The organism is Patescibacteria group bacterium, from assembly GCA_041662665.1.
In the GTDB taxonomy this organism is placed as follows: domain Bacteria; phylum Patescibacteriota; class JABMPQ01; order JABMPQ01; family JAQVVF01; genus JAQVVF01.
The window spans coordinates 1-115343 of record JBAZSC010000001.1; the positions used below are offsets into that span (position 1 = coordinate 1).

Below are 115343 nucleotides of genomic sequence, written 5' to 3' on the forward strand. Positions count from 1 at the left end.
CAAACTGGACAAATGTTTGACATAGATTTGGTGGCAAAGTTAGTTATTGTCCCAAATTATGTCATTAATCCCATATTTAAGCACTAAAAGAACGAACGACTGGTGGCAAAGTTAGTTATTACCCTTGCAATAAAAAATCCTCAACGAATGAGGATATAAAGTGCTAAAGTCCAGGAATGAGTTGTGTCCAGTTTTCAATTCCTTGTTCTTGAAAAACTCTCAAGGTATTGACGTAACATTGATTTGCTCCGTCATTTTGCACAACACCGATTTTTTTGCGGCCATTTACTTTATTCAAAAAAACAACTAAATCTTCGTAAGAAGCAGAAGGTCCATCAGCTGTTAATGAAGGCAAATCCTGACCTTTACCACAAAACAGCAAAACCTCAGCTTTTTTATCATTTCCAAAAGAATAATCCTGCCTCTTGAATTTTACTAATCCTTCTTTCAGCTTATCTAATTCTCCTGCCTTTTCTTGAGCTTTTTTCAATTCTTCTCTTGTCTTCTCAAGCTCTTGTTCAACAGCTATCTTCTCATCTTTGATTTTTTTTATTGCTGAATCTGAATTACCTTGAAAAAGGATCAAAATGATAATTGCAAAGTTTAGGAAGATATCAGCAGTAACAGTTGACATTATTCTCATTTTGGACTCTCCGCAGTAATTCCGTCTTTCATCTTTTTTGGCAACAGCATCTTTATCAATTGCAATACCATGACCAAAATCAATCCTTGACCAGTTGTTAGCAATGCAACAATCAAGCCTTCTTTTGACGAGCTTCCTGAAGCAAGAAGATCGATTTGTTGTATTAAGCCGATAACAGTCCCAAGAAATCCTGACATCGGAATCATTTCACAAAAAGCATTAAACTTTTGTTTTTCGCAAGTTAAAAGAAGATGATGCAATGCCATGCAAAACAAAAATCCAGTTAAATAAACAATGAAGCCTTGATCAGACAGTTTCTTGAAAATGCTAATCAGTTCAAATGTCTTTACTGACAAATATGCCAAAGGAAGATAAGTAATGTAAAGAAGATTCAAGAGCTTGCCTTTCATAGATTTCTGATTATCAATCATCGATTCCTCCTCCTCTATTGCTTTTGCAAGTTGGGTAAGTAAGTACGACACTCAAAGCCAAATAATCAAGATCACTATAAGTCAAGTCACTTTCTTTGGAAGAAAAAACTCTGATGTTATCAACATTTTGTCCACAATAATCAAAAGCTGCTTTGTAGCGAATTTTTTTGCCAACATCATTAATAAAATATGATAGCGTACAACACTCACCAGAACAGCTAATCTCAAAATCTTTATGTTTTTCAGTAACAAATCCATTAGTAAAACAAGAAAGAATCATTTTAAAAAGCTCTTTTCTCATTCTTCGAACCACAATAATATTTGTAGTGCTATCATGTTCAGAAAAAATCTGATACCATTTTGGAGCTGGTTTTTTTACAGGCTTCGCCTTATCTTTCTTTTTCTCAAGCTTTGGAACTGTTAAATCAGAATCTTTTTTGGCAGATTCTGATTTTTTTAGAACAAAATCTGGAATTCCATCATCGCAAGTTTGTTGTTGCTCAATTTGAGTTGGTGCTTGTTGAGTTTCTGTTTTTGCCAAATCAAAAGGAATATTTAATGCTAGAATCTTAGAAGGCGGATTATCTTTGATGTACTCATAGCTTCCTAGAAAAATAATTGCCAGAACCACAAAAGAATAAATCATAAGATGAGTTTTTCTTTCCATTCTCTTTTTCTCCTTGTAGTTTTAAGGGTGCGCGAAGAATTTTAGCTCTTTATAATAATAAAATTTTACAATTTTGTCAATAAAAAAATCCTCATAGAGGATTAAACAAGGTACATTATTTTGTCGAAAAGGGATTGCAAATTGGCTTGACCAAAAGAATTTGATCAACCAGATCTACTCGTGACTTCCTTCTCAGATTATGAATTCCATCAACACTATAGATTTTCCAATCAGTAATTTCATCAAATCCATTATGACTAACTTTTGATCTAAAATACATTCTGAATCCTTTGTCATTTACAGTTGATGCAAAAGAAACATCACAGAAATTCTCATACTGCCAACAATTCACTTCAACACCTTCATTATAATATCCAAAACAAAGATAGCGCATTTGCGAGAGCTCAGCTTTCCAGCGTTTCAAGGTTTCTTTATCTATCGAATTCCCTCTTTTACCACCTTGCATCAGCAAAACTTTCCATGAAGGGTCAGCATTTTCACCTAAAACATGATCTTTCTTGCTTGGACCAAATTTCAAATAACTAACTTTGGGAACATTATCTTTTGGATCAATGACAATATTTCTTTTCAAACTAGCATCGCCTTTTTGAATCAAAGGTGTAGTCTGAGTCGCCTGAGTAGTAGTCTTTGCAGTTTTATGTCCATTACACTCAAAGAAGTGCATCTGCAGTTTCCAATCAAAGAACCAGGCAACCAAGATCAGCAAAAAAGTAATAATAGCAAAAGCAACCAATAGTCTCATCACAGTCTTAAATCGTTGCTTCAATCTATGATAGGCTCTTCCAATTGCTATTATTTTTTTTACAGGAACTGCAATGACTAAGAACAATACTGATATTATGCCCAAAATACTTTTCAGTTTTCCACCTGCAACTGGCAATATCTTTCTCTTAAATACGTCTTTAATTTCGAGCCACTTGAATTTCAATTCATTTTTCAATGAACTAACCATTGTTTTGATGCTCATCTTTTTCCTCCTATGAAAAGGACGTGAAAACAAGAATAATTGAGTATATATCTTTTACAACATTTTGTCAAGATTTAAGAATTGAATATTTATGTTTCGCTTGCTAAAAATAAGCAATTTGATTATACTAACTTAAGCTCTTTATCAACTGACAAGGAGGAAGGAATGAAGCCTGAAGCAAACGACGCTTTTAACAAAATTGTTGCAAATATTAAAGCAATGCATCAAAATACTGGCGGCAAGTTTAAGGATTTGCGTATTGCAGTTAGAACATATTCTGATGAAAAATTTCAGGTAACATATTTTTATTTGCCAACAAAAGAGCCATTAGTTTTTTCTTGGCCACGTGAATTTGAACCAAAAGAAAATGAAAAAGTTGAAAAAGTCGCTTTTATCGGTTTTACAGAGCAAGGCAAAGAAGCGCCAGTTACTGATTTTAGCAAAATGGTTTTTATGGTTTATAGAAAGTATCTTGAACGTGGCGGACAAAAAGAAAAGTTTATTGTGCGAGTGATCGTTAGCCATGATATTTTCACAATTAGTGTTTTTGACAGGCAAGAAGATTTGAATCAAATTGCAATGTGCGGAATGCGAAAAAATGATGAAACTTTCTTGCCTATTGGCGATGGAGATTATCTTGTTCATATCAGAAATGGCAATCTCTATATTACGAATTTTGATTTGCCATAGTGTTCTTTACTTTTTACAGCATAATGTGCTGTTTTTTCTTTGTCCGCCGACTTGTCCTCCGAAGCTTAGCGAAGGAGGAAGTCCCAGCCTTTTCGCAAAAAGTGCTGGACGAAGGAGGATTCAAATAATATTGCCAAGAATAACAAAATAATATATAGTTTAGCTTGCTCTTTTAGCAATCAGCAAAGGAGGAAAAAAGATGCCCAGACCGCCGATTTCCTGTGCAGTTGCTTCTCTTCGAGAATATTATTTGTCACAAGGCGAAAAACTCGCAGATCTTCGTTTTCAGATGACAACAATAGAAGACGGATCTTTTGAAATCGTTCGCGTTGATGAAAAAGGCAGAGTATTAGATTTTCATACTGAGGTAGGTATCGCCACAGTTGAAGATCCAGCCTGGCGAAATCAAGGCGTCTATTATCTTCGTCCAGATAATCTTGGTCAATTTCATTTGGAAACAACAGTTGAAAAATCTTTCTTAGCAATGGAACGACATTTGGCAAAATATTCTCTTGATTATAGCAATCTTGTTTATCGAGACGAAGATCAAAATACTTATGTTTTGCGAATTGACGTAAATCGTGGATTAAATATCTTGTTTTCCGAAACATTCGCCAAAACTCCAGCTTGGAGATCAGGACAAATCGAAGCCTAATCAAATTTAATCGTACTTTTTACAGCTTTATCGCTGTTTTTTTATTTCTGCTATTTCTGCGTTAACTTCCGCGTATTTCTGCGCTAAGAGTTAAAAAGCCTTGTTCAAATCGCAAAAATAATATATATTAATCTTGCTCTTTCGGGACCGCAACAGGAGAGGAGGAGGAAAAAGATGGCAAAGCCACCGATTTCTGCAGCAATAGCTTCTTTGAGAGAACATTATGTTGCAAGTGGAGTTCAACTCTCGGATCTTCGTTTTCGAATGATAATTTTCGAAGAAGGAAAATTTGAAATTGTTCGAGTCGATGAAACAGGAATGGTTTCATATTTTCGTTTAGAAGAAGGAGTTTCAACTATCGATGATCCCGCTTGTGCAACTCCAGGTGTTTACTACCTTCGTCCAGATTCACTTGGCAAGTTTCATCAGGAAATAGCAATGGCAGACGCTTTGCTGATTGTTCAAAATAGGATCGAAAGAGAAAAGATCACAGGACACACAATCGTTCCAACTGATGATGGAAATACTTTTAAATTTACTGTTCGAAGCAAAGACAGAGAATTTTTCTCTCTGACCTTCGCAAAATCGCCAGTTTTAAGAGCGTACTCTCAAGCGAATCCTCTTCATGTACCAACCGCACCTTAGTCAACAGCTTTCACGCTGTTTTTTATTTGGGACCGTTAGAAATGGGAAATGAGAATTGGGAAAGCTTTATAAATCATTTATATTTTTTCCACCTGTTTCTCAAACAATAAATTTGTTTTCCAACAATATTATATTTTTCAATTAATTTTTCCGCAGTATCTTTTCTTATATACCCAGACATTAAAGCATCTTCTATATGACTTATTAATTCATTACATGAACCTAAAGCAGAAGTTAGATATCTTTTAAATTCAGCTTCTGATCTGCCGAATCCTTCTGCTATGTTAGCATGAATTGAATTTGCAGCTCTTAAAATTTGGTTAACCAAATATTTTCCTTCATAAGGAAATTTTCTGACAATTTTTATTAATACTGAGAATAAAAGTTTAGAATTTTTATAAACAATCAAATCATTATATTTCATGAATTAATAATATAATAAAAAACCAGAAACATTAAATTTCTGGTTTAAATTTTTTTAATTTTCAGTTCTCATTTCTCACTTCCCATTTCCCAAGTTCCCATTTCCCACGCTCCTATCCAAAAATATGATATTGAGCCACAAGAAACGCAATAATTACGGCAATCGTATTGATAACCTTAATCAAAGAATTCAACGCTGGTCCAGCTGTATCTTTAAATGGATCTCCAACTGTATCGCCAACAACTGCAGCTTTATGAGCATTTGATCCTTTTCCACCCAAATTTCCATCTTCAATATATTTCTTGGCATTATCCCAAGCAGCACCGCCAGTTGTCATTTGAATTGCTAATAATAGTCCTGTAATAATAAGACCAATCAATAATCCGCCAAGAGCCTTAGGACCTAATACAAATCCAACAAATATTGGTGATAATACTGCTAATAAAGCAGGAGCAATCATTTCTTTTTGAGCTGCTTTTGTAACAATATCAACGCATTGTCCATAATCAGGCTTATCAATACCTTCCATAATTTTCTTTTCTCTGAATTGTTTTCGAACATTATCAACGACTTTGAAAGCAGCTTTTCCTACAGCTTGCATTGCAAATGAGCTGAAAACAAATGGTAATACTCCACCAATTAATAAGCCAACTAAAACATAAACATTATCAACTTGTAAAACAGTGTCTAAATTAAGATTGAATTTTTTAACTGCGTTTGCAATTTCATCAGTATATGCTGCAAATAATGCTAATGCAGCCAAAGCAGCAGATCCAATGGCATAGCCTTTTGTAACTGCTTTAGTTGTATTTCCAACTGCATCTAAAGCATCAGTAATTTTTCTTGTTTGTTCAGGTAATCCTGACATTTCTGCGATACCGCCAGCATTATCAGTAATTGGTCCATAAGCATCAATTGCAACTACAATTCCAGCCATTGATAACATTGCGCATGCAGCAATTGCAATTCCATAGACACCGCCAAGAGAAAAGGAAGCTAAGATACCAACAATAATTGTTAATACAATTGGCCAAGTACTTTGCAATCCAACTGCCAATCCAGTAATGATGTTTGTTCCTGCACCTGTTTCTGAAGCTTTAGCAATTGATTTAACTGGTTTATTTTTACCTGTGTAATATTCAGTAATTACAGTAATAATAATTGTTACAGCTAATCCAACTAATGCTGCAAAATATAAATTTAAATCAATTCTCAAAATTCTAACAACAACCAAAAATCCAATTGCTGAAAAAATTGCTGAAGCAATTGTACCTTTGTACAAAGCCTTCATAATATTTTCGTCAGTCAATTTTACAAAGAATGTACCAAGAATTGATGCGATAATAGCGACACCACCCAAAGCTAATGGGAAAATAACGCCATTTGAAACCGCAACGCCTAAAAGCATTGCTGCAATTAATGTGACAGCATAAGTTTCAAATAAATCAGCAGCCATGCCAACATCATCGCCAACATTATCACCAACATTATCAGCAATAACAGCAGGATTTCTTGGATCATCTTCTGGAATTCCAGCTTCAACCTTGCCTACTAGATCAGCGCCAACATCAGCAGCTTTTGTGTAAATTCCTCCGCCAACTCTAGCGAATAAAGAAACTAATGAAGCGCCAAAACCAAATCCAATCAATAAAATTGGATCTCTAAAAATTAAATAAAATATTGTTACGCCTAAAAGGCTTGTTCCAACAACAGCCATGCCAGTAACAGCTCCGCCTTTGAAAGCTACATCCAAAGCTTTTGATAATCCTCTTGTTGCAGCTTGAGCAGTTTTTACGTTAGCTCTAACTGAAACGCTCATTCCAATAAATCCAGCCAAAGCTGACAAGAAAGCGCCAACCAAGAAGCCGATTGCAGTTTGAAAATTTGTTGCAACCCATAGGACTACAAACAAAATTACTGCAAAGATAGCAATTGCCCTATATTGTCTTTTTAAATAGGCCATTGCTCCTTCTCTAATCGCTTTTGAGATTTCCTCCATTTTTTGGTTGCCTTTTTCTGCTTTGTTAATTTGCATGACCAAATAGCCTGCAAAAAACAACGCGATAATCGCGGATACCAATGCGAAAATTGTCATAACGTTTTATTTAATTGTTATATTTAAACTTAAAATATTCGGAAATTATATTATTACACGCATATCTATTTCAATACACTAATATCCTAATATCTTAATATCCGAATATCTAAACGATTTAATATTCGGAAATTATATTCAAAACGTAAATCTTTTTCTACAAGTCAATATCCGAATTTCTTAGTATCTGAATATCTACACGATTTTGATATTACGGATATTATTTCTTCTCGGCTTTTTCTTTCTTTTCAGATTTATCTTCCTTTTTTGATTCTTCTTTTTTAGTTTCAACTTTTTCTTCCTTAGCCTCAGGTTTTTTATCAGTTTTTTCTGTTTTCTCTTTACTGTTTTCTGTTTTTACATCCTTCTTCTCTTCAGCCTTAGTTTTATCGTCAGTCTTTTCATCATTGCCAGAACTTTCATCCTTGAGCACGTCGATTTTCCAACCCGTCAATTTCACAGCCAAGCGTACATTTTGTCCATGTTTACCAATAGCTAATGATAATTGATCTTCAACAACTTCAACTTTTGCTGTTTTTTCTTCTTCATTTAATTGAACAGAAATAGCTTTTGCTGGAGATAATGCATTTGTAATAAATTTAACTGGATTTTCATCCCAAGAAATAATGTCAATCTTTTCTCCGCCTAATTCATTAATAATTGTTTGAACTCTAGTACCTCGCTGGCCTACGCAAGCGCCAATTGGATCAATTTCTTCTTTTGTTGACATAACTGCGATCTTTGTTCTTGCACCAGCTTCTCTGGCAACAGCTTTAATTACAACAGCGCCAGCTGCGATTTCTGGTACTTCTAATTCAAACATTCTTCTGACAATATCAGGATGAGATCTAGATAAAATAATTTCTGGTCCTTTTGCTGATTCTTTTACTTCGACTAAAAACACTTTTAATCTTTGTCCAATAGAATATTCTTCGCCTCTGATTTGTTCAGTTGGAAATAATAATCCAGTTGCTTGGCCAAGATCAACAAACATAGTTTGACCTTCCATCCTTTGGATTGTGCCATTTAATACTTCGCCTTCTTTATCTTTATAAGCATCAAAGATTGTATTTCTTTCTGCTTCTCTGATTTTTTGGATAATAACTTGTTTTGCAGTTTGAGCAGCAATTCTACCAAATGAAATTTCTTTTGGTGTAATTTCTGTTTTGATAATATCGCCTACTTTTGCGCCCTTTTTTAATTTTTGACCTTCTTCTACTGTTACTTGTCTTTCAGCCTTGTCTTCCTCTTCTTTTTCTTCAACAACTTCTTTGACATCAAAAACTAATGTCTTGCCAGTCTTTGGATCAAATTCAGTTTCAATCAATTGACCTTTTTTGCCATAATCTTTACGAAAAGCAGCAGCCAAAGCAGCCTCAATTGTTGAGATTACATCTTCTTTTTTTAAATTTTTTTCTTCACAAATTTGTTCAATAGCGAGTTCAAATTCAGTAGCCATAAGTTTAATATTAGATAATTATTAGTTAAATTAATTTTACCAAATTTCACAGGAAATGGGAAATGTGACTTTGAGAAATGTGATAATGAGACCTTGGGATCTTGGGATTGCGAACTGCGTTGCGTTTCTCATTTCCCATTATCCCATTTCTCACGGTCCCAATAAAAAAGAACACTAATGTGTTCTAGGATTGACTTATTCAACTTTAGATAAGTTTATCATAATGTACGAAAAATGCAAGAGAATTAGTGTTTAATTAGGAAATCTTGTCACTATTTGGAAATTCAGTTTCAAATTCATCATTACACGAATTTGGCGCTGAAGCAATGACGACAACAGTTGCACCATCGGTACAAGCAATCACCTGATGGATAACGCCAGGTTCGATATAAACAGCTTGATGCTCGCTCGCATTCAGGTTCGTAGAGTGTCTGTAACATTTTCCACATCTAATCACTTTAACAGAACCATTAGTGCAAAAAAGCATTTCGTGCTTTCTTTTGTGATAGTGGCAACCTGTCTTATTCCCCTTTGTATCCAGAGTCACACAATAAACGAATCTGCATTTGAATTTTGGAGCTAAGGGAGCACGTTTATCAAAAAGTACCTTTAAAGTACGTCCGGGCTTTTCGTCATTTCTTCTTTGAGGCAAATCAAAAGTTGTTTCCATAAATGACTGTGTTGGTTTTGAAAGAAAATCCATCGGATCATCGCCAAACTTCTTTCTCGCCATCTCTCTTCCCTCCTCTTGTCCAAGGTGCTTATTACAGCTTAATCTTATGTACGTAAAAGTCAATATTTAATATTTAATATCCGTAATATCTTAATTTCCGAATTTCCGTCAGCTCTCCGCCAGCGCATCCTTAAAATGCCTTAAACTTGCTCTTCTCGTTTTCATATTCAGCTCAATCGCCACAACATCAATTCTTATCGCATCACGAATATTATTTAGACTAATATAATTATAAATCGTCTTTGCCATCTTTTTTAGCTTAAAAAAATCAACCGCTTCTTGCGGTTGACCAAAATATAAATTAGTTCTTGTTTTAACTTCAACAAAGACAATTGTATTCTTATCTTTTGCAATAATATCAATCTCACCAAATCTAGAATGATAATTTTTATCTAAAATAATATAATTTAGTTTTTTCAAATGATCACAAGCCAACTTTTCACCCAAATCACCAATTTTAAGATTAGTATTTGTCATCAAGTTACTAGTTACTAATTACAAGTTACTTTTTAAAAATTAAACCATAATGATATTCATCAGTCTTTATATCTTTAACAAATGAAAATCCAGCATTCTTGGCATGTTTTAGCACAACATCATAAGCAATTCTCTCATTAACATTTGGTCCAACAGGAATTGCTTCTTTTCTCCAATCAACAACTAATAATTTTCCGCCTGGTTTGGTCATTCTATAGCTTTCCGCAAAAATCATGTCTGGTTTTTTTGATTGATAAAGATTCATAACAAGCATTACCAAATCAACGCTATCGTTTGAAATTCCAGTTGCATTTGGTACTTCAATATCTGCCCAAACAGGCTTTACATTTCTGGCACCATAAAAACTAATGTCTGATCTAATTCCAGACAAAACAGCTTTTTGCACATCAACAGCATAAACAATTCCAGAAGGTCCAACTAATTTTGATGCTGCAAATGTCATATATCCAGATCCGCAACCAAGATCAGCAACAATCATATTTTGGGCAATATCAGATTGCCTTAAAATATCTTTCGGATTCAAAAAACTTGGCGCTTTTAATGAAATTGGTTTTTGTTTTTGCATAATATTACACTAATATTTTACTAATTACTCTAATTATCACTAATATAACATACAATTGACGAATTGTTAAAAATGAGATAAATTTAAACTAACAAATCTTACACAGATTCAAAACAGATTTTACACAGATACACAGATTATTTTGTTATTTATAATTTAGTTATTTTGTTATTATTTCGGGCCTGTAGCTCAGTGGTACGAGCGGTCGGCTCATAACCGATTGGTCGTTGGTTCGATCCCAACCAGGCCCAAATCTAATTATAAATTACAAAATGAGAAATAACAAAATTTCCGATAATTTTTCATTTATAATTTAGTTATTTTGTTATTAGCTTGGGCGGTTAGCTCAGTTGGCTAGAGCGTTACGTTGACATCGTAAAGGTCATCTGTTCAAATCAGATACCGCCCACCAAGAAAATTATAAATGCAAAATTCAAAATGAAAAATTTCTACCCTGCCCATGGCAGGGGTTTCGTTTTAAAATGCTTAATGCTTTTTTACACGAACCCCTCCCATGGGGAGGGTAGAAACCTTTACAAAACAATATTTTCCTGCTAAATTAATTTATTCATAATTTTGCTCGCACCAAGGAGGAGGAACACATGCAAAAACTCGTTGGAAAAAGAGTTATTGCCATATTTGATGAAAAAAAAGGCATCGGCGAGCGCGAATATAAGGGACAAATTGAAAAAATGGAAGGTTCTCTAGTGCTACTTGTATCAGTCAAACGAGTTCTCGATTACGACCTCGATGAAAAGACCAATAAGTATAAAGAAGAAGATCATCCTGACCTTTTGATAAATATGCATTCTGCAAAATTTATTCGCTTTGCGATCATTCCGGAAAGCAAAGCTTAGACCATCGTCAACGGTCTTTTTTATTTTGTTAAAATTTTCACAAATCTCTTCGGTATTTCTTCAACAAACCTAGATTCTCTATTCTTAATTGTACAAAGATAGAGAATTTTTTTTGCTCGAGTAACGCCAACATAAAAACATCTTCTCTCTTCCGACAATCTTTCTTCTAAGCTTGCATCTCTAATCACTTTCATAATTTCATAATCTTCTTTAACCTGTGGAAAGCCATGCCTGCCAGAATGAAGTCCAACCAGAAATACAATATCGCTTTCCATACCTTTTGCGGAATGAATCGTTGTAATTGTGGGTACAGACGCGACGCTCGGCTTTTTCCGGAGAAAGCCGAGCGTCTTCTGGTTAAATCTCTCAATATATGGTGCCAGAACTTTCCAATTGCGACCTAGAATCATTATGTTTTGCTTCTTTATCTTTTTAATTTCACTCAACACAAATTCCACTTCTTCTCGTTTATCTTTTGCTTTAAAAACCAAAATCTTATTTTTAAATGGCCAAAAAGGCTTAATCTTTTTTCTATATTGCTTTTTATTTTTCCTAATAATTTTAGAAGCAGAATTCACAATATACCCATCGCTTCTATAATTAAAAGGCAAAACAATTGATTCACAAGTCTCTTTATATTTCTTTTTAAAATCCAAAATAAAACCAATATTTCCGCCTCGCCAGCCATAAATCGCCTGCCAATCATCACCAACTACAAATAAATTATTATTCTTATTATTTAGCAAATCCAAGAATTTAACTTGAGTAAAATTAACATCTTGGAATTCATCAACTAAAATATGTTTGAATTTATTTTGATAATGTTTTAAAACTTTTTTATCATTAACAAGCAATTCAATCGCCTTGTTCATTAAATCTTCAAAATCAAAATAATTATGCAAAAATAGGTATTTTTGATAATAGCTAAAAATTAAAAATAATAATCTATAAAAATTCTTCGAATCGCAATCAGAAATTAATTTTGCTCTCTTGACAATGTCAGCTAAAGTCAGTGATCTTGATTTGCATTCTTTTATTATCTTAGTTACCTCTTCAAAAAATAGATATTCAGGCCAATTATTCTCTTCTAAATAATCTTTATAAGCTAAAGCAAACTTTTTATTCTCGCATAATTTATCAATGCAAAATTTAAACATCTTATCTTGATTTTTGTCAGTAATAATCTTAATCTTGCTCGCATTTCTAAAATTTTCACGTAATATCTTAAAAGCAGTTGCATGAAAAGTTGATACCCACATTAAATTTGCATTCACATCCATCTTTATTAATCTTTCTTTCATTTCTTTTGCTGCATTTCTTGTAAACGTTATCGCCAAAATATTTTCTGGATTAATTTTATTATTTTTTACTAAATTAAAAACACGAGATGTTAAAACTCGTGTTTTGCCAGATCCAGCACCAGCCAAGCACAAAATATGTTTAGATTTAGAAGTTGAAGCCTGCAATTGTCCAGGATCTAATTTTTTTAAATAATCTAACATAATTTATCGCTTCACTTGATTTATCTTAAATTAAATATTATTATTCAATATTCGCACTTTCACAACCAAGGAGGGAAAAAGAAAATGCCAAACCATTCTCGCAAAATGAGAATCTTTAGTGCTGTCGCGCTTTATCCTCAATTCTTGATTTGGTTATCTGGATTTGTTTGGTCAATTCTATTTCTTATGTCTACACTCGTAAGTTACAATGATCTACGCTTAATTACAATCGGCAGCATAATTGTATGTATTTCATTTTGTTTTTTGATTTTTGGTTTTGAACTAAACTATCGTTTTATCAAAATTATTTTAATCATTATAAATGCAATTGCTGTTTCGCTGATTCTCTATTTTGTTTTAACTCATCCTTATTCTTTCGATGATTTTGGAGGAAAAATATTCTTCTATCCAGCATTTTTATTTCTCGGATTTGATATCTTCCTCGCAATTTCACTTTTTTTCATTCCCTTTGATCTGATCATCAATTATGTTATGACTATGCAAAAATATTTCTAACAGGAGGGAAAGGAAATGGAACCAGAATCAACAATCATCTGGCGTCAAAGAATTCAGAAGTTTTTTCTTGATATTCAAGAAATCATTTGGTTGCTTGGCTTAATCTGGTCAGAATTATGTACTATTATCATCATTCCAACTCAAGGAATTATTTCTTACTGCTTTGTTATTTGTGTGTATAGTTACATGATTCTGTCGATTTTTTCAATCTTCAAATTTTTCCACAGATATCTTAGCTTGTTTTTTATCTTAATCAGTATTTTTGCCATGCTTCCATATGCATTCATTCTTAACTCAATTCCAAAATTGCCAGTCAATGTTCCGATGTTCTATATACTTGGCTTCATTTTCTTTTTGTTTTTCGATCTTTGTATCTTCGTTTGCACGTTCAAATCAAAAGACTAAGCTTTTTGCCTAGTCTTTTTTTATCCGCCGACTTGTCCACCGACTTGTCCACCGAAGCTTTGCGGAGGCGGAAGCCTTTGCGAAGGTGGAAGCTTTAGCGAAGGCGGATTTTGTTTACTTTTTTAATTCTTTGAAAGTTAATGTCCAGAGATTATATTTGAAAGTAATCAATAAAGTTTTTATCGTTAGCGAAACAATTATTAACAATAATACTGCAAGAACAACGCAAATCCAAAACAAAATTGATCCTAGAATTGCTTTAGTTAGCAAAATCAAAATAACAACTGGAACTGCAATCAAGAATATTGCCATAAAAATCGCAATTGAAACTGCCAAATTTATGCCAATAAAAATTAATGCAACAACAATGGTCTGCCAGAAATTATTAATCAGCAAATTATAAGCTGTCTTTATTGATTCAACAATTTTATTATCTTTCAAAACAATTGCCCTCAAAGCATAATTTAAAATCAAAGACAGAAAAATTACTTCAGGCACAAAAATTAATAATGCTAGTAATAATAACAAAACTGCTCTGCCAAATAGTTGAAAATAAAATAACAATGTTACTGGCGTACCAAGAATTATAAATGACAAAAATATCGTTAGCCCAAACAGCAAAGATATTCCTAAAATTCTCCAGAAATATTTTTTGCCAATAATAAGTCCATCTTTAACATTAGTTTTAACTTGTTTATCAAGCTTATCAGCACAGCCAATCAAAGCGCCTTGTGAAATTATTGATAAAATCCATAATGCTAGACCTATCAAAAATAAAACTGCCAAAATTACAATAATTACCCAAATAACATTTTGATCAATAAAAGATTTAAGATCTAAATTTTGAGTGTTGATTTGAGTAGTTTTAGGCATTGACCCCATATCAAATCCATTAAAATTCATTCCGCTTCCACCAGACATCAATGCAATAAATAATCCAAAAAACCAGAGGAATTTGAATTTCCAAGTCAAACTTAAACTACGTTTAACTAAATTAATATAGTCCATATTTTTAACTTAAGAATCAATTTTCTTCAGCAAATCTGCACGACTAGAACTAAAGTTCTCCGAACCCCAGCTGAAGCTGGGTCATAACCGAAATTACTACCCAACTTTAGTTGGGGTTAGTGCAACTTTAGTTGCAGAACGGCTGCGGCCTGGAAGACAATTCAAATTTATTTTTTTTGCGATTAACTTTATTTATCTTCCGCCATCATTTTGTTAAACTCTTCTTTCTCGATAACTTCGTGATCAATAAGTGCGTTCGCGATTTTTTCAAGTTTAGCCTTATTATCAGTAATAGTTTTAGTCGCCAAAGCATTTCCATTATTAACAAATCCTCTGACAGCTCTATCAATTTCAGCAGCAACTGCTTCAGAATAATCTCTTTGCTCGCCAATTTCTTTACCTAAAAAGACTAATTCTTCTTTTTGACCAAAAGTCATTGGGCCAAGATCAGACATTCCATAATCAGTCACAAGTTTGCGTGCAACAGCAGTTACTTGTCTTAAATCAGATGTTGCGCCAGTAGTTACATCGCCAAAAGTTAATTTTTCAGCAACATAACCGCCTAATAATACTGCTAAATCATCCAAAAATTCAGCTTTAGCATGAAAATGTTTTTCTTTTTCAGGTAATTTAAGCGTATATCCTGCAGCTTGTCCTCTTGAAATAATTGAAATCTTTTGAACTGGATCAGCATTTGGCAATAAATGTGAAATCAAAGCATGACCAGCTTCATGATATGCAGCAATCTTCTTTTCTTCTTTAGACAACATAAAACTTTTTCTCTCAGGCCCTAGCATTACTTTTTCAATTGCATCAACACAATTTTTCATGCTGACAGTCTTTTTATTTTCGCGAGCAGCAGTTATTGCAGCTTCGTTCATTAAATTTTTTAAATCAGCACCAGAAAATCCAGGAGTTCGCTGTGATAATACTTTTATATCAACATCTTTTTCTAAAGGTTTGTTCTTTGCATGAATTTTCAAAATTGCTTCTCTTGATTCCATATCTGGCAAATCCAAAACAACTCTTCTATCAAATCTGCCTGGGCGAAGCAAAGCTGGATCCAAAACATCAGGTCTATTTGTCGCAGCAATAACTACAATTCCAGAATTAGGAATAAATCCATCCATTTCTGACAAAATTTGATTTAGCGTTTGCTCTCTTTCATCATGAGATCCGCCTAAACCAGCACCTCTATGTCTGCCAACTGCATCAATTTCATCAATGAAAATAAGGCATGGAGCAGTCTTTTTTGCTTTATCAAATAAATCTCTAACACGTGATGCGCCAACACCAACAAACATTTCCACAAATTCAGAACCAGAAATACTATAAAATGGCACATTTGCTTCATTTGCAACAGCTTTTGCAAGCAAAGTCTTACCAGTTCCTGGAGGTCCAATCAACAAAACGCCTTTCGGAATTTCAGCGCCAAGTTCAGAAAACTTTTTTGGGCTTTTTAAAAATTCAACAACTTCCCATAATTCTTCTTTTGCTTCTTTTGCGCCAGCAACATCTTTGAAAGTAATTTTTTTCTTGCCTTTTTCTGGCTCATATTTTTTGGCTCTTGATTCGCCAAACATCATTGCTTTAGAATTTGATTTTTGAATTCCTCTTGCCATAAACCAAATAAATACGCCAACAAGCAAGAAAGGCAAAACAAAAGGCAAAATATTTCCTAACCAATACATTGTGCCAGATTGTTCTGAAACTATGATATTTACTTTTGCTAATTTTTCAGGCTTTACTCCATAATTATTTAAAGAATCTGTCAAAGATGTTTCTTCTTCTTTCTTCGTCTTTACGATCTTGTCATCAGATTTTTTGATTTCTAATTCATTGCCGTTAATCTTTATCTCTTTAACCTGCTCTTTATTTATATCAGATGTCAATTGAGTCAAAGAAATCTCTTCAGTTTTAGTTAGCGGTGTCTTATAAAATGCAAAAATAGATGCAATTATCAAAAACACCAAAATCGCCAATACAAAATTTTTAAGTATTTTTTTCATGAATTTATAAGTAAATTAGTAATAAGTAACTAGTAACTAGAATACAGTTTTTCTAATTACCAGTTACTAATTACTAGTTGCAAGCATTTTAATTTTGTCATATTCTTTCAAGATTTGCAACCCCTTAATTTGTCGCATTGAACCAGTTTTCGCTGTCCTCAAAACTCTCAAAGCTTCTTCCAAATCTAAAAAGCTAATATCTTTAAATTTCTCTAATTTCAATCTCAAAATCGCTCTTTGCAAAGATTTATCAAGAGCTAAAAATTCATTTAATTTCAAAGTATTTTCATCTAAGCTTAGCTCTGCCAATTTTAGTTTTGCGGTCCTTTCAATATAATCAAAATCATCTTTCAAAGTCTTTGCACTCTGGCAAATTGTTGATCTTAAATTTTTGTTATATCCTTCTTCCAAAAATGGCACCAATTCATGCCTAATTTTGTTTCTTAAATAAATATTTTGTGAATTTGTGGAATCATTTCGATATTCCAAATGGTTTTCTTTCAAATAAAGCAAAATATCTCGCTTATAACAATTTAATAATGGCCTGATGATATTATTTTGTTCAAATTTAATTCCGCTCAATCCTTTTAATCCAGATCCTCTCAAGAAAAACATCAAAATTGTCTCTGCATCATCATCCTTATTATGAGCAACTGCAATCTTATCTGCCTTTTCTTTAGCCAAAATTTCATTAAAATAATCATATCTAATTTTCCGGCATTTTGCTTCCAATCCCTTATCTTTTAAATCTAAATCTTTAACCTCTTTAACATAAATTGGCAAATTATATTGTTCAGCCAGTTTTCGTGCCAAAATCATATCCAAAAAAGAATCTTTTCCTCTCAAATTATAATTTACGTGCGCTAATACCAAATCAAAATCAAGAATATTTTGGACTTTCCTGTCTGCCGTAGTTTCAGCGAAGGCAGATAATTCATTACTTTTGACTTTAGATTTTAGACTTTTAATCTTACACAAAATATCCAGCAAGCATACGGAGTCGGGTCCAGAAGACAAACCTAAAATAACCTTCTCGCGAGGCTTAATTAAATTATAATCTGAAATTGTTTTTAATACTAGATCTTGCATAAGTAAGCGGTAGTTTAGCATTAATTAGTGAAGTAATCAAGGTTTTGTGTTTCGGACCGTCGGACCGTCAGAACGTCAGAGCTTCGGACCGTCAGAACTTCGGACCGTCAGAACGTCCTACGCTCCGACGATCTGACGCTCCGACGTTCCCACGTTCCCACGTTCTGATGCTCTAAAATATTTGACAAAAAATTTATATTGTGCTAATTTAGTGCTGGCTGTAAAAAAGCACAGGAGGGAGAACATGGTCGAAGAATACTTGCCATATGCAAAAATCTTGTTAATCTCTGTATCTACATTATTCGGTTCAATAGTATTTCATGAGCTTGGCCACATCATAGCCTATAAAGCATTCAAGGTAAAATTAGTAAAAATAGGTTTTGACAAAATTCCTGGTAGGTTGGAGTATGGTTTTTATGTCAGTTATCAGAAAGATGCCCAATTTTCAAACAGAAAGGACAAGATTGCAACCTTTTCTGGCCCTCTTCTGGAATTCATATTTGGAATTATTTTTCTAGCCTATTGCTTATCTGTACAAAATTCTTATGCTCTCCTCTCTATTATGCCAATTAGCAGTGCCCTTTACAATCTATCTCCATTTTGTCCAGATGGTTCACTGATCTGGAAAAAAGATTAATGTTCATTTTTCACGCCCATGCGTGATTTTTTTTATTTAGAGTATCAGACCTTCAGACCGTCAGAGCTTCGGACCGTCGGACCGTCAGAACGTCAGAGCTTCGGACCGTCAGAACGTCCTACGCTCCGACGCTCCGACGCTCTAAAAACGAAAACCAGCGTTTTCACGCTGGCTCATAGTAATTTTTAATTTCCGAAATTCCGAATATTATTTTTTCTTCTCTTCAGTCTTTTTTTTCTTGTCAGCCTTTTTTTCAGGTTCTTCCTCTTTCTTCACGTCTTTCGTTTCATCAAGCTTTAGCGTTAATCCCAAACGGTGTTCTCCTGGTTCAATTGATAAGATTCTGAATTCTCGCTCTGTACCCATTGGTAATTCTTTTTTAGAATCAGCAATATTGAATGGAAGTTCAGAAACATGGACTAATCCATGAATATCTTTATCAAGTTGAATGAAAATACCGAATGGCTTAACTTCTTTGACAATTCCCATAACCTTCTGTCCTACTTTATATTTCTTAACAGCTTCAATCCAAGGATCTTTTTGTAATTTCTTGATAGATAATGTAATTTTTGAATCTTCAATTCCGATGATTTCAGCTTTAATCTTATCACCAATCTTAACTAAATTTGCTGGATCATCAACTCTTTGCCAAGATAATTCAGAAATATGAACTAATCCTTCAAGACCATCAAATTTTACAAAGATACCGAAATCAACAATTCCAGAAACTTCGCCTTCTACAACATCGCCAACTTTCACATTGCCAATTTTTTCTTTTTGCTTTGTGAATGCTGCTTCTTTTTCAGATATAATTAATTTTTCATCTTTTGGATCAGCTGTAACAATTTGAATCTTCATTTTCTTTCCAATGAAAGATTGCAATTTAGATAAAATTTTATCTTGATCTCCGCCTTCAACCCTAGGATAATGCTCTGGAGTTAATTGAGAAACAGGCATAAAAGCAGGAATTCCAAATAATGTTGTTAATAATCCGCCTTTATTTGCGCTTTGAATTTTAACAGTAATGATTTCTCTTTTATCTCTTTTTTCATTTAATTCATCCCAAACTTCTTTCTTTGTTGCTTTTCTGAATGTTAATTCTAGAATATTTTCTTCATTTTCCATTTCCAAAATTGTTGCTTCAACTTCATCGCCAACATTTAATTCGCCATAAACATCCAAGCTTTCCCAAAGTTCTTTGCCACGTACAACGCCAATACCATATTGACCTAAGTCAATGTAAACAGCGTTTTTTGACATTTCGATAACTTTGCCAACCAAAGTATCGGAAGGCTTTGGGACTACCTGATTTTCTAATTGTTCCATAAGAGCATCCTGCTCTTTTTTTTGTTCGATCTCTGTCTCTTTGACTTTTTCACTGACAAGATTGTCAAGTGTCTTTAATTGTTTAGTGTTTTTCATATAGACCATTATAATTAGTTTTTATTACTTTGGCAAGAGATTTATATCAAATAAGTTAGACTAGTTAGACTGGTTAGAATAGTTTTGTTTTCTTGTTTTATTGCTTTATTGTTCATATGGTGTGAGGCAACAAAAAACAGGTCTAAAACCTGTTAAAACAAAAGTGCGTTTACTTCATTCTCGCTCATCCATCGATGCAAACCAAATTTCCTCAAGAATCGCTCGATGATTGCGATATCAACCCTCGCCAATCTTTCCCAAAGTGAATTGTTATTGTCAACCTTGACCAGATCAGCAATTTTCAAAATTCCTTTGCCTTTCAACACATGATTTCCATCTTCAGAAAGATTAAGTATTGTTACTTCTCTGAGTAAAGCTTCTTTTCTGTTTAATAAAGACAACGAATTCATCTGATCATCCGATCTCATCTTGTCCTCCTCTCTTAAAGCTCGGTCAGATGTTCAATCACTTGATTGTAAATTCTTCGCAAATCGTATACTTGGCTTGTGATATCCTGTTCGAAATAGCCACTTGGACCATTTGCACAAAAAGTCAATTTCTGACCGTTTTCTTGCAGTCCAACGAAATAGCCTTCTTCGAATCGAATCACAAAGCCATTACCTTCAATTTTAGCAATGAAATCTACTTCTTTCAAATCATCGAAATATGTTGCATCATTGCCAGAAAGAAGAGTGATCTTGCCCGCAATCTTCTTCCAAGATGTAATTCTAGACATGTTCGCCTCCTCGCTGACTTTTCAAAACTCTCAATTCATTGATCGCTGTCTTGAAAAGATTGACAGCAGCCAGAGAATTCTCCAATTGCTCTTCCACTTCTCCATTAGGCTCGTAAGCTTTGTAATACAATGCAGCTTTTCTCAAGTGCAATCCAACGTTATAGCCCTTGAAACGAATCATGAATCCATCAATCAACTCCTCAGGAACAAATTCATTTTCATCGATTTGTAAAAAGAACTTTAAGTCAAAAGACGTCTTTTTGGCATAACAGACAACGCTAACTGCAATCATTTTCCAGTTCATTGCCATCTTTCCCTCCTGTGGCTCGAGTCTCTTGAACACCAAATACTACCACAAACAAAAATTACTGTCAAATGAAATAAAAAAACGTATCAAAGATACGTCAGTTCAAAGACCGATCAGAATTTGCTCTCAAATATCGCACAGGATCAAGGTCCATCTTCGGCAAATCTGGATCAACAAAAGGAACATCGGAATGAACATGAATAGAGCACAAAGATTCGTTAGTTCCATAGAATACTATTTCCATAAACATGCCTTCAATAAGATCTTCAAACTTGAAATCAACAGCATGGTCGTTGAAATATGGCCTAGCAATCTGGTACGAGCATACTTCAAATTTCATGAAATCAAGCAAATCGCCATTTGTTCCAGCAATCAGATATGCAGTGTTGCCTTCAATTCTGCAAATTTGTCCGGCATACCATGAATAATACTCTCGATCATATTTCATTTTTGGCGCCAAATGAGGACCTTTCCACCAATCGTCACAATGGATATTGATAGGAAAAACACACATTTCCCTTTGAGCTGCGAGCAATGCATACAGCATATTCTTTAGTGACAAGAATGTTTTTTCCTTCTTGATTTCTTCAGGAACAGTTTCAAAAATCTCGCGCGCCCAATCAAGCTGTGCTCGATGAAGCAACAATGTCATGACTTTTGTGTGCAAGATCATGAAGACAGATCTTTTCTTGTCAGAAAGACTCATATACTTTTCCCATTCAAGTTTTGCTTCCTTGATTCTGCCAAGTGTAATCAAGAAGCATACCAAGTAAGCCATGTACTCTGGATTTTTCGGTTCAACAAGAGTTGCCAGACGGTAATATCCCTCTGCCAATTCTCTATTAACAGCCAATCCATCAATGCAAAAAGCGTTCAAAAAACAAAATTCTGCATTTTTCGAAGTTTCGCGTTCAGGATCTTCCAGGAAATACTCTTCAAGGAGTCTTCTCATTTCAAGAAAATTGTTTGTCGCCTGCAAAGTTCTACAATGAACGATCAGTTTGTCTCTTTCCACCTTTTCCTCCTTCTCCCTCGCTGTCTAATTCAAGACATAAAATACTACCACAAACAAAAATATTGTCAAATGTAAAACAACGAGAACAACAAAACAATAAAACATGAAAAATGTTGAGCAATGTAACAATTTAACAATTTAGCAATCTAACAACAAAGATTTTTCTTGCCTCAAATCAGCGGATATGCTATTCTTAAAGAGTAAAAAATTAATTTACGATTATGAATATCCAATGGTATGGACAATCTTGTTTTAAAATTGTCAGCAAAGAATTAACAATTTTCACCGATCCTTATGATAAGGAAACAGGCTTAAGACCAGCTCGAACTCATGCTGATATTGTTACTGTTAGCCACAATCATCATGACCACAATAATGTCGCTGAATTAAAAGACAATCCTTTTGTTATCAATACTCCTGGTGAATATGAGATCAAATCTGTCTTTGTCAAAGGCATCTCATCATTTCATGATGCAAAAAATGGTGCTGAACGTGGTGAAAACACAATTTACACAATTACAGTAGAAGATATTACAATTTGCCATCTTGGTGATTTAGGAACAGAATTATCAGAAAAACAAATAGATCGAATTGGCGAGGTTGATATTCTTATGATTCCAGTTGGCGAAAAATATACAATTTCAGTTGAGGAAGCAACAAAAATTATCAATCAAATTGAGCCAAGAGTAATTATGCCAATGCATTATGCCCTACCTAGTCAGAAAACTGATATGTCAAAAGTAGACAAATTCTTAAAAGAAATGGGCGCAAAAAAACAAACTCTTGAAAAATACGTTATTAAAAAGAAAGATCTAGCTCCTGACCAATCAGACGTTATTGTCTTCAAAAATTTAGGATAATTGCGAGTTAAATAAGTTAGACTAGTTAGATTTGTTAGACTAGTTAGACGATTCGTCGTAACCAATTTAACTTATCTAACAAGTCTAACAAAAATTAATTATGCTCGAAAATCGAACTGAATCAGAAAGAAAACGAATTTTCTGGATTCTATTAATTGGCACAGGTTTAATTATTTTTTTTATTTGGTTAATCCTTTTAATAAAAGGCTTTGTTCTTGATTCTGTAAAATTAGCAGAAACAAAAAAACAGGATGCAGTTCAACAAAATACTAATTCATTCGGCGATCAATTTAAAGAAGCCATTAATGGTTTTAAAAAACTTGATGTTCAAGGCAAAATATTAAATATTAAAGATGGCATAAAGAATTTAAATATCAATGAAAATATCGAAAATAATAATTTGAACCAAAACGAAGAACAAGCTTTGAATTCAAATGAAAATGTTAATCAAGAACAAGTCCAAGTTAACGAACAAGAAAAAACAGAAGAGCCAGTTAGTCAGGAAAATCCAGAAAACTTAAATCAAGAAGAAAATTTAAATACACCATCAATACCTCGTTTGCCAGTTGAAAACGAGTAATAAGTAACAAGTAACTTGTAACAAGTAAACGTTTTTACTAATTACTAGTTACTTATTACTAATTAACTAATTACTTACACATATGGAAATAGGTTTAATTAGAGATCGCAAAATTATCGACGAAATGCAGGAATCATATCTTGATTATGCAATGTCAGTTATCGTTTCACGTGCTTTGCCTGATGTTCGTGATGGTTTAAAACCAGTTCATCGCCGTATTTTATACGCGATGTGGGATATTGGTTTGCGTGCAAATGCAAAATTTAGAAAATCTGCGACAGTCGTCGGTGAAGTTTTGGGTAAATATCATCCTCATGGCGATACAGCTGTTTATGATTCCTTAGTTCGCTTGGCTCAAGAATTCTCAATGCGAGATCCTCTTGTCAACGGTCAAGGTAACTTTGGTTCAGTTGATGGCGATTCAGCAGCTGCGATGCGTTATACAGAATGTAAATTAACAAAAATAGCTGAAGAAATGCTATTTGATATTGATAAAGAAACAGTAAATTTTATTGACAATTATGATGGCTCGCATAAAGAGCCTCAGATTTTGCCAGCCAAGTTACCAAATACTTTAATCAATGGCACAATGGGTATTGCAGTTGGCATGGCAACAAACATCCCTCCTCATAATTTAATTGAAATTGCTGATGCTATTAATTGTTTAATTGAAAATAAAGATGCTGGAATTGAAGATTTGATGCAATTTGTCAAAGGTCCAGATTTTCCAACTGGCGGAGTAATCTTTAATAAAAAAGAAATTCTACAAGTTTATGCAACAGGCAAAGGTGGAATCGTCATGCGAGGCGTTGCCGATATTGAAGAAACAAAAAAGGGCGCATTTAGAATCATAATTACTGCAATTCCTTATCAAGTTAATAAAGCAACATTAATTGAAAAAATTGCTGATCTAGTCAAGAACAAAAAAATTGATGGCATTAGAGATATTCGCGATGAATCTAATAAAGATGGAATCAGAGTCGTTATCGAATTAAAAAAAGAAGCATTTCCAAAGAAAGTTTTAAACAGATTATATAGCCTTACACAATTACAGGAGAAATTTCATGTTAACATGCTTGCTCTAGTTGATGGAATTAAGCCAATGGTTCTGAATTTAAAAATGATGCTTGAAGAATATATTAAGCATCGAGTCGAAATTGTAACAAGACGTGCTCAATATGATTTGCGAAAAGCAAAAGAACGAGAACACATTTTGGAAGGCTTAAGCACTGCATTAGATCATATTGATGAGATCATCAGAATAATCAAAAAATCACCAAGCCGAGAAGTTGCTCACCAGAACTTAATGAAACGCTTCAAGTTCAGTGATCTGCAAACCGAAGCAATTCTTGAAATGAGATTATCGCAACTAGCTGCTTTGGAAAGAATCAAAATAGAAGATGAATTAAAAGAAAAAAGAAGAATAATCAAAGAATTGGAAGAATTATTAGGAAGCAGAAAAAAAATCTTAGGCGTTGTCAAAACAGAAGTTGCTGAATTGAAAGAAAAATATGGAACAGAAAGAAATACAAAAGTCATTGCCGGCGGTATGGAAGAATTCAAGCCAGAAGATTTAATTCCAAAAGAAGACATTGTTATTAGTCTAACTCGAGGCGGTTATATCAAGAGTTTGCCAGAAGCAACCTATCATGCGCAAAAGCGTGGCGGTAAAGGAGTTATGGGCATGGCAACTAAAGAAGAAGACGTCGTAGATCACTTCTTTATGACTGATACTCACGCTGATATCCTCTTCTTTACAAATTCAGGCAAGGTCTTTCAATTAAAGGCATATGAAATTCCAAAAGCAACAAGACAAGCCAAAGGCCAATCAATTGTGAACTTTTTACAATTATCATCAGAGGAAAAAGTAACAGCCTTAATTTCACTTGATAAGACAATAGTTGCAAAATACTTAGTCATGGTAACAAAGCAAGGCGTTATTAAAAAAGTAACTATCGAAGATTTCAATAATGTCAGACGTTCAGGATTAATAGCGATCAAGATTAAGCCAGGTGATGAACTAGAATGGGTTAAGCTCACAACTGGTTCTGATCAAGTCGTTCTTATCACTCAAAAAGGCCAATCAATCAGATTCAAAGAAAAAGATGTTCGTGCTATGGGTCGTACAGCTTCTGGTGTTCGCGGAATGAAATTAAAAAATGGCGATTTGATAGTCAGTATGGATGTCATTTCTGAAAAAGTTAATAAAGATCAAAAGATGTTCGTTATTACAGAAAAAGGTTACGGCAAAACAACAAAAGTCAGTGCCTACAAAATTCAAGGACGTGGCGGAAGCGGAGTCAAGACAGCAAAAATCACTTCCAAGAATGGACCAATTGTTGCTGCAGGAGCTATTGATCATACTATTGAAGAATTAATTATTATCTCTTCAAAAGGCGCAGTCATCAGAATTTCTGCTGATGCAGTTCCAGAACATGGCCGAGCAACACAAGGCGTTCGCGTCATGCGCTTAGAGGCCGGCGACAAAGTTGCCAGCGTTGCGTATATAAAAGTTTAAAAAAGCGACAGAGGCTTCTACCCAACTTTTAGTTGGGGTTCGTATGGCTTTAGCCATAGGCGACGTAGGGCGGAGTTTAAGAATCTCCGCCTTTTTTGTCATAAAAAAACATCCATTAAGGATGTAGTAAAAAAGTTCAAACAATTGCTAGGACATTGTCCAAAAAATCAAACTGATAAAAATCATCGCACCATGAAGAAAAAGGATTATCAGAACTAGCCTAGAAAACAAGATATCCTCCTCCCTTTACATCAAAAAAAATCAATCAAGTAATCGGTACAGCCACAAACCACAAGCCTAGCCATGAAAATTCCGCTGAATCACCACCATAAAAATCAGTAAAATACCAATTGCCATTTTTGGCTTTATATATGCCCGAATATGTTTGTCCAGCAAAATTCCCACCTCTGCATTCAGGTGCTGTAGCAGCAATTTTACACATTTCTTCAATTTCTTGACGATGGTTTGCTAAAAGAGCATTTAATTCTGCACTGCCCCCGCCTTTCAAACCTCTTTCTTTCATGAAATTATGATGACTATACTCTCCATGCTTTTGAGGATCAAGACGAAACAATGTCATATTTTCTATTTCCTTCGTTTCAACTATCCAATCCATTTTCGTTTCCTCCTTTTCGTTGCCAAGCTACACGTATTTTAAAGCACACAAATATTAAAGTCAAGATTAATATAAAATCCAAACAAAAAAGCGATTTTAAAAATATTGTTTTTTAGTATCTATTATTTCTCCTCCCTGTTTTTAAGGTACGAATTTGAAAATAAAGTTTACAATTATAAAAATAAAAAGTCATTCAATTAAATTTTTATGTATAAAAAAAAGACCAAAAATGGTCTAATCAACAAGTGTGCGCGAAAAATCATAAATCAATTTTGAAAGATCATTTGGCTTTATGCCCCATAGCGCAGAGAATTCAAGAAATACTTTTTGCTGAGCAAGACTATTTTCATTATACTTATTCAGCGAATAAATAACTTCTCTGCCTGAAAGAGGGTCATTTATGTTGCAGTCTCGAAGTACAACCAAGAGACCAGAACGCATCTGAGAGAAAATCAAGACTGCTCTAAATCTAACATTGCGACAAACATCTGAAATATTCCAAACTTGCAGTGCGATAAGAATCGGATGAGAAGGATCCGAAGAATCCTTAATGCCAAATCCAATTCTCTCAAGATATGTGATTCTGCTTGGCATAACGTGCCTCCTTCTGCTTGCCTTGGCAAGCTATGCAATATAAGTTAACTGCAAAAAAAATTTTTTGTCAACAAAAAAGCACCCAATATGGGAGCTATGAATCAAAGAACGAAATCAATATCATCTCCAATGAGCAATAGTTTTATTAACATTTTTTCGGTAAGTTTCATATTCAGATTCAGTCAAATAAACTCCAAGCATTGCAACAAATATTCTTTTTTCGGTAGATGCATCATTCTGTTTTGATTTTTGAGAATGTGATGGATGTGAATCACAGTGATCATATGGGCAATCAGAATAATCACAACTTCCTCCGCACATCTTTGCCTCCTTTCTTCTTCCTGACCCAGTGTACTTTAAATTTTTTCAAGCTCATTAATTTTGACCTAAACCAAAATTACAACTAAAATCAAAAAAAGTCAACAAAAAAACGGCCCATGCCGATTATGTTAAATTAAAATTTTTGACAAATAAAAATGCCCAGGGAGGGACTCGAACCCTCAAGACCTTGCGGTCACAGGATTTTAAGTCCTGCGTGTATACCATTCCACCACCTGGGCGTATTCAAATTATAAATAACTAAATTATAAATGCAAAATTATCGGCATCAGATCTGCGTTCGATCAGCGTTAGAAATCAGCGTCATATCAGCTTCTATTCATACTGATCTCGTAAGCCACAATCCCACATGCAACAGAAACATTCAAAGATTCTTTTTTACCTTTCATCGGAATCTCTATAAATTCATCACAATATTTTAAAATATCTTTTGATAAACCTGTTACTTCATTGCCTAATACTAATGCAACTGGAAATTTGGGTTTATATTCAAAATAATTAATACTTTTTTTAGTTTGTTCAAGAGCTACTATATTATAACCACTTTCTTTAAGTTTTTTCAAGATCCGCCAAGTTATTTTAACACTTTCAAACGGTACAAACTTTTCAGCACCTAATGCAACCTTTGCAATTTTAGAATGAGGTGGTGCAGGTGTAATTCCGCATAAATAGATTTTGTCTATTCCTGCTCCATCAGCAGTTCTAAATATAGATCCAACATTGAATCTACTTCTTACATTATCAAGAACTAAAATAAAACTGTCATTTTTCATTCAAAATCTTTACAAAATTATAAGAAAAAATGCTAATCAGAGTCAAATCAGCGTTCGATATCAGCGTCATATCAGCTTCTACATCTTCCATTTCAAAATTCCTCGCTTAATTAAATCTGGAAAAATCTTATTCTTAATAATTGGTGATAATTCATTCCTGTCACTTCCTTGAGTAAACCAGACAATTTCTTTAATTTCACTCGTCGGTCTTGCTTCGTGAGCTATATTTCCTTGGTATAATTTAATTCTAACAATTTTATTTTCTGATTCGTCATCAGAAGCAGCTTTATCAATATATGTTCCGATATAAGATGGGTCACCAACTATTTTATTATCAGATCCGAGCTCTTCTTTAATTTCGCGTCTTAAACAAGTTATATCATCCTCGCCTGCTTCAATTTTACCTCCAGGCAAAATTAATTTAGAAGTATAATCTTTCTTGCGACAAAATAAAATTTTATCATTAAGCACAACTAATAAACCTATTTTGTCGAAATCGATATTTTTCATTTTTAATTTTGAATTTTTAATTCGAAATGAGGCCTGGACCGGATTTGAACCGATGTACGCAGTTTTGCAAACTGCTGCCTAGCCACTCGGCCACCAGGCCAGTATAAATTAAATAAAACAAGCGGGTGAGCGGAATCGAACCGCCGTATCGAACTTGGCAAGCTCGCATAATAGCCATTATATTACACCCGCATATTATTTATTTCTTTTGACATTAATTTAATCCAAACAAGAACTTTTTCTTTTAAAAAATGACTGTCGTTAACTCTTATGAGACAAATTCCATTCATAAGCCTTGCTGTTGGATGTTTACCATAGATTGTGCTGCTTTTATCAAAATTTTTAATCGAAATCCCAGTTTTTGAACACCAATATTTTTTACATTCGAAGTCATCTAGATCTGGATATAAAACAAGAGATATACGAATTTTTCCTAAATCAACATTACAAATTTTTATAAGAAAATTATAAAATAATTTAATCATTTCTGCATCTGTATTTGATAATCTAAGGGGATATTTCAAGACTCTATCACCTTCACCCCAATAGAGCATTAAACCAGCAACAAAAAGTAAATTATTTTTTAATACGTGAAATTGGTTTATGGCTTCAACTCTACATTTCTTAATCTTCGTTAATCTTAGAGCGCCTTGCCTCTTTCTTATAGTTTTAAGATTCTCAATAGAATCAATTTTAGCCTTGTTTATCAAAGATTTTTTAATCACGTTTGACCAGCTACAATTTTTGAACCAATAGTGCATCGTGCTTTTTGGAATACCTAATTTATTACTTATTTCATTATAACTAGCACCCTTTTTTCTGAGTAAAATTGCAGAATGTTTATCATTCCTCATAAATTGAACTTATTAATGTATCAACATTATTATAGCATAATAGTTCAAAGTTGTTAAAGATCAAATTTGCCGAAGGGCAGAATCGGACTGCCGACACAACGGTTTTCAGCCGTTTGCTCTACCACTGAGCTACTTCGGCTCATGGGCGGTACTGGGCTCGAACCAATGACCTACTCGGTGTAAACGAGTTGCTCTACCAACTGAGCTAACCGCCCAATAATAACAAAATTATAAATCAAAAATTACTTTAGCGATTGTAATAGTTAGTAATTTTGTTATTTATCATTTAGTTATTTATAATTATATTGGTGCCGCGGGGGAGACTCGAACTCCCAAGCCTTACGGCACATGCACCTCAAGCATGCCTGTATGCCAATTCCAGCACCGCGGCTAGACAACAAAATTATTTCTTCTCTTCTTTTTTAGTTTTATCTTCTACTTTCTTATCTTCAACTTTTTTAGTATCTTTTTTAACTTCTTCAGTTTTAACAGCTTCTGGTTTTCCTTCTCTCTTTGCATCTTTAGCTACTTCAGCAGCTTGAGCTTCAGCTTTTTTCTTATTTTCTTCTTCTTGTTTTAATCTAATAGCTTCTTTTTCTTTTACTTCATCAAAACCCATTGCTTCTAGATCAGCAGGAGTCATTTCTTTTTCTTTTAGCTTAGATTTTTTCTTTTGCAAATTTCTTAAATAATATAATTTAGCACGTCTAACATCGCCTTTCTTGATAACTTCAAGCTTAACAATAGTTGGCAAATGAAAAGGAAATATTTTTTCTACTCCAACACCAGAAGCAATTTTTCGAACAGTAAAAGATCCATTCATTCCGCGACCGCTATTAATTCTAATAACAGTTCCTTGAAAAAACTGGACTCTTTCTTTATCGCCTTCTTTAATTTTTTGGTATACTTTTACAGTATCGCCAGGCTCAATTGCTGGCATTTTTCTTTTGATTTGATCTTTCTCAAATTTCTTGATTAATTCTTGCATACACACGAAGTTAATTAGTAATTAGTAACTAGTAACTAGCGACGTCGTCGGTCTAATTACTAATTACTAATTACTTATTTTCAGTAGATATTTCAAGACCTCGTTTTTCTAATTCACTTAACACAAATTCAAGCGTCTCGCCTGGCTCTTTATCACTTGTCTCAACTACTAAATCATATATGGAAAGATTAGAAATGTCAATGCCATATATCGATTTATATCGTTTTGCTTCGCTCTTTTCTCGCATCTCTACTTTTTTTGAAGTTACATCTAATGTTTCATTTTCGCGATGAGCAATTCTCTCTAATCTAATATCAATTGGAGCAGTCACCCATATCTTTACAAAATCATTATTCTGTTCGCGATGTGCAAACCAGCCAGACAATCTTCCTTCGACAATGCAATTCTCATGAGAATCAGCAAAATTCATTACTTGTCGATCTAAATTAGTATCAATCGATGGGTCATTTTCGATTTGCTTATTAAATTCTTCTACGCTTAATCCTCTTTTTTCAGCCATTTCTCGAAAAATTTTGCCAGCATAAATATAATCAAAGCTCAAAACTTTGTTTAAATTTTTGCATAATGTTGTTGTACCGCTACCAGGTAGACCGCTAACCGTTATTTTCATTAATTGCACCTAATTTCTAATTTCCAATTTCTAATATTGTTATTTTAATATTAGATATTAGAAATTAGATATTAAACTTCGTTAATTCATTTAAGAATATTTGCAAATCATCTGACAGCTCAATTTCGAAAGTCTTATTTTCACCGCTTGGCAATTTGAATTTTAGATAATGCGCATGCAAGAACTGTCTTTTTAATTTAGTTGGATCTAATTTTCTAAACCGATATTCTTGGTCTCCAACAATTGGATGTCCAATCTTAGCCAAATGGACTCTGATTTGATGAGTTCTTCCAGTTTCTATTTTAACATCTAGTAAAGAAAATTTATCACCAAATTCTTTAATAACTTCATATCGAGTTACAGCAGGTTTGCTAGTTTTAGATAGTCTAGCTCTTACCTTACCTTTTTTTTCAAGAGAATAGACAATAATTCCTTTCTTTTCTTTCATTATACCATAAACTAATGCAAAATATTTCTTTTCAATTTGCCTATTCTTAAAAATATCAATTAAATAATCATAAGCCGATTTGTTTTTAGCCACAATTATCAATCCTGAAGTATCTTTATCCAATCTATGTACAATTCCAGGTCTTAAAGACTGTCCAACATTTTTAATTTCTGGATAATTTTCAACAACAAAATCAGACAAAGTATTATCTTTATATGTATTGTCAGGATGAACAACTAGCCCAGCAGGTTTATTAATAATCAAAACATCATTATCTTCAAAAACAATATGTTTTTTTAGATCAAATTGCATAAAATTATTTAAACATATTTTAACTTATATAAATAATCTTATCAAGTCTATCTACGAGATTTTATAAAACAAAAAAAATGCATCATAACGATGCATTTGCTTTCTACATTCTACTTTCTGCTTGCTACATAGTCGGTAAAGTCATTTCCTGAACTTTATAATACATTACATATTTGCCATTATTTTTCCTCGTAACACTTGGATCGCAAATAATTTGATTTTGTTCGCTCGATAAAATAGATCTTTCTCCAGACCATTTTTCTGCATTCTTTGAAAGAGACATGCTGATTCCAGCTTTGCAATAATATAACGCATATTTCTTGCTCAATTTGGTAATATGAGGTGAAGCTCCATCTTGTGCCGAACCCTTTAGCTTGCCTTTTAATTTAAAAGTTGTTCCATTTGTGCTTGTTGCCCAAAAAAGTCCTTCATTATCGCCTGACACAACCATTATCCACTTATCGCCAACTTTCATAACAGTTGGATCAATATACATTTTACCCTTCAAAGCAGTTGAATCTTCTTCTAACCAATTAATTCCATCTCTGGAAACTGCTGTTTTTATCTTGCTTGTTTCAGATGCAGTTGAAAAAGCGCTAGGCGGTGACATAAAATACATTCTATAATAATCATCAACTTTCACAACTTCTGGATCCCAAGCTTTTTTGCCAGAAAAATTATAAATTCGGCATTTCCCAGGTTTTAACTTGCCATTCTCTTTAATTCTGCAATTCATAGTATCGTATTTTCCATCAACATAATAAACAATTTCTTTGTCATTAACAATTTGCATATCTGGTACACTAGCATGGTCAATTAATTTTTTATTCTCTTTTGTCCATGTTTTGCCATCTTTAGAATTTGCACGCCAGACAGAATGATAATAAGGATGACTGCAACAAGGTGGTACTCCTTGATCTATTTTGGGATTTTTGTGACCTGCTTTAGTTGGATCAAAATCAGGAGAAGTCGGATCAAGATAATCTGTTGAGTTTGTTGATAAACTTGCCTCGCAATAATTTTTCGCTAAAGCATTTTTAGTCTCACCTGCCGTAAAAACAAATAAAGCCAAATACAAACCAAAAATACCTAAAATGAGGCTAATAATTTTAACTTGTTTCATTTTGTTTTTATTATTAATAATTTATATTAATAATATATCATATTTTTTGCAAAACAAAAATGGACCCTATCGGGATCGAACCGATTACCTTTTCCATGCCATGGAAACGCTCTACCAAGTGAGCTAAGGGCCCAAAAAACAATTAACAATTAACTTTTAACAATTAACAAAATATACTAAAAGTTAACTGTTAAATGTTAATAGTTAATTGTTTAAATTGCCCTCGAGAGGATTCGAACCTCTGCTGCTAGTTCCGAAGACTAGAGTGATATCCGCTTCACTACGAGGGCGATGGCAATGGCGGGCAGGAGACTAGAGTGATATCCGCCTTGTCTTCCGAAGTCCCGAATGGAATGAGGGACGAAGGAGGATTCACTATGAGGGCCATTCAAAACTACTTTAATATAAAATCAAAGAATAATCAATCCAAAATATGATTAAGCTTGACTAATTTAATTCTTTCTATAATATTTAGTACAGCACCCTCAACAAGGAGAAAGGAGAAAAAGATGAGAAGAACACTTGTTTTTGTATTATGTCTAATATCTTCGGCTTGTGTTTATGTGCCTGGACCTGGTCCATATCCGTATTCCAATCAATCTACTGGCAATAATCTTGATGACAGCTCTGATTCATATCAAGATTTAAATGATGTTCCTGAAATTCCAGTTCCTGGACTTCCTGATATCGCAATTTCCAGTCTTCAGCCAAATGGCCAGCCAGTAATTTATTTCAATCCAATGCTTGTCGCACAAGCGGGTCCATATATCACAAAATATACTAAGATGCATGAATATGGTCATATTATGCTTGGCCATCTCCAGAAACAATATTACGAGCGATATTTTATGACCAATCCATATAGCCAAATGTGGACTAATCATACCAGAGAATTGGAAGCAGATTGCTGGGCTACAGAACATTTAACAGAAGATCCAGCAGCAATTAGATCTGCAATAAATCTTTTTCAAAGCCAAGGAATGTTTCAAGCTAGTCCCAATCATCCTCCAGGAATTGCAAGAGCGCAAAAAATTATGGAATGTTCAAAAGAATAAATCCGAAATTTCTGTTCAAGATCACAAGGAGGAGGAGAAATGGCAGAGAAAAAAGCTGAAAAGAAACCATCTAGATTGTTTTATTTCTGGAAATGGATTCGCCATTATGCTGACAATTCACAAATTTTCTTTTTAACCTTTACTCCTGCAATTGTTGTCTGTCTATGGTATGAATCAATCACAAATCCAAGAATTGCATTAAATGCTATTAGAGCAGTGATTTTTTCAGCATTTACAATAGTTTTAGTCATTTTGTTTATTGTGAATTACCTTAAGCTCAAGTCTTCTTGGCAATCATATGCCTATGACATGATTGATTCTCAATCGCTAAGAAATGATACTAAGCAAAGTTCATAAAAAATCCGCACTTTTTAAAGCCTATTTAACAGGCTTTTTTTATTTTTAAATCACATCCGCTTATATCCGCATTAGAATCCGCGCATTTCCGTATCGCAAATATATAAAAATTTATGCTATATACAATAAATGCGCCCAAAACACAACAAAACAATAATTAATGAAATAAAAAAAGAGGCGTTAACCTCTAAAAGAAAAAAAAGAACTTCAGCGTGCAACCTGCAAGCTGTATCCATTCGGATCATCATGAAGACTGACATCAAGTCCAGGAGTAGGACTTGCAACATCAGGCGTCAACAACATCCAGTTGCCAAGCGTGCTCGAGAAATTGAAGTAGACATATGCCATCGTTGTCGGCAACGGATAGGTCATCATCTTCAATGCTTCGTCATACTGACCATGCACGTAATCACGCAGATAGTATTCGTTGCTGACAGGATCGAAAGCATACTCTTCAGTCCAGAAATAAACTCCAGGCCAATTCACTGCTTCATCACCCATCAGATAGATGTTGGAAGCGTCAGCGAAGACATCCAGACCATGTGTCATCTGAGCGATCACATGTTCGTCAGTCACACCATCGCAGTCGTTGTCGATTCCGTCAGGAAATTCGATCGCCTGCGGATGAATCTGATCGTTGTTGTCATCGCAATCAACTGCATCCGGATAACTATCAGAATCAACATCGTCTGCATTGACGCATGCTTCTTCATCAGTCTCACCATCGCAGTCGTTGTCCAATGCATCGCAAGTTTCCGGAACCGGATTCATCGGCACAGCATTGCAATAGGTCTTGTTCGGCGAAAGCTGGTCCGGATTACAGATCATCTCGCCAAGAGTTGCGCATTCGCCAACCCCAACCATGCAAGGATCGCCAAGTCCAATGAAGTCTTCGTCAGTCTTGCCATCGCAGTTATTGTCAATGCCGTCGCAGATCTCCGGAGTTCCAGAGTTCAGAACAGCATTGCAGACCATCTGGCCATCAGCATTGCACATGAATGTTCCAACCGAAACGCAATTGCCATCGCCAACGAAGCATTCTGCACCCAAGCCAATGAAATCATCGTCCACCAAACCATCGCAGTCATTGTCCTTGCCATCGCAGATCTCATCAGTTCCATCGATCACGGCAGCATTGCATTCCAGACCAGAGCCATCCGCAGTGCAGATATACACGCCCTGGTTGAAACAAACGCCAACTCCGCGTTCACATGTCTGATTCAGATTCACGAAGTCCTCGTCAGTCGATCCATCGCAGTCATTGTCCTTGCCATCACAAGCTTCTGCAACTGGCGAAACCTCACCTTCACAATTCCAGTTGCCATTCGTGCAAGTGTTGATACCAGGATTGCATTCACCTTCCGAAATCCCACAAGGCATCGTCATCTGATCAGTGACGCCATCGCAATCGTTGTCGACATTGTCACAGACTTCTTCAGAAGGCAAACCTTCAACAGCATCGCACTTCATCGTGTCCTTGCTTCCGCTGCAGATATAGAATCCAGCAGATTCACAAGCACCGATACCAACAAGGCAAGGCTGATTCAGCATCACGTAATCTTCATCAACTGCATCATCGCAATCGTTGTCCTTGTAATCGCAGAGCTCAAGAGCACCAGGATAGACATCGGAATTGCGAGGATCGCAGTCAACAGTGCAATCGTCATAGGAATCGCCATCGAAATCAGCATAGTCCACAATCTGATCGCAGTTGTTGTCAATCAAATCACCACAGATTTCTTCAGCTCCAGGCTTGATCGACGAATTATTGTCATTGCAATCGCCTGTTTCAGGAGTGAATCCATCGCCATCCTGATCGTTTCCACAGTAATTGTAAACTTCATTCATCGGCTTTGAAATCGTGTTCAGATCCTGATTGTCATCATTGGTTGCATCGAAACATCCACAAACAGAAACCAACATCAACAATACACACAATCTCTGCTGTCTCATCTTCTCGCCCTCCTGTTGTGGAGACCCGCAGGTCTCTCTGTTGTCGGACCCAATATTCCAATATATATACGTAGAAAGAGCAATACCAGAATATAATCTATTTTTTAGAATATGTCAAGCCTTTTGGCTAGAATTAGGACAAAAAAGCAAAATTTAGGAATAAATAATAAATTGCTTTTTCTAAGCCAAAATAACAGCAATTAAAACCTAAATTCAAAGATTGCTATATTTTGCTTATTTTAAGCCAAAATAACAATATTCGTAATTCGTATCATTTGCATTTATTCGTATATTTGTATTATATTTAGGAAATACTATTGACAAAAATATAATAGTATGCTACTCTTAATAGCTGTGTTAAAAGCCTCAAAAATAAACAATAGTACCTAAAAACCTATTTTCGCCTCAAATTTGAGAGAAAGGAAGCATCAGATATTTAATATTAGTTATTCAGATCTTCTATCTTTTTCTCAATTTTGAGGCAATTTCCTTCCAGTGCTGGAAGGACGGTCAAGGAGGATTGAATGGAGAACTTCGACATCGCGGTTGCTCTGGTACTCATTGCAGCGCTGTCCTTCGGGCTCGGCTACTGGCTTCGTGGAAGGCACTAGCCTTCCGCACTTTGCTACCCGCACCTTGCTACCTGCCGTATTCGATCTCTGATCGTCTACGGCCCTTCCAGAGTTTACAAATATCTTTTGTAGATTGTGGAAGGATAGTTCACTACAGGAGATAGCTCCTGTCAAAAGAGGAGGACACAATGTTGTCCGCAGCGTTGCTCGGGATCCTGGTGTGGGTGGCGATCGTGGTCTTCTGCGGGATCATGGTACCCTGCGGGATGGCAATCGTCGATCGTAAGATCGACGACATCAAGCTCATCCCCGGGTTCACGATGGAGATGGCGAAGCGGACGTGGTTCGTCTTGCCCATCGTCATCGTGTGCAACATGATCTTCGTGGCTGCACTCACGTTCTACCAGACCGGTCTCTGATCTTCTCACGATCTTCCTTTCGCTTCTTCACAGCTCTTTGCTACTAGCCGTATTCGATCTTCGATCGTTTTACGGCCCTTCCAGAGTTTACAAATCATTTTGTAGATTGTGGAAGGAAAAAATAATTAACTTCAATGTTACAAAACATTATAAAAGCAAAGATTTATGATCTTTATACAAGATTCATAACATCTCCAATTGGTTTATATCTAGTTTTCAAAAAATAACAAACGTCCCCCATTGTCCGCCAAAGTCTCAAGACGAAGGCGGATAATTGGGGGATTTTTGTTTTCAATAAAATCTGTTAAAATCAAAGTAGTTATAAAGTCCTTAAAGTTATAAAGTTTATAAAGTCTACGACTTTCCGAACTTTATAACTTTAAAAACTTTACAAACTTTGTGAACTTCGTGATTTAAAGATTTCTATAATGAAAAAAAATAAAATAATAATTATAATAAGTGTTATTATATTGGCGATAATTCTGTCTCTTGTTTTTGTCAAATTCAAAACTGCCAAGCCTAATCCTCTGAAAAACTGGACTCTCAAACAAAAAGTCGGTCAATTGATGATAGTCAACTTCAATGGAACAGAACCAGATTATTATATTAACAAAATGATTTTGGAGCGAAATGTCGGCGGTGTGATTTTGATGGGAGCAAATATCAAAGACAATGATCAAATCAAAACTTTGACCAATGCTTTGCAATATAATACGACTATAAATGAAAAGCAAATTCCTCTTTTTATTTCAATTGATCAAGAGGGAGGAATAGTTACGAGATTGCAAGATGTCGAACATACAGCAGAGAAAGATATTAAGACTGAAGAACAAGCAATAAAAGTTGCTAAAACAAGAGGAGAACAACTATTATCTTTGGGCATTAATATTAATCTAGCTCCTGTCTTAGATTTTTCAACTGACAAAAATTCATTTATTTATTCTCGAACTTTCGAAAATAATTTAGCAGAAACATCAAAATTAGCAGTTGCAACTGCTAAAGGTTATAACCAAGCTAAAATTATTTATGTTCCAAAACATTTTCCAGGTCATTTTAATTCTGTGATTGATTCACATCAAGAATTACCAATGATTTTAGAATCAGAAAAAGAAATGTTAAATAATACAAAGCCATTTCAAGAAGTTATCAACAATCAAGACCCAAAAATCATCATGACCTCTCACACACTTTATCCAAAAATTGATCCAAAATATCCAGCTACATTATCCAAAAAAATATTAACTGATATTCTAAGGAAAAAATTAAAATATAATGGACTAATCATGACTGACGATTTAAGCATGAAAGCTTTAACAAAAAAGTACACTCTTGAAGAAATAGCAATCAAAGCTTTGCAAGCTTCCAATGATATTCTTCTCTTCATTGGCGAGCCAGAAGAACAAGTCAACGTTTACAATGCCATTATTAAAGCAGTTGAAGACAAAAAAATATCAGAAAAAGAGATAGATGAAAAAGTTATCAAGATTCTAGAACTCAAAAATCAGATGCAAGAATAAATTTTTACAAAAATTAAAAAAATGTTATAATATTTATATAAAAAGAATAATATGACATACGAAGAATACAAAAATCTAAAACCTCATTTTTCTCACGCAAAACCATCAAAAAGGATACCAAAGCATGACCCTAAGTTAATTCAGGAATTACTTGAACTTGCAAAAAAAAATCATGAAATAAGAGAAAAATGGGAAGCAAAGCATGGAATAAGTAATGAGTACTATATCTAATATGAGTCAAGTCTTAGGAATTGAAGGAAAATATATTTATTTAGACAGTGATTTTTTAAAAGTACTTTCAGAAGATATTAATTTTGCTCAAAATATATACAAAATATTAATAAAAAATTATTTAGTTATTGACAATTTAATCAGACTTGAATTTTTAAGGGATATATTTATTCCAGAACAAAAAGCTGATAAAGAAAAATTCATTAATAGTAATTTCTTTCAGCAATCTATATTGCATCCTGAAGTATTCACAAAGCAACAGGAAAATGCACTTTTACTATCAAAAATTTACAAACAGCAAATTAGAAATACTAAAAAGAATACAGCCTGCCATTCTAGTCCTGTAGATTTACTTCTGGCTGCAAGATTGATGTTGAATTATGTACGAGAACTTTTAATTACTGGCAACAAAAAGGATTTTCCATCGTGTATATTTGATATAATCCATATTTTTCCCTATGAATTAAAACAAGGCAATATAATTCCATTTTGTCTGATAAAATTTAATAAAGATAAATTCGATAAATATCATAAAGAATTAAAAGAAATTTAAGTAAAACAAAAACAGCTTCAAAGCTGTTTTTTAATTTCACAAAATTTACTCAGTTTCAGCGCCATTAATGCAATAGTACAATTTTTTCAATCCATATTGGCTGGCAACTGGGCATTCTCCGCAAATACAGCCTTGTTTTTTTGGATTGCATTCTGTTTTGCCTACAGCACAGAATAATTTTTGATTTTTTTCTTTCATACAATCAATATATGTTGGACAGCCAGTGCAAATGCATTTTGCAAAATTCTCTTTATTGTTCTCTACAATCATAATTTATATATTAATTAATAAAAATTTATTTAGTCTGTTTAATACAGAAAATATTTCCTTTTGGCTCTCCTTTTTCATTTTTTTCGCCATGTAAATCAGTAAAATATAATCCATCAGGTCCAAACGCCAATCCGCAAGGGCTAGCTGGACCATTGCCATTATATTGTAAGAAATCAGTGTATGATAAAACATTGTCATTTTCCTTATCAATTTCTAACATTACCATTTTCTTACCTTTAACAGTTTTTCCTTCAAAATATGAAGTTCCAAAAAGATTTAAAAACAAAAAATCATTATATTCTTCAGAAAATATATTATCTTGATTAAAAGCCATTGCTGTTGGTGCTTGAGTTATATACCAATCAAAAATAATATTTTGCCTTATATTATCTGGCCAGCCATAATTTTCGCCTGCCTTTATTCTCATAATCCTATCATTTCGATCAGGTCCATTATCTGATACATATAATGATTGATTACTTTTTCTAAACGTTCCGCCAAAAGGATTTCTGACGCCTTTGGCAAATACCGGACTTTTTGGATTTGGATTATCAGAAGGAATTGAGCCATCAAGATTTAATCTCAAAATTTTTCCTCTCAAATCATTATCATCTTGAGCAACACTTGAGTCTAACATTCCATCGCCTAAATTAATGTATAATTTATTGTCAGGACCAATATTCAAAGCTTGAATCTGATGAGCTGCATGAACAGATGGAATATTTTCAATAATAATTTTTGAACTTTCCATTTTAAATCCGTCAATACTTGTTGTTCTAATTACTCTTGATTTAAATTTTCCATTATCAATATAAGTCATTGATAAAAATAGATCGCCCGTTTCCTTTTCAATACAAATTCCAGTCAATCCGCACTCGCCTTTTCCAGGAATATCTTCTCTTTGCTGTTTAAAATTCAAAAGATCTTCAGCATAAGTAAAAATCTCAAATTTATCATTAAAAACTTTTACTTTGCCATAAAGCTCATTTACATAGCATAATGGCTTGTCTTCTCCTCTTTTTTCTTTTTCGACAAAGGCAATATTTACAGGTAAATCAAGATTTGTAGCAACATTTTTAATCTCAAAACCAGCTGTTGTTAACCAGTTTTTTGTTAAACTATTATTCATAAATTTTATTTCCAAAAATTGATATAACTTTTTTGTTTTTTAATTATCGGCATTATATATGTATATAGAAGCCAAGCAACAAGCAAAGAAATAATCATACTGGCAATAATATCAATTGTATGATGAACTCCTGACAGAACTCTTGAAATTCCAACAAGAACAGTCAGAATCCATAATACAATCCCAACCTTTTTATCATAAAAAATAATTACTGAAGCAATCGCAGCTGAAATCAAGGTATGATCAGATGGAAATCCGTTATCTGGAGCATGCGGAATTAATGGCGCAAAATTTCCAACTACAAATGGACGTTCATTAAAATAAAAAAGACTGATAATCTTGGCAAATACATAAATCAAAGGCAAAGCCATTAAAAAAAAGACGATTAAATCTTTTTGACGCTCTCTCTTTGAGAATATAATAAAACCTAATGCAATAATTATAATTGCCAAAAATAAATATTTCGCACCAAAAATTATTAATGTATTTATCATATTAATTTTAATATACTATATTTTTAAAAATAAAAAAATAGCAGAAAGCTATTTAGTTATTTTGAATTTCTAATTTAGTTATTATTTTAAAGGGGTGGCTAAAGGGAATCGAACCCTTGTAGCTGCTGCCACAGAGCAGTGCTCTGCCATTGAGCTATAGCCACCACATTTCGAATTATAAATTCCAAATGAAAAATGAAAAATTTTTAATTATCGTAATTTATAATTTTTCATTTAAAATTTATAATTCGTATCTGCCCCCAGCACGAATTGAACGCGCATCTCTCCCTTAGGACGGGATAGCTCTATCCGTTGAGCTATGGGGGCCGGATAGAATCTAATCAAATCAACCATAACAATACAATTATATATGAAAAATAACACTTGGTCAATTCATTTTCTTGCCAAAATTAATATATTATGCTACTTTACGTTGAACGTTCTTTCACAACCAGAGGGAGGAAAACAATGGCAAGACAACAAGTTTTAGTTGAAGATTTGATTCGTCAAGAAGAGGCAAGATTTATTGATACAATGGGAGATCTGGAAGCGCAAAGATCAGCAGAAAGAAATGCTGAACAAGAAATCGATAGCGCAATTACAAGAATGCGCGATACAGTGTCAACTGCTTATCCAAGTATTTCCACTGATGAACTTAATCGGCGTTTGACTGAAACTCGCTTGACTCTTCGTCGCCAAGTCGGACTTGAACCAGCATCTTCAAGACAAAGTCAAATACAGCGATCACCTAGCGAAGAAAGCTTTTCAAGCAAAAATATAAATGCCATCATAGTAATGGTTCTTGCTTTACTCGCAATTTGTGTAGGTGGCTTACTCTTTGGAGCGTATATCGCTGATGACTGGTTAACAACAACAGATCAGCCAGCTGAAACTGAAAGTGATGTGATTGTCTCCATTCTTGCAACGCCATTATTTAATAATATTGAAGCAGATATAACAATCGCTGTAGATAGAGATGTCGATGAGGTTATTCTTTACCGTAATACAAGCGTAGTCAATAAATGGAACAAAGGAACTATTTTTAGTAGCCGTGAAGTTCATACAAGCGGCACCTATGTCTATTTCGCCGAAGTGTTCAAGGACAACAGAAAGACTACCAGCAATCAAGTCCAGGTAGTCTACGGACAACCAAAAGAGGAGGCAAAGTAAAATGACGTTTCTCTGGGCTTTGATCGTAAGTTTGTTTGGCGCACAGAGCCTTGTAATTGACAATCGAAAGACAAGCTACATTTTCCACGCAGTCATTCGTTGCGTTGTTTACTTGGTTTTGATATGGCTCATCCAGTATAAAGTTTTGATCACTTTTGATGGCATCAGAACATTTACGGTAATTCTATGTCTGTTTTTGATCAGCAACGGCTATGATCTATTTATCAATAGTGATTGTGGTGATGGAGAAGTCAGTAATTCAGGACTTGTAACAATGGTTATCGGAATTCTAGTCTTAATTGCTCTGCCAATTTGTACTAGCGATTGTGGCCATGCAGACACGCTTTACCAAAAAGCAGCTTCAATGCAAGTTGATGCAAGCAAGTTCAATCAAAATCCAGTTGATGAAAATCATATTCGAGTTGTGCCAAGAGAAACAGCTTTGAGAATTGCTCGTGAAAAGATTTCTTCAAGCGGTCAAAACTATGGCGCCTATTACCAGTTTGAAGATGCGACAATGACTATTCAGAAGGTTAATGACAGATTGTATTGGGTCGCGCCAATGGAATTTGGCGGATTCTTCAAATCAATGAATGCAGGAAAAACATCACCAGGCTACATCATGATTTCAGCTGAAGATGAGACAGAAAAGCCTCGATTGATTACCAAAAAAGCTGACAAATCAGAAATGAAAATGCTATATCTAATGTCAGCATATTTTGGGAACGCGCTAGATAGATATTTGTATAATGAGCATCCAGATTGGTACCTCGCTGATTTCTCGTTTGAAATTGATGAGCAGTTGAATCCATGGCAAGTGGTTACAGTTCTTGATTGTTTCAAGGGTTACGATTATTACACTATAAAGGGTGTCTTGGTTGTCAATCCGGAAACAGGTGCAGAGAAATTCTACAAAGTAAATGATATTCCAAACTGGGTTGATCGAGCTGTACCTCAAGAATTGGCAATTGATTATTTCAAATGGTGGGGCACTTACAAGCATGGTTGGATGAACAATGTGAATGCCAATCCAGACTTGAAAAAGCCAACAGAAATTGGTGAAAAGAGCGCTGTTGAAATGGTTTGGGGATCTGACGGTGAGCCGTATTGGTTCACAGGCTTTACCTCAATGAATGACAATGATCAATCGCTAGTCGGCAAAGCTTTCATGGATTCAAGGACTGGCAAGTTCTTCTTTCTTCCTGCAAGTGGTGCAACTGAAGAGCGAATTGAAAGCGATATCTTGGCAGCACTTGGCAAGCAAGTTGTTGAGCAATCACCAACTGAGCCTATTCCTTACAATATGTATGGTCAGCCAAACTGCTGGGTTGCACAAGTGATTTCAATGTCAGGAAAGAGTCATTCCGGAGGAGCTCTTGTTAAAATTGCAATCGTAAATGGTGATACATCTTCACCACCAATTCTGGCTGATAGCAAAAAGGAAGCACTGACACTATTCAAAAAGACTTTGTCACAACGAGGAATTCAGGCAACAGTCAGTGACACAAGCGAAGTCAAAGAATACAAGGGTAAGATTGACCGCCTTAGCATTATCCCGCAAGAAAAATCAACCAGCATTCGCTTCAGTCTCGAAGGAATGCCATTGGAATTTGCTTGTGATGTCATGAAGTCTGATCAAAGCAAGACATCTTTGACACTAGCCAAGCCTGGTGATGTTGTCAGTGTCAAATACTTTGAAACCAAAGAGCGAGTCGTGACAGTTGATGATTACACAGTAGAAGGACAATCCCCAATTATCTCGCCAAATCAAGAAAGATCTGACGAAATGATGAGACAACAAGAAGAGTTAGAGCAAGAGCAAGATCCACATAGAGTTCTTCCAGGCCTAGAGGGACTAGAAGAAATAGTCAATCCAAATAGTAGAAAGCCAGATTGGCGAGGTCTTATTCTCTACTAATATTTAATATCTTTGTACCTTATTTAACCGCAATCGCGGTTTTTTTATTTTCAGAGCGTCAGAACGTCAGACCGTAGGACCGTCAGACCGTCTGAGCTTCGGAACGTCGGAACGTCAGATCGTCAGACATTAGAACTTAAAATTTATAAGTTTAAAAGTTTAGATTTTGGATTGCTTAGCCTCGAAATATTAAAGATTAAAGCTGTCGGAACTCTCCGACTAATTTTCTATAGTCCAGCCCTCAAACAAGATACTCCGAAATCCGACGTTCTCACATTCTGATTTCCTACGCTCCGAAGCTCCTACGCTCTGTTCTTATCCTGTGCATAACTATAGGATAACCTGTGTTTTAGTGCCTTTTAGCTGTTGGCAATTTAATTGAATAAGTGTTACAATTATGTCGGAAGTGTCGGACATTTCCGACAGTAGCTTAAATAAGGCAAAAAGTCTGTTTCTGCTCAAAATGTTCCACGTGGAACATTCGTGGAGCGTCGGAACGTCAGAACGTAAGAGCGTCAGATCGTCAGTTCGTCGGACGGTCGGACCGTCGGACCGTCGGAAAATCCTAACTCAGGATTATAATCCAATGCCTAGAAATTCCACGTCCAACGCTCAAACATTCATACGATCTTCCGTTCTGACGTTCCGACGCTCCGACGCTCCGACGCTCATCACACAAATATGGACATCCGCGAATCGTTACAACAATTTGGTCTAAAACTCAGCGAGTCAAATCTTTACCTCGCTGGTTTAAAGTTGGGCAAAGCAACAGTTAATGCCCTGTCAAAAGAAGCCAATGTAAAAAGAACAACAGCTTATGACAGTTTAGAGAAGCTAAAAAAAATCAAACTTACAAAAGAGTACAAAAAGGGGAGATCTACAATCTATGAAATGAGTTCTCCTGAAAGTCTTCGCGATACATTAAAAATGCAAAGAGAAAAATTAATAGAACAAGAAGTCCTACTCACCGACCTTATTCCTAATATCAATGACTTTTTGAAATCAGAAACAAAGGTTGAAAATATTAAAAAGTGTGATAAGATTGAAGACATCAAGCAGATTTTGTTCGATCTTTTCTTATCTAAAGACAAATTGCTAATCATGGGATCCGACAAATACTTAAGCGAATATTTAGATAAAATGAAATTCCTAGATAAATTTTTAAGTCAAAGAATCTCTAAGAACAACAATATCTATATCGTTACTGATGCAAAAGACATTGTTACTGGTAAATACCCTGCTGATCAATCATCTCCTCATTACAAATTTACGCCTAATCAGATTGACTTCAAATCATTAATTTTAATTTCGGGAAATCGTTTCTTGCAAATTCATTTCAACGCAAAAGTTACAGCACTATATATAGAAGACAAACATTTTATTTCAGCAATGAGATATTTCTTTCAATTCTTGTGGAATTCATTGAAATAGAAGCAGATCTGGCGCTGATTTCGAACGCAGATGCGACGCTGATAACTCTAAATTTAGTTTTGCGAGTATAAAATGTTCCACGTGGAACATTTTGGGAACGTGGGAAATGAGAGATGAGAAATGGGAAGTTGTTCCCACATCCCACTTCTCACGTTCACGCTTCACATTTTCGGGACATAGTATACCGGTAGTACGCGTCCTTCGGGAGGATGTAGACTGAGTTCGATTCTCAGTGTCCCGATAATCGAATAACAAAATAACAAAATTCTAAATAACAAAATTGCCGACGTCGTAATTTAGTTATTTAGCATTTAGCCCGCCTGCATCGCTATGCGAAGCATTGCGGGCAGGTTATTTATAATTCACGCTGGGCCTATATTATAGTGGTAATATATCGCATTCGCATTGCGGGGACGCGAGTTCGATTCTCGCTAGGTCCAAATCAACTTTTAACAATTAACAGTTAACATTTAACAATCGCAAAAAGTGTTAATTGTTAAAAGTTAATGGTTAAATGTTAAAAGGGCAATTAGCTCAGTGGTAGAGCGTTCCGTTCACATCGGAGAGGCCAGTGGTTCGATACCACTATTGCCCATTCAAAATAATTTTCAATTACCAATTTACAATAAATTTCCAATATTTAATTTTCAATATAAAACAAAATGTTCAAAAAAATCATCAAGAATTCATATTTATACTTATTTTACGCCTTTCTATTTACAATTCCTTTTCAAAAGCGTCATATATTCAATTTAGCGACTGCAAAAATAGGTGATATCTTTGTTGAATGGCAAACAATCACTATTTATGCGTCAGATATTTTGTTTGCATTATGCTTGATTTTTTGGGTAATTAATTTAATTCTTGTCAAAACAAAAAAGCAAGAAAATCACCCTACGGGTGACCACTCGAAGGGTGGCAATAAAACAAACCCTTTCATATTCATATTGCCGATAGCAATCTTCTTTTTCAGCTTAATAAGTGTTTTTGTCAACTATAATAACTATTTAGATCACAATGTTGCGATCTTCAGAATGATCAAGCTAGCAGAATTCATTCTGCTTATTATTTTTATAATCTTAAATTTAAACACAAAAAAGAGGCTTATTTCAGCCATTTATGTTCTAATTACATCAGGTGTGTTATCTTCAATCTTAGTCATTATTCAGTATTTAAAACAACAGACTCTAGGATTAACAATATTAGGCGAGCCATTAGTATTACCAGTACTTCAAAATGTTGCCAAAATAGTCCTAGACAATGGCAATGTGATTATGCGAGCTTATGGCACTTTTCCACATCCGAATGTTCTAGCAGGCTTTTTGCTAGCAAGTATGGTAATTCTGATAGGATTAATGATTTATCAGCTCAATAATTATGGCTTAGATAAGCCAAAATATAGAATATTGACAATTTTGCTAAGTTTTGGTCTAATTTTAGAATTCATTGCTTTCATCTTTACATTTTCAAGAACAGCTTGGATTGCCTTTGTTATAGCTTTAGCAATCTTAGTTATTAGTTTAAGAAAGAAAATAGTCATTGCTCTAAATAATATCAAAACAAACAGCTTTTATCACCCATTTATCATTATAATTTTGGCAATTATATTCATCATTGTTGCGCAATGGCCACAAATTACTGCACGAGCAGCAATCGCTGATCAAAATGGCGACAAAGCTGTTTCAAATCGCGCTTTTTACAATCAGATTTCATTTAACATGATTAAGTCTCATCCATTTTTTGGAATTGGCTACAATAACTTCACTAGCCAAATGTCAAAATATACAAATCAAAAAATTGAATGGTGGCAATACCAGCCGGCACACAATATCTATTTGCTGATTTTTGCAGAATCTGGAATTTTCAGTTTGTTGTCATTTTTAGGGCTAATTATTGTTATTAGTTATCAGTTATCCGCCTTTGCTTTCGCTTCGGCGGACAAGCAAGTTAACAGTTCGATATTTAATTTTGTTTGTTTTAGTATTCTCGTTGCTTTTCTTTTTATCGCATTATTCGATCATTATTTATGGACGATTCAACAAGGTCAACTATTATTTTGGCTGGTACTTGGTTTAACAGCAACAAAAATTAATCAACAAAAAATCGAGAAATAATCTCGATTTTTTTAAATTAATTTTTATAATTATTTTACAATTCCATTTAGCATGTTGCTAGCAATATTTCCTAAGAAATTTGTACTTAGATCATAATAATACATTGCAACAGAGATTCCAATCAAAACAAGAGTCAAAATAATCAAATTTCTTAAATCTTTGTTAATGTAACTTGTCTTAAGGGACAAAGAATTTGTTTCAGCACTTGTTTTATCGCCATTTAAAATAGCAGTATAAGATTCTTTTTCAGATTTTTGATTTTTGTACAAATTCTTAATGTAATCAAGATTCTTTTGTCTTCTTTCTTCTTTCTTATTATTCTTTGACATAAAATTAGATTAATTTATTTAAAGATATAATAGCAACAATTAAAAATAATTTCTATAGAAAAACAAAAAGCCCAGGAAAAACCTGGGCAATTTGTTTAGAATGGAAAGAGCAAATATTATTTCAAATCTAATTATATTGAAAAATAAAAATTAGTCAAGATAATTATCAACAGCAAAAAATTTTAAAATTTTAAAAAAGCATGCTATATTAAATTAACAAAATTATTTACTAATTATTTAATAAAAAACATGGAAAACAAAGCTCGAAAAGCAGCGATCGTTTTGTCAGCTGTTGCTTTTGCACTTGTGCTCACTGGAGCAGGTTGCAAAAAAAGTTCAACAGAGACTGCTACAACAACAGAAAAAAATTGGACATCATCAACTGAAAAAGGCTCAATTCCAGACAAAGCAATTTCTGGAAAAATCAATGGCAAGAATGTTACAATCGCAAATGTAGCAATTACTAAATTTGACGGTAAGTATGATTGGGCTTTTTCAAATCAGGCTCCATCAGAAGCATGCGGAGTAGTAACAGGCAATGATGCAGTAAATATTAGCATGAAGACATTACAAAAAGGCACATTTGAAAAAACTGTTAGCGAAGAATTACCTTTCAATGATTACAGCTCATACTATTATTACAACCAAGAAAATGGCACACCAATGAGCATTAACACAAATTGGGATGCAAAAGTTGTAATCACAAATATTGATGAAGCAGCAAAGAAAGTAACAGGCTTTGCAAAAATCAGCTATGATGATACAAAGACAGAAATTTCTGGCGCATTTACTGCTGACCTTTGCGAGTAAAAAAAGTTAAATAAGTTAGACTAGTTAGACTAGTTAAATAAAAAAGGCGAGCAATTTTGCTCGTCTTTTCGTTTATGTTTGCTAGAATCGGCTAAGGTTGGAGTGAGATTTAATGAAAAATCTTTTTAAAGATCAATCATTTAAACCTTAGCCAGTTTTAGAAAACGAGTTTACCAGTAACTAGTAATTAGTAACTAGTAACTCGAATTACGATTCTCACAATCTTGAAATTTCTTTCAAGACTCTGAGAATCCGCCAGCATAATATAATAAAAATATGAATAATCGCTAGCGGAATAATGTGCTTCTTAGGGAACAAAATATTAGGGAACAAAATTCTTTCTAGGAATGGTAAACGTACCCCTTTCCATCCATATCCCAGACGTAGATCTTCCAGCCGTCAACGTTGTCCTTAGCCGTCGACACCATCGGGTAGGAGCTGTTCAGGATGGTCATCTCGAGCATCCCGTACAGAACGATCGCCATCGGGTAGTTCTTGTGGTAGCACGAGGGCACGTACCCGACCTCCTGGACACACGCGATGGCTTTCTGGTAGAGAACAAATCCAAGCGCGTCCAGTCCGTTCACCTGGTTCGTGATCATCTGCCTCTCCGTTGCCTGTTCTCACAGGCTCAAGTGGCTGCACTTGCAGCATCATGATGACATTTTATCAGCATGATGCTACAAGTCAGATGTTTTAAAGATCCTCACAATTTTGGAAACTAGTAGAGAGTAATACACTCATGTTCCAAAGCTGTGGGGATCCTGCAAAACTTACGTCTTACAGGAAAGGTACAATCGCCGAGAGAGGATCTCGACTTCCCGTTGCCCTATTCGTAGAATCAGGCATTGGGCAATCAATGTTCAGGCGAGTAAACCGTACAAGCACGCAGAAGCAATGATGAGGGCGAAAAGAAATACACCATCAAGCACCAGATTCTTGATCATTTGTCGTTCCTCCTGAAAGATCCTCACAATTTTGGAACAAGAGATTTCAGAAGGGGAAGGGATTTCCTTCCGACCTCCGACATCCGATTTCCGATTTCCAAAGCTGTGAGAATCCGCCAGAAAAAATAATTGAATATTTTACTAGCGGAGAAAGTACCAACAATAATAATGAGCACAGGTGGTCCATTCTTCCGAGTCCTCCGCCTTCTGCTACAACTCAAGCTCTGCTTGGTCGTCGTATGCAGATTAAGGCTGAACCTTGAGGACGAACAAAGCCTTACAGCTTTGCCCTTCTCGGACCGCGGGTTTTGCAGGGAACCCATGGTTAAACCCTCCAGCAAGTCTTAACGCTCTTGCTGGTAGCGTGACACACTACTTTTCGTCCATCTTGAACGAAAAGTCGTGGACTCCACCAAGCTTATCCTGCACCCTGACGTACAGAGTGCCGTAAGTGGGGATCCGACCCGCCGTGCACGCGTATGTGCGGCTCTCGACGTTTCCCGAGGCGAACAGACTCGCCTCGCGGATGATGTTCCTTCCCTCCTCCGCCAGGAACCAGGTCCTGGCGATCTCGCCCGTCCAACCGGGCATTGGTCCACCGACCAACGCCAAACACTCATCCATCCTCGTCATAAAACTCTCCTTCGCCCTTTTTTAGGGCGGCTTGCCTCCAGATTGACACCGAGTGAAATCTCGGTATGGTCACTCTGTCGGCTCTTTTCAATCACCATCATAATGATTATTGAGTAATCAACATAATGGTGATTAAAAAATATTTTAAAGATCCTCACAATTTTGGAAACTAGTAGAACAAGGGATTTCAGAAGGGGAAGGGATTTCCTTCCGACTTCCGACATCCGATTTCCGATTTCCAAAGCTGTGGGGATCCTGCAAAACTTACGTCTTACAGGAAAGGTACAATCGCCGAGAGAGGATCTCGACTTCCCGTTGCCCTATTCGTAGAATCAGGCATTGGGCAGGAGTTAGCTCAGTGATTGATGAAATACCACATGAGGTAGGAGACGACCATCCCAACGCCTACGCCGGCGAGGAATGTGACTGCGAGTTTTGCCTTCAAGGGCAACAGATCCCATTCGCTCTGTGGCATGACGCCCTCCTAGTTTGAATCCTCACAATTTTGGAATAGTTTCCGACTTCCGAAGCTCTAAAGCTCCGACGTTCCAAAGCTGTGAGGATCCGGCAAAATATAAATAACAAAGTATTAAATAGATTGCCGAAAAAGAAAGGGTGCCCTATTTCAATACCGCTTGCGCAGTAAAGAAACAAAGCGTCCTAGAGTATATGCCATTTCACTGGCTAGCTAGTCAAAAACAAGGCGTTTTTGACGGATGCGCTAGCGAAGTGAAAAGTTCATAAAGTCCATAAAGCTATAAAGTACGGAAAGCTGGCAAGCATCAGAATCAGTTCGTGGAAGAATCAGATATCAGAGTTCAACGCTCTGACGTTCAGACGCTCCGAAGTCCCGACGTTCCGAAGCTCCCACGCTCCCACGCTCCCACGTCCAACCTCCCAGGTTTTGTCCCAAAAAAATAGGACAAGCCAATATTTGAAAGAGTGATCAAATACTGACTTGTCCGAATTTAGCTTCTTCAAGTTACTAGTTACTAGTAACTAGTAACTAGCTCGCTTGGATCTCACTCCAATATTTTGCTTTTTGCCACATTTCGTGACAATAAGCTATATTCACTTTTAAATAACAATTTTTATTGTATAATCTATTATACGCTAGTATTGTTATTTTGTCAAGGGTATTTCCAAAATATCAATTGTTTTTGGCTTATTTAAAGCAAATTAAAAATTAGATTTCTTATATATTTTACATAATAAATTATATACAATATATGCTTGATTTATTTTTGAAATGTATTAAAATAAGAACTGACGGGGTGTAGTATACCGGTAGTACACGTGCTTTGGGAGCATGTAGACAGGGTTCAATTCCCTGCACCCCGAAAATAATAACTAAATAAAATGAAGTCTCTAAGCCTTCGGCAAGAAATAATTACTTACCGAAAAAGTGGCTATTCCTACGGGATGATTAGCAAAAAATTTGGTTTATCAAAAAGTACCCTTAGTACCTGGCTTAAAGAGATTCCATATACACCTAATAAAGAAGTTATTGATAGAATTGGAAATGCTCGTATGCAATCTGCCACATCGAAGCACAATCAGATGATGGCTGATATACAAAAAATGAGAAAAGTTGCAAAGGATGAATTAGGAAAATTATCAAAAAGAGATTTATGGATGCTTGGAATCGGTCTTTACATAGGTGAAGGCAATAAAGCATATGAACAAATAAGATTAACCAATTCCGATCCAAAAATCATACTATTAGCATTAGAATGGTTTAGAACGTTTTGCAATCTTAAAGAAGAAAATTTTAGAATTAGAATACATATTTATCCAGACATAGTTCCTGATGAAGCACTTAAATATTGGTCAAAAATAACAGGTCTCGCTGAAAAAAATTTTGATAAAATTCAAATTGATAGACGTACTAATAAAGTAGCCAAAAAAAGAAGAACGCTTCCATTCGGCACAATTCAAATAGTTATAAAAAGTAATGGTAAGAAAGAATTCGGAAAAAGTCTTCATCGAAGAATCATGGGTTGGATTGATAATTCTTTAGAACAAATAAATGTGCGGGTGTAATTTAATGGTAAAATATCTCTTTTCCAAAGAGATTACAGGAGTTCGATTCTCCTTACCCGCTTATTAAATATTAAAAATTTCAAATTTTAAAACAGCATTTAACTCGCTGTTTTTTATTAACAAAAAACATAATTAATAACATTTTCCATAAAATAATTATTATGTTATAATAATTCAAAAGACTACCATATCAAAAACAAAAATGAATTTAACAAAAGAACAGCTTGTCCATATTCTAGTTGAGACTAAGATGATTGAGGAAACAAAGTTAGACGAGCTGATTGCAACAGCAAAAAAAGAAAATCAAAAAATTGAAAACGTTTTAATTTCATCTGGAATTATCAATGAAACTCTTTTATCGCAAAAATATGCTGAAAGTATCGGTGTGCCTTATGTAGATTTAACAAAGATTTCAGTTAGAAAAGATTTATTATTCCAAATTCCAGAAAGAATTGCTATCGCGAATAATGTTGTTATTTTTGATGAGTCAGAAGAAGGCATAAAAATCGCCATGACAGATCCAGAAGACTTGCAAACTATTGAATTTATCAAAAAACAAATTCCTGGAAAAAGACTTCAAGTTTATCTTGCTACAAAACAAGGAATGCTTTCAGTTTTAAAACAATACAAAAAAGGTTTACAAGCTGAATTTAATGAAATAATTGATCAAAGTTTAGCAGCAACAAAAACTTCAGAAAAAGATTTAAAAAAAATGGCTGCCAATCTTCCAATCGTTAGAATTGTTGATACTTTGTTAGAACATGCTGTTTTACAAAATGCCAGCGATATACATATTGAGCCATTAGAAAAAAAGGCAATAGTTCGTTATCGAATTGATGGCATTCTTCATGATGTTATCGTCTTGCCAAAAGAAATCATGCCAGGCATTGTTGCTAGAATAAAAATATTAGCTAATTTAAAAATTGATGAACATCGTCTTCCTCAAGATGGACGTTTCAAAGTAGAAAAAGAAGGCTACAAATTTTCTTTTCGTGTTTCTATCTTGCCAGTCTTTGATGGTGAAAAAATAGTCATGCGTTTATTATCAGAATCTACTGAAGTTTTAACATTAGAACAACTTGGCTTGCAACACGATGCCTTAAAAAAAGTAAAACTCAACATTCAAAAACCATATGGAATGGTTTTGATCACAGGTCCAACAGGTTCAGGAAAGACTACTACTCTTTACGCCATTATGGGAATTTTAAATACTCCAGAAGTAAATATTTCAACAATCGAAGATCCAATTGAATATCGAATGCCAAGAATTAGTCAAAGCCAAGTCAAACCAAAAATTGGCTTCACTTTTGCCAATGGACTTCGCGCTCTTCTTCGTCAAGATCCAGATATTATTATGGTTGGAGAAATCAGAGATACTGAAACAGCAGGAATGGCAATCAATTCTGCTTTAACTGGTCATCTTGTATTATCAACACTTCACACTAACGATGCCTCAAGTGCTCCAACTAGACTTATTGATATGGGTGCAAAACCATTTTTAGTTACTTCAACTTTGAATGTCGTCATTGCCCAACGTTTAGTCAGAAAAATTTGCACTAATTGTATTGAAAAATACAAACTAGACAAATCAATTATCAAGGTTTTAGATAAAGAATTTGGAATTGACCATCTAATGGAAGCACTACTAAAAAGCAAAATTACCACAAAACCAAAACCAATTGAAGAAATAGAATTTTCCAGAGGCAAAGGCTGTGATCAATGCAATCAAGAAGGCTACAAAGGCAGAATCGGAATTTACGAAGTCTTCGAAACTTCTCCAAAGATCAATGAACTCATTTTAGCAGATGCTGAAACCTCCAAAATAAGCAAACAAGCTCAAGATGAGGGAATGTTGACAATGGCTCAAGACGGTTTTGTCAAAGCAGTTACTGGGATCACTTCAATTGATGAAATACTCAAGGTTACTAAGGATTAAAATCCTAAATCCTAAATCCTAAATAAATACAAATGACCAAAAATTAAAGGTCCAAAAGGTTTTGAAAATTTGGAATTTAGATTTTGAATTTGTTTAGAAGTTAAAAGCGACCTTAGAAGCTTTTAACGAAATTAGTGCTTAGAATTTATTGAAGTTATGCCAAAGTTTAGCTATCTAGCCAGAGATAATCAAGGTAATATTAAAAGAGGCGAATTAATTGCGCCTAATGAAACATCCTTAGCAAAAGTTTTAAGAAGCAAAGGTCTTCTTTTAACGCACGCCGAAAGCGAACAAGCAAAAAAAGCCTTTTTTAATAAGAATATTTCAGGTTTTCTTGGAAAAATTACTATAACCGACAAAATTCTTTTCACTAGAAACATGCAAGTCATGATTAAGGCTGGCTTGCCAATTTCTAAAGCACTAGAAATTCTTGTGAAACAGACATCCAAAAAAAATTTTAAAGCAATAATTTCTGATATCTCAAATAATGTTCAAAAAGGTCGAAGTTTTGCAGATAGTTTAGCTCTTTATCCAAAAGTTTTTCCGCCATTATATGTTAATATGATTAAAGTTGGAGAAATTGGTGGAGAATTGGAAAAAGTATTAGACCAGCTTGCAACACAAATGAAAAAAGACAGCGATCTTTTATCTAACATAAAATCAGCAATGATCTATCCAGTAATTATCTTAACTTTAATGATTGCAGTAATTATTATCATGATTATCTTTGTATTGCCTGAACTTGCTAATGTTTTTCGAGATATCCAAGCTGATTTACCTCTTACAACAAGAATGATTATTGGCTTCTCTGATTTTATCAGTAAATATGGAATTTATGTCGCTATCGGCATTGTCGCTTTAGGTTTTACAATCTATATAATTCTAAGAACAAAAGAAGGACACAGAAATTTTCACAAATTAATATTGATTATTCCAGTTTTGGGACCAAACGTAAAAAAAGTTAATCTTGCTCGTTTTGCTAGAACTACTAGTACGTTGTTAACAAGTGGTGTTCCAATTATTAACACTTTAAATATTACTGGTGAAGTCTTAGGTAATGCTATGTATAAAGAAGCCGTACTTGCTGCTGGTTCTGAAGTTAAAAAAGGTTTGCGTTTAGTTGAAGTTTTAGACCAAAATAAAAAATTATTTCCTCCTCTTATTACACAAATGGTTGCTGTTGGCGAGGAAACAGGCAATTTAGACAATATTTTAAAAGACGTTGCTGATTTCTACGAAACTGATGTTACTCGCACTACAGAAAATTTATCTTCAATTATCGAACCTATTTTAATGATAACTTTAGGAATCGGTGTCGCTGTCATGGCTGTTGCTATAGTTTCACCAATTTACTCGATGATGGAAAAGATCTAACGCTAATTCCTAATTTCTAAACACTTTAGGGTTAACGATGTTTTAAAATTAAAGCATTAAAAATTTAATAAAAATTAGAAATTATAAATTGAAAATTAGTTGCAAAAAGACAAAAAATACAAAAAATTTGAGAAAGGATTCACATTAGTAGAAACATTAATCGCTCTCGCCATACTTGCTATTATTTCAGCAGGAATTTTTGGTATTTTTCAAGCTGTTAGCAAAAGTTCAAATATTTATGAAACAAGGACAGTTGCTACTGGATTAGCCAATGAACAAATGGAATTGATAAGAAATTTACCTTATCTTCAAGTTGGTACAACAGAAGGCTGGCCACAAGGTAATATTCCTTCAACTAGTCCTGCACGAAATATTAATAATGTTAATTATACTGTTCATACTGATGTTCAATATGTTGATGATCAATTTGATGAATTAGCTCCAAATGATCCATATAATGCTGATTATAAAAAAGCTCGCGTTTGGGTGACTTGGGACACATATCCAAGTACAAATCCAGTAACACTTGTTACAACTATTGTTCCAAAAGGACAAGAATCAATTGAAAATGGCGGAACATTATCTTTACAAGTTTTTGATAATGTTGTTGCTCCTGTTTCTCAGGTTAGCGTACATATCGAAAACAAAAGTTTAATACCAAATATCGATATTAATACTCAAACAAATAGTCAAGGCGAGCTTGTTGTTCCAGCTTTGCCCGTTGATACTGGAAATAACTACTATATTAGAGTTAGCAAAACTGGTTACACTTCTGATTATACAGTTCCAATCACACAAGAGGATCCAAGTCCAACATTGCCAAATCAATCAATTCAGCAAGGCACAATTACTGAAGTCAGCTTTACAATTGATAAAGTCAGCCGTTTGACAATCAATGCTACAGGTACGCAAGGCGGAGGAAGTTGGTGGGACGTTGGCTATCAATACCGAAAACAAATTACAGTTCACAATAATAGCGCAAATATTCTTCCAGCTCATTCAACAGTTGCCTTGAATTTAGACCATTATTCTTTAGTCCAAGCAAATAAATCATTAAGTAATGGCAATGATATCAGAATCGTATATTTTGATGGTTCAACTTGGCATGATTTAGATCGAATAAATTCAACAGATTGGAATCAGAATGGTACTGAAACAAAAATTTGGTTTGCAACTCAACAAGATATACAAGCTTCAGCATTATCTGACACTTATTTCCTATATTATGATAATAGTTCAGCTTCAAATCCGAACACAAATTTAACTTCAATCTTCACACCAGAACGTGATAGTGATACAGCAGGATTATACTATTTTGAAAATTCAGATGGTACAATAATTACGGATTCATCAGGAAATAATAACAATGGAACAGTAACAAATCCAAACTGGACAGCTGGTTTTAGCGGACATTCATTATTATACGATTTACCATCAGCATATGCCGAAGTTTCTGTTGCTGATAATTCTTCATTAGATATAGAAGGCCAATTAACTTTAGAAGCTTGGGTCAACCCAACATCAATCGCTGGAAATCAAACAATTATCGATCGTTTAAATGATTATGCCTTATGGTTAGACAATGGAATACCTTCATTTGGCGTTTTTGATCAAGTCGCTGGTTTAAAAAGCATTCAAGCAACAGATCCTGTCCCAACAGACACATGGTCATATGTCTCAGGCACTTATCTTCCAGGAAACATGAAAATTTTTGTAAACGGAGAAGAGAAAAATTCTAAAAGTGAAACAGTTACATATCTAGCAGTAAATTCATCGCCTTTGACAATAGGCAATGGCAATAACTTTGGTGAAAAATCTTCTCAATTTATCGGAAAAATTGATAGCGCTAGAATTTCCGATATTATCAGAGTTAATTTTCCATTTAGTTCTATTCCAGATACAAATTTAACTTTGGGTGAAGAAGAAAGCGTGATTGGCGCCAATCCAGTTGCTGGAATCAGCTTAAATATAGTAGGCGAAAGACCAATTGGACATGACGGAGAGGGCAATCCAATCATCAGAAATAATTTTTTAAACCAAACAACTAATGCCTCAGGTCAATTAATCCTAACTGATATTGAATGGGATAAATATACAATTACTTTAGCTAGTGATGGTTACGATTTAGCTGAAATTTCTCCTCCAAATCCAGTCAATATTACACCAAATGAAAATCAAGTTGTAACTTTAGTTTTGGTTCCTCACACTGACAACAGTTTAAAGGTTACAGTTGTTGATAGTTCTAAAGATCCAATCAATCAAGCAACAGTTCATGTAACAAATAATGGATTTGATCAAACAAAAGCTACAGGCTCTGCAGGACAAGTATTTTTTAGCGCTTTAAATCCAGGCACATATAATATAGAAGTTACTAAAGATGGTTTTGAAACAATCACTACAACACAAGACGTTTCAGGTCAATCAAGCCGTGAAATAATTTTAGCACCGTAGATCTAATTAATTGTTAGATTTACATATTTTGCATACTATTTGTAAATTCCTGCCTATTGGCAGGCAGGCGTGCAAAATTAGTGAAAATTCGAGAAATTTTATGTTTAAAATATTTAAAAAAGAAGCAGGCTTAACAGCTCTTGAAGTAGTCATTACTATCGGAATAATGGCATTAATTTCCGGAGCACTCTATGGCTTTGTTAGAGTTACCTTAAAAGCACAGCAAAAAAGTTTCGCTGATATCAAAGCAGGCGATGAAGCAAGAAAAGCAATTCTCTCACTTGCTGATAATCTTCGTGATACAATACAATCGTCAAGTGGTAGTTATCCAATACAAAACGCCGCAAATCAATCAATTACTTTTTTTTCAAATGTTGATCAAGATGACGAAGTTGAAAGAGTTCGATACTTTTTAGACGGAACTGATTTAAAAATTGGAACGATTGAACCACAAGGTGTTCCAGTAACTTATCCTGTTAATCAAGAAAAAATTAGAACAGTTGCACATTACATTCAAAATGGCGCTAATCCAATTTTTTATTATTTTGACAAAAATTATACTGGCACTCAAGCTGCAATAAATCCAAATAACGTTGGCGAAATTAGATTAATAAAAATCGTTGTCATCGTTGATGCCAACCCAAACAGTGCTCCTCCTGCTACAACAATGGAAACAGAAGTTGGATTGAGGAATTTAAAAGACAATCTCTGAAAAATTTTTAATTTCTAATTACTAATTTTTATTAAATTTATAATATCTAATTATTAAACAACTGCGACAAGATAGTTTTGAAAATTTTAGCATTGAAAATTTAAAATTATGAAAAGTAACAATCATAATCAAAAAGGCCAAGCCCTAGTCGTAGTCCTTGTCTTCACAAGTGTTTTTATGATTGTCGCAATTGGTTTATTACAACTTGTTGCTACTTTATACAAAACAGCTGTCAAAAAACAAAGTTCTTTGCGTGCCTTGCAGATTGCCGAAGCTGGAGCAAATTATTACAAATGGCGACTTTCTCATTCACCAGAAGATTATTCTGGATCTGGAGATTACGATTATACAGACCCTTATGGAGGTATAATTGGTCATTATAATCTACAAATTACGCCTCCAATTTTAGGTTCTACAATAGTTACAATTAGATCTACTGGTTATTTAAATGATGATCCAAACGTTCATCGCACTATAGAGGTAAAATTTGGAAAAAGGTCATTATCAGATTATAGTTTTTTTACTCATAGCAATGTTTGGTTTGGTGAAGATGAAGAAGTAAAAGGTAAAGTCCATTCAAATGGTGGTATTCGGATGGATGGAGAAGGCGATTCTGTTGTCGAAAGCTCAAGAGAAAAATATATCTGTGGACCAGAACATGGTTGCAATTATGTTGAACATGATGGAGTCTGGGGTACTGGAAAAATCCAAGAATTATGGCATTTTCCTCCAATTTATCAAGTACCAACAATTGATTTTAATTCAATAAGTGTTGATCTTGGCGGTGCAGGCGGGCTTAAAGAAAAAGCACAATCAGCAGACGGAGATTATATCGGTTACTCAGGTAGTTTTGGTTATCGAATAAAATTTAATACGAATCCAGCGACATATGATCTTTATCGAGTTACAAGTACAATACCTACATATGGATATGATTTTAGTGATGGTTGGAAATGGAGATACATTGACATCCGTAATCAAACCTACGTAGCTACATATCCAGTTCCTGAGAATGGCATAATCTTTGTTGAGGATCAAGTCTGGGTTGATGGCACTGTCGAAGGTAGAATTACTTTAGCTGCAGCAAATTTTTTGGCAACTGGCTCGGATCGTAGTATAATAATAAATAATAACATTGATTATCTAGAAAAAGATGGTAATCACGCGTTAGGCCTTATTGCTCAAAAAGATATTTTAGTTCCATTGTATAGTCCAGAAAGATTAGAAATCGATGCTGCTATGATTGCACAGAAAGGACATGTTTTTATTTATAATTATCAAGCTTCTAGATATGGGGCAAATACAGTAGTAAAGGACTATATAGAAGTTTATGGCAGTATCGGATCATATAATATCTGGACTTGGTCATGGGTTAACGCGCAAAATACAGTTATTTCAGGTTATAAACAAACAGAAACATTATATGATAATAATCTGACGTATGCAGCTCCGCCAGATTTCCCTCAAAAAGAAGAATATGAACAAATTAGCTGGAAAGAAATCCACTAAAACAAAATTTACAAATCCCAAATCTCGATGGCAAACAAACTACAAACCACAAATCACAAACTTTTAGCTATTTTTTGTAATTTGTCATTTGTATTTTGTTTGTAATTTGGAATTTGGAATTTCAACACTATGTCAATTTTCACTCCAAAAAAACAAGCCTTTGGCATCGAAATCAGCGATGCTTCAATAAAAGTTCTCCAATTAAAAAAGGGAGGCAAGTTTTATAAACTCGTAGGTTACAATGTTTTAAAAATTCCTCAAGGAATAGTCGTTTCTGGTGAAATAAAAGATTCTAAACTCCTAGCTTCATATATTCAAAAAGCAACAAATAGTGCAAAACCAAAAAAAATTTTTATTTCAAATGTAGTTTGTTCTCTTCCAGAAAACAAAACCTTTGTTAGAATACTAGAAATTCCTCAAATGAGCAAAGAAGAATTAAGCGAAGGAATAAAATGGCAAGCAGAGCAGTATATTCCATTGCCAATTGATACAGTATATCTTGATTGGCAAATTATCGAAACAATAGATAGCAGACAAAGGATATTAGTTGCTGCAGCTCCAAAAAAAATTGTTGATAGTTATATCAATGTTTTGAAGATCGCTAGATTAAAACCACAGGTTTTAGATCTTGAAGAAGCAGCTGAAGCAAGAGCTTTGATTCCAGAAAATCAAAAAGAGGCGAGTCTCATTGTTGATATTGGTGCCACAAAAACAGTTTTCTTTGTTCAAGATCGAAAAATTGTTCCATTCGCTTCAAATACTCAAGAAGTTTGCGGTAATAAGTTCACCGAAAATATCAGCAAAGCTTTAAAAATAAATATCGAAAATGCCGAAGCAAAAAAAGCAGCTTGTTGCAGTCCAGATCTTTCAAATGAAGAAAAAACGTTATTGCAATCAATTTATCCATTGTTTGACTCACTTGCAACTCAGATTATTAAAATAATTGGCTATTACCAAAATCATTTCAAATCCGCAAATCCAATTAACAACATAATTTTATGCGGTGGAGGAGCCAATATCTCCGGAATAGTTCCTCATCTTACTTTGAAATTAAAAATGAAAATCTCAATAGCGAATCCACTAACTAATTTACCAGTCAAAAAAAGCTTGCCAATCAATAATCAAGACTTGCTTAGCTTAACAACAGTTATTGGTCTTGGAATAAGAGGCGCAGAGATCGTGAAGTATAGTAAATAGTAATTAGTAACTAGTAACTAGACTTTCGTTTCGTCAGTTTCTAGTTACTGATTACTAATTACAAGTTACAGCAAAACACAATGATCACAATCAATCTATTATCATCAGAAGAAAAGAAGGATATTTCCTATGAAAAAAACAACATTTCTTTAATAGGCTCTTTTGTGATACTTGGTTTTATTATTGCATTATTAACTTTTGTTATTATAACAATTGAGGATGTTCAAACAGGTAATCTAGATGCATTAACTTCTGAAACAAAAAATATTGAAAAATTTTTAAATCAAACTGGAAATCAGCAAATTGAATCAAAGATGAGGCAAATTAATTATTATTTAAGTACGATTAAAACAATTAAAGGCGATCGAACAAATTTTTCGAAAACAATTGTCGAAATTGCAAATCAAACTCCAAATGGTATTAGACTATTTGACATAAAGCTTAATAAGACAGACAAAAATTTTGAAATTTCCGGAAATGCAGGAACAAGAGACGAATTAATATTATTTACGAGCAATCTTGAAAAAACAGGTTACTTCGAAAATATAGAATCACCATCCTCAAATTTGATCAGTCCAACAAATGTTAGTTTTAAAATAACAGGAAAATTAACCGATAAAGCTTTAAAATGACTAGCAAGTCATTCTGAGTTAGATTTATTGATATCAATAAATCTAACAAATGAAGAATCTCGTGAATATATTAGGGATAATCATTGCCAACAGAATAACAAAAACTAAAAATGCAAAAATTGCAAAAAACATGGCTTACGATCGGAATCAGTCTTGGAATAGTTTTACTATACACAGGACTTATTATCTATCCTCAAACTTCAAACATTCTTGATCTCAACAATAAAATTTATCAAGAAAAAATCAGGCAAGAAGGATTGAAGATCCAAGAAAATGATATTAAGCAAGCCAAAGACAAAGAACAGAATATTGATACAATCTTAGATCAGCTTTCAATCCATTTGACTACAAAAGATGATATTGTCAATTTTATAGTTGATCTCGAAAATATCGCCAAACAGACAAATAACGAGCAAACAATAAACATTCTAGAACAAACAAATGCTCCTCAAATCAAAAAAACAGAAAAAGAAGATACAACAAATACAGACACGAGTACAAATACTTCAGTTACCACAAATCCAACTCAGGCCAATCCAACTAACAATTTCATCGAAGTAGAAGTTAAATTGCAAGGCTCGTTCGAAGACTTAGTTGCCTATCTTAACGAGTTAAAAAAAGCGACTACTCTAACTGATGAAACTTCCTTAGACAGCCAACTTGCAGAGCTTGCTACAACAAAAACTAGTACTCAAGTTGTTCAAAACGAAGCTATGCCAACAACAAGTGAGCTTTCAACAACTCTTAATCTTAAAGTATTTATAAAAGACCAAAATGCCACAAAATAGTCCAAAAAAAAGCCAAAATATTAGCGATTATTTTCAAAACAATAACAATAAAATGATCATTTTAGGTGTTTTTATAATATCCCTATTATTTATTATCTTTGGAACATGGATTTACTTCGTTACTTTTATTATTCCACAAGAACCAGTAGTAAGCGATATCACTCAAAAAAGACTAAAAATCGATACTGAGCAATATCAAGACGTGATCCAAAGCCTAACTAATGACCAAGAATCAATAACACTTACGCCAAACAAAAACCCGTATAAATAGAACCTTCTACCCTGCCCGTGCCTGCCCGCCGATTTATCTGCCGCAGTTTTTAACGAAGGCAGAAGTTCGACGAAGGCGGGGCAGGGGGTCATCAATGCACAAAACAAGGTTTTACAATAGCCACGCACCTCCCCTGCCGTGGGCAGGGTAGAATTCTGTCTTATTAAGTATGAAAAAAGACTTATTTAAGATAATGCCTATTTTAAGCCAAAATCACAAAAAACAGTTAATATCTGGTGTATAAAAAAAGATCTTTTTTATGACAAACTAGTTATTTTGCCTTAAAAAAGCCTAAATAATCCTTCAAAAAAAGGCTTGACATGCTTTTTAGCTAGTATAGTATATATATTAAGACCGAACTTAAATGATATCTTCGGTTTTTTAGTCCCTAAAATTAACTTATCTAATCTAGCTTTCTTTAAAGCTGGATGACCAAAATTGACTGGATATCGATTGCCATTCTGTCATCACTTGAACTGGTCACCAATCAATTTCCAAGGAACATTATAAGCCTATTACTAGGACAAAACAAATCTTTGTTCATCTAATACCCAAAATTAAAACTGGGCTGAACAAGATTTACAACTACATTACAAAAACAAAAGAAAAAATTCAAAAACATCTAAAAATATTAGAACCTTTAAAAAACGTTGCTAAAAAATATAGCAAATATTACCTACACGCTGCTGTCATTATTATTGCTATTACTGTTGCCACATTTAATGTGTTAGCAAAAGAAGAAACAGTAACAGTTAAAGACAGTAGCATCTTAGCTAACTTAGCATTTCCAGAATCTAAAAAATACGAGATTGTTAAGAATGCCAACAAAAAACCAGCTAAGACAAATTATTTATCTATTATCTCAATCGCTTCTGCTTCACCAACAGGTGGAGCAATGAACACAAGCAAAAATGCTGTTGGTGCAACTTCAATTGCAACATTAGCTAAAGCTACAAAAAGCTTGCCAATGTTCAATAGCGATACATTAGTTAAAAATAGTTCAGTTAAAACAATCAAAACTAAACCAGAATCTGAAAAAAGAAACGAACCTTTCAAATATTTCGTAAAAGATGGTGATACAATCACAAGTATTGCATACAATTTTGCTGTTGATCCAGCTACTATATTAGTAGAAAACGATTTGTATGCTGATGATGTAATCAAACCTGGTATGGAATTAAATATCCTTCCTGTTCCTGGTACTACAAAAAAAGTAGAAGCAGGCGACACTTTGGATCAAATTGCTGCTGATTCTGAAGCTGATCTTGAAAAAATTATTAAATTCAATAAATTAGCTAAAGCAGACAGCATTAAAGAAGGTCAAATCTTAATTATTCCTGATGGAAAACGTTCTATCAAGGAAAGACCTATTCCAACTCCAGAAGAACAAGAAGTCTTAATTGCAAATTACAACGAAACAAACGATACATACGATACACCACAAGACGTTTACCAATCTCCAGTTGTACATATTCAAGGTAGAGTTGCAAACAACTTTCCTTGGGGACAATGTACTTGGTACGTTGCTGAAAGACGCGGAGATGTTACATGGAATGGTAATGCCCGCGAATGGTTATGGAATGCCCAAGCTCAAGGTAGAGCAACAGGCAGAATTCCAGCTGTTGGCGCTATCATGGTTACAAATGAATCATGGTGGGGTCATGTTACCTATGTAGAAGCAGTTAATGGTGACTCAGTCACTATTAGCGAAATGAACTATATGGGATTAGGCATTGAATCAACCAGAACAGTCTCAAACAGCAATGGTGTTATTCTAGGTTACATCTATTAAACCGGTAGAGACGTTGTATTGCAACATCTCTCACTTGAAGATATCAACAAAGCCCCGGATTTTCCGGGGTTTTTGTTTTGTTTCAAACAACTTTGTAAAAGTTATATCAAAAAGCCTTGACAAAAGATATCAACAGCTTTTTAGGTTTTTCTTGAGTTTTTGTTTGTCAAAAAATATGTTATATTAAATTCATTAATAGATGTAATAAAAACAAAATGAAAAAACAATTCATGAAAAGCATTGTCTTGATGCTTTTTGTGTTGGGATCATTCTGTTTGCTAGGAAGCCAAGCGCTAGCAAAAGATAGCTCAACATGGGGAAAAGTAGGCGTTTCAGGTATGGATGATCAAGTTAGCGCATTAGCAGTATATAATAATGAATTATATGCTGGTGGATTTTTCAGTTCAGCTGACGGTATTGTCAGCAATCAAATTGCAAAATGGAATGGTACAAGCTGGAGCAAAGTTGGCACAGAAGGTATGAATGCTACAATCAGTTCTCTAGCAGTTTACAACAACGAATTATATGCCGGTGGAGATTTTACTACAGCTGATGGTAATCCTGCAATCAAAATTGCAAAATGGAATGGTAGCACTTGGAGCAGTGTTGGTACTTCTGGTATGAGTGGAAGACCTGTTTCTATTGTCTCTTCTTTGACAGTTTACAATAATGAATTATATGCTGGTGGAATTTTCAATACTGTTGATGGAATCGCAGTTGACGGTATTGCAAAATGGAATGGTGTCAGATGGAGTAAAGTAAGTTCAGGCGAGGTTTCAAGTATTTGGGTTGAAGCTTTAGCAGTTTACAATAATGAATTATATGCTGGTGGACTTTTTACAGGTGCTTTTGGAACAACAGGAATTGCAAAATGGAATGGAACGACTTGGAGCAAAGTTGGCGCTACAGGTACATCAGATGATGTTTATGCCTTAGCAGTATACGATAATGAATTATATGCTGGCGGATCTTTTCTTACTGCAGATTTAATTAATGCTAATTATATTGCAAAATGGAATGGTACAGAGTGGAGTAAAGTTGGCACATCAGGAATGGATGAAGCAGTTTATGCTTTAACAGTTTACAATAATGAATTATATGCTGGAGGATTCTTCGGTTCAGCAGACAGTGTCGTCACCAATCATATTGCTAGATGGAATAAAACAGCTTGGAACAAAGTTGGCGTTTCTGGATTGAATTCAATAGTTTATGCTTTAGCAGTATATAATGATGAATTATATGCAGGAGGATCTTTCACAACAGCTGATGGCATTATTACTAATAATATTGCTTCATGGTACATCGATTATATCGCTCCAGTAACAAAAGCTTCTCCAACAAGTGGAACATACAATACTGCAAAGTTAATTACTTTGACAACTGATGAACCAGCAACAACATATTACACAAAAGATGGTTCAACTCCAACTACATCTTCAGCAGTTTATACAACTCAAATCAATCTTTCAGCCAATACAATTTTGAAATTCTTTTCTAAAGATGTTGTCGGAAATATTGAAACAGTAAAAACAGAAATTTATATTATAGATACAATTGCTCCAACAACAACTGCATCACCGGTTGCCGGAACATACAAAACAGCTCAAGCTATCACTTTAAAAGCTGTTGATACAAATACTGGAGTTTCAGCAACATATTACACAACAGACGGCTCAACACCAACTACATCATCATCAGTTTATTCTTCACCAATCACAATTTCTCAAAATGCTACTCTTAAATTCTTCTCTAAAGACAATGTTGGAAATACTGAAACAGTAAAAACAGCAGTTTACGTAATTGATACAGTTGCTCCAACAACAACAGCATCACCAGTTGGTGGAAATTATGCAACAGACCAAACTGTTACTTTAACAGCGACTGATGACAATTCAGGTGTAAGCGCAACATATTATACACTAGATGGCAAAACTCCAACTACATCTTCTTTAGTTTATTCAAGCCCAATCAGTCTTACAAGTAATACATCATTGAAGTTTTTTTCTAAAGACAAAGCTGGAAATGTTGAAGCAGTAAAAACAGTAGTTTACGCTATTGATAAATTAGCTCCAACAACAACTGCATCACCTATTGGCGGAACATACACATCAAATCAAGCAGTTACTTTGACTGCAATTGATACAAATACTGGAGTTAGCGCAACATATTATACAATAGACGGCTCAACACCGACTGCTTCATCATCAGTTTATTCATCGAAAATAACAATTTCTCAAAATACTACTCTTAAATTCTTTTCTAAAGATGCAGTTGGAAATACCGAAAATGTAAAAACAGAAATTTATGTTATTGACAAGACAGCTCCTATTACAACAGCTTCTCTAGAAAGTGGAACATATACGGAAGCAAAAACAGTAACTTTAACAGCAACTGATGACAATACAGGCGTTTTAGCCACATATTACACAACTGATGATTCAACTCCAACGACATCGTCAACAGTTTATTCAGGCCCAATCGCAATTTCCGAAAATACAACCTTGAAATTCTTTTCTAAAGATAAAGCAGGCAATCTTGAAACAGTGAAAACAAAAGTCTACGTAATAGATTCATTAGCTCCAACAACAACAGCAACACCAGCTAGTGGAACATACAATTCAATTCAGAATGTTACATTAAAAGCAGTTGATACAAATTCTGGAATTGCCAAAACATATTACACAACTGACAGCACAACTCCAACCACATCATCATCAGTTTATTCTTCTCCTATTGCAATTTCAAAAACAACAGCTCTAAGATTCTTTTCTAAAGATACTGCTGGCAATACAGAATCAGTAAAAACAGAAATTTACGTTATAGACACACAAAGTCCAGTAACTACAGCAACACCAGCTAGCGGAACATACTCATCAACACAGACAGTAACTCTTAAGGCAGTTGACACTAATACTGGAGTTTCAGCAACATATTATACAACAGATGGCACAATTCCAACTACACAATCTTTATCTTACTCAGCTCCAATCGTAATTTCACAGAACACATCTCTAAAATTCTTTTCAATTGATGCAGCTGGAAATAAAGAAGTTGTAAAAACTGAAAATTATATTATCACAAATACATTCGTTGATAATTCTGGCAAAAGCGAATTTAATTCAGGAACAACAGTAATTCCATTTGACGAAAAAATTTATCTGAGAAATGTTATCTTAGGTCGCACATATTACAGTCCAACATCAAATCTTGAACTTTTCTTCTACAGATTGCCAAGACAAAAAGTAATTCATGATCTATATATCAAGATGGTTAGAAACAAGACAGCCTATGATTCAAATTTCAACAAGAAAAAGAGCTATCCAGGATACACTATATTAACTTCAAATATTGGCACAGTCAAAAAAGATTTGTACAAGAATATTGACAAGCACATTAAATTCAAAGTTGCCATCAGGTATTCACAGAAAAAGTTAAACAAATTGAATCTTAATGAAAAAAACCTAAGACTATTCATCAAAAATCGCGATGGCGCATGGCAAGGTCCTTTCACAGTTTACCAGAACACAAAAACCAATGTCCTAAAATTCAAGATCAGAAATTACAGACTAAAATCAGAAATAGCGCATGCATTCCCAGCAAATACAGCTAGTATCTCAAGCCTATCTAACAGATCTTTCTCTCCAGCCTTCTATGTCCAGACTCTAGAATTCCAAACTCTTGAAAAACTAAAATTCATAATTGCCGAAAAGAATGCAATGCTTGTCAAATAAAAGTTAAGTCAAAAAAGCCCCGGATTTTCCGGGGTTTTGTTTTGTAAAATGTTAAGTGTTAAATGTTAATTGTTAAATAAAAAAAGCCTCAAAATAGGCTCTACAATGTGCGATTTTTAATAATGGGTGAATTATTGTTTCTTAGAAAATCACCAGCAAGGGTCAAGATTTTTCTTTTATTTGTGCAAGTCTCGCAAAAGGCGAATGTGTCAGGCGCTCGTTTCTGTCACTCTGGGTAAAGGTATTAGAATCACAAACAGTCGTTACTTTCCAGTCATAGACTTCATCAAATTTTCTATCTAGTGTTGTATTTACTAGAATAGCAAAGCCCTTGCCTTTTGGTCCATCAATAGAAACCCACATCTGGTCTATGTCTTTCCATTGCTTTGGCTTAGTAGTTGGAACATAATAAGTGTTTGCAAGATAGGCTTTTGTGATTATTGCAATCAAAGCATCTGCATCACAACCCGTTCTTTTTATAGACTGATCAATTGCATGTCCAGTCAAGAGAATCATCTTATTTCCAATAAGAAAGCATTTTGCTGATGCTTTCATCTTTCTCCCTCCGCTTTTGGGCAAAGAGCACTAATAAGAATAAGACTATATATAATATTTGTCAAGCGTAACTACAAAGCAGAGCCCTGTCGTTACATCAAAATAATTGACAATATCAAAAATATATGCTAATTTAATAAATCGCACTTTCACACAGGCCGTATAAAAACGGCCAATTGGAGGGAAAGGAAATGAGGCAGAGCGCATTGATCATCTTTTTGTCTTTGATTCTCTCAAGTAATGCTATTGCTCAAGTTTATCCTTGTAATTTGCAGGAAGCAAAGATTGCATTGCAGGATGCCGTTGATAGCAATATCAGAACTGATATCGATTGCAGTTTTGAAGAGCTTGCAGAAGTCAGCGATCCAGTAGAAAAAATTGAATTTTTGAGGCTGTGGGTATTGGGAATTGATGGATCATATACAGACGCTATTTTGACAGGCTTGATGGAAATTAACTGGCAATATACCGCACTTGCAATCAACTATGACGGTGAAATGATAGATTTGGCAAGATCGCAAATCATGCTTCTTTTGCAAGTATTGATCGTATTGGATCACCAGATTGGGCTATACATTGCTCATGAAGGTGCAAGAAATCTTGATCATGACAAATATTTGATTGAAAACAAAGATCCTGAATGCAAGAAACGAAAGTTTGATGAAGTCTTGTCAGAGCTTACAAAAGATGGTTTTAAACCGACTAAGAAACACGTTGAGAATCAGATTGATTACCAATGTTTTATTGAACAATACCCGGAATATAAAAGAATGATCGGTTTTTACTCTTCTGCTATTTACGATAGGATCGGGCATGGAAGAAGCCTGACTAAATTTCATTCACCAGAAATCATTGTGCTAAGCGAGTTTTATCTTGCCTTAGATATGATGGACGAACTCTCTGATGAAGATTTTTTTGAAGTCTCTGCCGAAATTCAGCTACTATTCTAAAGCACTTTTTATCACGCAATGCGTGATTTTTTTTGCCTAAAATTATAATCATAGATTTAAATTTTATTTTGTTCTGTTGACATTTTTATCAACATGTGCTAAACTAAAAAGCTCGACATCTGGCTCCGCGAACAGACAATACAGAGGAGGAAGCGATGCGCTGGAAGGCACATTTGGTCAGATTGTTCTCTTGCACAACGTATGAAAACCTGAAGAAGGTCGATCTGAGCCAAGTCAGAGATGAAGATATCGAGAGCGAATTCTTCGAAACTGATTATAGCACAGGATTTTACTTCAAATTCGCTATCGGGAAAACTCGGTATGAAGCTGGCATGCACACCCACGATAATGAACTTGATTTGGAAATCGAAGAACGACCTGAAGGACAAGCATGTGGTAATTACGGCGAGCCGATGACTTATCGACAAAATCACCGTAAAGCTTATGAGCTCTATGCAGAAGTCATGTCTCATTCAAATCTTTGGAAGTTGTATCTGCGTCGCATCTTCAAGTTCTCGACAATGATTGATTGCTCGACAATTGATTTGGATTCATTCGAGCACAGAAATGTCATACCTGTGATCACAAACACTGGTTTTCAACTCCATTTCACTTGTCAAAGCCAACGAGGTTTCGAGCCGTATTGCTTTGGTCTCTATGAGAAAAATGGTTGTCTTTTCCTCGAAGCACAAGACAAGAATGGCAAGCATGACTGCCAAATCAGAGTCAACCGTAGCGAGGCTCAGCAGATCTATGATGAAATCATCGACAATCTGACTACCCCATAATTCGCACTTTTTACTGACATTATGTCAGTTTTTTTATTGCAAAATTAGCCCACAGACACTGATTTATGTCAAATAGCACTATTATACCAATTTTAGCATAATATGCATCTTAAGCCCAAATATTAACATTTTAGGCTATTCTAGCAGGTATATTTGACAAAACCCCTTGACCAATACTAATAAATCGTTATAATTTACTCAGTGCTCAAACCAGGAGGGAAAAGTGAAGGGATCAAAAAAGCAATTGAACGTTTCCGCAGTACAGTCATTTCTTCAGGAAAAAAGAGGTTTGGATCGTGGTTTGATCAGAAGAGTTGCAACGATGTCTTATACTTATCCTGTTCTTCGCAATAAGTTCCAGCTGATTGGCATGATGCGCATTGCTGCATGTTACCCTCAGAATAGAAGCCAAGCTGTGCACCTTTTGCTTGATGCCTTGATTTCAAAGAGAATTCAAGGCTTTGACACTAAGTTGATTCGCCCGCAAGTGATTGCCTATCACGAGCGTGAAGCAAAGCGTCGTCCGCACCATCTTCACATTCTGCGTTGTACCCTTCGTTTCTAGACCATTTTTGGTCTTTTTTTATGCGAAGTTATCAGTTATAAGTTAACAGTTGACAGTTACGTCGAAAGGCCGTAACAATTTAACGATTTAACCATTTAGCAATTAGGCAAACAAAAAGACGGAAGTAAATCCGTCTTTTGTTAACAGTTAAATGTTAACAGTTAAAGGTTATCCTTAGGCATTATAACCAACAGCTCTAGCATTATCCAAAACTTGGTTTACATACCAGTCTGCGTGGTTATAAGCATAGATAGCGCTATAAATATCGCCATTGCTTGCACCAGAAGCAGCTAAATAATTAGCAGCTGAATAGATGGCATCATCAGAGTCACCAATATTGGCAACTCCATCACCATCACCATCAACACCATACATAGCCCAAGTTGATGGAATGAACTGCATTGGACCTTGCGCACCAGCGTAAGATGCAACGAAAGTATCACCAGATCTATGTGTTTCAATTAAATGAACACCAGATAGAATTTGCCATGGAACACCATATTTTTCACCAGCAGCTTTGTATACATTATCAAAGCCAGTAGTATCAGGTGTTTTAGCTAATTCTAATTCTTTTTTAGCTTTCTCAGCATTCTCTTTAGCTTTAGCTAATTTAGCTTTTTTAGCTTCTTTTTTCATTTCAATTTTTTCTTTATTAATGCCATATTGCGCATTAAATTCAACTTTTTTGTTCAATCTATTTTCCAACATCGTAGCTTTAGACAATTTAGTATTGTCAATTTTAGCATTTGATATAGTTGGGAATAGTGCCATTGTCAAAAAGGCAACAGCAGAGATTAAAGTTAAGTATTTTTTCAAGTGATTGAAAGCAGCATCATGCCCCAAAAACAGGTGTTTTTAAGGCATTTCGCATGCTTTATGCTCAATAATATGGCTTTTCTAAGCCAATATTTCTAAGCGCAAAGCGTGCTTTTTAGGGTAAAATGAGCTTAAATCGGCCCACCTACGCTCCTTCATTTCACTCAGGAGCTTCGGCGGGCGAGGCAAAAAAAATCACGTACAACATACGTGAATCAGAACATAATATACTAGCAGATGAGCAAGTTGTGTCAAGGCTATTTCTGAAATAATTGGCAGAAATACGCCTATTTTACCTTAAATAAGGCAAAAAATGGCGATTTTAAGCATAAAAAAACTCCGTTACCGAAGTTAAAAAAAGAATGTGCAATTTAGCTTGTGATTACTCGAGGATCAATGATCTCCATTTCGATGCCGTCACCGATAACAGTACAAAGAACATAATCCTTGAAAACAGGATATGGCGTATGATCAGGTTTCATGATTCCTAGATTTACCATCAGCTTGATATTCGCAGGATGCATCTGGCGCTCAGGATCGCGACAGTATAGAACAAAGTCGCGCAGAGCAATTGCATTGTGCATGAACAAAATCCTCAGAAGTGAATTGTACGCTCGCAACAAGTCTTCGCTGATCACATTTCCATTCTTCAACAAAACAGTTCTGTCGCTCATTCCTTTCCCTCCTTGCTGGTTCTCTACACTGCCTCCAAAATAGCATAATTATAAATAATGTCAAGATTTTCCTTTGACAAGATTAAAAATAATTGTTATTCTAGTGAAATCGAAACCCAAGCCAGGAGGAAAAGTGAGGAACAGGAAAAAGGCTTTGAAGAAATCAAGGCGCGCTTTAAGGCTGCTGGTAATTTGTGTGTTTGTTCTTTTTTCAATCTGTATTACTTTGCGAATTCTTGGCTGAAGGAGATAGGAATGGAAAATACAAAAGCAACTCGAGAAGCTTCTGTTCAAATTCTGCCAACTGACAAAGACAGGACCAGATTTACAATTACTGTTGAAATATTTCCAGAAAGAGTGAGCTTCATCAGAATCTCTTGGCCTTTGATTGTTCTGACATTCAAAAGCTTTGCAGAAGCAAAATCTTTTCTAATTCATAATCTAGATGAGAATAATCCTAGAATATTTCTTGCTGTTATGGAATGTATTGATGAGCTAGAAAGCACGCACCCTAGTTTGTCTTGATGGCAACTAGGGAACAGGAGGAAGTCATGGGCAGAGGCAGAATCTCAAACAGAGTAAGGATTCTTGGGAACACCCATGCCTCCAAAACAGTAAGGACGAAATTGTGCAAAGCTTACATAAGGCACACCATATTCGATGTTTGCGTAATTTTACATCCAGAAACAGCTGTTTGTATCGAAATATATTGGCCTTTTGTGAATCTGAATTTCATATCATTTGGAGAAGCGCGCAAAGCTTTTGGTCAGCAAGGATTTTTTTCAGGTACTGATCGAAATATTTTGAGAGCAGTATTGGAATGTCTAAATGAGCTTGCAAATTTGCACCCTGAATTGCCATAATCGGCAATTTTTTTTCGGCAAAATTTTTTTTTGATTCTTGACTTTCGCATATTCTGGTACTAATCTTAAGACAGCTCACTCAAAACAAGGAGGGAACAAAGATGCATCTCATTTTAAATGTTGGCAGCTCACCAAAAAATACGATAGCTATAATCGATTTAAAAGATCAGCCTTCCATAGTTCTTGATTATTTTGAAGATAAAGCAATCTCCAGCTCAAGCATTACAATTGCTCTATCTGATTTCCTAATTTTATGGCAAGCAATGCTTCAAACATTATGTCTGCAAGCAAGAATGATTCCAGTACTTCGTAATTACCTTTTGTCTTTAGAGATGACTAATCTTCACTCTCAGGATATATGTATTGCTACCTCTAATTATTTCCTTGATAATTTTCGTCATTTTTTAAGAATTGTTATCATTGAAACAGCGAACATTTGCTTAAGCAGAGGTAGAAAAAAGCAAATAGTCGAAATGCCCCAATCATCTGTAAGGAAAGCAGAATTTGATTTGCCAATGTTTTTTGCAATTAGTATTGGCAAATGCCACATTTCCTTGCATGATTTTTTTGCAATTGCAAACTGTATTTTTGAATGTGAAGGCCGTATTCCAAATGATCCTCGCGAAAAATTTCTAAAAGACGTAAGAGAATGGGAGAACATTCGAACGATCCATGACTAACTTTTGTTAGTCTTTTTTTACCAAAAAAAAGGACAAAACATTGTTTTGCCCTTAATAAAATTAAAAATATTTATTATTCAATATTCAATTCTTTAAACTACTGCAACTAAAGTTGCACGAACCCTGGCTAAAGCCAGGTATAAACTACGACTCTTTTGGCCTGTATTGTAGTGCTTCCGCAATATGTTTAGCTTCAATGTTTTCGCAATTTTCAAGATCAGCAATAGTTCGCGAAACCTTCAAAATTCGGTTGTAGGCACGTGCAGAAAGATGCAAGGTATTAACAGCGTTATGCAATAATTCTTGCGACACAGAATCAATTTTGCAGAAATTACGCATCTCTGAATGGCCCATTTCTGAATTAGAAGTTATCGGCATATTTTTAAATCGTTTCACTTGAATTTCACGAGCCTTTTGTACTCGTTTTTGAACATCAGCTGATTTTTCCGCTAATTGCTCATCAACTAAATTTTCATATTTTACTTTTGGCACATCTATATGAAGATCAATTCGATCCATCAATGGACCAGAAATCCTTTTTTGATAGCGAGACACTTCGACAGGCGTGCAAGAACATTCTTTATCATTGCTCATATAATATCCGCAAGGACAAGGATTCATTGATGCAACTAATGTGAATTTAGCAGGAAAAGTTAATGTTTGTTGAGCACGTGAAATTTGGATTATGTTATCTTCAAGCGGCTGTCTTAAATTATCCAATATTTTTCGATCAAATTCAGGTAATTCATCAAGAAATAATACTCCGCGATGTGCCAAACTTATCTCGCCAGGTCTAGGATAGGCACCTCCGCCAACTAAGCTCACACCTGAAGCAGTATGATGCGGACTTCGAAAAGGCCTTATTTTAACAAGTGAATCATTATCACTCAAATGACCAGCAATAGAATAGATTTTTGTGACTTCAAGAGCTTCAGTAACTGTCATTTTTGGTAAAATAGTTGGCAATGTTCTAGCTAATAATGTTTTTCCAGATCCTGGAGGTCCAGACATTAGCATATTATGCGATCCTGATGCTGCAATTTCAAGAGCTCTTTTCGCATGTTCTTGACCTTTGATATAAGCCATATCAAACTTAGAAATAATATTTTCATCGGAAAGATTAGTTAAACCTTTCGATCTAGTTGGAATAATCACACTTCTGCCATTCAAATGCAAAATTAATTGAGTTAAAGACTTAACAGGATAAATTTCAATATCCGGAATTAAGCTTGCTTCAGCCAAATCGCAAAAAGGCAAATACAATTGCTTTAAGCCCTTTTCTTTTACCATCGAAGCAACAGAAATAATGCCATTAACATGTCTTAATTCTCCTTCAAGAGATAATTCACCAATAAAAATCTTGTCCTTTTCATCAAATTCAATCTCGCCGTTAGCCTTGAGGATTGCAAGAGCAATTGCCAAATCAAAAGCCGGCCCTTCTTTCTTAAGGTCAGCCGGCGCCATATTTACAGTTACACGTTTAGGCGGAAACAAAAATCCGCTATTTTTTATTGCTGATCGAACTCTTGCTCTTGATTCTTGGACAGTTTTATCAGGTAATCCAACAACATCAAAAGCTGGCAAAACACTATTTTGAAAAATATCAGCTTCAACTTGGATTAAAAAACTATCCAAGCCAATTACTGATGCGCTTATGACCCTCCCAGGCATAATTTTCGAATTATAAATTAAAAATAACTAAATAACTAAATTAGAAAAGAGGAAACAGAAAACAGAAATTCGTTATTACTGTTTTCTATTTTCTGATTTCTAAATTCACAGCGATTGACAAGATACATATTTAATGATATACTTTTTTTGGTTATCTGCAACAGGAAGAAAAGGAGGATGACAACATGAAGCTCTTTGAAACACGTTTCGATTCAAAATCATTGAAAGAAGTCATTGAAATCCATTTCATTCAAGATGGTAAAGTTATCTTCAGAAAAAGCCTTGAAACAAATGGATCAGAACTTTGTGATCGAGAGGGCAGAAAATGTGAATTCGTAATGGATCCCTCTGGTTTTGAAGCTTCTCTGATTGTAGCCCTATTCAGCAATCTGGGATGTTATGGATTTGCAGAAGTTGAAGAAGGGCATTTTGTGAGATTGGATTATGTTTCGGAATACCAGCATAGGGTAGAAAAGGCCAAATTAAAAATTCGCGAATTGATCGAACCATAGACTCAGTTATCTGAGTTTTTTTTATTTTCTAGCTTTCTTAAATTCCAGCACAATCATAATAATAATTCCGCTAATTATGTATAAATCAGCCAAGTTTAACACGCTTAAATTAAATAGGTGAATATAATCAACCACAAAACCTCTAAAAACTCTATCAATTAAATTTGAAAAAGCTCCAGCAATGACTAGCATCAATGAAAATAAAACAATAAAATTCATCTTTTTTAATTCTTGCTGAAATTTTTGCAATAAAAAATATAATATTAAGAAAATTACGATATACATAATCACTTTTGGCATCGGCAAGCCAAAAGCAACGCCAAGATTCTGAAAAGAAGCAATTCCAAAATTATTATTCAAAACAAAAAAACCATCTTGAGGAAGATAGTTTACAACAATAAATTTAAATAATTGGTCAATAAAAATAAGAATTAAACCAATTAAAATCAAATATATAATTTTTGTTTTGTTTTTCATGAATATAATACAAATATACGAATTTATGCAAATTTACGAATATGCAAATCGTCGATAAACAAAATTCGCATATTCGTAACATTTGCAAATAATTTTACTGTAACGAAAAATTATTCGTAAATTCGTATTATTTTTTTGCGCACTCTATGCAATAAGTCGCAGTTGGATTTGCTTCTAATCTTGCTTTATCGATCATTTTATTGCAATTCTCGCATTTACCAAAAGTGCCTTTTTTAATCCTATCTAAAGCATTATCTACGTCTTTTAATTTTTGTTCTAAGTTTCCTTCAACAGACAAATTGCTATCATAAAGAGAGACTTCAGCAGCTTCAGCTGTATTATCAAAGATTGGATCGCCAAAATTTTTGAATTTTGGATCATAATCATCTTTGGCTTTTGGATCTTTTGTCGCAACATCGCCCAAGCTCTTTTGAAGTTGTTGTTTTTCTTTTTCTAATTTGTCTTTTATATTGTTGTCTTGCATAAATTTTATTTTTAAATGTCTAGTAACTTAATTCTAGCATAAAATTAAATAAAAATCTAGGCGAAATTGCTCAATTGTTCATTTGTTAAATTGTTAAATCGTTGATTAAAGTTCCTATCCCACACCAAATGCAACTAGAAAAAATAGTTATATCACAGATTAAATGTATTTTAGAAAGAAAATGTTTTTCGTTACTTTAACGGCATTTGGTGCGGGATTGTAAATTAAGCATGTTTTTTCTACGCCTGCGGGCTTGAAAAAAATGCTTTCTTTACAAAAAAAACGGGCGCCAGAGGGCGCCCGTTAAAAATATTTAATGGCGCTCTGGCACCCGTGGGAGCTATATCTTACCGCCTTTCTCCTACTTGTGAATGATCACGTAGAATAAGGGCAGGATTTAGCGATATAACCCATACAAGGTGCACAAGAAGCCTGATAGTTCTTCAATGTGTCTGTTCTCTCACCGTCCTTCTGGCTTTTGATCTATTTTGGATCTTGGCCTAAATTTTTGTTTTTGGTTTTTTGACTCCACTTGTTCTGGAGTATAAAGTGCGATTTTGCGGGTGTATCAGCACCCTTAACGGACAGAGAGAGCAGAATATCGAGTTACTAGTAACTAGTCACTAGTAACTGGCATTCTGCTCGCCCTGTACGGTCGCAGAAAAATAAATTTTTATAAGATATCTCGTTTTCTACTTTTTTGTGGCCCTATGCAGATCAAATGGCTAGGCCATTGCAGATAAGCACGGGTAGTTGAATAGGGAAATGTCATAATTCATCTCACGAAATATATTTTTCCACTCAGGATAGCAAAAGAAAAATGTTCTTTTGGCGAGTCTTAAAATCATTTTAGCTTTTTTCTATGTTTATAAGTATTTCTACTCTGCAACGCGTCAAAGAGCAGACTCTACATCAGTAACTACAAAAAATCGCAGAAAGCCTAATTTGATTCTGACTAGCTCAAATTGTGAAAAAACGTTTTTGTTTTTGTTTCTACATATATTATAGCATAAAATAACGTTTCATTCAAACCTTATTATAAATAAAAATGAAAGCTTAACAAAGCCAATCCACAAGTTATCAACAGCGAACACAAAAGTTATACACAGGCAATGTTTATAACTTTTATAGTTTTAAACAGCATATCTACAACTTATCCACAGGTTAGGAACAATTTAAGTAATAAAAAAATCCAGATAACTGGATTTACAAAGTACTGTACTTGAAATCTTTACGGACTAATGTCAGTTCAACAACAGTTTCTTCTTCATTGATGAATTCTTGGGAGTTTAACAAAGTCAGAAAACGAAGAAGAGATGCAAAATCACTGAATTCAAAGAATTGGTAGTCAAGGCTACGTTCATCGGAAAGATCAATCACAGCATGATGAGTATCTTTGTTGAAACGGATCCTGACGATTTTACAAAGCACATCGGCAAGTTGCTGTACTGCCAGCAATAGCCTCAAATCGCATACAGAAACAACAGCTCCAAGAAGAGTTTCTTCTCCATTTTCTTCCGTATTGATGATCAAAGTTGATCTTTCGCGACCAAGGTTCAAGAAAACTTGTTCTGGCGAACCATAAAAAGCCTTGCATTCCAATGTTGCCACGCGTTTCATTTCTTTCTCCTCCTTTTTCTCGCCCACCCGAAGTATTTAATAACGTATACTAAAATCTAAAAAATGTCAATGTTTTTCCAAAAATTTCTCAACTTCTGTACCAATTTCCTTAATTTCATGGTGAGAAACACCTACTTTAGGCAAAGCTTGTAAAAACTTCATGCCATAGTCAGTATTTTCAAGTCTCAAATCAAGCATCACAACTACGCCTTTGTCAGTTTTTGACCTTATTAATCTGCCAAATCCTTGTTTAAAAGTCAAAATAGCGCGTGGAATAGAATATTGCATAAACTTATTTTGATATTGACTTGATCTTGCCTCAAAAATTGGCTCGCTTGGCACTTCAAATGGAATTTTAGTAATTACCAGGCATGACAAATTTTCACCAGGAATATCCACTCCTTCCCAAAAAGAAGAAGTGCCTAGCAATATTGTATTTTTATCACTTTTAAAAGCATTTAATAATTTCATTTTTCCGCCAGTCACGCCTTGAGCCAAAACTTTTACTCCTTCTTGTCTCAATTCAAATGCCAATTTTTTATAAACACTTCTGATTGCCGAATAAGAAGTAAAAAGAACCAAAGTCTTTCCTTTTAATTTTTTTCCAATATCAATCAACACTTCGCAAGTTTTATTATTAAAATCATTATGATTTGGCAACGGAAAATCAGTTGGTAAAATAACAGTTGCTTGTTTTTCAAAATCATAATGAGAGGGGATTTGAATTTTATCAAAAGTTTCATCTAATCCAAGCTTTTTTGCAAAATAATCAAAACCTTGATCAGTTGTTAGCGTTGCTGATGCCAAGATGACTGTTTCTTTCTTATCAAACAAATTATCTTTCAAATAACCATCAATATTTAAAGGTGCTGAAAACAAATTAATCTTTTCTTCTCTGAAAGTCAGCCAATAGATGCCATTTTCTAATGGGTTAACAATAATTTCCTTCAACAAATCCTTAGTTTCGCGATTCTCCATAATTAAGCCATCAAGATCATAAATAATTTCTTGCCAATTTTTGTCATCTGTTGAATAATTTACCTTTAAATGATCCAAAAGTTCAGTTAGACTTTTTTCAAGCACTTCAAATTGCAAAACTAAATTGTTTATTGAGCCAGTTACTTTCCACCATTCACCATAATTTCGAACTCTGTCAGTCAGCAATAATTTTAGTCTGCCATTATAAAAATCTTGAAAAGCATTATTCTTAATAAAAATATTCAAAATGCCAAAAAATAGATCAGTTTGATTGGTTAATTTTTCCAAATTATGAAAAATCTTGTCTGTTACCTCAGATTTTTCTTTTTTACCAATTTTATTCAAAATTGATTTAATATTTTTCAAAAATTCATCAATTTTTTCATTTGACACAAATTTCGTTAGTTGCGAGGTCATACTATCTTCCAGATGATGCGCTTCATCAATAATCAAATGTTTATAATCCAGATAATTCTCATCATCAGAACTTACAGCTAATAAAGCATGATTAATAATCACAATATCAGCAGATTTTGCTTCTTCTTTTGCTTTATAATAAAAACATTTCTTTTGATTTGGGCATTTTCTTTTCAAACAAAAATTAGAACTGCAAACCAAGCTCTTTTTGACCCATTCTTCCTGAAAGCTTAATGACAATTCATTCAAAATGCCATCAGGAGTTTCTGGCATCCATAATAATATTTTAACTAAAACAGTTAATTCGTCTTCGCTTAAGTTTTTTTTACTTTTTAATTCAAGGAATCGACGCAAGCACAAATAATTTTCTCTGCCAACTAATTTTTTAGCTTTGAAATTAAAATTTACTGATTCTCGAACAATTGGGATATCCTTAAACAATAATTGATCTTGCAAATTCAGCGTGTATGTCGAAATTACTACTTTTTCATTGTTTGCTTTGGCAAAATAAACAGCTGGTAATAAATAGGCGAGTGATTTGCCAACGCCAGGACCTGCTTCACAAACCAAATGTTTATCGCCCAAAAAAGTTTCACTCACTTTTTTCATCATTTCGATTTGATTCGGCCGAAATTCAAAATTCTTAAACACTTTGCTCAATTTTCCTTGATCAGCAAACATTTTTTCAATCTGCCTCAAATCAAATTCTGGAATAACGTCGTTTGTCGTTTGCGTAGTTATTTTTAATTTTTGATTAATTATTTTAGATTTTAGATTTTTGACTTTTTTATGATTTATGAACAATTCACTTAATGACCATTCATGTCTAGTCAGCAATTTCCGAATATCTTCCAATATACGAATATCCAGTTCATCAATTTTAGCGATCAAAAACGAAAACAGTTCGCGTGTCGCCAAAACATCGCCCATCGCTCGATGGCTCTGTACATTTTTCATTTTTAAAAAAGAAACTAATGATTCCAAGCTATGCGAGCCTAACGATGGCAACAGAATAGTCGCTAATTTCCAAGTATCATAAGATTTATTTGGCAAATCAACACCTTTTGCTTTTAAATATCCCAAATCAAATGAAATATTATGGCCAATGATCGGCAAATCGCCAATAAATTTAATTAAATTATCTTGAATTTGATGAAGCAATGGCGCATCCTTTACCATTTCATCAGTTATTCCAGTTACAGCTTTAATTATTTTTGGAATTTCTGTTTTTGGATTAACAAAAGTCTGAAATTCATCAATTACTTTATCTCCTTCAAATTTAATCGCTGCAATTTCAATAATCTCGCCAAGACTTGGCAAAAGATCTGTCACTTCAATATCTAGACAGACGTATATTTTTTGATTTTTCATTAGTAGAATATTAGAAATTGAATATTAGAAATTAAAACTAAAAATGTTAAACCTATTTTAACACGATAATATCTAATTTCCAATTTCCAATATTTTCATGAATAAAAAAATAAACATATAATTTTGTAAATCGTTATTAGACATTTTTCACGAAAATAAAAAGCAGAACAAATTCTGCTTACTCCAAGTCATCTTGGGTTTGAAGGAACTTTACGACAATGTCATGCAAAGTAATAATGCCAAGAGTTTTTTCTGATTTATCAATTACTCGTCCAACTGGATTATTTTTTAATAAAGCATACGCTTCGCCAATCAGCATATTATTTGGAATTTCAATTGTTGCGCTTACTAATCCTCGTAAAACAAGAGTTTCCTTGTTTATTCTCAAAACAAATTCCAGCAAATCATCAGGAGAAATAAAGCCAATCACAATCTTTGGATTTTGATCGTCAACAATTAGAATCGGCCGATCTCTTTTTACAGCTCCAAGCAAATCTGCTCTCGAAGTTGTTGATTTTACTTTAGAACAATCTTTTATCGGCACCATCAAATCTTTGGCATGCAAATTATTGACTGCCAAATAGCGTTCCAAAATTGCCGCTTCTTCACGTGACAACGCTTTTTGTTCGCATGCAAGTCTTGCTAATGCAATCACATCTTTTTCATCAACTACCTCCTCATATCCGCCCATTATCTTTGTTGTCCATTTGATCAGCCAAGTAATCGGATAAAAAACAATCATTAACACAAAAAGAATGTGAGCGCTATACTTGCAGGATTGAAATGAAAACTTAATGCCAAAAATCTTTGGTACAATCTCACCAAGATAAAACATGAATAATGGATAGACAAAGAGCGATATTTCAAGCAACGGTCCATCAGTTTTTGCTGCCAACCTGCCAATAGTCAATGGTCCAAAATACAAAACAGAATATATCATCAAGAGAATAAAACTAACAACAATTGGCTGATTTTTTAGAATCTTTTTCATCAGCGCAGTTGTTTTCGTTTGCTTATGTTCCATTTCATATTTCACAATGTCAGCAGTAACCATTTTTAGCCATGAAGATTCAAGAAGAGATAAAAAAAAGCTGAACACAAAAGTCAAAATCATTACGATTATTATTGCCACTTTCTTCTCCTCCTGTTTCTGGGATTTTTTACTTTACAATAAATTTAAAGAGCGATATTTGAGTATAATGCAATTTTAATCAAAAATAAATATTATTTTAGCCAAAATAAAAAAAGCAGAAATAAATCTGCTTACAAGGTACTTTGAGCTAAGGCAAGTTCCTGCATTTTCTTCAATGACATACTTTTTGCATACTCTGCGCAGCTAAACATTGATGTTTCATTTTCGCCATCGTGACCTTCTGTTACTTTTACAGCTGGAACTTCCAGACAAGATTGAGCTTGTTCATGAATCCATTTTGCTTGCTCAATAGTTTTGCATGACTCAACCATATGACACAATATTTCAATCTGATCACCAACTGCACAAGCTCTGTAATAGACTGCCTGACTCTGTTCGAAAGTCAACACTTCTTCCTTTTCAACCAAGTTAGCTGCATATTTCTCAAGTCTTCCTGCAATTAAAAATTCGAATCCACGCAATTGTTCGAGCGAACCTTCGCACTCAACCTCGGTCGAGTCATGACCTTTCGCTTCCAATTCTTTTTCTACTTCATCAAACAATGCTTTCCAATCAGCAAAAGTACCTTTTTCTTCCATAATTTCTTGTGCTATTCTTTCCAAAACTGTCATTTCAGCCTTCACATGATATATTCCAATTTCCTGACGGTAAATCCTTACTGCTTCAGCAAAAGTACAAGATATTTTCAACAACTTTTCCATTCTGTCTTTTTGAGTAAAATCAAGATGATTCCATACCTCGATTAGGAGCGATGATCCAAGAACTAGAATTTCATCATCTGTCAGTTCATTAAAGAAAGCAGCTATTGCAATACGTTCACCAACCATAGCTTTTAATTGTCCCAAAGCTAGCTTCATCTTTTCTCGGTCTTTCCACATCGTCCCTTCCTCCTTGCTTGGGGTAAAAAAGAGCATAGATAATAATATCAAAACAAAATATTTTAATCAAGCCAAAAATAAAAAAAGCAGAAATAAATCTGCTATGATTGTGCAAATGCCAGCTGTCGCAACTTTTGAAATGCTTCTTCATGAATTTGTACAACTTCAGAAAGAGAGTCCTCTTTCTCACCCATCTCTTTCAAAACACGACATTCATTAAGCGCATTTTTTGTTATATTCAATACATTTTTTGCCTCCAAAATTGTTGTACAAGTATGAGGCAAGTGTTTTAAGACTGTATGAGATTTAAATGTAATATATGCAAATAGCATATCATCAAAAGATAATTCTTTGCCAGCATTCACACCTGCATCTGTTCCAATTCCAGCTAATTTAATCAATCTTGCTTGAAGGAATTTCTTAAGTTCATACAAACTATTATTTCTATCTTTTAATTCGTGCACACTCATGCCTACAAATGCTCGCCTCAAATCTTCAAAAGTTCCTCTTGCACAAATGACTTCTTCAGCGCTTCTACGAAGTCCGATGCTTCCTTTTTCAAAAACAATCAAGGCATCTGAAAAAACAAAATGTTGCCTAATATAAAGAGCAATCTTTCCCCTTGTTTCTGAATCAGCATACTCGTATGCTTCCAAGATATCAGTAACTTTAAGCGTAGCCATCTCTTCAGGAGTCAAGATGTCAATGAAAATTGCAATCGCGACGTCTTTTCCAAATTGTTCTGCTAATTTCAAAAACCTTTCATCTGGCATTTCGCCTCCTCTGCCGCTTTTTCTGCGGCGAAAAAAAGTGCATAAATCAAACTAACATAATCCTAATTTTTAAGCAATAAAAAAAGCAGAAAAATCTGCTTACAAAATGTACAAAATATTATGCAATTATTACATTATCAAGTCCAAATATATCCAAATCATCTTTTATTGATCTATATAAATCATCAATGTAAAAAAACTCGATTCCTCCAATATTTTCGTGGTGAAGTATCATGTGAACTTCATTTAAAACATCATAAATTCTCATCATTGAACTAAGCCTTGATTTATCAATATCAAATCTTAGCAACTTATATAAGTTTTCTGCACGATCAATGATATCATTATAGGATTCAGCCAAAAAAACAAATTTTGCGCATTGCTTTGCTTTTTCATTATTGACTGTTTCTACTGCTTCAAGATGCTTACGATTTAATGAACGATATTTATATACAAGGAAAGCAATAAATGCAACATAAAACGCAATCATTAGGCAAATAGTCAAAAGAGATTTTTGAATAAATAAAATAGGCAATAGTGGTATTGAAGTAATACAAAGAAACAGCACAGAGAAAGAAATTTGCGAATTCTTCAAACGTTTCCAGTAAGAAGCATCAGCGATAATTTGAGCAATACGATATTTATCAGCAATTTCACTCAAACAATTTGGAATCTCAATTTTTTTCAAACCTGTTTTTGCGTTCGCGTGCGCCTCATCCATCTTTCTTCCTCCTCCTTGTTGGCAAAGAACAATACTTTAAAATATTCGGAAATTATATCATTTTTCGTTAAATTATATTAACACGCCGATATTCAAATATCAATATCACCGACGTTTTAGATATTCGGAAATTATCTTTTTAAAAAGTACGTGGTTATTAAATTAGTAATATCCGAATATCAAAATATCCGTAATATCAACACGCTTTGGATATTACGGATATTAAATTTTATTAAACATTTTAAAACGTAAAACAGAAAATTCAATATAATCGTATCAATCCATTAATCGTATTTCCATCTTCAAACCCAAGAGTCAAATCTCCTTTCAAGCTAATTCCAAAATTATTCAAAAAATCCAATGAATTCAAATACAATAAGCCATTATTAGCTTTTACATCAGCATTTATTTCTGAATTTTGATTTTGGAATGATTTTAAAATTTCTTTAAGCGCATCTGAAGAGCTAGCTAAAATCAATTTATTATCATAAAAAGAATAGGCAAAACTGTCCAAATCTTTTTTATTTTCTTTTTCAATTAAAGTTCTTAATTTAAAATTTTCAAAATCAGCATTAACAAATTTGAATTTGGAAACATCAGGCAATAATTCAATTCCTTCTGATCCATCAGCTAATTCAACTTTTTTCTCTCTAGGCTTTTGCCTCGCAAAATATTTTATCAATCCTGTCTCTACTTGTCCCATTTTATCGCTTAATTTTGCTTCATTATCAACTTCCGAAATCACGCTCCAAGAAGTTTGATCTTTTTTGCCAGGCAAAACAATGAATTCAAAATTATTATCAAATAATGGGAGTAAATCATTCTCAAAGCTTATTCCGTAATTATTTTTAATTTGATCTTCAAAGCCATCCAAAAATTCTAAGAAATTAACATTTGAATTAGCATCTTTTTTCAAATCTTGATAAGTATTCTGCAAATTATTTCCTGAATAAGCCATAGTTGTTTTATTTGGCAAGAATTTAAATGGCTCTTTCAAAGACAATTGCTTATTCAAATTTAAATCAGAATAAATTTTTAAATTAATATCCGAATTTTCCTCCTTTGCAGTTAAAAAGAAATAATTATTATCAAAAATAAATTTATCAATTGAATTTAAAGCGCTAAAATTTGGGAGTAAAGCAAGCAGATCATTAGTCTTTTTAGAAAAAGCATACATAAAAGAATCAGACAAAACTTTTTTATTCACTTCATTAAAATATTTATCATTTCTCAAGCTCTTAGCTTGATCAACATTTGCATCAACTACTTTTCTCAAAGCATCATCGTTATCAGAAATGACTAAAATATTATTTATCACTAAATAGCTAAATGGATTTTGGTTAGCAAGCTTTACTTCATAGATTTTTACATTACTGTAATCAAAAAAACTCGTGTTTGCATTGTTAATTACATTATTTTTAAATAATTCTAAATTCGCATCCTTGAAAATAAAAATATGAGCATCCCTTAATAGGGCATATGCGCTTTCCGAACCTAAAGCAACCTCAAGATTGGTCGGTAAAATATTTTTTGCACTTTTTGACGCTAATAGTAAATCAGTATTCTTCAAAGTCTCATTGCCGATATTCATTCTATTAGTATAAGCATAAAAAGAAACTTCATTCGGTACAAGTTTTACTAATGGATCCAGATTTTTCGCTTTAAAATAATCATAAACAAAAAAGCCAGCCAAAGCTAAAATGCCAGCCAATACCAAAATTCCAAGCAACACTAAAACCACTTTCAGCCAAATAGGCTTTTTCTTTTTGCCGCTTATTTCTTGTACTGGAGAAATAAAAACTTGTTCCTTTTTTTTGATTATATCCATACGTGAAGTAACTAGTAATAAGTAATAAGTAACTTTTAACTAGTCGTTTAGTTACTAGTTACTGATTACTAGTTACTATTTAACGGTTATCTCTGCATCAATAAAATTACCTGACCATTTGCGGTTTTTGGTAATTCTTATTGCTCCTAATGATTGTGCTAAGCTTGCAGTATTTTTATCTCCTCCAAAATTTGAAGATAATTTTAACAAATCATCAATCGAAATAAAAATCAATTGTTCAGTTTTGGAATTTGCTAGTTCCTTAAAATCAGCGTCGCTATTCAATTTATCATCAGATTGAAAATTATCCAAGATCTTTTCGCTACTGAAAATCACAAGTTTATCATCCTTTACAAAATACCCAAGATCAAATGCTTTTTTCGGCAAATTCATTATTTTGTATGTAATATCTTTGTTTTTTCTAGTAATAAAATTTGCATCCTTATCATCATTTAAATATTTTTTAATCAACTTTGCTAAAGATCCTTCTACCTTATTAAATTTTTCTTGAGCATTATCTTTGCCTTTAATATCAATCATCAAAGCCACTCTTATTTTTTCATTAGTAAAATCAGGAGCTAAATATATGCCATATTGTCCGCTCAGCAAATCTAAAAATTCATTCAGATCAATTCCATAGTCAAGCTCTACGCCTCTAGATATTAAAGCAAATTCTGCATTTGGATCTGGCGAATTGCCAGCTACAAAACTTGTTAACGTTGGTTTTAAACTTGCGCCTTCCATATAGAATGCAGTACTTTCCGAAACAAAATCCGCAAATTTAGGTTTTATTTTTTTATTGTCGCTTATTTTATATAATTCTGGCATATAGATCTTTGCCAGAATTTTATCATCTGAAGCTGAAAACTTTGCACCAGCATAATATTTTCCGCCAATTTCTTTCAATTTTCCCATAATATCATCATCTAGCTTCAAATTAGACTTCAAAAAGACTTTCATTAATTCCAGCACATCTCCATAAACAAAAACTACTCCATCTTGATTATTTAATTTATTCTTCGCTTTTTTATATTTTCCGTCGTAAGCCAAAGCTTTGCCATTGCCTAATTTTGTATCAATCATTTTTTTCAAACCATCAGGAAATTCAGAAACTAATAAATAATTATCATAAATGGCATAAGTAAGGTTATTTTTTCTGGTAATATTTGTAATTTCATTTCCTCTAAAGTCTTCCTTGGCAACTACATAGCCTTTTTTCTCAAGATTATCATCAAAAATATTCAAAAAATTATTTAGTAAATCTCGATTTTTAATTTCAACTAGAAAAATTTTAGAAAATCGATCATTTGTCACTCGAATATTGCCAACAGCAATTTTTTTGCCAAGCCAACCATAAAAAGTATTTTCATCAATTTTTAAATCATCTGGCGTTATTCCAGCAAGTACCAAGCTTTGCAAATAATCGCTAAAAGTTTTGTCATTGCCCATTCTTTTGGCAATTTCTGTTAATTTTACATTTTGTTTAGAATCTTTATTAATATCTACTATTGCAAATGAAATCAAGTCATTCGGCACAAAAGATTCCATACTCTTCTTAGCAATATTATTGGAATACATCGCAAAAATCATTCCCAAACCAAAAATAAGAACAAGCAAAATTGCAATTATAATTATTAGTTTCTTGTTTCTTTTTTGATTTTGAAGATATTGTTTTCGACGTTTTGACACATTTTTACAATTAACATTTTACAATTAACATTTAACAAATTTTAAAAAAGTTAATAGTTAATTGTTAACGGTTAATTGTTTTAATTATATCTTACAAAAACTTTCCTCGCAAATTTTAAATATAAATAAAAAAAGGCTCGTTAGAACCTTACAGGATAGAACAATCTTTAGAGAACAAAACCAGTAATTACTTCATTAGAATTTTTTGCTGGACCGCTCCATCTAATCATCACTGTTCGTCCTGGACTATTCGAATTTGGAATCATTATCTCATGTGTACATGTTTGATTCTCTTCTGAAGTAACATTTTCATCAAAGCCAAATATTTTTACAAATGTCGCTCTATCATCTTTGACAAAAGATGTCTTGCTACAAACCCAGAGATCACCACCTTGAACCAAATGAAATTTTTCAATTGAAATAGGATAGAATGTGTGCCTCTTGCCATCGCTTGTCAAAACTACTACCGTATCAACATTGCACCACCTTACTAGATGTCTTTTTTCTTCCTTTTTCATCCGTCCCCTCCTTTCCTTGTTCGAGGTTTGAAAGAACACTTAAACATTTTAATATAGCATAAATTTAGTTTTTGTGAAGCCAATTAATTTTTTTAAATAAAAAAACTAGTAAAACTAGTTTATATCAATGAGCGTAACCTTCAAGAAGATTTGTTTCAGTCATCACGCCATCAGTAATTACGACCTTTTCGATCGTATAACCATCATTCCAAACAAAAATTGCATCCAAGCTTCCCTTGTTTTTGCAGAACATGTCAAGCAAAGGAGTATAATATCTTGTTGCGCCAATACCAATCACAAAAGTTTCCAACTGCAATGAGCCATCTTCCGAATTGCGGAAACTGATAGCTGACGTAAAATCAGTTTTCATGCGAAAACGTCCTCGAACTACACCAAGTCCGTATGGACCAAACACGCGAGCTTGTCGTTCGAGTTCTGGGAACATTTGGATTTTCAAAGCAAAAGATTTGATGTGTACTACCGAAAGGACGTCACCATGCATAGGTTTCATTCTGCCTCCTTGCCTCTCGTTGTTGAGAGGAACAATAAAATATTACATAATTAACATAAAATGTCAATCCAAATAGTCTTGCCAAAATTAAATTCATTTGGTATAATTAAAATATAAAATATAGTAAAAACTATATTAGTTTAGTTTACAATAATTAATACGCTATTTTGGCCAAAGCTTTTGCTAGTGCTAAAATAGTCGCGAATTTCGTTTAATTTAAACTTCGTTCAGCGTAATCCATCAGGATAATCCGCATGTTATCCGCACGAATCCGTGCAAACATGGATTAAATAATTAGACGTGGTTTACGCAAAACATTTTTAAAGATAGCGAAAGGTCATAAAATTATGTTGAGCAAGAAAAAAAAGACTTCTTTAATGAAGAAGTATGCAACTCACAAAGGTGACACAGGTTCACCAGAAGTACAAATTGCAATTTTAAGCGCAGAGATCGAAGAATTAACAGAACATTTAAAGACTCATCGCAAAGATAATTCTTCAAGAAGAGGTTTATTAGGCAAAGTTCACCAAAGAAGAAAATTGATGACTTATTTATCTAAAGAAGATGAAAAACGTTATCAAACAATCATTAAGAAGTTAAAACTTAAAAAAATCAAAGAAGAAACAGAAGCAGAAAAGAAAAGAAGTGAAGAAATCAGCAAAATCGCCGAAAATCAAGATGCAGAAATTGATGAAGATATGGAATAAAGCACCAAAAGTTTCTGCGTTTTCTGCGTTCATTTCTGCGTTATTCTGCGTTAAAGTCTTGAATGCAGAAATACGCAGAATCTGACGCAGAAGACGCAGAATTTATTTAACGAAATTTATATTAATTAATCAAAATTTTTTCTTAAATTGATGTTCAAATAGTCAGACTAGATTTTTAAGACAGTCTGTAATTTGAACGTCAAAGAGAAAGAATTAAAAACAAATGCTAAATTTGTTCAAGAAAAGTACAGGTCCAAAAGAATTTGAAATGATTCTTGGCGACCGAAAATTGTCGATCAAGACAGGTGAGCTAGCACAGCAAGCTAATGGTGCAGTTTTAGTCCAATATGGTGAAACTGCTATTTTGGCTACATGCGTTATCTCGGGTTCAGTTCGACCAGATGTAAATTATTTTCCATTAATGGTTGATTACGAAGAAAAACTATATGCTGGTGGAAAAATTAAAGGTTCAAGATTTATCAAACGCGAAGGCAAGCCTTCAGATGAATCAATTATCAAAGCTAGAATTATTGATCGTTCAATTAGACCATTATTTCCTCAACACATTGTTAATGATATTCAAGTAATTATTGAAGTTCTATCAGTTGATGGCGAAAATGATGCTGATATTGTTGGTTTAGTTGGCGCATCTGCTGCTTTAGCTATTTCAGACATTCCATTTAACAAAATTATCGGTGCAGTTCGAATTGGCAGAGTCAATGGCGAATTAGTTTTAAATCCAACATTTGCTACACGTGAAAAATCAGATTTAGATTTGATTGTTTCAGCTTCAAAAGAAAAAACATTAATGATTGAAGCTCAAGGACATGAAGTTGAAGAGCAAGATATGTTCAAAGCAATAGAATTTGCTAAGAAAAACATTGTTTCAATTATTGAATTTTTAGAAAAAGTTCAAAAAGAAGTTGGCAAGAAAAAGAATGAAGTTCCAGTTCCAGAAATTCCAGCTGGTTTAGAAGATGGCGTCAAAAGTGCAATGATGGATCGCTTAAGTAAAATTCTATATGAAGGCCCAACTAGAGTTCGAAAACATGAAGTTTATGCATTATGTGATACAGTTGCTTGTGAATTGTCAGAAAAATTTGGCGAAGATTGCAAAGGCTTAATTAATGCTGAATGCCACAGATTTTCTGAAATTTTCGTTCGCGACAATATTTTAAATAACGATAAAAGAGTTGGCAATCGTAAAATGGACGAAGTTCGAAAATTAGAAGGCAAAGTTTCAATGTTGCCAAGAGTTCATGGTACTGGCTATTTCAAAAGAGGCGGTACACAAGTTTTGACAATCACAACTTTGGGAGCACCTTCAGATAAACAAATTATTGAAGATGCAGAAGAAGAATACAAGAAGAGATATATGCATCATTACAATTTCTTGCCTTTCTCAGTTGGCGAGACTTCACCACTTCGCGGTCCGTCCCGTCGCGATATCGGTCATGGCATGTTAGCAGAAAAAGCTTTAGAGCCATTATTGCCAAAAGAAGAAGATTTTCCATACACAATGAGATTAGTTTCTGAAGTTTATTCTTCAAATGGCTCAAGCTCAATGGCATCTGTTTGCGGTTCTTCATTATCTTTAATGGATGCTGGTGTTCCAATCAAAGAACAAGTTGCTGGCATTGCTATGGGCATGGCTTCAACTGATGATAATAATTATAAAATTCTTACAGATTTGCAAGATCTTGAAGATTCAGAAGGCGGAATGGATTTCAAAATTGCTGGTACAAAAAATGGCATTACAGCTATTCAATTAGATACAAAGACTTTAGGCTTAACAGATTCAATGGTTTTAGACACTTTGAATCAAGCAAAAACAGCCCGAATACAAATTTTGGACGTGATGAACAAGATTATTGCACAGCCTCGTAAAGATTTATCTAAGTACGCTCCAAGAATTTATACTATTCATATTAATCCAGAAAAGATCAGAGATGTAATAGGACCAGGCGGAAAGATGATTAATAAGATCATTGAAGAAACATCAGCTGAAATTGACATCGAAGATGATGGAACAGTATTCATTACTTCAAATGACAAAGCCAAGGCAGAAAAAGCTCTTGCTTGGGTCAAAGATCTAACAAGAGAAATCAAAGTCGGTGAGATCTTTGTTGGCAAGGTAGTTAGAATCATGAACTTCGGTGCCTTTGTCGAGCTATTTCCAGGCAGTGATGGTCTTATCCATATTTCAAAATTAGCGCCTTATCGCGTTAATAAAGTAGAGGATATCGTCAAGCTTGGTCAAACTGTCAAAGTCAAAGTACTTGAAATAGACAGTGAAGGCAGAACAAATCTAGGACTGATCAACGAGAATAATAAGAAATAACATTCAACGGCTAATCTCATTTGGGGTTAGCCGTTTTTGATAAAAATTATGGAAAATAAAGGATCAAATATAGACACAATTAGAATGTTAATAAAGACAAAAAATGGAATAGACCGTAATATTTTTAAAATTCAATTAAAAAAAACAAAAAAAGATATTTATCTGATATTTAGAGATAATAAAAAATACATATCTTTTCACGAAGAAGGCAAAAAGGTTTTTCATTTCAATGAAATAAAATTTCCACCTTTATTCAAAAATTCACATTATAATTTTGAATATCTAAATCCAATATTTTCTTATATACCGAAAAGAATCTCAGAATATCCTGTTTTTTCAAAATATAATAAGTCAAAATGTGTTTATTTTTTTCTCAAAGAATATGAAGATAAAAATTTCATGATTGATTTTTTTTGGGTAAATGAAAAAAATGGTCTTACACATATTCATAAAGAAGATAGATATCTTAGTTCGTTTTTAATAAGCGGGAATAAGGGCGATAAAATCTTACAGTCGAAAGAAAAAATTGGTATTTTGAAGCCCATTAATTTCGGAAATAGAATATTATATTTTAATGTTAGAATTATTAATAAAAAAAATCTTCCAGACTATCAGTTAGAACATATAATAATTTATAATCCTGATAAAAAAACTTTTATAAAGGACTACGTAAACAGATATAAATTTCCGTTTAATTTAAAAAAAATAAAAACTCAAGGATGTGATTTACATCAAAACAAAAATGATGGATCATACTTTATTTCTTTTAGCTAATTTTTGTCTCAATAATGTTCTTTAGATGTTGAAGGTTTGTGTCAAAAAGACTGAATAACAAAACATTATGTTTAAAAGATTTTATGACCCAAAAAATAAATATTCTCAAATAATTTTAAAGTAATATAATAAAATAAATCGTAAGATTAATAATGAGGAATAATATGTCTATGAAAAATTATAAAAAAGAAACAATTGATTTTTACAACAAGAATATTGATGAATACATAAAAAAGACTCAAGGATTACAAGATTCAGCTTGGCTGAAAAAATTTGTTAAACTTTTACCAAAAAAAGCGAAAATTCTTGATCTTGGCTGTGGATATGGGCGCGATACCCAAACATTTGTCGATCTTGGTTTTGATTGTTATGGCGTAGATTTATCAGAAAAAATGATTGAAAGAGCCAAAAGCAGAGTCAAAAAAGCAAAATTTTTTGTAATGGATATATTAGATTTAGATTTTGCAGATAAATTTTTTGATGGAATCTGGTGTAATGCTACAATAGTTCATATTAGTAAAAAAGATATTGATCAAGCATTTAACCAGATTTATAAGATTTTAAAACATAATGGTTTTTTCCATTTTAATTTAAAAGAGGGAACCGGAGAAAAATTTGAGGCAGATGAAAGATATAAAGGCATAAAAAAATTTTATTCATATTATTCTGAAAATGAAATAAAAGATTTATTGAAAAAACATGGTTTCGAGATTATCGAATCCTGGCACAAAGAACCAAAAGGTTACGATAATGCACACATGTTTTATTTCATTGTAAAAAAAATCTAAAATAAACTTTTATGTTCAAAAGATTTTATGATCCAAAAAATAAATATTCCAAAGGTATTTTAAAAGAATATAAATATTGGATAGCAGAAGTAAGCTATCATCAACATACTTTTGGCAATTATATTATTTTCTGCAAAAGAAAAGGAGTCGAAAAAATATCTGAACTCAAAGACAAAGAATTATTAGAATTCAAAAAAGTCTGCAAAGAAATTGAAAATGCGCTTTCAAAAAACAAGATCTTTAAGCCTCAAAGATTTAATTATTGGCAATTGGGCAATGGCTGTCATCAACTTCATTTTCATGGTCTGCCAAGATATTCTAAAGACAAAAAATTTGGCAACAAAATTTTCAAAGATAAAAACTATGGCTCTGATCCAATTTGGACAGAAGTAGAGCAAGATGATAAAACAGTAATAGAGATGAAAGAAGCAATAAAAAAATATTTATAAATTAAACTCAGGCCCATCCAGCCTGTTTTATTTTGCCAAAAAATGTATTGACAATAATTCTTAATATGGTATACTTAAATTATAGAGCTATACCATATTAACAAAATTTAAGCTTATGCAATATATATCACCCATTATCACAAAAAGAATTAAAGAAAAACTTTCCAGACTAAACAAATTACGGCCATTGCCAAAAACAGCAGTCCTGAAATTAAAAGAGAGATTTCAGATAGAAATGACTTACAACTCAAATGCCATAGAAGGTAATTCTTTGACACTGAAAGAAACCTATTTAGTCATCAATGAGGGAATAACTGTAAAAGGCAAGCCATTAAAAGACCATTTAGAAGCAAAAGACCATCAAATAGCTTTAGAATATCTTTATGATTTAATTGCTAAAAATAAAAGACAAACAATTTCAGAAGTTTTAATAAAAAATTTGCATCAAATTATTACTCAAGAAATTGATCGAGAATGGGCAGGAAGATACAGAAATTCAAATGTTATTATTGCTGGCTCAAAACATAATCCGCCAAACGCTCTAGCAATTCCTAAAAAAATGCATGAATTAATTAGCTGGCTAAGATCACAAAAAAATAAAGTTAATATCATAGAACTAGCAACTTTGTTGCATCATAAATTAGTTTATATTCATCCTTTTTTTGATGGTAATGGCAGAACTGCGCGTTTAGCAATGAATCTTTTGCTAATGCAAGCTGGTTATCCGTTAGTAGTTATTTTAAAAAATGATCGGAAAAAATATTATGATGTTCTTGAGTCAGCTGATAAGAGAAATTATAAACCCTTGATTCAATTCATATATCAAGCAGTTGAACGTTCATTGGATATTTATCTAAAAACTTTAACTCCTGCTAAAGAAAAACAAGAAAAATTTTTAACATTAGCAAAAATATCTATGCAAACACCTTTTTCTGCCAAATATTTAAATCTTCTTGCCAGAACAGGAAAATTAGAAGCTTACAAAGAAGACAGAAATTGGTTAACTTCGAAAGAATCTGTTGATAGATATCTAAAAAATAGAATAAGGCAAAGAAAAATTAAGAAATAAATTCAGGCTCATCCAGTCTGTTTTATTTTGTCCAAGAAAATGTTATACTAAAAAAAATTCATATTTATTTTTAAAAATAATCATATGGAACAAGAGCCAAGCCAAGAAGTGATAAAAGAAGCGACTTTTGCTGAAATTGATAAAATTCTCGAAAATTTGCCAGATCAAAAAGAAATAGAAGATTATTTTGAAGATGTAACAGCAGAATTAGACAAATATTTCAAAGGAGAATTAACCAAAGATATTCCATTGCCAAAAGGCGCAATTGAAATAGCAGATTTTGAATTGCTCAAAGAAATTTTGTTAAAAAAATTTAATTTTTCTGATAAAGTTGTAGATGAAATTGTTGAGCACGAAAAAGATCATTTTGCTGAAGCAGAAAAAAATGAATTTTCACCAAAAATTTATTTAAGTTTTTCTCAAACATCAGACGACCGTTTAGCGATAAAACCATTCATTTATTATAAGTCAGAAAATGCTGATATAATAAATTTTAAAGAAAAAAGAAAAAAAATTGCTAAAGCTCCAAAGAAACTTAGCGAAAAAGACGTTGAAACCTTAAAAAAAATAGCATAATACTTTAGAATTCAAAAAAATATTAAGTAACAAAATACAATCAGGCAATTTGAGCCTGTTTTGTTTTGCATAAAAAATTGATAATTACTAATAATTTTATTTATGCTATACTTAAATTGAATTTAAATATATTAGCAAATAATTTCCGGGTACATTCAACTTTGATTACCGGGAAAGGAAAATAAATGAAAAAAATCCTTAAAATTTTCATGCCATTAGCAGTCTTCTTTTTATTTGGCTTCTTGAATTATGCAAAAGCAAATGAAACTTGGCATTCAATTGGTAGCGGTATCGATGGATATGTTTCTGATATGATCGTTTTTAATGATGAACTGTATATTGGAGGAAAATTGACTTCCCTAAATTGTAATTTTGCGAAATGGAATGGCATTTCTTGGACACCACTATCACAAAATTCGGGTGTGCAAAAATTAGCAATTTATCGAAATGAACTTTATGCTACAGGAACTTTTGATCCATCAGATTTTGTTGCGAAATGGAATGGTACTTCATGGATTCCACTTGATTCAGGAATAAATGATGAAACAGTTTCTATTGGTGTTTTTAATGATGAATTATTTGTTGGAGGTTTTTTTACTAGGGTAAATGGAATGAACATTTCAAACATTGCAAAATGGAACGGAGCATCTTGGAGTAAAGCAGGAGATTTAGACAGCTTTCCTGAAAGTTTTGCTATATACAATAATGAATTCTATGCAGTCGGTGGTTTTTCCAAAAGTGTTGCAAAATGGAATGGAGGAACATGGGTTAGCGTTGGTTATGGCAATTACAAATATCCATTTGCCTCAGCAGTTTTTAACAACGAATTATATGTTGGCGGTGGATTTCCGCTGACAGATGGAGCAAAAATTGCAAAATACAATGGATCAGCCTGGACTGTGTTTGGAGGAAAGATAGATGGACAAGTTAATACATTATTGGTCTTTGATAATGAGCTTTATATGGGAGGAACATTTACTTTGAATGGAAGCCACATTGCAAAATGGAATGGTACTGAGTGGATTGGTCTTGAAAATGGAATGAACGCAAATGTTCAATCTCTAATTGCTTATCAAGACAAACTTTATGCCGGTGGATATGCATCGCCAAAAGAACCGTCAAAAACAGATTTTCTCGCTGGATGGTATGATTCAACAGCACCAGAAACAATTGCTATGCCAAAAGGCGGAATTTATGATGTATCCCAAAAAGTTGTTCTAACTCCAAACGAAGAAGCAAAAACATATTATACTATTGATGGCACAATTCCAACTATTTCATCGCAAGAATATACGAATCCAATCGTTGTTTCAGAATCAACTAACCTCAATTTCTTTTCAATTGATAGAGCTGGAAATCAAGAGGAAGTAAAAACCGAAAAATATTTAATTGCTATTCCGATCAAAATCGATGATCCAATAGATATAATTAATCCGCCAGCTCCAGATGCTAAGCCAATCGTTATTGATCGTCCAGTACCAGTCTTTTCAATTGCAGATTTGTATTTAAGCAATGTCGAATTATATCAAATTTATCACAATCAGCAGAAGAATATTGAAATTTCATTTTACAAGCTTCCAAAAAGAAGCGTCATCAAAAAATATTATTTTAAATTAACTCAAAACAAGAAAAAATTTCTTGGCGATTTTAATAAAAAAAATAGCTATCGAGGTTATGTAAAATTATTATCAAATCTTGGCACTGTCGAAAAAGCTTATGCTAAAGATCTTGACAAAAGAGTTAAACTGAAAATTTCGATCCATTATTCAAAAAGAAAATTAACCCAAAATAGTTTAAAAGAAAAAAATCTCCGTTTATTTGTCAAGGATCGAAATAATAATTGGCGAGGACCATACCGCATTTATCAAAATACAAGCACACACAAAATTAAATTTAAAGTCAGAAATTATCTTGTCAAAAAGCCAAAATCAATTGCAATTGATCCTCTTAATGATTCAAAACAATTTGACTTAAATCTTTCTGAAAAATTAAGTGGAAATCGCACCTTTGCTCCGATATTTTATTTTCAAACAATTGAAAAAATAAAATTTGTAATTGCAGATAAAAATGCATTAAAAAATTAAAAACATTTTAAACAGGCTGAAAAAAAGCCTGTTTTTGTTTTGCTCAAAAAATTGCTATACTGAAGTTAGGAAACAGAAAATAGTTAACTACGGCGTAACTGTTTTCTGTTTCCTGTTTTCTAAAATTAACACTATGTCCAGCTTCGACACACTCATCACCGAATTTCTCGAATACTGCGAAATAGAAAAAAATAGATCACAATTAACAATCAGAAATTACGATCATTATCTTCGCGTTTTTTTAGCTTGGTCAAAAGTCACCAATATTTCTCAAGTCAGTCCAGATTTAATCAGAAAATATCGTCTCTATCTTAATCGTTATCGCGATCTCAATGGCAAAGCTTTGAAATCAGTAACTCAAAGTTATTATATTATTGCGATGCGTTCATTTTTGAAATACCTAGCCAAACGAGATATTAAAACAATGGCAGCTGAAAAATTAGAGCTACCAAAAATTCCAGAAAGAACAATTGAATTTTTAGAGCCAAATGAATTAGAAAAACTTCTTAGCCAGCCAAACATTCATAATCTAAATGGCTTAAGAGATCGCACAATTTTAGAAACCTTATTTTCTACAGGCTTGCGTGTCAGCGAATTAGTGAGTTTAAATAGAGAAAGTATTAGTTTGCTTCATGATGAATTCACAGTTCGTGGTAAAGGCGACAAACCAAGAGTTGTTTTTTTATCAACTGAAGCAAAATCATGGTTATCAAGTTATTTAAAACAACGCAAAGATAATTTAAAACCATTATTTATCAATCATCCAAAGCAAGCCAGCAAAAATAGCGAAAAAGAAATTGCTGATCTTAATTCCGGACGATTGACACCGAGAAGTATTCAAAGAATTGTTAAAAAATATGCTTTACTAGCAGGCATAACCAAAAATGTAACTCCGCATACTCTTAGGCACAGCTTCGCGACTGATTTATTACGTAATGACGCAGATATCCGTTCAGTCCAAGCCATGCTTGGTCATTCCAATATTACAACCACTCAAGTTTATACTCACGTTACAGACAAAGGCTTGCGCGAAATTCACAAAAAATGCCATCATCGAAAATAATTTTAGAATAAAATAATTAATTTAAAATTTATGCTAAAAAGAGAAAATGGTTCAATACCTGAAGAAGAAATTTCAACAATAAAAGAACAGCCAGAAGGACGAAGTCAGTATGAAGCTAGGGTTCATCATGAAATAGGTCTTATTCCAGAAATATTTTGTGGTGATGAGAAAAAATTCTGGCAACAAGAAGCAAAATCTATCAAAGAAAAAGCCGAAAAAGAATTGGAAAGAGTAAATGATGAGGTTATTGACGGCATAATAAATACTGATGAAAAGAAAATACAAAAATTAAAGAGACTAGAAGCAGATCGAGATCGCAAATTAAGACTTCCAGAACAAGCTATCAATGTGCTAGGTAGAATTGAGGCTGAACTAAGAAAAGGAAAAACTGAAAATGCAAAAAAATATGTTGATAGAATGTTAGTGGATACGCAACAAGAATTAAAAATAGCAAATGAATCTTTTGAGAGATATCAAAAAACAGCAAAAGGAAAATATTATTCAAATTTAAGACAACAGCAATCAATCGATCAAGCGCAATTCAGAAATATTAGTAATCCAAGAATGGCAACCCTTTTAGATAGAAAAGTCGCTGTTACTAATGAATTATTAGAAGAAATGCCAGAAGGCAAAAGTTTAGAATCTAGAGTTACTCAATTTAAAGACCGATTTGAATCGTTGCAAAGAAGCAAGAAATTGCTTGAAAGAAATAAAGTTATGACCGACGAAGAGATTGAAAAAGCATCAAAATAAAGCTCGCGATAAGTAATGTCAAATTTTGACTTTTGAAAGAACTAGAGATCCACAAAAAATGCTATTATTGAAAATAAGCCTTGATTTTTAGTTATTTTTAGTATATAATTTTGACATTAACACTTAACTTTTAACATTTAACAGTTAACTTTCTTTAAAGTTTGTTAATTGTCAATTGTTAAAGGTTAAGTGTTAGAAACGCCCTCATAGTTCAATGGATAGAACACTAGCCTTCTAAGCTGGATATGCAGGTTCGATTCCTGCTGAGGGCAATTTTAAACAGTTAACAATTAACATTTAACAGTTAACTTTTGCTAAAGTTGTTAAGTGTTAATTGTTAATGGTTAACTGTTTTAGAATGGGCGCATAGCTCAGTTGGTAGAGCGTCTGCCTCTTAAGCAGAATGTCAGAGGTTCGATCCCTCTTGCGCCCATATTTTTTTAAAACAATGCAAATTGAATACGAAGCAACATTTTTAAAGGTCAATAAAGATTCAGTTCGCAAGCAATTAAAAAAATCAGGAGCAAAATTAATTAGGCCAGAATTTTTACAAAAGAGAATTGTTTTTAACTTTCCAAAAGGAAATGAAATAAAAGGTGGATGGGTCCGAGTCCGAGATGAAGGTAATAAAACAACAATGAGCATTAAAATTGTTGATGGCTCAAAAATTGAAGACCAGAAAGAAGTATGTTTGCAAATTGATAATTTTAAAAATGCTGAACAATTTTTAAAAACATTAGGTTGTAAACAAAAGTCATTTCAAGAATCAACAAGAGAATTATGGATGTTAGATAATGTCGAAATTACAATTGATGAATGGCCATTTCTAGAACCATTTGTTGAGATTGAAGGAGAGTCAGAAAAAGTAGTTAAACAAGTATCAAAGAAGTTAGGATTTAATTATAAAAAAGCATTTTTTGGAGCAGTAGGAACATTATATAGTCAAAAATATAAGTTGCCAGAAGACACAGTAAATAATGAAACTCCAAAGATTATTTTCAAAATGAACAATCCATTTATAAAATAAAGTTTTCTAGATAATATTATAGCTCTTTCACCCGCCTCAAAAAAAGCAGAGGCGAAGGAGGAACAATGGAAGCAAAAGATGAAAGGTTGCAAGAGATTTTCTTTTTAGCGCAAAAGATAAGTGCATCTATTTCTGTAAGGCAAAAAAACGGAGAAGTAATTGTCGGTACTGTCAAAGGGCACACATTCAGCTGCCGAACAGGTCGTTATGTTAAAATCCAGCAAGCAATAAAAGAAGGTGAAAAAGTAAATCGTGAAAAAGAAATCAATTATTCTGATATTTCTTCAGTGACATTCGAAGTTTAATTATAAAAGCACATTTTCCTGATGCATTTTGCATCTTTTTTTATTCGTTATTTTTAATTTTTCATTTTGCATTTTTAATTTGCTAGAATATCCACAAAATCTCTTGACAGCATAATTTTTCGCGTATATAATTTTTCTATACAAATAAGTTTCTAAAAGTTTCCAAACAATTCACTTCTCTATGATTTACCAAAGAACAAAACTAAAACCTCGGCTAATCATTTAGACATATTTTTAAAAACCTTAAAAATATCTTAGCCGCGGCAACGCGGTTTTTTCAACCTTACACTTAACACTTAACACTTAACACTTAACACTTAACACTTAACGAATTTCGTTGCTTGTTAATTGTTAAATGTTAACTGTTAATTGTCCGCAACTTGACAACTTAATATTGCATTTATAAACTGCTAGTCAATTTTATAAGAGTATATGGCGGATGCCTTGGCTAATTAAACCTAAGAAGGACGTTGCAGCCTGCGATAAGCCTCGGGGAGGTGGCAAGCAACCTTTGATCCGGGGACGTCCGAATGAGGAAACTCATCCTGCATTTATGTAGGATATCTCTTACTTCGGTAAGAGAGGGGTACCCAGTGAACTGAAACATCTTAGTAACTGGAGGAATATAAAACAATAGTGATTCCCCAAGTAGCGGCGAGCGAACGGGGAACAGTCTAAACCGTATCTTAATTATTAGTAACTTAACTTTATTGTTGGTTATTAATAATTAATTTATCGGGGTTTCGGAAACAACATTTACGTAATTCTAAGCGGTTAGTTGAAAGCTTCTGGAAAGAACTACCATAGTGGGTAATAGTCCCGTAAACGAAAACTGCTTCAGATACGGTTGTTTTCCAAAGTAGCACGAGCTAAGTGAAATCTCGTGTGAATTCGGGAGAACTACTCTTCCAAGACTAAATATTTAATTAGACCGATAGTGAACTAGTACCGTGAGGGAAAGGTGAAAAGTATCCCGATGAGGGAGATGAAATAGAACCTGAAACCATATACTTACAAGGAGTAGGAGCCCCGCTTCGGCGGGGTGACTGCGTGCTTTTTGCAGAACGAGCCAACGAGTTAATGTATGTTGCAAGGCTAAGTTATTATTTAACGAAGCCGTAGGGAAACCAAGTTTTAACGAGCGTTCAGTAACATATATTAGACCCGAAACCAGTTGAGCTACCCATGGGCAGGATGAATTTGAACGAAAGTTCAAAGGAGGTCCGAACACACAAGCCGTGCAACACTTGGTGATGACCTGTGGGTAGAGGCGAAAAACCTAACGAAGCTGGAAATAGCTGGTTTTCCTCGAAATAGCTTTAGGGCTAGCCTTATTATTACTTGTTTGGAGGTAGAGCACTGGATGGAATGAGATGGTTTATACCTACTCGTTCCAATCAAACTCCGAATGCCAGACAATCACATAATAGGAGTCAGACTGTGGGGGCTAAGCTTCATAGTCAAAAGGGGAACAGCCCAGATTACCATCTAAGGTCCCTAAATATATGCTAAGTGGTAAAGGATGTGCGATGACTTAAACAGTTAGGATGTTGGCTTAGAAGCAGCCATCATTTAAAGAAAGCGTAACAGCTCACTAACTTAGTTGTCATGCGCCGAAAATATAACGGGGCTAAGCATATTACCGAAGATGTAGAATTCATGCTTTATTGCATGGATTGGTAGAGGAATATTCTGTCCACTGCGAAGCTAAATCGCAAGGTTTGGTGGAGTTGACAGAAAAAAGAATGTTGGCATGAGTAACAAAAATTTTAGTTAAAATCTAAAACATCGAAAATCCAAGGTTTCCTAGGCAATGACTTTCATCCTAGGGTTAGTCGACCCTTACCTTTCGTCAGAACTGACGTGAGGGATGGACAGCAGGTTAATATTCCTGCGCTGTTTTATGTGCTGATATTTTGGGACATGCTTTATTAGGCTAGGTGTATTTCGGTTATATACACTTGCTTATATTAATATGTAAGTGAAAAGGGTGCGATTCGTCAAACCCAATCTAGTCGAAAAAAGCATCCAGAAAAGCAAAATATTTTAGCATAAAGCAATCGTACCTAAACCGACACTGGTGGATTGGTGCTAGTATACCAAGATGTACGGAAGAAACTTCGCTAAGGAACTCGGCAAAACAGCGTTCGTAACTTTGGAATAAGAACACCCCACTTCGGTGGGGCGCAGCGAACGACTTCAAGCGACTGTTTACCAAAAACACATGTCCCTGCTAACTCGCAAGAGGATGTATAGGGGCTGACGCCTGGCCAGTATTAGAACGTTAAGGCGAACCATGCAAGTGGTGACCCGAAGCGCTAATGAACGCCGGCGATAACTATAATCGTCCTAAGGTTAACTATTCGCTAGCCTTAGTAAAATCTAACCAAATGCTGGAAAACCTAATACAAATTATAGATTCTATGGTATAATTCTACCATAGAAAATAATTTATAATTTTATGCTAGACAATCAGCAGGAAAGACTAGAATTTTCTAATTGGATAGTTGGATTCACTGACGGAGAAGGATGTTTTACAGTAAGTATTTTTAAGAATTCAACAACAAAATTAGGCTGGCAAATTTTTCCCGAGTTTGTGATCACTCAAAATGAACAAGATGAAAAACTTTTGCATTTAATTCAGAAATTTTTTAAATGCGGAATAGTAAAGCTAAATCGCAGACAAGATAATCACAAATTTAATCTTTATCAATACTCCGTGAGGAATATTGAAGATCTAAGAAAAATAATTATTCCCTTTTTTAAGCAAAATTCTTTAAGGACAAAGAAAAGAAAAGATTTCCAAATTTTTTCTAGGATAGTCCAAAGAATTATCAGAAAAGAACATCTGAATAAAAAAGGATTTAAAGCAATTGCCGATCTGGCAAGCAAGATGAATCGCCAGAAGAAAAGAAAATTTTAGAATCCTCAGAGACTAAACGTTAGACTTCGTTTTTCGTGAGACAAAGAACGAAGAAGATATAGTCCGAACTGTATGGCGACATACAGAGCTATTATGAAAATGATAGCCGCCTATTTTAAATAGGTATATAAAGTAACAAAATGAGCGAAATTCCTTGTCGGGCAAGTTCCGACCTGCACGAATGGCGTAACGACTTGAAGACTGTCTCAGCGAAGTATCCGGTGAAATTGCATTAGCGGTGAAGATGCCGTTAACCTATAGCAAGACAGAAAGACCCCGTGGAGCTTTACTATAGCTTGGCATTGGTTTGAAGTTTATTATGTTTAGTAATAGGTGGGAGCCTTCGGGCAACAATGAAAGACCACCCTTACTGAATTTTGAATCTAACCCCCTCACCACTTTGCTCAGAAATACAATTTCTGGTCAAGGTAGTGCGGGGAGACAGTGCCTGGTGGGTAGTTTGACTGGGGTGGTCGCCTCATAAAATGTAACTGAGGCGTTTACAAAGGTAGGCTAGTTCCGAATGGAAACCGGAGCGATAGTGCAAAAGCATAAGCCTGCTTTACTGGAAGACCTGCAAGTCGACCAGTTACGAAAGTATAATTTAGTGATCCGACCGTTGCTTGTAGAAGCGCGGAAGCTCATCGGATAAAAGTTACCCCGGGGATAACAGGCTGATCGGGCCCAAGAGCTCATATCGACGGCCCGGTTTGGCACCTCGATGTCGGCTCATCACATCCTGGGACTGGAGAAAACAAACCTTCTCTCTCGCTTGGAAACATGCGAGTAAGAAACGAGCCCAAAACGATGAAGGCCTTCATGAACTTGCGATTTGCATATTTTGCAGGTCCCAAGTATAATAAATATTATAGAAATAATATGAATATATGAAGGTTAACCTCGTGGGAAAGCAATATTTTGAAGCTGATAAAGCTTATACTGCTGGATTTCTTGATGCTGATGGCGCCATTATGGCGACTATCGAAAAACATCAAGAAAAGAAATTTGGCTATAGAGTAAGAATTACAGTAAAAATAACGCAAAGCAAACGAAACATTTTGGATTGGTTTTTAAAGAGATTTCGTATTGGCTTAGTTAGAAAAAATCGCACTACATTTGATTGGAAAATAAGAAATCAAAAAGAAATTGTGCAGATTCTAACTGAATTACTACCTTACCTAAAAGTCAAAAAAATTCAAGCAGAAAAAGCCCTGATAATTTTGCAAAAGGAAATAAAAAATCCTCAGCATTTACGTCAGGTAGCGATATTAGCAGATTCATTAGCGCAACATAATGTGCGGTCAAAAGGCCGTCGCAAAAATTTTGTGCAAATGATCCAAGAACATTGCTCCCCTAACGACTGATTCCCTATTTTTTAAGGGATGAGATAGGCGGTTTCATAGATTATGGAAATTACACCGCTATCACACGGTTCGCACCTAAAACATAATTGGTGACAATTATGCAATGGTGATGGTATAGTCTGATACTCCTCGTAAGAGGAGATAAACAAAAAAGAGGCCCCAAGGGTCCGGCTGTTCGCCGGTTAAAGTGGTACGCGAGCTGGGTTCAAACCGTCGTGAGACAGGTTGGTCCTTATCTGCTATAGGCGTCATGATTTGAGGGGACTCATCCGTAGTACGAGAGGACCCGGATGAACGGACCTCTAGTGTATCTGTTGTCGCACCCGCGGCATTGCAGAGTAGCTAAGTCCGGCCTAGATAAGCGCTGAAAGCATATAAGCGTGAAGCTAACCCCAAGATTAGATCATAGACCCCCGGAAGATTACCGGGTTGATAGGCTGTAGGTGTAAATACCGTAAGGTATGTAGCCAAGCAGTACTAATAGGTCGCATTGACTAGCAGTTTATAAATGCAATACGTGAATTTCTAATTTATAATTTTTAATTTCTATTAAATTTTCAATGAATTAATTTCTAAACACTTGCGAATATCGCAGTTTGAAAATTAGTTTATTAGAAATTTAATAAAAATTAGAAATTGAAAATTAGAAATTTTAACAAAGGCTTTCGAGAAGAGCACGCTTTACGTTTTCTTCTCGGTGGCATTTGCGACAGTGTCCCACCTGTTCTCATCCCGAACACAGAAGTTAAACCTGTCAGCGCCGATGATACCTGCGCTTTATGTGCATGGAAAAGTAGGTCGCCGCCGTTTTATCAAAAAAACCGCCTAATCGCGGTTTTTTTGTTTTTAAAAAGGCATTTGCGATGGTGATTAAACTTTTTATATTCCAAAAAGTTTAATCATAAAAACCGCTTAATAGTGGTTTTTGTGTTTTTTCATTCTTGACAGTTAGTCATTTTTAGCATAATCTTAAATATACATAATTTCCCGCACCTTCAAGGAGGAAGAGAAATGACCAACGATGAATTCAAATCTCATTTGCGTGATGCCTTCAGAAAAAAATATGGCAAAAACGTAAAGATTGAAATGACTTTGATTCAACGAGCTACTTATGAAAGAAAATATAATAAAGTATTCAAAATTCCAGCAGCAATTGATTTTCTACAGCCAGTAGCAATCGTAGAAATCAAAGTATTTGATACTTCGGAAACATTTCTTGCCTTTATGGATATTAACGGTCGAGGATGCATCTGTTCTGAAGATAAAGGCGGAAATCAAAAACAATCGGTCATTGCCAATAATCATCGCGAACTTTCAAGCAAGTCTTAACAACAAATCAATTGTTGTTTTTTATTCTTGACAGTTAATTTTTTCTAGCATAATCTTATATATACATAATTTCTTGCACCTTCAAGGAGGAAAAAATGACCTGGAAATACTTTAAAGAAAATTTAGTATTCGCTATTAAAAAGAAATATCCATGTGCTGATATTTTAATCAATCCGATACAATGGAATACCTATGATATAAATTATAGCAGTAGATTCCATATTCCTGTTGCAATCAATTTCAAACAGCATATGGCCATTGTAATAGTTACTGAATCAGGAAAAACGGAAATCTTCTTAGCCTTTATAGATAAAAAAGGTCGAGGATGCATCTGTTCGGAAGACAAAGAAGACAGGCAAAATCAATCATCGATTGCGAACTTTAAGTCATAACAACAAATCATTTGTTGTTTTTTTATGGTATAATACTCTTAAACAATTAACATTTAACAGTTAACTCTTATTTAATTTTGTTAAATGTTAAAAGTTAATTGTTAACTGTTAAATTCATGCAAGTAATTGCCGACCTCCACATTCATTCCAAATATTCAATTGCAACAGCAAGGAATATGGATTTAGAAAATATTGATCTCTGGGCAAACAAAAAAGGAATTACTGTTGTTGGGACAGGTGATTTTACTCATCCAATTTGGATTAAAGAAATTAAAAAGAATTTAGAACCTGCAGAAAAAGGTCTTTTTAGATTAAAAAAATCAAAAAGCCAGATGCGTTTTTTGTTAACTTCAGAAATTTCCTGTGTTTATCGAAAAAATAATAAAGTAAGAAAAATTCATAATTTAATTTTATCTCCTGATCTAAAAACAGTTGATCAAATTAGTAAAAAATTAGATAAAATTGGTAATATTAATTATGATGGCAGGCCAATGTTAGGACTCGATGCTAAAGAATTAGCCAAAATAGTTTTAGATATCAATCCAAATAATTTGATTATTCCTTGCCATGTTTGGACTCCTTGGTTCTCCATTTTTGGTGCAAAATCTGGTTTTGATTCGATAGAGGAATGTTTTGATGAATATACAAAATATATCTATGCTATTGAAACGGGTTTAAGTTCAGATCCTGAAATGAACTGGCGTTTATCCATGCTTGATAATGTTACTTTAATCTCAAACTCAGATGCTCATTCGCCAAGCAAATTAGGCAGAGAAGCAAATATCTTAGATTGTGAATTAAGTTATTTAGGAATAATTGATGCCATTAAATCAAGAGACTTAAAAAAGTTTAAGGCAACTATTGAATTTTTTCCAGAAGAAGGCAAATATCATTTTGACGGCCATAGAAATTGCAAAACCAGATTAACGCCGCAAGAGACAATAAAATATAATTATCTTTGTCCAAAATGTAAAAAGCCTGTCACGATTGGCACAATGCATCGAGTTGAAAAGTTAGCAGACAGAAAAAAAGGTTACAAACCAAAAAATAGGCCAAAATCAATCCATCTAATTCCATTAGCAGAAATTATTGCTGATATCCTAGGCTTCAGACCGCCTGCTTTGAAAGTACAAACAGAATACGAAAAATTAATTGCAAATTTTAAATCTGAATTTGATATTTTGCTTAATGCGCCAATTGAAGACATCGCCAAAGTTTCAACATTTAAAATTGCCAATGCAATCAAAAACGTCCGTGAAGGCAAGGTCAATATTTTACCAGGATTTGATGGGGAATTTGGTATAATTTCTGTAAAAGAAAACTCTAAATCCTAAATCCTAAACAAATCCAAATTATTAAAATTTAAATGCTCAAAATCTAGCGCCGATAGTTTTGAATTTTGGTCATTTGAATTTTAGATTTGTTTAGTATTTAGAATTTAGTGCTTAGAATTTTTATGTATCTAATACTCGCCTTATCTTTAATCACTCTCGCAATTACCGCAATAATTGCCATCATCACAATCCTTTCATTGTTAATTTTTGGTTACGTCAAAGTTCCTTATGTCAAAACTCCGGAAAAGGGAGTAGAAAAAATGTTTGAATTAGCAAAAATAAAGCCAAATGAAATAGTTTATGATTTAGGCTGTGGCAATGGTCAATTTGTTTTCAAAGCAGAAAAAGATTTTAAAGCAAATGCCTCTGGATTTGAACTTTCACCTTATCCATTCGTTTTGGCTAAGACAAGCCAAATTATAAAAGGCTATAAATCAAAAATTTATTTTAAAAATTTTTTGAAAGAAGATTTGTCAGATGCTGATGTTATTTTTTGTTTTTTAATGCCAGGTGCTTGCAAAAAATTAAGTCAAAAGCTAGATCAAGAATTAACACCAAAAACCAGAATTGTTTCCTATGGTTTTGGTCTACTAAATTTAAAGAATTTCAATTTAGTTGAAAAATGTTATAATAAAAATACACCAATTTATTATTACGAAAATTACAAAACCCAAATACCAAATTCCAAACAAATTACAAATTCCAAAATACAAGCAGACGACAATTTGTAATTTGAGTTTTGTGATTTGTGGTTTGTTTGGAATTTGGGATTTGTGATTTTTTACAAATATGTTATTATATTAATAATCAATTCAAATTTTATTTATGTCTAAAATAACACAAGCCATTATTCCAGCAGCCGGCATGGGAACAAGATTTTTACCAGCCACAAAATCAATGCCAAAAGAAATGTTGCCAATTATTGATCGTCCAATTATTCATTATGTTGTTGAAGAATGTGTAAAATCTGGAATTACTGAAATTATTTTAGTAACTGGTGCCAACAAGAGAAGCATTGAAGACTATTTTGACAATAATTATGAATTGGAAGAACATTTAAAAAGAGCAGGCAAAGAAAAAGAATTAAAAGAAATCCAAGATATCGCCAAGATGGCTAATTTTGTTTACATTCGCCAGAAAGGTCCATATGGCAATGGCACTCCAGTTCTATGTGCAGAACCAGCACTTAACGATGAGCCATTTATTGTCACTTGGGGCGATGAATTTATCTATTCTAATCCTCCAAGAATTAAGCAAATGATTGATGTTTATGAAAAATATGGCAAACCAGTTATTTCCGCTGTCAAAATAGAAGATAAAAAATTATTATCAAAATATGGAATTGCTGATGTTGAGAAAGTTGCAGATAATGTCTACAAAATCAAAGGTATTGTTGAAAAACCAGAAGAAGGAAAAGCTCCATCAAATTTAGCAACTCATGGCGCTTATCTTTTACCTCCAAGAACAATCGAAATTTTAAAAAAGCAACAAACCGGCAAAGGCGGAGAATTATGGCTTACTGATGCTATCAAAACATTAATGCAAGAAGAAGATGTTTATGCAGTTGAAATTAAAAATGGAAAATATTATGATACTGGAAACAAATTAGAATATTTGAAGACCTGTATTGATTTTGGCATGAAACATCCAGAAATGGGCAAAGAATTATGTGAATACATGTCAAAAAAATGCAACATTTAAAAAAAATTTCTAATTTCTAATTTTCAATTTCTATTAAATTTCTAATACTCAAATTTTCAAACCTATCTCTTATCGTCGATGTTTAGAAATTGATTCATTTAAAATTTAATAAAAATTAGAAATTAGAAATTGAAAATTAAAAAACAATGTTCAAAACAAAAAGACAATCTGTACTAACTTTAGCGTTCTTAATCTTAGCCAGCCTGCTAATTTTCACAGGTTTTGGTTGCAAGAAAAAGCCAACAGCCAATGAAATACAACCAATTACCTTGAATTTTTGGTCTGTTTTTGATGACAAAGAAGTCTATGATCCAATGATTACAGCTTACCAAACTTCACATCCAAATATTCATATTGTCTACAAAAAATTAACTTATGAAGAATACGAAAAAGCAGTTGTCGAAGGTCTGGCATCTGGCCAAGGTCCAGATATTTGGACAATTCACAATACTTGGCTTCCAAAAGATATTGGCAAATTAGCGCCAATGCCAGATTCTTTAATGACTTCAGCGATGTACAAAGATGCTTTTGTTGAAGTTGCAAGTTCAGATTTTGTTTTTGATGAAAAAATATATGGCATTCCAATGAGTGTTGATACTTTGGCATTATATTACAACAAAGATTTATTAAATACTGAAGGCATAGTTACAGCTCCAGAAGATTGGGAGATTTTTAAAGATGCCACAACAAAATTAACAAAAACAGATATTACTGATAATATTGTCCAATCAGGTGCAGCAATTGGAACTTCCAAAAACATTAATCGCGCTGTTGATATTTTATATTTATTAATGCTTCAAAATGGCACGCAAATGGTTAATAACCAATTAACCGGAGCCACATTCAATTTGGCAGATGTTAATGATCCAAAATATTTTCCAGGCACAGCAGCAATGACTTTTTACACTGATTTTGCAAATTCCAAAAAAGAAATTTATTCCTGGAATCTGAATATGCCATATTCTATTGATGCCTTTATCGAAGAAAAAACAGCAATGATGTTTAATTATTCTTATCAAAGATCTTATTTAAAAAGCAAAGCTCCAAATTTGAATTATGGAGTTGCTCCTGTTCCTCAAATTACAGGCACTCAAAAAGCAGTTAATTATGCTAACTATTGGGGTAATGTTGTCTCACAAGCCTCAAAATATCAAGCTGAATCTTGGGATTTTGTAAATTTTATTTCAGGTAAAGACAATGTTGATGCTTATTGTAAAAAAACAGATCGACCAGCATCCAGAATTGATGTATTACAAGCTCAATTAGATGATCCAAATTTAAAAGTTTTCGCCAAGCAAGCTTTGACTGCAAAATCTTGGTATCAAAAAGATCCAGCTCAAACAGAAACATTATTCAATAATGCAATTGATGCCATTGTCAGCGAGCAATCAACAGTAGGTGATGAAATCAACACTTTAGCGCAACAAGTAACTAGTTTAATGAGATGAAAAAAATAATATTTTTAATATCATTATTTGTTATATTTTTTCCAGTTGTTATTTTTGCAAAAGAAGCTGGAGATACTTGTACTAAGGCAGACCAATCCGCAGATGGTTGTCCTTATAATAAGAGTAAGTACAGTGAAGGACTCGAATGCAATATTGCCAGTGATTATCAAGGCAAGCCCATTAATAAATGCGTAAATCTAAAAAAAGAAAGTATTCCTGTTGGCGGTTATTGTCTAAAAGATGAACAATGTGAAAAAGAATATTCAGCCTATTCTTATATGTGCAACAAGGCAACCTGGACATGTATCCAAAAAGCGACTCAAAAAGTTGGGCAACCTTGTTCTGAAGATGGAAATTGTTTTAATTCTTATTGCGATAAAACAGGAAATTTTGGCACCTGTAAAAATGTAGAAAAAGGTACTTGCTTAAGTGATGAAGATTGTTGGTCACAACAATTAGGTACAGGTTACCATAGCACTAAACCATCTTGCGATACAAAAATCAGAAAGTGTTATTATCCTAGTTCAAAAAATTATACTGAAGCTTGTATTAGTTCAGGTGAATGTTTAAAAGGTTATGAATGTTTTGTTTTACCTGAAAAAACAGAAGGTCAGTGTCTCTATCCGAAAAATTCAAGAAAAGCAGAAAACAAACAGAATTGTACTATTACAAGCGAATGTGAAACTGGAGCATATTGCCATGATAATTATTGCGATTGGCAAGCGGCAAATACTAGTACATGTACACAAGATATTCAATGTTCTAATGGATACTGTGCCGATGCTAATGGAGTAGCAGTTACTGGTGGTGCTTCTGGCACTTGTGTTACTGGCGTAGCTGAAGGAGGCGCCTGCAGTACAGACCCTAGTTCTACTAAAAAATGTTCATCTGGGTTCATTTGTACCGGAGTGAATGAACAAACAAAAGAAGGAAAATGTGCGAAAAGTACTGTTGAAACTACAGAATCGCTTGATCAAATAGCAGCACAAGAAAAAGCAAAAAGCAATCTCTCCTCTCAGATAAACTTGTATTGTGATGTAGAAGCCACACCAGGCATGTTTACAAAAGGTGTCTCCAATACTTGTTTTAATTGTGGCAATTGCGGTTCTCGCGATATTATGGTAATAGTTACAAATGTTATCAATGGTACATTGCAAATTACAGGATTATTTGCTGCTTTTGCAAGCATTGTTTCTGGTTTTATGTACATTATTTCGCGTGGTAATGACGAACAAGTTGGTAAAGCTAAAGGAGCATTAACTGCTTCAATTACTGGCTTAATCATAGTTTTTACTGGTTATATCTTAATTAATACAGTCATGACAGTTCTTGGTTATAATTGTGGGCAATGGTTTAATCCGACATTCACATGCTAAAATTTTCAATTCTCAATGATCAATTTACAATAAATTTTCATTTTACAATTTTCAATTAGGCTAAATGAAAATTGATCATTGGAAATTGATTGAAAATTGAAAATTGGTAATTGAAAATTAAAAAAATAAAATGTCCAAAAATATATTAAAACTCTCAGGTCTATTTTGTGCAATTTTTATTGCTTTTTTTATTCTGTTTTCATATACGAATGTCTTTGCTGTTAGCGATTATAAATTTTCTTGTTATTGTTATGATTCAAATCCAACGCCAGGCAATGCCAATCAAAGGCTGTACAGAGATCTTTCATCATCCAATCCTGATCCGACAGTATTTTGCACAAATTATTGCAAAACAAGAAAAATGGATATAATGGGCTATCAGGAAACAGGAAAAGATGTAGTAATTTTGCAGGATAAATTTAAATCATTATTCCAACAACAAGTACAACAACAAACTACTCCAACACCTTCTCCAACTCCACAAACACAAACAGATAATCAAGAAAAATGCTATTGTTCTGATGGAAATTTCTATGATATTGAGGGAGGAGATGCAGAATGTACATCT

Annotated in this window: 108 protein-coding genes, 19 tRNA genes, 2 rRNA genes and 2 pseudogenes (1 of these 131 running past the window's edge); 70 read left to right on the plus strand and 61 right to left on the minus strand. The window is 33.9% G+C overall.

Features of this window, described 5'->3' with window-relative positions; genetic code table 11:
* Positions 1 to 163: 163 nt before the first annotated feature.
* From WC663_00005 to WC663_00020, 4 genes are all read right to left on the minus strand, one after another.
* Positions 164 to 634, minus strand: a complete 471-nt coding sequence (locus WC663_00005; GenBank protein MFA6295735.1) for a hypothetical protein — start codon at positions 632 to 634, stop codon at positions 164 to 166.
* 5 nt (positions 635 to 639) lie between these two features.
* Positions 640 to 1053 carry a MotA/TolQ/ExbB proton channel family protein gene (locus WC663_00010; GenBank protein MFA6295736.1) on the minus strand — a complete coding sequence of 138 codons (414 nt, stop codon included), beginning with the start codon at positions 1051 to 1053 and terminating at the stop codon, positions 640 to 642.
* Positions 1054 to 1066: 13 nt separating this feature from the next.
* Positions 1067 to 1741: a hypothetical protein gene (locus tag WC663_00015; GenBank protein ID MFA6295737.1), complete on the minus strand. Its 675-nt coding sequence runs from the start codon at positions 1739 to 1741 to the stop codon at positions 1067 to 1069.
* 115 nt (positions 1742 to 1856) lie between these two features.
* Positions 1857 to 2729 carry a hypothetical protein gene (locus WC663_00020; GenBank protein ID MFA6295738.1) on the minus strand — a complete coding sequence of 291 codons (873 nt, stop codon included), beginning with the start codon at positions 2727 to 2729 and terminating at the stop codon, positions 1857 to 1859.
* An 81-nt stretch (positions 2730 to 2810) separates the two neighbouring features.
* Here WC663_00020 and WC663_00025 point away from each other — a divergent pair, with 81 nt between their 5' ends.
* From WC663_00025 to WC663_00035, 3 genes are all read left to right on the plus strand, one after another.
* The gene (locus WC663_00025; protein ID MFA6295739.1) at positions 2811 to 3419 is read left to right on the plus strand and encodes a hypothetical protein; all 609 of its coding nucleotides are present in this window, start codon (positions 2811 to 2813) and stop codon (positions 3417 to 3419) included.
* Between the two features lie 199 nt (positions 3420 to 3618).
* A complete protein-coding gene (locus WC663_00030) occupies positions 3619 to 4074 on the plus strand; it encodes a hypothetical protein (GenBank protein ID MFA6295740.1) in 456 nt (151 codons plus the stop codon).
* A gap of 174 nt (positions 4075 to 4248) precedes the next feature.
* The gene (locus tag WC663_00035) at positions 4249 to 4719 is read left to right on the plus strand and encodes a hypothetical protein (protein ID MFA6295741.1); all 471 of its coding nucleotides are present in this window, start codon (positions 4249 to 4251) and stop codon (positions 4717 to 4719) included.
* A 73-nt stretch (positions 4720 to 4792) separates the two neighbouring features.
* Here the strand turns inward: WC663_00035 and WC663_00040 are convergent, their stop codons facing one another.
* From WC663_00040 to WC663_00065, 6 genes are all read right to left on the minus strand, one after another.
* Positions 4793 to 5143, minus strand: a complete 351-nt coding sequence (locus WC663_00040; protein ID MFA6295742.1) for a four helix bundle protein — start codon at positions 5141 to 5143, stop codon at positions 4793 to 4795.
* 112 nt (positions 5144 to 5255) lie between these two features.
* Positions 5256 to 7238 (minus strand): sodium-translocating pyrophosphatase, encoded by a 1983-nt coding sequence (locus WC663_00045; GenBank protein ID MFA6295743.1) that lies wholly within the window; start codon positions 7236 to 7238, stop codon positions 5256 to 5258.
* A gap of 220 nt (positions 7239 to 7458) precedes the next feature.
* Positions 7459 to 8697, minus strand: a complete 1239-nt coding sequence (nusA, locus tag WC663_00050; GenBank protein MFA6295744.1) for a transcription termination factor NusA — start codon at positions 8695 to 8697, stop codon at positions 7459 to 7461.
* Positions 8698 to 8953: 256 nt separating this feature from the next.
* Positions 8954 to 9430 carry a WxcM-like domain-containing protein gene (locus tag WC663_00055; GenBank protein MFA6295745.1) on the minus strand — a complete coding sequence of 159 codons (477 nt, stop codon included), beginning with the start codon at positions 9428 to 9430 and terminating at the stop codon, positions 8954 to 8956.
* Positions 9431 to 9538: 108 nt separating this feature from the next.
* Positions 9539 to 9907 carry a YraN family protein gene (locus WC663_00060; GenBank protein MFA6295746.1) on the minus strand — a complete coding sequence of 123 codons (369 nt, stop codon included), beginning with the start codon at positions 9905 to 9907 and terminating at the stop codon, positions 9539 to 9541.
* 25 nt (positions 9908 to 9932) lie between these two features.
* Positions 9933 to 10493 (minus strand): methyltransferase domain-containing protein, encoded by a 561-nt coding sequence (locus tag WC663_00065; GenBank protein MFA6295747.1) that lies wholly within the window; start codon positions 10491 to 10493, stop codon positions 9933 to 9935.
* 178 nt (positions 10494 to 10671) lie between these two features.
* On the opposite strand from WC663_00065, the gene WC663_00070 reads away from it, so the two are divergent.
* The 3 genes from WC663_00070 (at position 10672) to WC663_00080 (ending at position 11350) form a co-directional block, all read left to right on the plus strand.
* Positions 10672 to 10744: transfer RNA gene (locus WC663_00070), tRNA-Ile, on the plus strand.
* Between the two features lie 84 nt (positions 10745 to 10828).
* Positions 10829 to 10905: transfer RNA gene (locus WC663_00075), tRNA-Val, on the plus strand.
* A 190-nt stretch (positions 10906 to 11095) separates the two neighbouring features.
* Positions 11096 to 11350 (plus strand): hypothetical protein, encoded by a 255-nt coding sequence (locus WC663_00080; GenBank protein ID MFA6295748.1) that lies wholly within the window; start codon positions 11096 to 11098, stop codon positions 11348 to 11350.
* A gap of 20 nt (positions 11351 to 11370) precedes the next feature.
* Here WC663_00080 and WC663_00085 read toward each other — a convergent pair whose 3' ends face one another.
* Entirely contained in the window at positions 11371 to 12852 is a 1482-nt protein-coding gene (locus tag WC663_00085; protein MFA6295749.1) for an ATP-dependent helicase, read from the minus strand.
* A 531-nt stretch (positions 12853 to 13383) separates the two neighbouring features.
* On the opposite strand from WC663_00085, the gene WC663_00090 reads away from it, so the two are divergent.
* Entirely contained in the window at positions 13384 to 13773 is a 390-nt protein-coding gene (locus tag WC663_00090; protein MFA6295750.1) for a hypothetical protein, read from the plus strand.
* Positions 13774 to 13887: 114 nt separating this feature from the next.
* Here WC663_00090 and WC663_00095 read toward each other — a convergent pair whose 3' ends face one another.
* From WC663_00095 to tilS, 3 genes are all read right to left on the minus strand, one after another.
* Positions 13888 to 14781, minus strand: coding sequence for a hypothetical protein (locus tag WC663_00095; protein ID MFA6295751.1), 894 nt, complete (start codon positions 14779 to 14781; stop codon positions 13888 to 13890).
* Between the two features lie 188 nt (positions 14782 to 14969).
* On the minus strand, positions 14970 to 16790 hold the full coding sequence (gene ftsH / locus WC663_00100; protein ID MFA6295752.1) for an ATP-dependent zinc metalloprotease FtsH: 1821 nt from the start codon (positions 16788 to 16790) through the stop codon (positions 14970 to 14972).
* A 66-nt stretch (positions 16791 to 16856) separates the two neighbouring features.
* A complete protein-coding gene (gene tilS, locus WC663_00105; protein MFA6295753.1) occupies positions 16857 to 17879 on the minus strand; it encodes a tRNA lysidine(34) synthetase TilS in 1023 nt (340 codons plus the stop codon).
* Positions 17880 to 18123: 244 nt separating this feature from the next.
* Between tilS and WC663_00110 the strand changes: the two genes are divergently transcribed.
* Positions 18124 to 18516, plus strand: coding sequence for a site-2 protease family protein (locus tag WC663_00110; GenBank protein MFA6295754.1), 393 nt, complete (start codon positions 18124 to 18126; stop codon positions 18514 to 18516).
* A 207-nt stretch (positions 18517 to 18723) separates the two neighbouring features.
* On the opposite strand, the gene WC663_00115 is transcribed toward WC663_00110, so the two are convergent.
* The 5 genes from WC663_00115 to WC663_00135 form a co-directional block, all read right to left on the minus strand.
* Positions 18724 to 19938, minus strand: a complete 1215-nt coding sequence (locus tag WC663_00115) for a S1 RNA-binding domain-containing protein (GenBank protein MFA6295755.1) — start codon at positions 19936 to 19938, stop codon at positions 18724 to 18726.
* A 152-nt stretch (positions 19939 to 20090) separates the two neighbouring features.
* Complete coding sequence (locus tag WC663_00120; protein ID MFA6295756.1) at positions 20091 to 20366, minus strand: hypothetical protein; 276 nt, start codon at positions 20364 to 20366, stop codon at positions 20091 to 20093.
* Positions 20367 to 20380: 14 nt separating this feature from the next.
* Entirely contained in the window at positions 20381 to 20674 is a 294-nt protein-coding gene (locus WC663_00125) for a hypothetical protein (GenBank protein MFA6295757.1), read from the minus strand.
* Entirely contained in the window at positions 20667 to 20984 is a 318-nt protein-coding gene (locus tag WC663_00130; GenBank protein ID MFA6295758.1) for a hypothetical protein, read from the minus strand. Before WC663_00130 ends, WC663_00125 begins: the two co-directional genes overlap by 8 nt.
* 94 nt (positions 20985 to 21078) lie before the next feature.
* The gene (locus tag WC663_00135) at positions 21079 to 21996 is read right to left on the minus strand and encodes a hypothetical protein (GenBank protein MFA6295759.1); all 918 of its coding nucleotides are present in this window, start codon (positions 21994 to 21996) and stop codon (positions 21079 to 21081) included.
* 221 nt (positions 21997 to 22217) lie between these two features.
* Between WC663_00135 and WC663_00140 the strand changes: the two genes are divergently transcribed.
* From WC663_00140 to gyrA, 3 genes are all read left to right on the plus strand, one after another.
* Positions 22218 to 22856, plus strand: coding sequence for an MBL fold metallo-hydrolase (locus WC663_00140; GenBank protein MFA6295760.1), 639 nt, complete (start codon positions 22218 to 22220; stop codon positions 22854 to 22856).
* 100 nt (positions 22857 to 22956) lie between these two features.
* Entirely contained in the window at positions 22957 to 23436 is a 480-nt protein-coding gene (locus WC663_00145) for a hypothetical protein (GenBank protein MFA6295761.1), read from the plus strand.
* 82 nt (positions 23437 to 23518) lie between these two features.
* Positions 23519 to 25954 carry a DNA gyrase subunit A gene (gene gyrA / locus WC663_00150; protein MFA6295762.1) on the plus strand — a complete coding sequence of 812 codons (2436 nt, stop codon included), beginning with the start codon at positions 23519 to 23521 and terminating at the stop codon, positions 25952 to 25954.
* Between the two features lie 265 nt (positions 25955 to 26219).
* Here the strand turns inward: gyrA and WC663_00155 are convergent, their stop codons facing one another.
* From WC663_00155 to WC663_00240, 18 genes and pseudogenes are all read right to left on the minus strand, one after another.
* Positions 26220 to 26570, minus strand: coding sequence for a hypothetical protein (locus WC663_00155; GenBank protein MFA6295763.1), 351 nt, complete (start codon positions 26568 to 26570; stop codon positions 26220 to 26222).
* A gap of 234 nt (positions 26571 to 26804) precedes the next feature.
* Positions 26805 to 27164 carry a hypothetical protein gene (locus tag WC663_00160; GenBank protein MFA6295764.1) on the minus strand — a complete coding sequence of 120 codons (360 nt, stop codon included), beginning with the start codon at positions 27162 to 27164 and terminating at the stop codon, positions 26805 to 26807.
* 120 nt (positions 27165 to 27284) lie between these two features.
* On the minus strand, positions 27285 to 27485 hold the full coding sequence (locus WC663_00165; protein MFA6295765.1) for a hypothetical protein: 201 nt from the start codon (positions 27483 to 27485) through the stop codon (positions 27285 to 27287).
* 156 nt (positions 27486 to 27641) lie between these two features.
* Positions 27642 to 27724 (minus strand) — tRNA-Leu (locus WC663_00170).
* Positions 27725 to 27811: 87 nt separating this feature from the next.
* Complete coding sequence (locus tag WC663_00175; GenBank protein MFA6295766.1) at positions 27812 to 28276, minus strand: RNA methyltransferase; 465 nt, start codon at positions 28274 to 28276, stop codon at positions 27812 to 27814.
* Between the two features lie 78 nt (positions 28277 to 28354).
* Complete coding sequence (locus tag WC663_00180; protein MFA6295767.1) at positions 28355 to 28786, minus strand: NUDIX domain-containing protein; 432 nt, start codon at positions 28784 to 28786, stop codon at positions 28355 to 28357.
* Positions 28787 to 28815: 29 nt separating this feature from the next.
* Positions 28816 to 28886: transfer RNA gene (locus tag WC663_00185), tRNA-Cys, on the minus strand.
* Between the two features lie 20 nt (positions 28887 to 28906).
* Positions 28907 to 28978, minus strand: a tRNA-Gly gene (locus tag WC663_00190).
* Complete coding sequence (locus WC663_00195) at positions 28969 to 29640, minus strand: hypothetical protein (protein MFA6295768.1); 672 nt, start codon at positions 29638 to 29640, stop codon at positions 28969 to 28971. Before WC663_00195 ends, WC663_00190 begins: the two co-directional genes overlap by 10 nt.
* Positions 29641 to 29707: 67 nt before the next feature.
* A tRNA-Phe gene (locus WC663_00200) sits at positions 29708 to 29779 on the minus strand.
* A 3-nt stretch (positions 29780 to 29782) separates the two neighbouring features.
* Positions 29783 to 29855: transfer RNA gene (locus WC663_00205), tRNA-Val, on the minus strand.
* Between the two features lie 91 nt (positions 29856 to 29946).
* Positions 29947 to 30031 (minus strand) — tRNA-Leu (locus WC663_00210).
* A gap of 258 nt (positions 30032 to 30289) precedes the next feature.
* Positions 30290 to 30628: pseudogene (rplS, locus tag WC663_00215) on the minus strand (50S ribosomal protein L19).
* A gap of 70 nt (positions 30629 to 30698) precedes the next feature.
* Entirely contained in the window at positions 30699 to 31259 is a 561-nt protein-coding gene (locus WC663_00220) for an AAA family ATPase (GenBank protein MFA6295769.1), read from the minus strand.
* 64 nt (positions 31260 to 31323) lie between these two features.
* Positions 31324 to 32019, minus strand: coding sequence for an RNA pseudouridine synthase (locus WC663_00225; protein ID MFA6295770.1), 696 nt, complete (start codon positions 32017 to 32019; stop codon positions 31324 to 31326).
* Between the two features lie 124 nt (positions 32020 to 32143).
* Positions 32144 to 33142 carry a hypothetical protein gene (locus WC663_00230; GenBank protein ID MFA6295771.1) on the minus strand — a complete coding sequence of 333 codons (999 nt, stop codon included), beginning with the start codon at positions 33140 to 33142 and terminating at the stop codon, positions 32144 to 32146.
* A 60-nt stretch (positions 33143 to 33202) separates the two neighbouring features.
* Positions 33203 to 33275 (minus strand) — tRNA-Ala (locus tag WC663_00235).
* Between the two features lie 85 nt (positions 33276 to 33360).
* A tRNA-Arg gene (locus WC663_00240) sits at positions 33361 to 33432 on the minus strand.
* Positions 33433 to 33651: 219 nt separating this feature from the next.
* Here WC663_00240 and WC663_00245 point away from each other — a divergent pair.
* Both WC663_00245 and WC663_00250 read left to right on the plus strand, forming a co-directional pair.
* On the plus strand, positions 33652 to 34197 hold the full coding sequence (locus WC663_00245; GenBank protein ID MFA6295772.1) for a hypothetical protein: 546 nt from the start codon (positions 33652 to 33654) through the stop codon (positions 34195 to 34197).
* A 39-nt stretch (positions 34198 to 34236) separates the two neighbouring features.
* A complete protein-coding gene (locus WC663_00250; GenBank protein ID MFA6295773.1) occupies positions 34237 to 34554 on the plus strand; it encodes a hypothetical protein in 318 nt (105 codons plus the stop codon).
* A gap of 207 nt (positions 34555 to 34761) precedes the next feature.
* On the opposite strand, the gene WC663_00255 is transcribed toward WC663_00250, so the two are convergent.
* On the minus strand, positions 34762 to 36507 hold the full coding sequence (locus tag WC663_00255) for a putative metal-binding motif-containing protein (protein MFA6295774.1): 1746 nt from the start codon (positions 36505 to 36507) through the stop codon (positions 34762 to 34764).
* Positions 36508 to 37267: 760 nt separating this feature from the next.
* Here WC663_00255 and WC663_00260 point away from each other — a divergent pair.
* The 4 genes from WC663_00260 to WC663_00275 all read left to right on the plus strand — a co-directional run bounded on the left by WC663_00260 (position 37268) and on the right by WC663_00275 (position 39799).
* Positions 37268 to 37498, plus strand: a complete 231-nt coding sequence (locus WC663_00260) for a hypothetical protein (GenBank protein ID MFA6295775.1) — start codon at positions 37268 to 37270, stop codon at positions 37496 to 37498.
* 428 nt (positions 37499 to 37926) lie between these two features.
* On the plus strand, positions 37927 to 39015 hold the full coding sequence (locus tag WC663_00265) for a glycoside hydrolase family 3 N-terminal domain-containing protein (protein MFA6295776.1): 1089 nt from the start codon (positions 37927 to 37929) through the stop codon (positions 39013 to 39015).
* 51 nt (positions 39016 to 39066) lie between these two features.
* Complete coding sequence (locus WC663_00270) at positions 39067 to 39246, plus strand: hypothetical protein (GenBank protein MFA6295777.1); 180 nt, start codon at positions 39067 to 39069, stop codon at positions 39244 to 39246.
* Positions 39230 to 39799, plus strand: coding sequence for a hypothetical protein (locus tag WC663_00275; protein ID MFA6295778.1), 570 nt, complete (start codon positions 39230 to 39232; stop codon positions 39797 to 39799). The genes WC663_00270 and WC663_00275 overlap by 17 nt, the downstream gene beginning before the upstream one ends.
* Positions 39800 to 39844: 45 nt before the next feature.
* Here the strand turns inward: WC663_00275 and WC663_00280 are convergent, their stop codons facing one another.
* From WC663_00280 to WC663_00300, 5 genes are all read right to left on the minus strand, one after another.
* Entirely contained in the window at positions 39845 to 40069 is a 225-nt protein-coding gene (locus tag WC663_00280) for a DUF2769 domain-containing protein (GenBank protein MFA6295779.1), read from the minus strand.
* A gap of 25 nt (positions 40070 to 40094) precedes the next feature.
* On the minus strand, positions 40095 to 41198 hold the full coding sequence (locus WC663_00285) for a PQQ-dependent sugar dehydrogenase (protein MFA6295780.1): 1104 nt from the start codon (positions 41196 to 41198) through the stop codon (positions 40095 to 40097).
* Between the two features lie 5 nt (positions 41199 to 41203).
* On the minus strand, positions 41204 to 41692 hold the full coding sequence (locus tag WC663_00290; GenBank protein ID MFA6295781.1) for a phosphatase PAP2 family protein: 489 nt from the start codon (positions 41690 to 41692) through the stop codon (positions 41204 to 41206).
* Positions 41693 to 41785: 93 nt separating this feature from the next.
* Positions 41786 to 41856 (minus strand) — tRNA-His (locus WC663_00295).
* A 91-nt stretch (positions 41857 to 41947) separates the two neighbouring features.
* Positions 41948 to 42019 (minus strand) — tRNA-Arg (locus WC663_00300).
* 93 nt (positions 42020 to 42112) lie between these two features.
* Here WC663_00300 and WC663_00305 point away from each other — a divergent pair.
* The 7 genes from WC663_00305 to WC663_00335 all read left to right on the plus strand — a co-directional run bounded on the left by WC663_00305 (position 42113) and on the right by WC663_00335 (position 48325).
* On the plus strand, positions 42113 to 42862 hold the full coding sequence (locus tag WC663_00305) for a hypothetical protein (GenBank protein MFA6295782.1): 750 nt from the start codon (positions 42113 to 42115) through the stop codon (positions 42860 to 42862).
* A gap of 1 nt (position 42863) precedes the next feature.
* Positions 42864 to 44780, plus strand: coding sequence for a hypothetical protein (locus WC663_00310; protein ID MFA6295783.1), 1917 nt, complete (start codon positions 42864 to 42866; stop codon positions 44778 to 44780).
* Positions 44781 to 45461: 681 nt separating this feature from the next.
* Entirely contained in the window at positions 45462 to 46211 is a 750-nt protein-coding gene (locus WC663_00315) for a helix-turn-helix domain-containing protein (protein MFA6295784.1), read from the plus strand.
* A gap of 170 nt (positions 46212 to 46381) precedes the next feature.
* A tRNA-Pro gene (locus tag WC663_00320) sits at positions 46382 to 46452 on the plus strand.
* 128 nt (positions 46453 to 46580) lie between these two features.
* Positions 46581 to 46651, plus strand: a tRNA-Ala gene (locus WC663_00325).
* Positions 46652 to 46734: 83 nt separating this feature from the next.
* Positions 46735 to 46806, plus strand: a tRNA-Val gene (locus WC663_00330).
* 67 nt (positions 46807 to 46873) lie between these two features.
* Positions 46874 to 48325 (plus strand): O-antigen ligase family protein, encoded by a 1452-nt coding sequence (locus WC663_00335; GenBank protein MFA6295785.1) that lies wholly within the window; start codon positions 46874 to 46876, stop codon positions 48323 to 48325.
* A 29-nt stretch (positions 48326 to 48354) separates the two neighbouring features.
* Here WC663_00335 and WC663_00340 read toward each other — a convergent pair whose 3' ends face one another.
* Entirely contained in the window at positions 48355 to 48654 is a 300-nt protein-coding gene (locus tag WC663_00340) for a hypothetical protein (GenBank protein ID MFA6295786.1), read from the minus strand.
* A 249-nt stretch (positions 48655 to 48903) separates the two neighbouring features.
* Between WC663_00340 and WC663_00345 the strand changes: the two genes are divergently transcribed.
* Positions 48904 to 49464, plus strand: coding sequence for a hypothetical protein (locus WC663_00345; protein ID MFA6295787.1), 561 nt, complete (start codon positions 48904 to 48906; stop codon positions 49462 to 49464).
* A gap of 341 nt (positions 49465 to 49805) precedes the next feature.
* Here the strand turns inward: WC663_00345 and WC663_00350 are convergent, their stop codons facing one another.
* Positions 49806 to 50066, minus strand: coding sequence for a hypothetical protein (locus WC663_00350; GenBank protein ID MFA6295788.1), 261 nt, complete (start codon positions 50064 to 50066; stop codon positions 49806 to 49808).
* Positions 50067 to 52314: 2248 nt separating this feature from the next.
* Here WC663_00350 and WC663_00355 point away from each other — a divergent pair.
* The 14 genes from WC663_00355 (at position 52315) to WC663_00420 (ending at position 69480) form a co-directional block, all read left to right on the plus strand.
* Positions 52315 to 52385, plus strand: a tRNA-Pro gene (locus WC663_00355).
* A gap of 18 nt (positions 52386 to 52403) precedes the next feature.
* The gene (locus WC663_00360; GenBank protein MFA6295789.1) at positions 52404 to 53087 is read left to right on the plus strand and encodes a helix-turn-helix domain-containing protein; all 684 of its coding nucleotides are present in this window, start codon (positions 52404 to 52406) and stop codon (positions 53085 to 53087) included.
* Positions 53078 to 53148: transfer RNA gene (locus WC663_00365), tRNA-Gly, on the plus strand. The genes WC663_00360 and WC663_00365 overlap by 10 nt, the downstream gene beginning before the upstream one ends.
* A gap of 141 nt (positions 53149 to 53289) precedes the next feature.
* Positions 53290 to 55023 carry a GspE/PulE family protein gene (locus tag WC663_00370; GenBank protein MFA6295790.1) on the plus strand — a complete coding sequence of 578 codons (1734 nt, stop codon included), beginning with the start codon at positions 53290 to 53292 and terminating at the stop codon, positions 55021 to 55023.
* 156 nt (positions 55024 to 55179) lie between these two features.
* A complete protein-coding gene (locus WC663_00375) occupies positions 55180 to 56397 on the plus strand; it encodes a type II secretion system F family protein (protein MFA6295791.1) in 1218 nt (405 codons plus the stop codon).
* Positions 56398 to 56496: 99 nt separating this feature from the next.
* Complete coding sequence (locus WC663_00380) at positions 56497 to 58848, plus strand: LamG-like jellyroll fold domain-containing protein (GenBank protein ID MFA6295792.1); 2352 nt, start codon at positions 56497 to 56499, stop codon at positions 58846 to 58848.
* A 100-nt stretch (positions 58849 to 58948) separates the two neighbouring features.
* Positions 58949 to 59560 (plus strand): hypothetical protein, encoded by a 612-nt coding sequence (locus WC663_00385; GenBank protein MFA6295793.1) that lies wholly within the window; start codon positions 58949 to 58951, stop codon positions 59558 to 59560.
* Positions 59561 to 59668: 108 nt separating this feature from the next.
* Positions 59669 to 61069 carry a hypothetical protein gene (locus WC663_00390; protein MFA6295794.1) on the plus strand — a complete coding sequence of 467 codons (1401 nt, stop codon included), beginning with the start codon at positions 59669 to 59671 and terminating at the stop codon, positions 61067 to 61069.
* Between the two features lie 129 nt (positions 61070 to 61198).
* Entirely contained in the window at positions 61199 to 62266 is a 1068-nt protein-coding gene (gene pilM / locus WC663_00395) for a type IV pilus assembly protein PilM (protein ID MFA6295795.1), read from the plus strand.
* Positions 62267 to 62346: 80 nt separating this feature from the next.
* Complete coding sequence (locus tag WC663_00400) at positions 62347 to 62898, plus strand: PilN domain-containing protein (protein MFA6295796.1); 552 nt, start codon at positions 62347 to 62349, stop codon at positions 62896 to 62898.
* A 110-nt stretch (positions 62899 to 63008) separates the two neighbouring features.
* Entirely contained in the window at positions 63009 to 63686 is a 678-nt protein-coding gene (locus WC663_00405; protein MFA6295797.1) for a hypothetical protein, read from the plus strand.
* Positions 63673 to 63957, plus strand: a complete 285-nt coding sequence (locus WC663_00410; GenBank protein MFA6295798.1) for a hypothetical protein — start codon at positions 63673 to 63675, stop codon at positions 63955 to 63957. The genes WC663_00405 and WC663_00410 overlap by 14 nt, the downstream gene beginning before the upstream one ends.
* 724 nt (positions 63958 to 64681) lie before the next feature.
* On the plus strand, positions 64682 to 65749 hold the full coding sequence (locus tag WC663_00415; protein MFA6295799.1) for a LysM peptidoglycan-binding domain-containing protein: 1068 nt from the start codon (positions 64682 to 64684) through the stop codon (positions 65747 to 65749).
* A 215-nt stretch (positions 65750 to 65964) separates the two neighbouring features.
* Entirely contained in the window at positions 65965 to 69480 is a 3516-nt protein-coding gene (locus WC663_00420) for a chitobiase/beta-hexosaminidase C-terminal domain-containing protein (protein MFA6295800.1), read from the plus strand.
* Between the two features lie 162 nt (positions 69481 to 69642).
* On the opposite strand, the gene WC663_00425 is transcribed toward WC663_00420, so the two are convergent.
* Positions 69643 to 70035 carry a hypothetical protein gene (locus WC663_00425; GenBank protein MFA6295801.1) on the minus strand — a complete coding sequence of 131 codons (393 nt, stop codon included), beginning with the start codon at positions 70033 to 70035 and terminating at the stop codon, positions 69643 to 69645.
* A 191-nt stretch (positions 70036 to 70226) separates the two neighbouring features.
* On the opposite strand from WC663_00425, the gene WC663_00430 reads away from it, so the two are divergent.
* The 3 genes from WC663_00430 (at position 70227) to WC663_00440 (ending at position 72338) form a co-directional block, all read left to right on the plus strand.
* On the plus strand, positions 70227 to 70985 hold the full coding sequence (locus tag WC663_00430; GenBank protein MFA6295802.1) for a hypothetical protein: 759 nt from the start codon (positions 70227 to 70229) through the stop codon (positions 70983 to 70985).
* 155 nt (positions 70986 to 71140) lie between these two features.
* On the plus strand, positions 71141 to 71773 hold the full coding sequence (locus WC663_00435; protein ID MFA6295803.1) for a hypothetical protein: 633 nt from the start codon (positions 71141 to 71143) through the stop codon (positions 71771 to 71773).
* A gap of 223 nt (positions 71774 to 71996) precedes the next feature.
* Positions 71997 to 72338, plus strand: coding sequence for a hypothetical protein (locus WC663_00440; GenBank protein ID MFA6295804.1), 342 nt, complete (start codon positions 71997 to 71999; stop codon positions 72336 to 72338).
* 174 nt (positions 72339 to 72512) lie between these two features.
* On the opposite strand, the gene WC663_00445 is transcribed toward WC663_00440, so the two are convergent.
* Together WC663_00445 and WC663_00450 are read right to left on the minus strand one after the other, a co-directional pair.
* Positions 72513 to 73109 carry a lytic transglycosylase domain-containing protein gene (locus WC663_00445; protein MFA6295805.1) on the minus strand — a complete coding sequence of 199 codons (597 nt, stop codon included), beginning with the start codon at positions 73107 to 73109 and terminating at the stop codon, positions 72513 to 72515.
* Positions 73110 to 73525: 416 nt separating this feature from the next.
* Positions 73526 to 73654 (minus strand): hypothetical protein, encoded by a 129-nt coding sequence (locus tag WC663_00450; protein ID MFA6295806.1) that lies wholly within the window; start codon positions 73652 to 73654, stop codon positions 73526 to 73528.
* 231 nt (positions 73655 to 73885) lie between these two features.
* Between WC663_00450 and WC663_00455 the strand changes: the two genes are divergently transcribed.
* From WC663_00455 to WC663_00465, 3 genes are all read left to right on the plus strand, one after another.
* Complete coding sequence (locus tag WC663_00455) at positions 73886 to 74353, plus strand: hypothetical protein (GenBank protein ID MFA6295807.1); 468 nt, start codon at positions 73886 to 73888, stop codon at positions 74351 to 74353.
* Positions 74353 to 74691: a hypothetical protein gene (locus WC663_00460; GenBank protein MFA6295808.1), complete on the plus strand. Its 339-nt coding sequence runs from the start codon at positions 74353 to 74355 to the stop codon at positions 74689 to 74691. Before WC663_00455 ends, WC663_00460 begins: the two co-directional genes overlap by 1 nt.
* A gap of 101 nt (positions 74692 to 74792) precedes the next feature.
* Positions 74793 to 75371, plus strand: a complete 579-nt coding sequence (locus WC663_00465; protein ID MFA6295809.1) for a hypothetical protein — start codon at positions 74793 to 74795, stop codon at positions 75369 to 75371.
* A 144-nt stretch (positions 75372 to 75515) separates the two neighbouring features.
* On the opposite strand, the gene WC663_00470 is transcribed toward WC663_00465, so the two are convergent.
* Positions 75516 to 77042 carry a YifB family Mg chelatase-like AAA ATPase gene (locus WC663_00470; GenBank protein ID MFA6295810.1) on the minus strand — a complete coding sequence of 509 codons (1527 nt, stop codon included), beginning with the start codon at positions 77040 to 77042 and terminating at the stop codon, positions 75516 to 75518.
* Between the two features lie 185 nt (positions 77043 to 77227).
* Here WC663_00470 and WC663_00475 point away from each other — a divergent pair, with 185 nt between their 5' ends.
* Positions 77228 to 77554: a hypothetical protein gene (locus WC663_00475; protein MFA6295811.1), complete on the plus strand. Its 327-nt coding sequence runs from the start codon at positions 77228 to 77230 to the stop codon at positions 77552 to 77554.
* Between the two features lie 21 nt (positions 77555 to 77575).
* Here WC663_00475 and WC663_00480 read toward each other — a convergent pair whose 3' ends face one another.
* From WC663_00480 to WC663_00535, 12 genes are all read right to left on the minus strand, one after another.
* Positions 77576 to 78031 (minus strand): signal peptidase II, encoded by a 456-nt coding sequence (locus WC663_00480; protein ID MFA6295812.1) that lies wholly within the window; start codon positions 78029 to 78031, stop codon positions 77576 to 77578.
* A gap of 127 nt (positions 78032 to 78158) precedes the next feature.
* Positions 78159 to 78515: a TraR/DksA C4-type zinc finger protein gene (locus WC663_00485; protein MFA6295813.1), complete on the minus strand. Its 357-nt coding sequence runs from the start codon at positions 78513 to 78515 to the stop codon at positions 78159 to 78161.
* Between the two features lie 1206 nt (positions 78516 to 79721).
* Positions 79722 to 80135 carry a hypothetical protein gene (locus WC663_00490; GenBank protein ID MFA6295814.1) on the minus strand — a complete coding sequence of 138 codons (414 nt, stop codon included), beginning with the start codon at positions 80133 to 80135 and terminating at the stop codon, positions 79722 to 79724.
* Between the two features lie 66 nt (positions 80136 to 80201).
* Positions 80202 to 82901, minus strand: coding sequence for a helicase C-terminal domain-containing protein (locus tag WC663_00495; protein MFA6295815.1), 2700 nt, complete (start codon positions 82899 to 82901; stop codon positions 80202 to 80204).
* 178 nt (positions 82902 to 83079) lie between these two features.
* The gene (locus WC663_00500) at positions 83080 to 84033 is read right to left on the minus strand and encodes a CNNM domain-containing protein (protein MFA6295816.1); all 954 of its coding nucleotides are present in this window, start codon (positions 84031 to 84033) and stop codon (positions 83080 to 83082) included.
* Between the two features lie 131 nt (positions 84034 to 84164).
* The gene (locus WC663_00505; protein ID MFA6295817.1) at positions 84165 to 84968 is read right to left on the minus strand and encodes a hypothetical protein; all 804 of its coding nucleotides are present in this window, start codon (positions 84966 to 84968) and stop codon (positions 84165 to 84167) included.
* Between the two features lie 65 nt (positions 84969 to 85033).
* The gene (locus WC663_00510) at positions 85034 to 85705 is read right to left on the minus strand and encodes a hypothetical protein (GenBank protein ID MFA6295818.1); all 672 of its coding nucleotides are present in this window, start codon (positions 85703 to 85705) and stop codon (positions 85034 to 85036) included.
* A gap of 118 nt (positions 85706 to 85823) precedes the next feature.
* Complete coding sequence (locus tag WC663_00515; GenBank protein ID MFA6295819.1) at positions 85824 to 86426, minus strand: hypothetical protein; 603 nt, start codon at positions 86424 to 86426, stop codon at positions 85824 to 85826.
* A gap of 262 nt (positions 86427 to 86688) precedes the next feature.
* Entirely contained in the window at positions 86689 to 88254 is a 1566-nt protein-coding gene (locus tag WC663_00520) for a DUF3352 domain-containing protein (protein MFA6295820.1), read from the minus strand.
* A gap of 75 nt (positions 88255 to 88329) precedes the next feature.
* Positions 88330 to 89943: a DUF3352 domain-containing protein gene (locus tag WC663_00525; protein ID MFA6295821.1), complete on the minus strand. Its 1614-nt coding sequence runs from the start codon at positions 89941 to 89943 to the stop codon at positions 88330 to 88332.
* A 167-nt stretch (positions 89944 to 90110) separates the two neighbouring features.
* The gene (locus WC663_00530) at positions 90111 to 90461 is read right to left on the minus strand and encodes a hypothetical protein (GenBank protein ID MFA6295822.1); all 351 of its coding nucleotides are present in this window, start codon (positions 90459 to 90461) and stop codon (positions 90111 to 90113) included.
* Positions 90462 to 90585: 124 nt separating this feature from the next.
* Entirely contained in the window at positions 90586 to 90963 is a 378-nt protein-coding gene (locus WC663_00535) for a hypothetical protein (protein MFA6295823.1), read from the minus strand.
* A 356-nt stretch (positions 90964 to 91319) separates the two neighbouring features.
* Between WC663_00535 and rpsO the strand changes: the two are divergent.
* From rpsO to WC663_00655, 24 genes and pseudogenes are all read left to right on the plus strand, one after another.
* Positions 91320 to 91583: pseudogene (rpsO, locus tag WC663_00540) on the plus strand (30S ribosomal protein S15).
* A gap of 319 nt (positions 91584 to 91902) precedes the next feature.
* Positions 91903 to 94020, plus strand: a complete 2118-nt coding sequence (locus WC663_00545) for a polyribonucleotide nucleotidyltransferase (protein ID MFA6295824.1) — start codon at positions 91903 to 91905, stop codon at positions 94018 to 94020.
* Between the two features lie 48 nt (positions 94021 to 94068).
* On the plus strand, positions 94069 to 94794 hold the full coding sequence (locus WC663_00550; protein MFA6295825.1) for a hypothetical protein: 726 nt from the start codon (positions 94069 to 94071) through the stop codon (positions 94792 to 94794).
* Positions 94795 to 94964: 170 nt separating this feature from the next.
* Positions 94965 to 95582 (plus strand): class I SAM-dependent methyltransferase, encoded by a 618-nt coding sequence (locus tag WC663_00555; GenBank protein ID MFA6295826.1) that lies wholly within the window; start codon positions 94965 to 94967, stop codon positions 95580 to 95582.
* Positions 95583 to 95593: 11 nt separating this feature from the next.
* Positions 95594 to 96031, plus strand: a complete 438-nt coding sequence (locus WC663_00560; GenBank protein ID MFA6295827.1) for a hypothetical protein — start codon at positions 95594 to 95596, stop codon at positions 96029 to 96031.
* A gap of 115 nt (positions 96032 to 96146) precedes the next feature.
* Complete coding sequence (locus WC663_00565; protein ID MFA6295828.1) at positions 96147 to 97100, plus strand: Fic family protein; 954 nt, start codon at positions 96147 to 96149, stop codon at positions 97098 to 97100.
* Positions 97101 to 97184: 84 nt separating this feature from the next.
* The gene (locus WC663_00570; protein ID MFA6295829.1) at positions 97185 to 97676 is read left to right on the plus strand and encodes a hypothetical protein; all 492 of its coding nucleotides are present in this window, start codon (positions 97185 to 97187) and stop codon (positions 97674 to 97676) included.
* A 185-nt stretch (positions 97677 to 97861) separates the two neighbouring features.
* Complete coding sequence (locus tag WC663_00575) at positions 97862 to 99760, plus strand: chitobiase/beta-hexosaminidase C-terminal domain-containing protein (GenBank protein MFA6295830.1); 1899 nt, start codon at positions 97862 to 97864, stop codon at positions 99758 to 99760.
* A 133-nt stretch (positions 99761 to 99893) separates the two neighbouring features.
* Positions 99894 to 100823: a tyrosine-type recombinase/integrase gene (locus tag WC663_00580; GenBank protein ID MFA6295831.1), complete on the plus strand. Its 930-nt coding sequence runs from the start codon at positions 99894 to 99896 to the stop codon at positions 100821 to 100823.
* Between the two features lie 30 nt (positions 100824 to 100853).
* Complete coding sequence (locus tag WC663_00585; GenBank protein MFA6295832.1) at positions 100854 to 101576, plus strand: hypothetical protein; 723 nt, start codon at positions 100854 to 100856, stop codon at positions 101574 to 101576.
* A 200-nt stretch (positions 101577 to 101776) separates the two neighbouring features.
* A tRNA-Arg gene (locus WC663_00590) sits at positions 101777 to 101848 on the plus strand.
* 88 nt (positions 101849 to 101936) lie between these two features.
* Positions 101937 to 102009, plus strand: a tRNA-Lys gene (locus WC663_00595).
* A 15-nt stretch (positions 102010 to 102024) separates the two neighbouring features.
* On the plus strand, positions 102025 to 102603 hold the full coding sequence (locus WC663_00600; GenBank protein ID MFA6295833.1) for a CYTH domain-containing protein: 579 nt from the start codon (positions 102025 to 102027) through the stop codon (positions 102601 to 102603).
* Between the two features lie 65 nt (positions 102604 to 102668).
* On the plus strand, positions 102669 to 102908 hold the full coding sequence (locus WC663_00605; GenBank protein MFA6295834.1) for a hypothetical protein: 240 nt from the start codon (positions 102669 to 102671) through the stop codon (positions 102906 to 102908).
* A 412-nt stretch (positions 102909 to 103320) separates the two neighbouring features.
* Positions 103321 to 107693, plus strand: a 23S ribosomal RNA gene (locus tag WC663_00610).
* 195 nt (positions 107694 to 107888) lie between these two features.
* Positions 107889 to 108005 (plus strand): 5S ribosomal RNA (rrf, locus tag WC663_00615).
* 201 nt (positions 108006 to 108206) lie between these two features.
* Complete coding sequence (locus WC663_00620; GenBank protein MFA6295835.1) at positions 108207 to 108524, plus strand: hypothetical protein; 318 nt, start codon at positions 108207 to 108209, stop codon at positions 108522 to 108524.
* A gap of 95 nt (positions 108525 to 108619) precedes the next feature.
* Entirely contained in the window at positions 108620 to 108916 is a 297-nt protein-coding gene (locus WC663_00625) for a hypothetical protein (GenBank protein ID MFA6295836.1), read from the plus strand.
* Positions 108917 to 109032: 116 nt separating this feature from the next.
* The gene (locus WC663_00630) at positions 109033 to 110250 is read left to right on the plus strand and encodes an endonuclease Q family protein (GenBank protein MFA6295837.1); all 1218 of its coding nucleotides are present in this window, start codon (positions 109033 to 109035) and stop codon (positions 110248 to 110250) included.
* 122 nt (positions 110251 to 110372) lie between these two features.
* A complete protein-coding gene (locus WC663_00635; GenBank protein MFA6295838.1) occupies positions 110373 to 110981 on the plus strand; it encodes a hypothetical protein in 609 nt (202 codons plus the stop codon).
* Between the two features lie 94 nt (positions 110982 to 111075).
* Positions 111076 to 111951, plus strand: coding sequence for a UTP--glucose-1-phosphate uridylyltransferase (locus tag WC663_00640; protein MFA6295839.1), 876 nt, complete (start codon positions 111076 to 111078; stop codon positions 111949 to 111951).
* 146 nt (positions 111952 to 112097) lie between these two features.
* Positions 112098 to 113399: an extracellular solute-binding protein gene (locus tag WC663_00645; protein MFA6295840.1), complete on the plus strand. Its 1302-nt coding sequence runs from the start codon at positions 112098 to 112100 to the stop codon at positions 113397 to 113399.
* Positions 113396 to 114775 (plus strand): pilin, encoded by a 1380-nt coding sequence (locus tag WC663_00650; protein ID MFA6295841.1) that lies wholly within the window; start codon positions 113396 to 113398, stop codon positions 114773 to 114775. Before WC663_00645 ends, WC663_00650 begins: the two co-directional genes overlap by 4 nt.
* Positions 114776 to 114905: 130 nt before the next feature.
* On the plus strand, positions 114906 to 115343 hold the 5' portion of the coding sequence (locus WC663_00655; protein MFA6295842.1) for a pilin. Its footprint extends 510 nt past the window's final position; the window shows 438 of its 948 coding nt (coding positions 1-438); it begins with the start codon at positions 114906 to 114908; the stop codon falls past the right edge of the window.

Excerpts from the sequence above, each read along its gene's own strand:
- WC663_00560 (MFA6295827.1), top strand. The coding sequence starts at position 95,594 with ATGTTCAAAAGATTTTATGATCCAAAAAATAAATATTCCAAAGGTATT.
- WC663_00475 (MFA6295811.1), top strand. The coding sequence starts at position 77,228 with ATGAAGCTCTTTGAAACACGTTTCGATTCAAAATCATTGAAAGAAGTC.
- WC663_00160 (MFA6295764.1), bottom strand. The coding sequence starts at position 27,164 with ATGCCAAGCAGAATCACATATCTTGAGAGAATTGGATTTGGCATTAAG.
- WC663_00260 (MFA6295775.1), top strand. The coding sequence starts at position 37,268 with ATGTTGTCCGCAGCGTTGCTCGGGATCCTGGTGTGGGTGGCGATCGTG.
- ftsH (MFA6295752.1), bottom strand. The coding sequence starts at position 16,790 with ATGAAAAAAATACTTAAAAATTTTGTATTGGCGATTTTGGTGTTTTTG.
- WC663_00495 (MFA6295815.1), bottom strand. The coding sequence starts at position 82,901 with ATGAAAAATCAAAAAATATACGTCTGTCTAGATATTGAAGTGACAGAT.
- WC663_00085 (MFA6295749.1), bottom strand. The coding sequence starts at position 12,852 with ATGTTAGATTATTTAAAAAAATTAGATCCTGGACAATTGCAGGCTTCA.
- WC663_00080 (MFA6295748.1), top strand. The coding sequence starts at position 11,096 with ATGCAAAAACTCGTTGGAAAAAGAGTTATTGCCATATTTGATGAAAAA.
- WC663_00385 (MFA6295793.1), top strand. The coding sequence starts at position 58,949 with ATGTTTAAAATATTTAAAAAAGAAGCAGGCTTAACAGCTCTTGAAGTA.
- tilS (MFA6295753.1), bottom strand. The coding sequence starts at position 17,879 with ATGCAAGATCTAGTATTAAAAACAATTTCAGATTATAATTTAATTAAG.
- WC663_00265 (MFA6295776.1), top strand. The coding sequence starts at position 37,927 with ATGAAAAAAAATAAAATAATAATTATAATAAGTGTTATTATATTGGCG.
- WC663_00120 (MFA6295756.1), bottom strand. The coding sequence starts at position 20,366 with ATGAGATCGGATGATCAGATGAATTCGTTGTCTTTATTAAACAGAAAA.
- WC663_00580 (MFA6295831.1), top strand. The coding sequence starts at position 99,894 with ATGTCCAGCTTCGACACACTCATCACCGAATTTCTCGAATACTGCGAA.
- WC663_00430 (MFA6295802.1), top strand. The coding sequence starts at position 70,227 with ATGAGGCAGAGCGCATTGATCATCTTTTTGTCTTTGATTCTCTCAAGT.
- WC663_00035 (MFA6295741.1), top strand. The coding sequence starts at position 4,249 with ATGGCAAAGCCACCGATTTCTGCAGCAATAGCTTCTTTGAGAGAACAT.
- WC663_00470 (MFA6295810.1), bottom strand. The coding sequence starts at position 77,042 with ATGCCTGGGAGGGTCATAAGCGCATCAGTAATTGGCTTGGATAGTTTT.
- WC663_00310 (MFA6295783.1), top strand. The coding sequence starts at position 42,864 with ATGACGTTTCTCTGGGCTTTGATCGTAAGTTTGTTTGGCGCACAGAGC.
- nusA (MFA6295744.1), bottom strand. The coding sequence starts at position 8,697 with ATGGCTACTGAATTTGAACTCGCTATTGAACAAATTTGTGAAGAAAAA.
- WC663_00460 (MFA6295808.1), top strand. The coding sequence starts at position 74,353 with ATGGCAACTAGGGAACAGGAGGAAGTCATGGGCAGAGGCAGAATCTCA.
- WC663_00140 (MFA6295760.1), top strand. The coding sequence starts at position 22,218 with ATGAATATCCAATGGTATGGACAATCTTGTTTTAAAATTGTCAGCAAA.
- WC663_00145 (MFA6295761.1), top strand. The coding sequence starts at position 22,957 with ATGCTCGAAAATCGAACTGAATCAGAAAGAAAACGAATTTTCTGGATT.
- WC663_00225 (MFA6295770.1), bottom strand. The coding sequence starts at position 32,019 with ATGCAATTTGATCTAAAAAAACATATTGTTTTTGAAGATAATGATGTT.
- WC663_00280 (MFA6295779.1), bottom strand. The coding sequence starts at position 40,069 with ATGATTGTAGAGAACAATAAAGAGAATTTTGCAAAATGCATTTGCACT.
- WC663_00315 (MFA6295784.1), top strand. The coding sequence starts at position 45,462 with ATGGACATCCGCGAATCGTTACAACAATTTGGTCTAAAACTCAGCGAG.
- WC663_00465 (MFA6295809.1), top strand. The coding sequence starts at position 74,793 with ATGCATCTCATTTTAAATGTTGGCAGCTCACCAAAAAATACGATAGCT.
- WC663_00510 (MFA6295818.1), bottom strand. The coding sequence starts at position 85,705 with ATGCCAGATGAAAGGTTTTTGAAATTAGCAGAACAATTTGGAAAAGAC.
- WC663_00450 (MFA6295806.1), bottom strand. The coding sequence starts at position 73,654 with ATGGTAAATCTAGGAATCATGAAACCTGATCATACGCCATATCCTGTT.
- WC663_00565 (MFA6295828.1), top strand. The coding sequence starts at position 96,147 with ATGCAATATATATCACCCATTATCACAAAAAGAATTAAAGAAAAACTT.
- WC663_00335 (MFA6295785.1), top strand. The coding sequence starts at position 46,874 with ATGTTCAAAAAAATCATCAAGAATTCATATTTATACTTATTTTACGCC.
- WC663_00600 (MFA6295833.1), top strand. The coding sequence starts at position 102,025 with ATGCAAATTGAATACGAAGCAACATTTTTAAAGGTCAATAAAGATTCA.
- pilM (MFA6295795.1), top strand. The coding sequence starts at position 61,199 with ATGTCAATTTTCACTCCAAAAAAACAAGCCTTTGGCATCGAAATCAGC.
- WC663_00270 (MFA6295777.1), top strand. The coding sequence starts at position 39,067 with ATGACATACGAAGAATACAAAAATCTAAAACCTCATTTTTCTCACGCA.
- WC663_00435 (MFA6295803.1), top strand. The coding sequence starts at position 71,141 with ATGCGCTGGAAGGCACATTTGGTCAGATTGTTCTCTTGCACAACGTAT.
- WC663_00545 (MFA6295824.1), top strand. The coding sequence starts at position 91,903 with ATGCTAAATTTGTTCAAGAAAAGTACAGGTCCAAAAGAATTTGAAATG.
- WC663_00255 (MFA6295774.1), bottom strand. The coding sequence starts at position 36,507 with ATGAGACAGCAGAGATTGTGTGTATTGTTGATGTTGGTTTCTGTTTGT.
- WC663_00570 (MFA6295829.1), top strand. The coding sequence starts at position 97,185 with ATGGAACAAGAGCCAAGCCAAGAAGTGATAAAAGAAGCGACTTTTGCT.
- WC663_00015 (MFA6295737.1), bottom strand. The coding sequence starts at position 1,741 with ATGGAAAGAAAAACTCATCTTATGATTTATTCTTTTGTGGTTCTGGCA.
- WC663_00290 (MFA6295781.1), bottom strand. The coding sequence starts at position 41,692 with ATGATAAATACATTAATAATTTTTGGTGCGAAATATTTATTTTTGGCA.
- WC663_00635 (MFA6295838.1), top strand. The coding sequence starts at position 110,373 with ATGTATCTAATACTCGCCTTATCTTTAATCACTCTCGCAATTACCGCA.
- WC663_00455 (MFA6295807.1), top strand. The coding sequence starts at position 73,886 with ATGTCAAGATTTTCCTTTGACAAGATTAAAAATAATTGTTATTCTAGT.
- WC663_00250 (MFA6295773.1), top strand. The coding sequence starts at position 34,237 with ATGGCAGAGAAAAAAGCTGAAAAGAAACCATCTAGATTGTTTTATTTC.
- WC663_00195 (MFA6295768.1), bottom strand. The coding sequence starts at position 29,640 with ATGAGGAATGATAAACATTCTGCAATTTTACTCAGAAAAAAGGGTGCT.
- WC663_00175 (MFA6295766.1), bottom strand. The coding sequence starts at position 28,276 with ATGAAAAATGACAGTTTTATTTTAGTTCTTGATAATGTAAGAAGTAGA.
- WC663_00630 (MFA6295837.1), top strand. The coding sequence starts at position 109,033 with ATGCAAGTAATTGCCGACCTCCACATTCATTCCAAATATTCAATTGCA.
- WC663_00650 (MFA6295841.1), top strand. The coding sequence starts at position 113,396 with ATGAAAAAAATAATATTTTTAATATCATTATTTGTTATATTTTTTCCA.
- WC663_00605 (MFA6295834.1), top strand. The coding sequence starts at position 102,669 with ATGGAAGCAAAAGATGAAAGGTTGCAAGAGATTTTCTTTTTAGCGCAA.
- WC663_00375 (MFA6295791.1), top strand. The coding sequence starts at position 55,180 with ATGCCAAAGTTTAGCTATCTAGCCAGAGATAATCAAGGTAATATTAAA.
- WC663_00350 (MFA6295788.1), bottom strand. The coding sequence starts at position 50,066 with ATGATCACGAACCAGGTGAACGGACTGGACGCGCTTGGATTTGTTCTC.
- WC663_00520 (MFA6295820.1), bottom strand. The coding sequence starts at position 88,254 with ATGGATATAATCAAAAAAAAGGAACAAGTTTTTATTTCTCCAGTACAA.
- WC663_00165 (MFA6295765.1), bottom strand. The coding sequence starts at position 27,485 with ATGTGCGGAGGAAGTTGTGATTATTCTGATTGCCCATATGATCACTGT.
- WC663_00480 (MFA6295812.1), bottom strand. The coding sequence starts at position 78,031 with ATGAAAAACAAAACAAAAATTATATATTTGATTTTAATTGGTTTAATT.
- WC663_00445 (MFA6295805.1), bottom strand. The coding sequence starts at position 73,109 with ATGGCACTATTCCCAACTATATCAAATGCTAAAATTGACAATACTAAA.
- WC663_00550 (MFA6295825.1), top strand. The coding sequence starts at position 94,069 with ATGGAAAATAAAGGATCAAATATAGACACAATTAGAATGTTAATAAAG.
- WC663_00405 (MFA6295797.1), top strand. The coding sequence starts at position 63,009 with ATGCAAAAATTGCAAAAAACATGGCTTACGATCGGAATCAGTCTTGGA.
- WC663_00625 (MFA6295836.1), top strand. The coding sequence starts at position 108,620 with ATGACCTGGAAATACTTTAAAGAAAATTTAGTATTCGCTATTAAAAAG.
- WC663_00230 (MFA6295771.1), bottom strand. The coding sequence starts at position 33,142 with ATGAAACAAGTTAAAATTATTAGCCTCATTTTAGGTATTTTTGGTTTG.
- WC663_00645 (MFA6295840.1), top strand. The coding sequence starts at position 112,098 with ATGTTCAAAACAAAAAGACAATCTGTACTAACTTTAGCGTTCTTAATC.
- WC663_00360 (MFA6295789.1), top strand. The coding sequence starts at position 52,404 with ATGAAGTCTCTAAGCCTTCGGCAAGAAATAATTACTTACCGAAAAAGT.
- WC663_00370 (MFA6295790.1), top strand. The coding sequence starts at position 53,290 with ATGAATTTAACAAAAGAACAGCTTGTCCATATTCTAGTTGAGACTAAG.
- WC663_00425 (MFA6295801.1), bottom strand. The coding sequence starts at position 70,035 with ATGAAAGCATCAGCAAAATGCTTTCTTATTGGAAATAAGATGATTCTC.
- WC663_00155 (MFA6295763.1), bottom strand. The coding sequence starts at position 26,570 with ATGGATTGGATAGTTGAAACGAAGGAAATAGAAAATATGACATTGTTT.
- WC663_00390 (MFA6295794.1), top strand. The coding sequence starts at position 59,669 with ATGAAAAGTAACAATCATAATCAAAAAGGCCAAGCCCTAGTCGTAGTC.
- WC663_00010 (MFA6295736.1), bottom strand. The coding sequence starts at position 1,053 with ATGAAAGGCAAGCTCTTGAATCTTCTTTACATTACTTATCTTCCTTTG.
- WC663_00555 (MFA6295826.1), top strand. The coding sequence starts at position 94,965 with ATGAAAAATTATAAAAAAGAAACAATTGATTTTTACAACAAGAATATT.
- WC663_00220 (MFA6295769.1), bottom strand. The coding sequence starts at position 31,259 with ATGAAAATAACGGTTAGCGGTCTACCTGGTAGCGGTACAACAACATTA.
- WC663_00065 (MFA6295747.1), bottom strand. The coding sequence starts at position 10,493 with ATGCAAAAACAAAAACCAATTTCATTAAAAGCGCCAAGTTTTTTGAAT.
- WC663_00585 (MFA6295832.1), top strand. The coding sequence starts at position 100,854 with ATGCTAAAAAGAGAAAATGGTTCAATACCTGAAGAAGAAATTTCAACA.
- WC663_00125 (MFA6295757.1), bottom strand. The coding sequence starts at position 20,674 with ATGTCTAGAATTACATCTTGGAAGAAGATTGCGGGCAAGATCACTCTT.
- WC663_00130 (MFA6295758.1), bottom strand. The coding sequence starts at position 20,984 with ATGGCAATGAACTGGAAAATGATTGCAGTTAGCGTTGTCTGTTATGCC.
- WC663_00055 (MFA6295745.1), bottom strand. The coding sequence starts at position 9,430 with ATGGCGAGAAAGAAGTTTGGCGATGATCCGATGGATTTTCTTTCAAAA.
- WC663_00640 (MFA6295839.1), top strand. The coding sequence starts at position 111,076 with ATGTCTAAAATAACACAAGCCATTATTCCAGCAGCCGGCATGGGAACA.
- WC663_00060 (MFA6295746.1), bottom strand. The coding sequence starts at position 9,907 with ATGACAAATACTAATCTTAAAATTGGTGATTTGGGTGAAAAGTTGGCT.
- WC663_00400 (MFA6295796.1), top strand. The coding sequence starts at position 62,347 with ATGATCACAATCAATCTATTATCATCAGAAGAAAAGAAGGATATTTCC.
- WC663_00530 (MFA6295822.1), bottom strand. The coding sequence starts at position 90,461 with ATGAAAAAGGAAGAAAAAAGACATCTAGTAAGGTGGTGCAATGTTGAT.
- WC663_00345 (MFA6295787.1), top strand. The coding sequence starts at position 48,904 with ATGGAAAACAAAGCTCGAAAAGCAGCGATCGTTTTGTCAGCTGTTGCT.
- WC663_00245 (MFA6295772.1), top strand. The coding sequence starts at position 33,652 with ATGAGAAGAACACTTGTTTTTGTATTATGTCTAATATCTTCGGCTTGT.
- WC663_00340 (MFA6295786.1), bottom strand. The coding sequence starts at position 48,654 with ATGTCAAAGAATAATAAGAAAGAAGAAAGAAGACAAAAGAATCTTGAT.
- WC663_00090 (MFA6295750.1), top strand. The coding sequence starts at position 13,384 with ATGGAACCAGAATCAACAATCATCTGGCGTCAAAGAATTCAGAAGTTT.
- WC663_00115 (MFA6295755.1), bottom strand. The coding sequence starts at position 19,938 with ATGAAAAACACTAAACAATTAAAGACACTTGACAATCTTGTCAGTGAA.
- WC663_00040 (MFA6295742.1), bottom strand. The coding sequence starts at position 5,143 with ATGAAATATAATGATTTGATTGTTTATAAAAATTCTAAACTTTTATTC.
- WC663_00410 (MFA6295798.1), top strand. The coding sequence starts at position 63,673 with ATGCCACAAAATAGTCCAAAAAAAAGCCAAAATATTAGCGATTATTTT.
- WC663_00420 (MFA6295800.1), top strand. The coding sequence starts at position 65,965 with ATGAAAAAACAATTCATGAAAAGCATTGTCTTGATGCTTTTTGTGTTG.
- WC663_00045 (MFA6295743.1), bottom strand. The coding sequence starts at position 7,238 with ATGACAATTTTCGCATTGGTATCCGCGATTATCGCGTTGTTTTTTGCA.
- WC663_00515 (MFA6295819.1), bottom strand. The coding sequence starts at position 86,426 with ATGGATGAGGCGCACGCGAACGCAAAAACAGGTTTGAAAAAAATTGAG.
- WC663_00305 (MFA6295782.1), top strand. The coding sequence starts at position 42,113 with ATGCTACTTTACGTTGAACGTTCTTTCACAACCAGAGGGAGGAAAACA.
- WC663_00020 (MFA6295738.1), bottom strand. The coding sequence starts at position 2,729 with ATGAGCATCAAAACAATGGTTAGTTCATTGAAAAATGAATTGAAATTC.
- WC663_00490 (MFA6295814.1), bottom strand. The coding sequence starts at position 80,135 with ATGAAACGCGTGGCAACATTGGAATGCAAGGCTTTTTATGGTTCGCCA.
- WC663_00030 (MFA6295740.1), top strand. The coding sequence starts at position 3,619 with ATGCCCAGACCGCCGATTTCCTGTGCAGTTGCTTCTCTTCGAGAATAT.
- WC663_00005 (MFA6295735.1), bottom strand. The coding sequence starts at position 634 with ATGTCAACTGTTACTGCTGATATCTTCCTAAACTTTGCAATTATCATT.
- WC663_00485 (MFA6295813.1), bottom strand. The coding sequence starts at position 78,515 with ATGCAAGACAACAATATAAAAGACAAATTAGAAAAAGAAAAACAACAA.
- WC663_00110 (MFA6295754.1), top strand. The coding sequence starts at position 18,124 with ATGGTCGAAGAATACTTGCCATATGCAAAAATCTTGTTAATCTCTGTA.
- WC663_00095 (MFA6295751.1), bottom strand. The coding sequence starts at position 14,781 with ATGGACTATATTAATTTAGTTAAACGTAGTTTAAGTTTGACTTGGAAA.
- WC663_00620 (MFA6295835.1), top strand. The coding sequence starts at position 108,207 with ATGACCAACGATGAATTCAAATCTCATTTGCGTGATGCCTTCAGAAAA.
- WC663_00505 (MFA6295817.1), bottom strand. The coding sequence starts at position 84,968 with ATGCTCTTTTTTACCCCAAGCAAGGAGGAAGGGACGATGTGGAAAGAC.
- WC663_00180 (MFA6295767.1), bottom strand. The coding sequence starts at position 28,786 with ATGAAAAATATCGATTTCGACAAAATAGGTTTATTAGTTGTGCTTAAT.
- gyrA (MFA6295762.1), top strand. The coding sequence starts at position 23,519 with ATGGAAATAGGTTTAATTAGAGATCGCAAAATTATCGACGAAATGCAG.
- WC663_00275 (MFA6295778.1), top strand. The coding sequence starts at position 39,230 with ATGAGTACTATATCTAATATGAGTCAAGTCTTAGGAATTGAAGGAAAA.
- WC663_00575 (MFA6295830.1), top strand. The coding sequence starts at position 97,862 with ATGAAAAAAATCCTTAAAATTTTCATGCCATTAGCAGTCTTCTTTTTA.
- WC663_00535 (MFA6295823.1), bottom strand. The coding sequence starts at position 90,963 with ATGCATGGTGACGTCCTTTCGGTAGTACACATCAAATCTTTTGCTTTG.
- WC663_00285 (MFA6295780.1), bottom strand. The coding sequence starts at position 41,198 with ATGAATAATAGTTTAACAAAAAACTGGTTAACAACAGCTGGTTTTGAG.